Below are 115343 nucleotides of genomic sequence, written 5' to 3' on the forward strand. Positions count from 1 at the left end.
CGTTTCAAGATCTATCTTTCGAAAATAGTGGCCGTCAGCATTTATGTCATTTTGAATTTCATCTTAATCTTTCTTGTTTCCATGCTCTCTGCTTTTTGCTTAAAGATAACTATAACCAGCATCACAAGTGTAGTCGTTGGCTACTTAGCCGACATTATTCCGGCACTCATTTTAGTTATTTTCGCATCATTTATTGCCCAATTTTTCCGGAGCGGAAGTACGGCTCTCATCAGCTCGATCTTCATATTTATTGGCATCAAGGCCTTGTCACTCTTTAACACCTTGTTAAATAACAACATTTTTACCACCTATTTAAATTGGTACTCATTGTGGCTTCCAAACGGAACAAATCTTTTACGAGGGCTAAACTTATTGCTGCTCCTCTTAGCTTATGGAATTATCTTCTTTACCGTCGGATACTACTTATTTGACAAAAAGGAAATATAACCGCTGAACCTGTGTTATCTATTCTTTAATCCAGTTTTTAATCTGTTTTTAATATTCATGTTGTATCATACTGCCTAACGCAAAAATACAGGCATACGCTTCTAACAAAGAAAAGAAGTACAACCAATCCTGTAACATTTTAAGGAGGAACCCGCTCAATGAACTCATTTGACCTTCATGGATACCATCTGTTAAACCAATTTGCCGGCCATCACGCAATACTTGATACGATGTTTTCTTTTTTCGCCCAATACTCGCTTGAGCTGTATATCGTGCTCTTTATTATCGCCTGGTTTTCCATGCCAAAATCCGAAATTAAACAACGGCATGCCCTTCTTATTATGGGCCTCTCCGGTGTCTTAGGACTCATCATGAACGTCCTGATATCACACGTTTACTTCCGTCCGCGCCCTTTTACGGTGCTTCAGAAAGGGACGTTTACTCAGCTTATTCCCCATAGTGCAGACGCGTCCTTTCCAAGTGATCATACCACCGGAAGCTTTGGATTTGCGGCCGCGTCCTGGGGAAAGGCACCCCGATGGATTACAACCAGCTTTACTATTTTAGCCATACTCAACGCGGTTGGCCGCGTGTATGTCGGAGTGCATTGGCCAACCGATGTCATTGCCGGAATGATTATCGGTACGCTCTGCAGCCGATTGCTTTGGAAATTTAGTTCATTCTTTCAACCAATCACCGATTTTGGGCTGCGCTTATTCCATTACGGAGCAGTTGAACGAAATGCTCTCAAGTAGCGGATGAACTATAAGATGAGCTATATGTAGAAAAGCAATATGGAAATTCAAACTATAAAGCCCCTGATGCCGTTCATTATGCATTAGGGGCTTTATAGTTATTTTGGTTATTTTTAATAAATTTGAACAACCAGACTCCCTCAGAGATAATTGCTAAACAATCTTTGTCGTCCACTCTTCTAAATTCCAGACATCCGTCACCCAATCCTCATAAAAATCAGGCTCGTGGGAAACAAGAACCACTGTTCCGCGATAATTCATAATCGCCTTTTTCAGTTCTGCTTTGGCTTCTACATCCAGATGATTCGTCGGTTCGTCAAGAACCAGCCAATTCACATCTTTAAGCATTAGCTTACATAACCGTACTTTAGCGTTCTCTCCCCCGCTCAAAACCATCATTTTGCTGGAAATATGCTCGCTGGTTAAACCGCACTTAGCTAAAGCACCGCGGACTTCGGCATTAGCCATGCTGGGATACTCATCCCAAACCTCTTCTAAGGCCGTCTTCTCATTCTTGCGGCTCGATTCCTGCTCGAAATAACCCGGATACAGGTAATCCCCAAGTTCCACAACTCCGGAGATCGGCTCGATAAATCCCAAAAGGGTCTTGAGCAGCGTCGATTTGCCCAGTCCATTAACCCCGCGAATCGCGACCTTCTGACCGCGCTCCAGCGTCAAATTCAAGGGACGGGTCAAGGGTTCATCATAACCTAACACAATATCTTTGGCCACGAAAATCATTTTTCCCGGTGCCCGGGCTTCACGAAACTTGAAGGTCGGCTTAATCTTTTCCTTTGGTTTCTCAATCAATTCCATCTTATCCAGCTGCTTCTGGCGGCTCTTAGCCCGACCTGTCGTGGAGATCCTTGCTTTATTGCGGGCAATAAAATCCTCCAGGCGATCAACTTCCTTCTGCTGTTTATCATAGGCCTTAAGCTCCTGCTGTTTGCGGGTTTCGGCAAGCTGGACAAATTGCTCATAGTTCCCGGTATAGCGAGTTAAACTGGCATTTTCCACATGATAAATGACATTAATCACATCATTTAAGAAAGGAACATCATGAGATACCAGAATAAAGGCATTTTCATAGTTGATCAAATAACGCTTCAGCCACTCAATATGCTCAGCATCCAGGAAATTTGTCGGCTCATCCAGGATCAGGATAGTAGGGCTCTGAAGCAAAAGCTTCGTCAATAAAACCTTCGTTCTCTGCCCACCGCTTAAATCAGTGACATCTTTGTCTAAACCGATTTCACCCAATCCTAAACCATTGGCGACTTCTTCGATTTTGGCATCCAGCATATAAAAACCATTGTGTTCCAAAATGCTTTGGATTTCCCCCACATCATCCAGAAGTTTAGTCATTTCCTCTTCTGAAGCGCTGCCCATACGGTCATATAGGGTCATAATCTCCGCTTCTAAATCAAACATCCCTTGAAAAGCTTCTTTAAGGGCATCGCGGATCGTCTTTCCTTTGCTTAGGACCGAATGTTGATCCAAATATCCGACGGTAACCCGGTTTGACCATTCGACTTTTCCTTTATCAGGCATCAGCTTCCCGGTAATAATATCCAAAAAGGTAGTTTTTCCTTCTCCGTTAGCCCCCACCAGGCCTACGTGTTCTCCTTTTAATAAGCGGAAACTTACCTCTTCCAGAATCCTGCGCCCGCCAAAACCATGACTCACGTTTTCTACATTTAAGATACTCATTGACCCTTACTTCTCTCCTTACTTATCAAACATGCCTCCGACTTTGCGTCGTTTAATGCCTTTGCGCGTTTCACCAATCTTTTGAGTTGACTTAACGGGGCCTCCCTGCTGCGAACTCTTCAGTTTTTTAGCGGCAAGAATCTTCTTCATCTGTTCAATTGTCTTATCATCCATTAATTTATCTCCTATCGATCTAATTTGCCTCTTTGCTCTATCTGATTTTTCTTTGTCCATTCATCAGTTCTTTACTTTGCTCTGAGCAATTTTCTCAGCCAACTCATTTAAATAGGTCCAGCGCTCAATCAGTTCATTGAGCTTGCCTTCCAACTCCTGCTGAGCCTTCGCTAACTCATTTAGTGTTCCAAAATCACTGCCCGCCTCATTCATCTTTTGCAGATTAATTTGCAATTCCTCTTCAACCTGAGCGATGTGCTCATCGATTTGAGCAAATTCCTGCTGCTCCTTAAAGGTCATTTTCAGAGGACGTTCTTTTCTCCCTTCACCCGTTTGGCTATCCCCTTGACCTCCTGCACCAGTACTTATGCCGGAAGACTTCGCGGAACTATTCCCGGTCTTGTTCGAATTGGCGATCGCCGCTCGTAAGGCCGCTTGCCGGGCCTCCTGAACTCCTTCCTGAACTGCAGCGTAGAGCTGCTCCCGATAATCCGAATAGTTTCCCACATATTGTCGAATCAAGCCTTCTCCCTCAAAGGAGAAAATCTTCTCCGCCATCCGATCGAGAAAATAGCGGTCATGGGAAACAGCAACAACAGCGCCCGGAAAATCATCGAGATAATTCTCCAGGACCGTCAAGGTCTGAATATCCAGATCATTGGTAGGTTCGTCCAAGAGAAGGACATTCGGAGCTCCCATTAAAACTTTTAAGAGATAAAGTCTGCGTTTTTCTCCCCCGGAAAGCTTACGAATGGGAGTCCACTGGGATGATGGCGGAAAGAGAAACCTCTCCAACATTTGCGAGGCCGTCAAAAACCCGCCATCCCCGGTCGGAATCACCTCTGCTACAGCTTTGATTTCCTCAATCACACGCCATTCCGGATTTAAAGTCGCATTTTCCTGAGCGAAGTACCCGATTTTGACCGTTGAACCCACATCAATAACGCCCTGATCCGGGCTTATACGACCCGCCAACATGTTCAGCAGTGTTGATTTTCCGCTCCCATTCGGACCAATAATACCTATCCGGTCATTGCGCAGCAAAACATAATTAAAATCTTTAATGACAGTCCCCCGGGTCGGAAACCCCTTTTCCACCGCCTGACATTCGAGGACTTTTTTACCCAAGCGAGAAGCCCCGGCAGTGATTTCCAAGCGATCGTTGTTTTCTGAAGGTTTTTCAGCCTGAAGCTTTTCAAAACGTTCGATCCTGGCCTTTTGCTTCGTCGAGCGAGCCTGAGCCCCTCGGCGCATCCAGGCCAGTTCATTGCGCAAGAGGTTTTGGCGTTTTTTCTCGCTGGCCTCTGCCTGTTCCTCCCGTTCCACTTTTAACTCCAGAAAACGGCTGTAATTTCCGGGATAAGGATACATCCTGCCTTGATCCAATTCCAAAATGCGCCCTACGACACGATCAAGAAAATAGCGATCATGTGTAATCATGACTAAGGCACCTTTGCGTTTATTCAAATATTGTTCCAGCCAATCCACCGTATCATTGTCAATATGGTTGGTGGGTTCATCCAAAACTAAAATATCCGCCGGATTGATCAGGGCACGGGCCAAGGCGACACGCTTTCGTTGTCCCCCGGACAATGTTCCCACAACCAAATCAAACTTGGTAATCCCTAATTTCGTAAGAATTGTTTTCGCTTCATTTTCCAGCTGCCAGGCATCCAGCTCGTCCATCCGTTGACCGAGGGCTATTACCTCTTGCTGAAGCTTGGAATCCTCCGGCTGGTCATTTAATCGTTCCAGAGCGCTTTCATACTCGCGCAGCAATTTCATAACAGGGGAATTTCCGCGAAAAACCTGTTGTAAAACTGTGGCCTGATCGTCAAACTCAGGATTTTGCGGCAGGAACTCCAGCTTGACGTTATTGCCCATAGTAATACTGCCTTGATCAGGCGGCTCAACCCCCGCCAGAATTTTAAGCAGAGTCGACTTACCCGTTCCATTTACCCCAATGATCCCGATCTTTTCCCCTTCATCAATGCCAAAGGAAAGATCCTGAAAAAGGATCTTATCACTATAACTCTTTGTCAGATTTTCAACAGTCATGATATTCATATTCGTTCCTCCAAATATCTCATTATATCATGCTTTCCGTCAGGATTCCCGCACAAAAGTCCCATAACGATGTCGCCGCCTTAGGACATTCGCTATGGGACTCACTCTTTAGGTTTCTTTACGTTTCTTGAGCTTATTTAAAGTAGTTACTTAACAAGAAAGATTAACTAAAAGATTTGATTAAAAAGTTTATTAAAAATTTAAAAGTCAACCAACTTTCTTATTAACCATGATATCAAGAATAATCCGATCCACTTCTTTGGTGCCTTGAGTCGCGAGGCGGCCAAGGTTAGCTATAGTTTGTTCGGCTGTCTGCTCAATAATGCCGTCGGTGGACTGAATGGCAAGCCCCTCCATCGCCATGATCGCGGACTGCACCGCAGTGCTCGTGCAGGTTGACAATTTCAGAGCACATCCGGCCTTTGCTCCATCACAAAACATCCCGGCCACATTACCCTGCATATTCTGGATAGCCCTTTGAATTTCATTCTTACCGCCGCCAAGCAAATAGGTAATACCGCAGCTGGCACCGGTACCCGACGCTGTTGCTCCGCAAAGGGCCGAAAGACGGCCGATTTTAGTCTTGATATAGATGGCGATGAGATTGCTTAGAGCCACGGCCCGTATTAATTGATCCTCGGCAGAACCTAATTTTTCCCCCACAGCCACAACAGGTAAGGTAGCTGAAATCCCTTGATTTCCGCTGCCTGAGTTACCCATGACAGGCAGGGGGCACCCCGACATTCTGGCATCAGAAGCACCAGCCGTTAAAGCCATAGCCTGGGTGATCAAATCATCCGCAAATAAGCCTTTACGGATATTCTCCTTGATCGTTTTGCCAACTTGTAAGCCATACTCATTGAATAACCCTTCTAAACCAATGGTTTTATTCAACTCTATCGCCTTCTTGATAATCGTCAAATCCTTAGAGTTTACTGCCTGCACAAAGTCCCAGATCGAGTCAAGAGATAAAAAGGAATACTCCGTCTCCTCGTTGTCATCCTTCTCCTCCTCAGGCAAAGTATTAAGAAGCGTTTGGCCATCGACTTGGATAAGAACAACACGGGTATGCTCATCAGCAACAACAACTCTGGCAAACGATTCAGGCGTCGCTAAAATCACTTCAATATATAGCTTCTTTGAGGTCTCTGCAACCTCGACAGTGACTCTTTCTTCCCTAATCATGGCCTTAGCCTTCTCAATATCGAGTGAACTCAGACCTTCCAGAACTTCCAACCCTTTAGTACAGTCTCCCGCGATTACTCCCAAAGCAGCAGCTAAATTAACGCCGCTGTTCTTTGTCCCGGGAATAGTGACAGACATTGCATTCTTAATAACGTTAGCACTTGCAAATACGTTTACGGACGTAACCTCTCCTCTGACATACGTCTTAGCTAAAGCGGCGGTGTAGGCAATGGCCATAGGCTCAGTACATCCTAAAGTAACGACAAGTTCCTTCTCCAGAAGCCCTAAAAATTCAACATCATTCACTAATTATCCCTACTTTCTCAGCTAAACTAAGGGTATTTTAATCTATTCTTCCCGATTAGAGAAAACTCCTTTATTTACTATTTATAGTATAGCTGATTTTTACTTTGTTTAAAACGAGAATACGAACCAACAAAAACAATAATAGATTCATTGAACTTGGGAAGGCTATTTTAGGATCAAAAAAATCTTGAGTAAGTTAAAGGAGGGTTACCGCTTATGTTATGTGCCGAAGTATCTGTATATCCGCAAAAAACGAATAGTTCCAGCGATGTCATCAACAAATCAATTAGCTCTCTGTCCAACGAAAATATCAAGTACGAAGTTGGTTCACTCAGTACTCACATCGACGGAAATGACGAACAAGTATGGAATGGCATCAAGAAAGTTTTTGAAGCTGCCAAAACCTCCGGAGAAGTCAGCATGGTCGTAACTATTTCCAACTCAACTCATTAAAAATCCCCAAAGAGAACCGCAATTGCGCAAATAACCTAAGAATCCTCTGGAAGCCTCTCACCAAGGCATCCAGGGGATTCTCAGGTTTCAGAATCATGCTGAGATTAAAAATAATTAACCAAAAATTGCATTAATGATTAGTAATTCAACGAGTCCAACAGCCCAGAAAATAGTCGTGGTCACTGACCATATTCTAATTTGTTCCTTGGCATCTTGTATACCCAGCATACGGTTTACAACCCAGTAGTAACTGTCATTAAAATAAGAGAAAATCAGAGAACCCATTGCGCAAGCCATAGCAGCAAATACCGGATTGACATCTAAAGTCGCGATAATAGGAGCAGTGATCGAAGCTGCAGTAATCATAGCAACAGTACCGCTGCCCTGAATGAGCCTAACCAGAGAGGCAATGACGAAGGGCAATAAGATAGCCGGAAGTGAAGTGTGGGCGATCAGCTTAGCAATATAATCTCCTGCTCCGCTGTTTCGCAGGACCATTCCCAGTGCTCCGCCACCGCCGGTAACCAGAATAATAATACCGGCCGATTTAACACCTTGTTCCATTTTCAAAATAGTTTCTTGGCGAGACATTTTATTGGTAAGGCCATAGATAGCTGTCAATAATCCTATGCCAACAGCAATAACGGGCGCACCCAGAAAATTGATCACGACAGCAATACTTCCTGTTAACTTAGCTGCCGTGGCCACCGTACTGAACAAGATTAAAATAATGGGAACAATAATCGGAGCAAAGGCCATAAACGCTGACGGCAAATTGTCATCGTTCTCTAAATTAAAGTTATGTACCGGTTCTTGATAAGCAGGTCTCTCCCAACTCTCCCCGTCCTCAGAGGGCACCTGATATATTTTCTTACCAATCCAGCGAGCATAAATAATGGCAGCAATCGTCATAGGAATAGAAAAAACAATTCCCCATAAAATCATACTTCCCACATTAATTTTAAAGAGTCCGGCAACACCCACAGGCCCAGGAGTCGGCGGGATTAAGGAGTGGGTAATAACCAATCCTGAAGCCAAAGCTACACCGAGTGTGATCACTGATTTTTTAGTTTTCCGGGAAATTGCCTTAGCCAGAGGCGAGAGGATGACGAATCCAGAATCACAAAAAATAGGGATGGAGACTAAAAATCCGGTAATTGCCAGGGCAATTTCTTCTCTGCCCTTGCCCAATCGTTTGACAAACGTTTGAGCCATTTTTTCGGCGGCTCCGGAGGCCTCAAACAGTTCACCCATCATGACCCCAAAACCAATAATGATTCCAATGCTGCCAAGGGTGCTGCCGAAACCACTGGTAATAGCATCGATAACTTTGTTCGGCGGCATCCCCCCGATAATACCTGTTGCTGCCGCTGCAATAATAAGAGCAGGGAAAGCATGAATCTTGGTTTTTAAGATCAGAAAAACTAAAACAATAATTCCAATAACCAGTCCGATGATCATCTGACTTCCCGCAACTTGCATACCCTTTTCCTCCTCAATAATTGTTTATCTAATATCAGTGAACTCGTTCAGCGGATACTATTGAAGCTAGGCGCATAATCTGCCGCCAGACGAATGGCTTCAACCATGCTGACCTGACTGACCTTTCCTGTACCGGCGATATCAAAAGCAGTACCATGATCCACGGAAGTTCGAACAAAAGGCATGTTATTTGTCACCGAAATTGTCCGTTCAAAATCGACCATCTTAGTGGCAATATGCCCTTGATCATGATAAAGGGAAAGAACCGCATCAAATCTTCCCAGTAAGCCAAAATGAAACACCGAGTCGGCAGGAACCGGGCCAACCACATTAATACCCTTAGCCTGGGCCTCTTCAATGGCCGGGGCTATCTCTCTCACCTCTTCATCCCCAAAAAGGCCATGTTCGCCGCTATGGGGATTTAAACCGGCAACCGCGATTTTAGGATTTTTAAGACCCAAAACACGAAGAGCTTCAACACATCGTTCAATAAACTCGAAAACACTTTCTTTAGTTATCAGTTCGCAGGCTCTCTTGAGAGAAACATGCCTGGTTAAAAAGAAAACGCGCAGATTATGGACCTGAAACATGGTTAAAGGATTTTTGGTCCTGGTTAAATCCTCCAATATTTCCGTATGGCCAATGTAAGGTATTCCTCCGGCTTTTAAGGATTCCTTATTGATTGGAGTCGTAGCAATAGCCTCAACCTTATTTTCCAAGGCCAAGTCTGTAGCGGCCTTAATATATTGGAAGGCAGCTTTGCCGGCTGGAGCTTGAACTTTCCCTAATTCCAACTGGTCGATATCGATATTTTTGAGATCAATCAAGTCAAGAGTTCCTTTAACAAATTTCCCTTGCTCCGGTTCTTCGACAGTATTGATTTCCAGGAAGATCTCACAGATTCTCATAGCTTGTTCGAGGGTTTTTCGTTCTCCAATAACAATGGGCCGGGCATACTCATAGACATGCTCATCATTCAAGGCCTTGACGATTATTTCCGGTCCCACTCCGGCGGGATCTCCCATCGGTATTCCAATTAACGGCTTCATCATTTGCTCCATCTCCAGTTAGTTATTTTTCCGGGTTCAAGTAGTATTCATTGGATACTTTGGTCAAGAGATAATCAACACATTTGCAAATAGCATTGTTTTCTCCTACCAAACCGCCTTTAGTAATAATCGGGGTATTGTCATAGTTTCCTTTACTAATTCTGCCATAAACCGCTAAAGGAATAACCTCGTCTTTAACTTCTATGCCCTTGGCCTCCAATTCTTTGCAAACTGCAACCGTAACATCACCTCCACTGGTATACAGCCCGCCTATAGCTGAATGACTTTCAGCTAAAACTTTGCTTGTTATCTTAGCTAAACCATTGCAGATTTTTTGAGACACCTCATCTTCAGTTATTTGGAGTTCCTGGGCAATAATTTTCAGGTCCAGGATTTCTTCCTCAAAGCCGCCGGAAACGACTCCAATCACATTGTAATTATGAATTTCTTTAATCAGATTTTCGGCCACCCGGTCAATCTCTGCCGCAGAGGTTTGGTCATTAAGAAGTTTTGGGGCGGCAACATCGACCAACAAAGCCGGATGGTTTAGCTTAAATTCCTCCAGCTGTACTCGGGTCAGCTCGGTTATACTGCCAATGGTCAGCATCACTTTTTGTCCGGGTCCTAATTTAGGCTGTCCCAAAAGTTGAAGAGCTAAAGCGGCGGAAAAAGGTCCGGGATCTACAGCGACAGTCTTAAGCTTAGACTCCCGAACTGCCCTGGCTATATTAGAAATATCCTCATCGGTAGTTGCATCTACCACAATGACTTTTTGACCCATTTGCTTTTCTTTGAGAAGTGCATCTTTAATGGCCTCGACGCCGCGCAGAGTTTTAGCTAAATCTATGAATCCGACGTTTTCTCTCAATTGACATTTAATTAAATCTACAATCTGAGAGGTATGAACGGGTGATTTGGGATCTCTGGCTACGCCTGTTTTTTCCAAGGGGACAGAATTTACCATCAGGTAACCGCCGATGCTTACCCGTCCGGAACCAGGAAAAGCCGGAACCACTACGGCAATGGTTTCGTCAGGCAAATTGTCCAAAACTGCGGCAATTTCCGCACCAATGTTGCCGCGCAGAGTACTATCGATGCGCTTGCAAAACAACCCAACGTCTGTTCCTGTATCCTGAAAAAACCGAACCGCTTCTTTGACTCTCTCGTAGGCAGTATCTTCATCAACGCCTCTGCTGTCGGTATTAATGGAAATGACATTCAAACCTGCATTCTCTTGTTCATCGTATTGATGCAAATCCAAAAAAGTTGCAGTCTTAAAACCTTGTCTGGCCAGCAGGACACCCGTTGCGTTAGCTCCTGTTAAATCATCGGCGATAATAACAACCTTTGGCATTAACTTCAGCTCCGATCTCAAATTCCCTCAAGACTTAAACTTGCCTTATCTCAAGATTGAAGTCTTTAATTTTGGTGACTGTTTCCTCATCCAGGTTACAATCGGTAACAATGATATCCAGATCATCTAAGTCACAAACCTTAGAGAAACTTCTTTTGTTAAATTTACTGCTGTCGACGACTAAAACACGGGTGGCAGCCGACTTGAGCATTTGTCTTTTGACATCAGCTTTTTCTAAAGTCGGGGTACAAACGCCCTTTTCCAAATCAATAGCATTAGCTCCGACAAAACAGATATCTCCGTTGATTCCCTGCAAGAACTCGGTGGATTTTGATCCCATACAGGTACCTGTCCGATTCTGGACATAACCTCCGGTACATAAAATTTGGAAATCCGAATGATTAGCAAGATAAGCAGCAATCATAACATCATTGGTCACAACCGTAAGATCTTTTTTACTCGTTAGCCTTTTGACAATCTCCATAGTGGTGGTTCCTGAATCCAGGAAAACGATCTGTCCGTCCTGTACCAGGAAAACTGCGTACTCGGCAATTCTTTCTTTTTCTTTTTTATGGCTGATACTTTTGTGTTTGTAGGGTACTTCAGCAGCTAAACGAGATTTTAGGACCGCCCCGCCGAACGTGCGAGTAATTATATTAGTGTCTTCTAAATGGTTAAGATCCCGCCTTATCGTCATGGGGGTAACATTTAAATGTTTGGCCAATTCTTCCACAGTTGCACTTTCGTGCTGCTCCAGGTACTGCATTATCAAGTCTCTGCGCTCAATCTGAAACATAATTCGCACCTACTATTTGTTTATTAGTGTTCTGTTGTGTTCGAGTACTAATGTCATTGTTCTACATAGTTCTATTATGTTTATTAATGTTCATTATACCACTTTTCACTCATTTGTAAATGTATATAATAATCAAAAAATTTACTCGCAACTATATTGGTATATTTTATGTATATTATATATATAATTTGTGGTAATATTATATATATAATAGGGGGTAAATATTACAATGATGTCATTCAGAAATGATAAATTACAGGGAATGACTTGGTCTAATGAGACAATGCAGCTTATAAGCAGAATCCAAGAATATAAAGGAAAACAGGGCCTTTTTAAACAACAACAACCAGAGGTACTTAGTGCATTGCAAAAGTCTGCAATTATTCAAAGTACTGAATCAAGCAATCGGCTGGAGGGGATAATCGTATCCGCCAAACGATTAAATTCCATTGTCAATAAGAACGCTATGCCACAGAACCGACTGGAATCAGAAGTGGCAGGCTATCGCGATGTCCTGGCAACAATTCATACATCAGCTGTCTATATGAACATTAAGTCCGGTATTATTCTTCAATTACATCGTGACCTTATGCAGTATGCCACAGAGTCAGGCGGCCGCTATAAAACAAGTGAAAATGAAATCACAGAGACACTCCCTGATGGAACTAAACGAGTGCGCTTTATTCCTGTTCCGGCTTGGAAAACAGCCGAAGCAGTTGATGAACTGATAGCTTCTTTTCTTAGAGAACGAGAACAGGGAACAATTAATGAATTGATTCTCATAGCTGCTTTCATTTTGGACGTTCTTTGTATTCATCCTTTCCCGGATGGGAACGGCCGCCTGGCACGCTTATTGACTCTGCTCCTGCTCTATCAAACCGGTCACGAGGTAGGGCGTTATATAAGTCTGGAAAAGATTGTTGAAGAAACGAAAAACCAATACTACGAGACGCTGGAGCAATCATCCAAAAGCTGGCATGATGGCAACCATGATCTAAAGCCATGGCTTAACTATTTTCTCGTAGTCATCCTCAAATCCTATCAAAAATTTGAAGAACGAGTAGGACAGATAACGTGTTCTGATCAACGCAAAGGATGGAAAGCCCAAAAGGTACAGGACGTTATTGACCACTTTATCGCCGACTTCACTATTCACGATATTCAAGATAACGCTCCCGGCGTCAGCAGGCCAACGATCCAAAGAATACTTAATAGACTTGGCCAGGAAGGAATTATCGAATGCATCGAACGAGGACGTAATGCCCGTTGGCGAAAACTTTAGGATATGGATATGGATATAAATCGTAAGCTGAAAACAAACAAAACAGAGCCTTGCGGACTTCAGAATTAGAAGTTCACAAGGCTCCTTTTAATATTAAGCAAATCTCAAAAAACACAATTGATCCCAGAAGAAAGCAGCCTCACCCACAAAAGTGGACTCATTAAACTCTCCAGACGATCCTGCCGTTCTTGATCACCACATCAACAGGATTATTGCCAAAATGGTAGGGTAAATAGTTGAGATTAGGAACATTCAGAACTAAGATGTCTCCTTGCTTGCCGACTTCCAGGCTGCCTGCCTGAGCGGCTCTGCCCACCGCATGGGCCGCATTGATTGTTGCCGCTGTCAAAGCCTCCTCAGGAGTCAGGCGAAGATAAAGACAGGCAAGAGTCAGAACAAAAGGCATTGATTCCGTCGGCGATGACCCGGGATTGCAATCTGTCGCCACAGCAACAGGCACCCCTGCTTCGATCATTGCCCGTGCCCGAGCATAAGAATTTTTAGCAAGATTAAAGGAGGTTGCCGGAAGGAGAACAGCAATAACTCCCCGTTCGGCGAGAGCCGCAATGCCTTCATCAGAAGCCTGCAGCAGATGATCGGCGCTGATGGCCTCCAGTTTGGCCCCTAATTCAGCGCCTCCGGAAGCTTCTAATTCATCAGCGTGAATTTTAAGCTTTAAGTTCAAATCCTTGGCTTTGCTTAAAATTCTTTTACTTGATTGGACACTGAAAACTCCCGGCTCACAGAAAACATCACAAAACTCTGCCAGCCCTCGGGAAGCGACTTGAGGCAGCATATCCTCCACAACATAGTCCGTATACTCATCTTCAGTATAACCAGAAGGGACAGCATGGGCGCCCATAAAGGTTGGAACGAGGTCCAAATCCTGCTCCATATTTAATTCCTTGATTAAGCGTAACATTCTCAGCTCTTCCTCAACGGTAAGTCCATAGCCGCTCTTAACTTCTGCCGTCGTCGTTCCATGACTTAACATAGTCTTAAGACGACTTCTGGTTTGCGTTTTTACCTCCGCATCAGAAGCCAGCCGCGTATCCCGGACCGTTGCATGAATTCCTCCGCCTTGCTGAAGAATTTCCATGTAGGGTACACCTTTTAATTTCAGGGATAACTCATTTTCCCTCGAGCCTGCATAAATGACGTGGGTATGCGGGTCAACAAACCCGGGTGTTACCACTTTACCCTGAGCATTAATTTGCACGGTATAGGGGCCTACCCATCCCTCTGCTAAAATATCCTCTGTCGAACCCACCGCAACAATCTGACCTTCGCGCAGGGCTACTGCGCCGTTTTCAATCAACCCGATCTCCGCCATTCCCTCTCGACGAGCCGGAGAGTCAGAGTGTCCTCTCATCGTCACCATCATATCTGCAGAATGGATCACAAGATCTGCGCTCGGCATGATATCATCTCCTCTAGAATCTGATCCATAGTTCCTTCTAATCCTAAAATCCTAAAACCCAAAAACCCTCTTCTCTAAGAGTTGCTCGCTGGAAAAATCGTGCAGCTTCAAGTAATATGTTGCCGCATCAAGCATAGCATCCAACGGAACAAGCCCCACGATTTCGCTGCCGATAACCGGAACGCCGTAATGGGCCGCTTCCGTTTGAATGAATTCCATGGCCCGATGGAGCGGAGTTCCCTGGGTATCAACCATGTTCATAGAGATTTGAATCATGCCCTGCTCAGAAAGATCGATCCCTAAGGCCTTAACATTGACAAACCCCCCGGAACTGCCGCGGATTCCTTTGGCAATCGCTTTGCCGATCGCTAAATTTGTTGTCCCCAGATTGACATTAAAGGCTACCAAAGGAGGCCGCGCACCAATGGCGATCGCTCCGGCTTTTCCCAGAACACTCGGTCCAAAATCCGGAGTGCGCTCCGGTGTTTCAATACTCTCTTTCAGTCCCTCGTACTGTCCTCTGCGTACATCGGCCAAATTCCGGCGTTCCGGCCGCGTTGCCGCTTTCTCATAGAGATAGACCGGAATGGACAGCTCCCGTCCAACACGTTCTCCCAATCGTTTGGCCAGATCCACACATTCCTCCATAGCCATGCCCCGAACCGGAACAAAAGGAACAACATCCGTTGCTCCCATACGAGGATGTTCACCTTGATGCTGGTCCAAATCAATCTTTTCGGCGGCTTTAACAATCAACCGCCAGGCAGCCTCCAGCACTTTCTCCGGCTCACCGATCATACTGATAACGGTTCTATTATGGTCGGCATTACTCGAATAATCCAGCAAAGTAACGCCCGGTACTTGTCTCACTTCAGCAATGACTTCTTCGACAACCTCCGGTCGTCGTCCCTCACTGATATTAGGAATACATTCTACGATTTTTACCACCATTAATCCCCCTAAAAAACTCTGCTTCTCTTTCATGACATTGATTAGAGTTATTATCTTATTCTATATAAACTCGATAATGTGCCTTTTATTTTAACTGCTCTAACACTTTCCCCTGACACGCTTCAAATAACCCATTTCCCTCGGATCGCAGGGCCTTACATTTCGTCAGTAAGTCCTCCTTCTTCTCGGGTGACTTTAAACCTATAGCATTGATCTGGACATTATACAAAGCCCCTTCTAAGCCGGACTTAAACATCAAGGCTGCCACTCCCATGTCACTTAAGGCATTAGGATTCCCTTTGTCTAATAAACCGGGAAGTTCACGCAGCCCTGCCAAACACTCCCGAGCAGTATGCAAGGGGATGACTGCGGCCATCAGTGTCGCCTCTTCCAAAGCCTCACGGCGCAGAGCTTTTTCCTCGTCGCCGTTCTTCGGGAGACTTAAAGCCTTCATAACAGCCTTAAACCCCTCAGTATCATCATCCACCAGCGCCAGCATAGACTCTTGTTTCTTCTCGGCAATGGCCAACAAGGATTTCATCTCCTCCTGAACGGAGGAAAACTTCTCCTTCCCGATAGTTAAGCGACAAACCATCGCCACCAACGCAAAGCCTTGGGCCCCGGCATAAGCAGCAACGCTCCCTCCCCCCGGCGCAGGTGACGAAGAAGCCACCTCCGAAGCAAACTCCCGCAAACTCATATTCTTTAACTCCAAACTCTGCTCCCCCAATCAAAAAACTCCCATCCAAGTTTAAAGCCCTAGTTTGACCGGCCCGGCGTATGGTCGAGCAAGTGTCTCGTTACCCTCTCTATGAGTTCCTCACTCGGAATAAACGGTATAGTAATATGCCCGGCACCATGATACCGTTCATTAAATTCAATGCTTGTCTCAACGGAATGACTATTGCGTGCCCAGGAACGGCGGGCAACGCCTCCCATAACATCCCATAAAAGAGCCGATTTAATAACCTTATCCACTCGTTCGCTCCCGTCAAGCACTAAGCCGAAGCCGCCGTTGATGGCTTTGCCGATGCCTACGCCCCCGCCGTTGTGCAGGGACACCAGACTCATTCCCCGGGCAGCATCACCGGCAAAACTCTGCACAGCCATATCGGCCATAACATTACTTCCGTCTTTAATATTAGCTGTCTCCCTGAAGGGGGAATCCGTACCGCTCACATCATGATGGTCCCGTCCCAGCATTACCGGACCAATTTCTCCCCGGCGGACTAATTCATTGAATTTAAGAGCAATTTTAATCCGCCCTTCGGCATCCTGATATAAAATTCTTGCTTGAGTTCCTACAACCAACTTATTCTTTTCAGCGTCCCGGATCCAAATATAGTTATCCCTGTCTTGCCCCCGGCGATCCGGATCAATGCAGGCCATAGCCGCTTCGTCCGTTTTATGCAGGTCTTCCTTTTTGCCGCTCAAACAAACCCAGCGGAAAGGCCCATAACCATAGTCGAAGAGTTCCGGTCCCATGATGTCTTCTACATAGGATGGAAAAATAAAACCGTCTTTCTCATCGACTCCATTTTTGGAAATTTCCCTGACCCCAGCATCATAGACCGCTTTCATAAAAGCGTTGCCATAGTCAAAGAAATAAGTTCCCCGTTTAACTAACTCCGAAATTAAATCAAAGTGGCGTCTCAGGCTTTGATCGACTCGCTTCTTAAATTCCTCGCGATTCGCAGCAAGCATCTCTGTCCGCTGGGCAAACGTTACCCCCTGGGGACAGTAGCCGCCTTCATAGACCACATGGCAAGACGTCTGATCGGAAAGCAAGTCAACCTTTATATTCTTTTGCACAGCATACTCCAGGAGATCGACCACGTTCCCGTGATAGGCGATGGACATGGGTTCCTGCTTCTGCAAATACTCCTCAGCAATTCTAAAGACTTCACCCAAATCAGACGACGCCTTAGTAACCCAGCCTTGTTCGTGCCGGGTTTGAATCCGCGATTCGTCAACTTCAGCGATAATCCCTACACCCCGGGCAATTTCAATAGATTTAGCCTGGGCACCGCTCATCCCGCCAAGACCTGAAGAGATGAATAAACGGCCTCTCAGATCTCCGTCATGCGGAACCCCTAATTTCATCCGCCCGGCATTAAGTAAGGTATTAAATGTTCCATGCACAATGCCTTGGGGCCCGATATACATCCAGCCTCCCGCGGTCATCTGTCCGTAATTGGCGACGCCCATTTGTTCAGCAATTTCCCAGTCTTTCTGATTGTCAAACATCCCTACCATTAGAGCATTGGTGATAATAACTCGAGGCGCTTCAGGGCGCGAAGGGAACAAGCCCACGGGATGACCGGATTCCAATACTAACGTCTGCTCATCGGTCAAGACTTCCAAATACTTTTTTATCAAACAATACTGCAGCCAATTCTGACAAACGCTGCCCGTTTCTCCATAGGTAACCAGCTCATAGGGATATAAGGCTACCTCAAAGTCCAGATTATTGTCAATCATCACCTGAAAAGCTTTTCCTTCAAGGCAGCTGCCTTTATAATCTGAGATAGGCTTTCCAGATAATCGACCTTCCGGGCGATAACGATAGGCATAAATTCTCCCCCGAGTGCGCAATTCTTCGAGAAACTCAGGAGCTAAGGTTTCGTGCAGCTCTTCCGGTACATAGCGCAGAGCATTTTTCAAAGCAATCTTCGTTTGTTCCGGGGTAAGACTATATCCCCGATCGGGCGCCCGGCGAATTCCTGCCACGAATTTCTTAGGCTCAGGCAATACAGCATCTAATTTAATGGTCATAGCTTGTGAGATATCCTGGTTACTGATCATCATTACCCTCCTTTTTTAGGCCGCTCGGAATTCCCGTCTTCACGTCTACTACCGCAGCAGCACAACACATCCGCGAGTTCGTTCCGAGCGAATGGCTTTTCCGGCTCCATAGGGTTCATCAACTAACAACTATCCCCATTTTCTTTCATTATGGTTTGCCAAACTTTCCCCTCTTACTATACCAGTTAATGCATCGATATCAAGATCTTTTGCCGGTCATTTTTAGGGCCAGGCCTCTCATGTAATCAATCGCAAATTTATTTGTTATTTAGACAAGTTTCCCCTTACTTCGCAAATAGATTATGAGATCATGAAAGATGAGCGCGAATGCACAATGAAACACGAAAGAGAGAAGAAACAAATGCTTGTTAAAAACAAACTAGCCATAATTTTATCCCTAGCAATAGTCTTCGCTGCGGTAAGTTTTGCCCTCCCTCAAAAAGCACTGGGGGCACAGAGTACTGTCATCACAGGCATTAAAAAGTTGAAAACGAATGACATCAACGCAGTCATTCTTGGCGATTCAATTGCAGTGAGCCGAGGCGCTTCAGATCCTTTAACCAAAGGCTGGAATTCAGATCTTAACACCTCTTTGAGCAAACTGTATGGACATCGTATAATCTGGGACAACAAAGGTTCCTCAGGAACACTTGTAGATTATTGTTTACAGCGAGCCGTTGAAATAGACAAAGATACTGACGCAGTGTTTATTTGCGTAGGGAGAAATGACCGAAATTTTTATCAGCCCAGCCAGTTCTCTTTAAAATATACTAACTTAATCCGTCTCATTCAAAAGGAAGCTCCCCAAGCAGATATATTCTGCATCGTCGAACCCCCGATGGTATCGACAGATGAATCCTTATTTAAAGCCATCAGATCCCAAATAATTATAGCTACTAACAATACCGGGGCACATTTGTTGGATGTTTGGAACGGTTTTCCAAGTAATCAAACGAATCTATCCGGCATCCTGTCAGATGGGCTTCATCCCCTGGACACGGGATATAGTCTAATGGCCAGTTACATTTCCGATCAATTGGCCAACATCATAAATAAAGACAATTAAAACATCAAAAGGTTTCGGGGAAACGCCCCCGAAACCTTTTTCATTCACTACCTGCTTCTAAATATATCTTCGTTATATATCTACGTCTGAAACTCCAACTCCAAGGATTCTCGCCAAAAGTCTTCTTTCCCCAGGCCCTAATCAGGCAAAACAATCTGCGGTTTTTCTTTTGACGGCCTGTAAAGCAAAAAATTCCGTCCGATGACTTGAACCAGCTCAGACCTTGTTTGTTCAGCCAGATTAGCTGCGACACTTTTGGGCTCTTCCAGGCAATTTTGCAGGACCCGCCCTTTAATCAATTCACGCGCTTCTAAGGCTTCGTTCGTCTGAGTAACAACACTTTCCCCAATTCCGCCCTTGCCGACTTGAAGAATTGGGTCCATTTCATTGCCCATCGCCCTTAAAAAACGTTTTTGCTTACCTTTTAACACAAAGTTTCCTCCTTAATTAAACGAAACGCCTTTGTTCCTTCTTTTTTAATCGGTCCTAATTCAATCTGTTTTACGCAAGCGTCATTCATATCTCAAAGCTGTAATCGGTTCAAGCTTCGCTGCCTGCAGCGCCGGGTAATAGCCAAAGAAAAGTCCGACTGCCAAGGAAAACGTCACGGCAAAGAGAATCGCCCACCCGGATAACAGAGGCGGCCAGTTTAAAAGATCCGCCGCCGTCAGTGCACTTCCCACACCCAGGGCAATCCCCACAATGCCTCCTGTCAGCGCTAAGACAATGGCTTCCAAGAGAAATTGCAGCAAAATATCGCGTTCTTTGGCCCCGACAGCTTTCCGCAAACCTATTTCATGCGTCCGTTCCGTCACCGATACCAGCATAATATTCATGATCCCAATCCCGCCGACCAGCAGTGAAATCCCGGCGACCAAGCCAATGATACTCGTTAAAATTTGCGTAATTTTATCAGCAGACTTTACTAACTGCTGGACATTATAGGCCTCATACTGATCAGTCGTTCCATGGCGCACATTCAAAATGCCTTTCGCTCTGGAAATTACACTGTCCAGATCAGATTCCTGATACGTTGCGCCCTCTAATTGGTCAACCCGAGTCGATTGGAAAATATCAGTCCAAGTCCCCCAGGGAACATAGGCATAGGAATTCTGAGGACCCACTTCAAACTGGGAAAAGGCCGAGGTATCCTTTGCCAGAACTCCGATAACTCTGCAAGGAACGTTTTGGATCATCACCTGCTGTCCCAAAGGGTTACCGGCTCCAAACAACGTATCAGCCAGGCTTTGGTCAATGACCACAACGCGGCGTTCCGCTTCATATTCCTCCCCGGAGAAAAAACGTCCCAAGGCCACATCCCGACTGCGCAAACCAGCGAATTCCGAGGTTGTTCCCACGATCATGGCCGAGGAATTTTTTTGATTGACTTCCAAAGCAGCATAGTTAACGCTTGCCGGAAGCAGCGTCTTTACTTGGGGCAAAGACCTTTTTAAAGTTTCACAGTCCTGCAGGGTCAAGCCGTTATCCTCAGATTGTGCCGTTTGGCTAACAGATTTTGGGTACAAGACAAAGAGATTGACGCCGCTCTTTTCCATTTCCTGCATTATGGCCGCCTTGCCGCCCAAACCGATGGTCACCACGGCAATAACAGCAGCAATTCCTATGACAATACCCAACATAGTCAGACCTGACCTCAGCTTGTTGGTCCGCAAACTAAACAGGGCTCCCCGCAAGGCCTCATACAGACTCATGCTCCTTCACTCCCCCAATCGGGAGTTACAGCCTGGCCTTCGGAAAGTTGATTCGTAGGATTGAGAACAATCAGATCCCCGGATTTAAGCCCGGCGGTAATCTCCTGATCGGTATCATTGCCGATCCCCACCTTGACCTCCGTTTTTTGAAGAAGCCCGTTCTGAATACGATAGACATAATTCTTGCTTCCCTCCTGAAATAAAGATTCCAGAGGAACCGCCAGAACATTCTTTTTCGTGGCCACAATAGCCTGGACTGTTACGGAATAACCCGGCTTCAACACAGCAGGCGCTTGATCCAAACGGACCGTCACCGCCACGGTTGGAGAATTGTTTCCCTGAGCGGATGGCTGAATGACCGCCTCAGGTGCGATTTCAGCAACAACTCCCGTCAGAGAGGTGCTTCCCAAAGTCTTGCTGGTTACAGTCACTTTTCCGCCCACCTTAAGCTTAGCGGCGTCCATTTCATTGAGCTGCAATTGCACATTCAGATGCTTCAGATCCGCTACCACCACTAAGGGCTGCTGGACCGGTGCCGGATTTCCGGCCTGAGCATTGACCTCAAGAGCTGTCCCGTCAAGGGTCGACTTGTAGGTTAATTGGTCTCTCTGGACCTGAGCAGCCTGCAAGGCTTCCCGGGCCTGCTTTAATCCGGCCTGGCTCTGGGCCAGAGTCCCTTCAGCCTGGTGAACAGAACTTCCCAGGCCGCTGCTTGCACTCCCCATATTACCGCTAATATTTCCGCCAACCGTTCCGCTGATATTAACAGTACCGACACCCGCTTGTGCAGCTCCGGCAGTGGCTGCAGAGCTTTGAACAGCATTCTGAGCTTGCTTCAAATCTGTTACATTACCTTGGGCAGCATTGACGGCAGCCTGCGCCGCATCAACATTCGCTTGAGCCTGAGCCACTTGGGCATTGGCCAAAGTCTGATCAAGAGCGACCAGGCCCTGACCGGTTTTGACAGAGTCTCCAGCTTTAACTGCAACTTTGGAAACAAGACCGGGGTTTAAGGCATACACATCCTGGCGCGAATTAGGAGCAACACTTCCCGTGGCATAAATGTCCTCCTGCATCGAAATCGGAGATACTTTGCCGGCACTGACTTTCAGTGGTGTCTGAGTATTTCGCCAAAGCCACCAGCCGCCAGCCGCTAGAAGGACAACTACGATTCCTATTCCCCACCAGAGACGTTTCTTCACAGTATTACCTCCAAAGGTCCAAATTCTTGTTGCTGCCTACTCCCATTCAAAGGTTACCCCTGCGATCTCCACGCTGTCTCCCTCTTTAATTCCCGCTTCACGCAGAGCATCGTCAACCCCCATGGCTTTTAAGATATTTTGAAAACGATAAACACTCTCTTCATGATCAAACAACGTCATGGCCACATGTTTCTCGATTTCTTTTCCTGTAATCAGATAATGATCATTATCTTTAATAATTTCGAAGCGCTTTTCCGGCTCAGCTTTCGTTATCAAATGTTCCTCATCATAGTTTGTAATTTCCGGCATCGGAATATCCGGCAAAAGTTGAGCAATCCGATAAATTAAGGCTTGCAGTCCTTCACCCGTTGCCGCGGAGATAGGGAAAACTTCCTGCCCTTCCTCCAGCTCATCCTTGAGGCGCTGAAGATTTTCTTCCGCACCCGGAATATCCATTTTATTAGCTGCAATCAGAAGAGGACGTTCAGCCAGGTCCGGACTATACAGTCTAAGCTCCTTCTGAATAATGCGAAAATCCTCCAGAGGATCTCGTTCTTCTGACCCGGAAATATCCAGGACATGCAAAATTAAGCGAGTTCTCTCCGTATGCCGCAAAAATTCATGCCCCAATCCCGCTCCGGTATGAGCACCTTCAATCAGGCCCGGAATATCCGCCATAACAAAACTCAGACCGTCTTCGAGATCAACGACCCCGAGATTCGGCACAAGAGTTGTGAAATGGTAATCGGCAATCTTAGGCTTGGCGGCTGAAACTTTAGAAATCAAGGTAGATTTCCCCACATTGGGAAATCCCACCAATCCCACATCTGCCAGGAGTTTCAATTCTAATCTCAGCCAGCGTTCCTCGCCTGGTTCGCCATTCTCTGCCAGGGTAGGAGCCTTGTTCGTATTGCTCATAAAGCGAGCATTTCCCCGGCCCCCTCTGCCGCCGGCGGCAACGATCACCCGTTGGCCATGTTCCGTAATATCAGCAATCACATTCCCGTTGTCATCATCCAAAACTACTGTGCCCACGGGAACACGCAGAACGACATCGTCAGCACTTTTTCCGGTCATATTCTTCGACTGTCCATGCTCGCCCCGATCCCCTTTATAATGGCGTTTATAGCGAAAATCCACCAGAGTACTCATGCCCTCGTCACCGACAAAAACAACATCGCCGCCCCGGCCTCCGTCTCCGCCGCTGGGGCCGCCTTCCGGCACATATTTCTCCCGGCGGAAAGCGACTGCACCTGCTCCGCCGTCGCCTCCCTTGACATAAATCTTTGCTCGATCATAAAATAACGACATGGCTATTCTCCTTGTATCCCAAAATAACTCATCTTCTCAAAGAGCACTTTTTCTTCATCCTCCAGAATAAACTGGCAAGAAAAGCCTTCGTTCTCTTCAAATAAATAGACCTCCGAATTCAAATCCGGCAATCCGTTATACTGCTGTACCTTCTCCAAACATTCTCTAGTGTACCCGAATAAGCTCTCTCCATATTCTTTTTGCCAATGATCCTGCCAAAAATCCTCCAGCCGCATCTCGTCCGGGAAACTCAAAGAGGTCGTAATATTAAGCTGCCTAAGGTGAATGACCCAGCTGAGCAGGATTGCCGAAAGCACCGGGACTGGAATTTGGCCAATCTTCTGCTCCTCCTGAGGCTTGATCACTTCGTGGATATAGGCAAGGGCCTTCTCCGACTGCTGGAGCTGTATATTCCCCATCACAACCTGCCAGTGGTTAAAAAAGTCATGCCGCTGCAGGCGATACCACTGGACCATCTCCGCTAATAACTGATGTTCAAGTTCTGACATTATCATCCTTTCCTCTCATTGGTAACTTAATTCCCCGTGAACTCCTTCAGCTCATGCTGAACAAGGCCTGGGAACCTCTCCCACTTTTAGAAACGGAAGTCTTACGATTGCATAAATTAGCGTGAAGTTTTGCCATGTATTTATGTATGTAATAAAAAACTTGGCAGGCGCCAAACATAGAAAGCCCCTGGGGAAATCCCAGGGGCGTAAGGGAAACAGCTTATTTTGCAGCAACTACCGGTGTTTTGCGTTCCGCATAAACGCTCACTTGTTTGTGCACCCTGTCTTTATGCTCAAATTTAACATAACCATCAATGAGTGCAAATAAGGTATCATCTTTACCGATGCCGCAATTTTTAGCGGGATGGAACTTCGTTCCCCGTTGGCGAACGATAATTGTACCGGCTGTAACGAATTGTCCGTCGCCTCGTTTTAACCCAAGACGTTGGGCATTACTGTCCCGGCCGTTTCTGGAACTACCTACCCCTTTTTTATGGGCAAAGAGCTGCAGATTCATGTTTAACATGGAGTCCACCTCCTTTGATCAATTAATATATATGCCGGCCCGTAGACCGCTTCTATTTGTTCGATACCAAGCTTTAGGGTTTGCAGAATCCACTGCGCCTGATCCAGTTCCTGCTCAGAAATTCCTGTCAGCTGACAAGAAAGAAAACCTTCGTCTTCCTGCACCTGAGGAGCCTGAGAAAGAAAATGTTCCAAACCATTGGCAGCAGCAATGCTCAGAGCGGAAACCCCTGCACAGACAATATCCTGACCTGCTTCGGCGTATCCGGAATGACCGGAGATCTCAAAACTGTGAATCCGCTTCTGCTCATCCAGCCAAACCAGGAAACGAATTCCCTCTTCTCCTTTAGGCTTGGAGTGCTTCGACGAGAACCTTTGTGTAAGGTTGACGATGTCCCTGTTTACGGCGATAGTTTTTCTTCGACTTATATTTGAAAACAATGACTTTCGCCCCTTTGCCGTGCTCTACAACTTTAAGCACTGCGCTAGCACCTGCTACAACAGGAGTACCAACTTTGACAACACCCTCTTTTTCCAAGAGCAGCACTTTGTCAATGGTCACCGTATCTCCAACATTCGCTTCCAATTTCTCAACGAGAATTTCGTCGCCTTCTTGGACTTTAAACTGTTTGCCGCCGGTTTCAATTACTGCGTACATAATTACATTACACCTCCCATACCCTAGACTCGCCATTGCAGGCCGGCTTTTAATCTCAAAAACCTGTTAATACCTGATTTGAGCGGTTGCGGTGAGAAGCCACCACATTTAGTTATTTTAGCATTTGATCACGTCATTTGTCAAGCAAACTCGTTTTGCTAAATGGGGACCTCTCACTTGTAGAAGTAGGAGCCTTACGATTGGCTAAAGTTTAAGCAAATAAAGTTAGAGCAGATGATTAATTGATTGAGAAATATTATACCAAAACCAGATGTAATCTAATAAACTTTAGAAATAATTCCAGGATATGTTATGGATGTAAAAGGAAAATTTAGCTCAGTGTGGAATATATACCTATCCATTTATATTATACGAGGAGTGAAAACGATGCCCTGGAAGCACCTTAATGATTCTCCCTTCCATCTGCCATCCCGCCAAGACTTATTAATTATTGCGGGGACCGTGGTTATTTGCCTTCTGATTATTGCATTTTTTGTCTGGCGTTCCTAATTTAGTTTCCCCTCCCCGAGCTCAGAAAGCCAAACTACGAGAATCCCCACCCCCATCAACGTTTAAACGTTCAATAAACTTAATGAAAGCGCCTAGCCCATAAAAAATGCTATCACGCTGAATGATGGACTCCATTCCCACCGAAGCAAGGTATGGAACCACTCCCACTTGTACAAGCGGGAGTCTTACGATTGGATAAAAGCGAAAAAGGCTCAGTTGAGTGAACATGATACGCTCCCTTGTGAACAGGGGACAGTTCAAAATCTCAGCTGAGCCTTTTAATTTTGTGAAACGATCTCTTCAGTTCTACAGTTTCTTCAAGGGTTTGTATCTTGGATAAGGCGTCTTAGGAGGGATCATTGCCTTTAGTCAATAAATTATAAAGGACCTCCAGCCCGCCAATTATCTTCTCGAGTTCCTCTTCACTGGCACCCTTGAGCGAATCCGAAATGTAATTGTTGAACAGTTCTTTAATGACGTTGTTTTTTTCAAATTCCGGGGATAGAGATAAGCGCACAATCCGGCGATTATTCTCGGGAATCTCGCGAATAACAACTCCCTGACCAACCAAGCGGTTGACAATTCCGGAAACCGTACTCTTAGATAATCCTATACAATCGCTCAGCTCATTTAAGGTAGAATAAGGGTGCTTGCTCAGACCAAAGATCAAACCTAATTGCGGACCAGTAAACCCATATTGCTGCGACTTTTCGAAGATCTGGTCCCGGTAGATTTTCTGAACCGCTTTGAATAAAAATACGATTCGCTCTGAAGGGCTCTCCGGAGGATTACTCCATAATTGCTGCGACTCCTGTTTCTGGTTCATGAGTCACCTTCTCTCCTTCCTGAGTTGGGCCCTTCTTCTGCCCAGTTGCTTTTTTAGGACTCATCATGAGAACCAGCACGATCGCCACGAAAACGATCGGCACAGTGAGAGCAACCGCATGATTCATGGCGTCCAGATAAGCTTGACCATAAATCACCTGTCCAATGGTCGCATAAGCATTTTCCATAGCATCCACTTGTGGTAACCCGTAACTCCAATAGACACCTTTCAACATGGTAATGACCGAGGAGGCCGTCCGATTAAAGGGAGTTATCTGTTCAGCCAGTCTGGCATAGTTAACATTAGTGGATCCGGAAATGATCGTCGTCATAAAGGTTACAGATACAGCTTGCAAAATACTGCGGATCGTCGTGGAAAGGGCGGTTGCTTTCCCGTATAAATGCCTGGGAACAGCGTTCATCGCAGCCGTGTTGACAGGCATCATAGCCAGACCAAGGCCGATTCCCCGGATTGCCGCAACAATCGTAATATAGGTCGAAGGGGTATCCATATTAAAGAGCGACATTTGATAGGTAGCAAAGGCAAGGATCAACAGCCCAGGCAGGGTAACCACTTTGGCACCGAACTTATCAAATATCGCACCACTGACAGGCATCATCAACCCTGAGGCAATGGCCGAGGGAAAAAGAATTAAGCCTGTTTGCATCGCCGTATAGCCTCTTAAATTTTGCAAGAATAAAGGAAGCACATAGACTCCGCCCATCAGAGCTAAGGTCGTGATCCCCGTAATAAATTGGCTGAGGGTAAAATCATAGATCTTAAGGACACGCAATTCCAGCATAGGGTTGGGATGGGTTAATTCGTTATAAACAAAGATCACAAGGCCAAAAACACCGAGGGCTATCAGCAGTGGAAATTTTACATTTCCCCAGTCAATAGTATCTGCTTCACCAAGGACATAGAGAAGGCTCACGATACCTACGATTGAAGACACTAAACCAATAAAATCAAAATCTCCTTTGTAGGGCACTAAGGGCGTGTCTTTAAGTAAAATACTTGCAAAGATAACCCCAAAGATACCGATAGGAACATTGACATAGAAAATAAAGCGCCAATCCATATATTGAATGATATAGCCTCCCAAGGTAGGACCGATAGCCGGAGCAGCCATAGAGGCAATCCCCCAGAAGCCTAAAGCTTTTCCCCGCTCATGAAGAGGGAAAATCTGCATAATATAGGACATCCCGACAGGCATGATAGCTCCCCCGCCCACTGCCTGAACAACTCGGAAGATAACCATCACATTATTGCTCCAGGAAAAACCACATAAGAAAGAACCAATAGTAAACAAACCCAGAGCACCAATAAAGAGCTTTTTGATACCAAAAGTATCACTTAAAAAACCGGTAATAGGAACGACGGCACCCATGGCCAAAGTATAACCCGTCAGTACCCATTTAATAGAGTCCAAATCCGTGCCGAAAACATTCATCATTTTAGGAATCGCAATATTAACAATACTGCTGTCCAACATAACCATAAAGGTACCTATGACAACCACAAATAAGGCTAACCACTTATAAGTGTTATCACCTGCGCCTTCCGGTTCAGGATGGTGATGTTCAGTCATACTTATCTCACCTCATCACTTGATGTGAATATGGACCACAGCATTTGTCCCTGGCAGAATTGAAGCATCGTTTTTATCAAGATTAATCTTTACTGGTATTTTTTGAATAACCTTGGTAAACGTTCCGCTCGTTGAGGTTGGCAGCAAAGAAAAGGCAGAGTTTGCGGCTTGACCCACATATTTGACTGTACCCGTAAATTGTTTGCTGCCAAATTGGTCAATCGTAAGATCGACTTTTTGGCCTGCTTTAACAGAACCAAGTTTTGTTTCTTCGATATTCGCCGAAACATAGAGCTTTGAAGGATCAATGAGGTAAGCAATGGTTTGACCCGGGGAAACAACCTCTCCCACAGTTGCTTGTTTCTTAATCACAATTCCATTGACCGGTGCTCTGAGAACCGTTTCATCGATGTTGGTGTCCGAAGGATTATCAATGCCCTGGCGGCCGATAATTTGGCCCTGAATCACTGTATCTCCTTCTTCGACATCTAACTCTACCAGTTTACCGGAGATCTGGGGACTGACAGCAACCAGGTCACCCGTTACGGTGGCATCCTCAGTGGAAACGTAATACGTATTTTGATACCAGTAATATCCTCCGATCCCGGCAAAGACCGCGATCATAACTACAAGAATTGCTAAAATCATTCTTTTACGCTTTTCGTTCATCTTATCGTATCGCCTCCTTACTTTTTAAGGCCTATTTCCGCCAGCATACCGGGTTTTAAAGCGGGATCCGGATTACTAATCTGGATTTTCACTAATACACTTGTATTTTGGGAGTCAACCACAGAGTTGACCATCGAAACAGTCCCTGTGAAATTTTTATCAGGAATCTCGGAAACTTTAACATCAACGTCTTGACCGACCTTAACACTGCCAGCAAGTCCCGCCGGTAAAGAGGCATTGACAAATAAAGAAGTATTGTTCGTAATCGTAAGTAAGGTTTCTCCGGGAGAAGCCAATTCTCCGATATTGATACTTTTGGCACTAATTGTTCCCGCTATAGGAGCCACAATGGTTCCATTAGCCAACATGGTTTTGGCATAATCCACGGCTGACTGAGCTTGTTGAACTTGAGCCTGCAGGGCAGCGATGGCTTCCTTGGTTTGCCCTTTCTTTAACAAATCCAACTGATCCTGGGCCGAGTTATACTGTGCTTGAGCAGCTGTGAGCTGAGTCTGAGCAGCATCTAACTGCGCTTGCGGAAGAGCTCCTGACTGTAAGAGCTGTTGATCCCGGTTATACGTCGTTTGAGCATTCGTATAAGCGCTTTTTGCCGCGTCTACCGCTGCCTGAGCCTGAGAAATCTGTTCGGGCCGCGCTCCGGCTTGAGCATTAGCCAAGTTAGCCTGAGCCGTTGCTACTGCTGCTTGAGCTTGGTTCACTTGAGCCTGAATATCATTCGTATCTAAGGTAACTAAAGTGTCTCCTTGTTTGACGACAGAACCAACGTCGACCGAAATCCCTGTAACCTTGGCGGCAATCTTTGTCGTGATATTCGCCTTATCATTGGCATTAATAATTCCCGCCATGACATAGACAGGTTTCGTCGTTTGAACATTGGTACTTGCTTTAGCAGCTGATTGACCTGCAGCCGGTTGACTCGTTGTACCACAGCCCGTCAGAACAACAGCCATGGCCAGCACGATTAAAGCAACTCTTTTCATTCCAATCCCCCTTATGTTTGTACTGCAACCGTTCGTGTGCATATTGTTTGCTAGCATGACTAATTTTCTTCCAAACTGGTGCACTTGTCAAGACCTAAAATTCATCATTTCCGGCATAATTTCTTCAAGTCTAAAAGCGAACAAGGCTTTTAATATGCCGCCTACCTATTTAATAACAGCCCTCGAGCACCACCTCAAGGGCATGTCCATATAATATTAGGATTAACCTATGAAGGAGGACCGAAGGTTTGAGTGAAAAAAAGGAAGCAGTCTATCATGGTCAAAAATTAAGACAAGCCCGCCTCAAAGCAGCAATTGGATCTCAGAAGGAATTAGCCGAAAAAACAGGCATTCCCGCTAATATTATCAGTGATTTAGAACGGGGCAAACGCCGCATGAGCCCTTCCTGGGCCCGGCGAATCGCCGAAGTGTTAGGAGGAGACTGGACAGATTACGCGGACTGAGCGAGGTGTGATTTCATTCCCAGTCTTTCCCCTATTGTGACAGGAAGTCATGACCTTCAATATACTGAAATTAGGACAAGCACTCTTCCCAAGAGTGAGGTCTAATAATTAAGAAAGGGGGTGAAATCATGCCAGTCGTCGCCAGTACCAAAGATTCCGTAATGGTCGTAACCTATCAGATCGGTTTGACCGATCAAGGTTCCCCGAAACTCAGCCAGCGCAGTTTCGCCAATATCAAATCCACCAGCTCAGACCAAGATGTCTATGATGTTGCCGCAGCCCTTTATAGCCTTCAGGACTACCCCTTAATCAGCGTCAGAAGAGACAACCGAGTCGACCTGACTCCGTAACGAAGGCCGAACAGGAATTTAATCACAAAAAGATAACCCTCAGAGAAAGGAGGAATCCCCGTGGCCAGTACCACTAAGAAAGTCCTGAGATTGACCTTCAACAACGCTGCCGGAAACGCCGTAACCATAACCATGCCCCAGCCAAAAGAAGGGTTGACTGCCGCCGACATTGAAGCCGTCATGGATCAAATCATTGCCAAAAATATATTCCTCACTTCCGGAGGCGAACTCATCTCCAAACGGGATGTAAAAATTGTTGATACGACAACCAACGACCTTTTCGATTAACTGAATTATGATTAATTGAATAGGTTACTGAAAATGTGATGGCGTCTATTAATTGCTTTAATTTATTGACGATAGGATAAAATAAAAGTGAAGGCACCGAGTTTACCGCCCGATGCCTTCACTTTTCGCAAGGTGTCTGACAACATTGCTTCTTATCACACTCAACTTTATTTGAGCCGCAGTGTTGGCAAATCAGCCCGCGTTCCTCATAGGTGACTGTCATCTCATTTCCACAAGACCTGCATTTGAAATAACAGACATTTTTCGTATAATGGCCGCCTTCAATCCTGATCGCTCTGTTGTCCATCAGTGCCTTGACAACCTTCCTCCGCGCCTCATCAATAATATTTTGAAAGGTTTGCCGGGAGATCTGCATCCGGACAGCACACTCTTCTTGGGATAGTTCCTCAATATCCTTCAGCCGCATGGCCTCTAATTCTTCTATTTTAAGCTGGATCTGTTTAAGTTGACTCTGTTCGCCCCCCTCCAAACAAGCGCATTTGCCCTTGGGGCAGGGAGCGAAAAACTTATTCTCAGGTATATGTTCAACCCGTCTCCATTTCACCGGTCTAGGCATAGGTCTCTCCTTTCGGTTCAATCTGCTCTTCCAGATACTTACTTGAGGATAACACGATTATTGTCAAATGCCAATAATCGTGTTATTATTTTCATGAATTCAGTTACCCCTTAGGGGTGGGGTTTTAATCTATAAGCCGAAGGAGACGTTGTGATGGGCAAGAAAGTAGTCATAGTCGGCGGAGTAGCTGGAGGAGCCAGCGCCGCAGCACGGTTACGTCGTCTGGATGAAGACATGGAAATCATCATCTTTGAACGTGGAGAACATATTTCTTACGCAAACTGCGGTTTACCCTATTATGTCAGCGGAGTCATTAACCAAAGGGACGCTCTGCTTGTTCAAACACCCGAAGGCATGAAAAAACGCTTTAACATCGATGTCCGAACCTTTAGTGAAGTCACCCGTATTTTCCCCGCAGAAAAAGCTGTGGAGGTCCAGGAAGCTTACGGTAAAACTTATCGCGAAACCTATGACCAATTGATCCTTTCTCCCGGAGCGGCACCGCTTCGCCCGCCGATTCCCGGAATTGACGACATCGAAGCATTAGTCGTGCGCAACGTTACAGATATTGACCGTATTAAACAATATATTGATGAGAAGCAACCTCGATCAGCTGCCGTCGTAGGCGGTGGATTTATCGGCCTGGAAATGGCAGAAAATCTGCAGCATAAAGGAGTAGACACCACGCTGATTGAAATGAGCAATCAGGTCATGGCTCCCTTAGACTATGAAATGGCTGCCATTCTGCACGAACATATTTTCAACAAAAACGTTGACCTGATCTTAGAAGACGGAGTAAAATCCTTCACCCAAGATGGAGATAAGACTATCATCACCCTGCAAAGCGGTAATCAGGTTGAGACAGAATTGATCATCCTGGCCATCGGAGTTAAACCCGAAATTAAACTCGCTAAGGAAGCCGGACTGGCTATCGGCGAATTAGGCGGAATCAAAGTCAACGAAAAGCTCCAAACCTCAGATCCTAACATTTTCGCCGTCGGCGATGCCATTGAAGTGAAACATTTTGTCACCGGAAAGCCTGCTCTCATCCCTCTGGCAGGTCCCGCCAATAAACAAGGCCGCATCGTCGCCGACGTCATCGCCGGCCGTGACAGCAAATATGAAGGAACTCAGGGAACCTCCATTGCCAAAGTCTTTGATATGGCAGCAGCCTCTACCGGTGCTAATGAAAAAATGCTTAAAAAATACGGAATTCCTTACGAAGTCATCTTCACTCACTCCGGCTCCAATGCCGCTTATTATCCCGGTGCTACCCGCTTGTCCACAAAACTTCTCTTTGACAAAAGCAACGGCCGAGTCCTGGGAGCACAAATTGTCGGCATGAACGGTGTCGATAAACGAATCGACGATATTGCCGGCGTCATCCGCCGCCAAGGCACCGTCTATGACTTACAGGAACTCGAATTAGCCTATGCTCCTCCCTTCTCCTCCGCCAAAGACCCGGTCAACATGGCCGGCTACGTAGCAGAAAACGTCATCAATGGTGATGTCCGCATGGTCCAATGGTATGAAGTCAAAGATATGAACCCCAACGATGTCTGTATTATCGATGTCCGTACTATCGAAGAACGACGCGGAAAATTCATCCCCGGCTCCATCCATATCCCCATCGACGAACTCCGCGACCACCTCTCCGAACTGCCAAAAGACAAGGACATTGTCGTCTACTGCGAAATCGGTCTACGTGGTTACGTTGCCTACAGAATGTTAACACAGCACGGCTTCACCCGCGTCAGAGATTTGACCGGAGGTTGGGTGACCTATTTCCCCCCAGTATTTGGTTAAGAAACAAACGTGTTTCAGATTTTAATAGAGATATATTAGATATAAGACATGTTAGTCATGTATTAGAGAATCTCTAAATCATATATAATTGTTAAAAAGGAATCCCTGAAGGCAATTAGTTTACGCCTTTCAGGGATTCTCTGTCCGTTTATCTGTTTTAAAGTTTATATGGTTATATGGTTATATGGTTATATGGTTATATGTTTATCTTTTATCTGTTTGCTTGTTTGTCTGTTTCTTTATATAAATTAGAGCTTACTGCTTAGCCCAGGATCTCCTACTTACATATCTCCCTATACTTAGATAACTCAGCAGTATACAGCTCTCGATCTTTTGTCATCTTTTTGGTCATTTCAACAGGATCAATATCAGTGGCCTGATTCGTCAATGTCAATTGTTTATAAATAAGCAATGCCTTGAAGTCCAGATTGTACGCAGATAAATAAGATTGTAACTCATATGGATTGATGGCTCCAGTTGGATCATTAGGTACTTTTAAGGCGTATAGTTTATCATTGATATTTGATACTTTATCTAAGCTCGCATTGACAGAATCAACTTTACTTGGGTCGGTCGTATTGGTGAGGTCATCTATTTCATGTAAAAAAACCTCCGTGTCGTCAAAGAACTTAGCAAATGCTGCTTTATCCAATTTCTCTGTTTTATTAACAGGGTTACTAGTATCTTGAGTTTTACCGACTTGTTGATTAGTGTCATTAGTTTTACTAACTTGACTATTAGTATCTTGAGTTTTATTAATTGGCTGATTAGTATCTTTAGATTGAGCCGACTGAGCAGCATCTGACGTCGTTTGTGGAGAAACCCCAGAACTTTGGGTTTGGGTTTTTGAACTTCCACACCCAGCCAAAACAATTGATACCATAATAATTGCAACGAAAAGCTTCTTCATGTTCACACCCTCCAGATTTTATTATATACTACTTTGACATTGAGGGCATGTGGTTTTTATCACAAACATTTTCTAACTTAACTCTGTAGTTTCCTGTGGGGTAACTCCTCCTCATTTAATAATTCCGGGCCCGAAGTAAACTGTTCAGGAGAAACATTTAATACCTTTAACAGTTTTATCCATTGATTTGGTGTACCTTTATATAATCCCCGCTCGATTCGAGTGAGATATTGCTTCTTCAGTCCCGTTTTCAATTCTAAATCTTGCAGAGTCATTCCCCTATATAACCGCCAATTTTTCAAATTCCGACCGAAATGATTCTCATCCATTTCATTTGTCTCCTTTAACTTTCCAGTATTTTGAATTAACAATATTAAGCATTATAACACAGATGTCCTAATTTGCGAACCTCAAAGGGTTTTATTTCTCTAAAAAAGAACATGACATTATAATCATTATTAGCAATCTCTTATGATTTTTAGAATAAATGGCAAGTATCTAAGAAAGGAGGGTAAACCTTGTGCCAGAACTCGGAAAAAAGCTTAAAGAAATTCGCTTAACAAAAGGTCTCAGCGCTAAAGAACTATCGATACGATCCGGGGTAGCTCGCAGTCTTATCAGTCAATTAGAAACTGGTAAACGTCAATCCACCGGCATAGATACCATTAGCCGTTTAGCACTGGCCCTTGAGGTTTCCCCTACCGTCTTTCTTAGCAGCGACTCTCTTCCAACATCACTAGCAAACTTAGGAACTTCCGAAGATTCTCAAAACAATCAGGAACCAACTCAATTTACGCTTAAAGAAGAAAGTCGGCCTTACCTGCGTGTCGTTCAAAAAGCAGAAGAAGCCGGTCTCTCGCCAGACCTTCTGGAAGATCTGCTGGACATTATCGTTAAACTCCGTTCAGAGTCTCGTTGACCTGAAGAATCGAACTAAATGATTTTATAAATGAAATAATCCCTGATGGCCAGAGACAGTGCCACAGGGATATTTCTGCTTCATATAAATTATTTAATCACCTTGGATCTGAACCAAATATTCATTATGATTCTTTGTCCTCTGGTTGTTCTAAATTCTTGCATGTCTTTAGAAGAATTGACTATTTAGTTCCCATGCCCTCTCAAGCATGTTCATCAAAAATTAAAAGAATCCTGAATGGAGGTTACTTCAGCCATTCAAGATTCTTAGTTTCAACTATGAATTCCTAATTTAAGACACCTTTCGCAAGAAGTATTCGGCAAATTATTAATTATCATTTTGCAGGAACAACACGGTTCGTTTAGATCCCTTGAATCTGTTCGATGCGAATCATTCTCTTTTCGATCTTTTCGTTCCGATAATTCAGATATTCTTTTTTCTTTTGAGTGAGCTCCATAATTAAAAAGTAATAAAATTGTCAAGAGAACGAGATAAATTAATACGAATTTCATGTCGATCCCTCCAATTCAGAAGATAACTCATGTCGATAATTTTAATAAAATAAATCGCTTACCTAAAAGGCAAAGCGATAATCAGCAATTTGTTCGTTTGGCGGCTTGGCAGTCATCAGCTTTACCTGGGAAGACCCATAGCTTTGCGTCCTTAGTTTTCACTAAGTTTGCCCTTATCGCAATATATTACTATTAAGTGTTAAGCAATTGTAACACGAAGAATGTAAATATTATGTCGAAATAAATCTTTTTAATGTAAAATTTTACTCCATTTTTTAATTTTCTACAACAGAGTATGACAAAGTAAGGGTTATTCAGGATGAAGTTTAAATAAAGGTTAGGGTCTCGGTCCCTAATTCTATTTAAACTTATTACAGTTTATAGCGGACTTCTTGCTTTAGGTTCGACTGTCTACAGAAAACAAAACCTCAAATCCTTGCGGCAAGGACTTGAGGTATCATCATGATTTTTCCATATCTATCATTAATCGTTCGTCATATATGAGCCATTCTTAGCATTGGACAATATTTTGTTTACGTCGTCTACCAATTTTTGAATTTCTTCTAACAGTAATTCAGAACCTTTGACTGATTTCGCTGCAACAATCGCCTTATCATAGTTACCTTTATATCTTCCAACAGCACCTTTTATCCCTGCTAAGGCAAAATCAGAAAATTGTTCCGTTCCATCGTTGATTAATTGTAAACTTCGAGGAGGTACAGTTGTTGCATTTACACTATTCACTGTTTTTTGAACTTCATCCAGAGTTAAGTCAGATCCCTTGGTTTTCAAGGCTTTCGCTATTGCGCTATCGTATTTTTCTTTGTCAGTTATAATAGCTTTTGTCACCCCAGCTATTGAAAAGTCATTATATAGCTCTGTTCCTTCATTAATTGCAGCTAAGGCAGTTGCTGCTCTTGCGTTTACATTGTCTACTGCAGCTTGTACTTCATTTAGGGTTAAATTTGAACCCTTTTTATTAATATCAGTTATGATTTCTGTATCATAGAATCTTTTGAGTGCGCCAATGGCTCCTTTTACTCCCGCCATTGCATAATTAGAGAAATCCTTTGTTCCTTCATTAATTAAGTTTAAGGCTACAACAGCAGCGGCCTTATTAACCTTGTCTACTTGAGTTTGAACTTCAGATTTTGTTAAAGGAGGTCCATTTGATTCTCTTGCTGCTTGTATTGCCGCATCATATTGTGCCTTGTTTTTGGAAAAAGCATCTTTTATTCCGGCCGTAGCGAAATCATCAAAACTTTCAAGTCCTCCGTTGATTAACAAAAGTGCGCTCCATGGAGCTGTAATATTTACTTCATCTACAATTTCTTGCACATTAGCAAGTTCTAACATCGAACATCGTTTTCCTCGTTCCGTCGCTATTGCAAGATCATAGCGTTCCTTGTTAGCCTCAGCTGCTTTTGTTATTCCCGCTGTTGCGAAATTAGAAAAAATCTCAGTCCCAGCATTAATTGACGCTAAGGCGCTTGAAGCAGCTGCTGCGTTAACGTTATCCACTGCTTCTTGCACTTCAGCTAATGATAAACTAGTCCCTTTCTTTTTCAAAGCTGACGCAATTGCCGTATCATATTCTGACTTGCTTGTTTTAATCGCTTTCTTTACTCCTGCCGTTGAGAAATCCGTAAAAATTTCCGTTCCTCCATTAATAGCAGTCAAACCGGCAGCGGCAACAGCCTCGTTTACTTTCTCTATTGTTTTCTGCACTTCTTTTAAGTTCAGATCTGATCCTTTCGTTCTCTGATCATCTGCTATGGCAGAGTCGTAACCTGCCTTGTTAGCCTTAAGAGCGTTCTTTATTCCGGCAATTGCAAAATCCGAAAAGTCTTCTGTTCCTTTATTAATAGCAGCTAAGGCTGCTGCAGCTGCTTTTGCATTTATACTATCTACTGCTTTTTGAACTTCAGCAGTAGTTAAGCTAGTCCCCTTGATTCGCAAAGCATCAGAAATAGCAGAATCGTATCCTGCCTTGTTCCCTTTAACGGCATTCTTTACACCGGCCATTGCAAAATCAGGAAAAGTCTCTGATCCCGCATTAATTGCGGATAAGGCAGTCTCGACATTGCTTGTATTTGTGCTTTCAACTATTTTCCGAACTTCAACCAGGGTTAAGTTTAAGCCCTTAATTTCCTTAGCATCTGCGATTGCCGCATCATATTCCGCTTTGTTAGCTTTAACCGCTTTAGTTATTCCGGCCTTTGTGAAATCTTCAAATAACTCTGTTCCACTGTTAATTGCTGACAGTGCATCTGCAACGATAGTTGTATTCACGCTATTCACGGTATTTTGCACTTCATTTAAGGTTAATCTGGATCCTTTAATTTTGAAAGCAGCTGCAATAGCAGAATCGTAGTTCGCTTTGTTAGCTTTAACCGCTTTGGTTACTCCCGCAGAGGCGAAATCATCAAACACCTCTGTTCCAGCATTAATTGATAATAAAGCGTTTGCGGCAGCTGTTTTATTTGCACTATCTACAGTTTTTTGAACCTCAGATAGGGTCAAGCTAGACCCTTTAATTTTCAGAGCAGACGCAATAGCGGAATCATATTCTGCTTTGTTTGCTTTAATAGCTTGAGTTACTCCAGCTGTTTTAAAATCAGAAAAATCCTCTTTCCCACTATTAATAGCTGATAATGCTATCACTTTTGCGGATGCGGATTTATTACTTTTACCGAGATCATTAGCCATATACCTTATGTTTCCTGATCCAATAGTTTGGGCTTGTGCAGACTGAATAGGCACACCATTTAAGAGGAGAAGATTCATTGTGAATAAAGCAATTTTAACCTTAAGTCCACTAGAAAGCACATTAGTTCACACTCCTATATGATATATTACAAAAAATACAATCTATCCCCCTCTTTCAAAGCTAAACCTTATATGTAAATTCTATCCATGATTTAAAAATCCTGTTAATATTTTTACTTTTTCTAAATATTAATGAACTTATGTGACAGAATTACTGCATCGATTAATGATCTGAATGCCCCTCCCACTACTATCTGTAACTGAACGAACAATATCGTTCTTCTTTAAAGAAAGAAGCCCTTCGAAGAAAATCTTCGAAGGGTTACTTTCTTAGCCTACTGAATTCTATAATGAATGTTAAGTCAATAGCTGCCTCACAGCCTCTTTGTATATTCAGAATAATTGAATCCTGCTTTGTATAGTTTTCCAGATTTTTTGGGTTGTTTTCATATTCCTCATAAATACGCTCAACACAACGCTCAATAATCGAGCATTTGTTATAAACCACATCATCCCCCATAGATCGTCCCACTCTCTTTTATCCTTTTTAGAATAAGTGCCCGTTCCTCATTAAGAAGAGCGTACTCTTTGTACGTACGAATGAAATAATATTTCCGTCGCGTCTCATCCTGACAATAAAGAACTTTTCCGTATCCAACCACTTGAACTTGAAACACAGTGCTAACTAACTTCAAGTTAATACAATCACAACTCTTACCTAGTAAATCGGCCAAGTCTTGAGCCATACAAAAAGACTGATATTCATTAACGACCTGATCGGTCAGATAAGCGATATCAATATCACTATCCCCGCGGGCTCTGCCCTTGGCATAGGAGCCAAATAGGATAATGAGCCAAGGAGCTACAGATTTTCTTAACGTATGGATAATAGTCTCTATTTGCTTTGAATGAAGTTCAAGATGGCCCTCCATTAAAATTAGCTCCTTCTCCAAAAAAATACAACCATATTATGCCAATAATATGGTTGTAAATAAAGCCATTATTTCAATAAGTCGGGATAATCCCTCATTCCATGAAGTACTCTGTATACTACGACCTCGTCATCAATTACCTTATAAAATGCGATGTAGCTATCGATAATCAGCATACGGTATTCCTGTTTTGCCAACTCATTATCCGGTACAATTTTACCAATATGCGGAAGCTCCGCAAGAGTATCTATTTTGTCAGTAATCTTGTTGATCACTACAAGCGCCGATTTCGGACTGCCTTCTGCAATATAAAGATATATTTCCCCAATGTCCTCTCGCGCAATCTGTAATATCTTAATCTTATACTTGCTCATTGTGCAGACCTCTGATATATTCTCTCACATCATCTGTTGAATAGGTAGGAGCGCCGCTAAGACGTTGTTGTTCAGCCTCTAAAAGTTTGGCCCTCAGGTTAAGCATTGCTTCCCTGCGTTCAAATGCAGCAATGCTCATTACAACTAACTCACCCTCACCATTTTTGGTCAAATAAACAGGTTCAGACTTTTCTTTACATATTCTTGTTATTTCACCAAGCTCTGTCCTTAATGCAGATGTGGGTTTAATAATCACGATCTATCACTCCTGTGCAAAATTCTGACTTAATTATGATCTTATTATATGCCAGGTTTAGCACAAATATCAATGCGATTTTCAATTGAAGATGACGCCATCTTCCACAAACCTTTGATATTTCAGCCTCTTGGGATCCTTAAAATAGCCCAATATCTTATAGGTATCTGCCAATGAATTCTCTATTTCCTCTTGAACGTAACTCTGGTAACTACTCCAGTTATACTCCTGTGGCCTTTCCACCATCTCTGCCTTCACTGGATTAAGATGAATATAGCGGCTAACTTCAAGGTAATAAGGATTGTTATCCACCAGTTCCCAACGAAAACGTCCTTGAAAAAGATGACCGACAAAGCTGTACTTCTGATTGAAATAAACCGCATAGTCCTTATTAATATGATACATGATCTTAGTGATGTCTACAGTGGTTGTCTCAATTAGTAAATGAACATGGTTATCCATTAGGCAATAAGCATGAAGTAAAAAAGGACAAATAACTTTCAACCGTTTCAAAACAATAAGATAAAATTCACGATCCTCGTCATCCCGAAAGATATTTTGCTGGTGATTGCCCCGGCACATGATATGATATGTATCACCTGGAACCCAAACCCTTCTCTTCCTTGGCATAACCCCACCTCATTTATCCCTTGTTCAAGTAATTCTCCTTATTTTACCACGACCAAAGTATTCCTTCTACAATAAAATCTACTCAACTCCAATTACCTAAGCCTTCTTTAAAATGTCGAATTTTCCAAGATATCGGAGGTTCCAGGAACCTGTCCGGAACGGTGACCAACGGGAGACGTTCCGGCGAATAAGCACGCCGTATGAGCGTAACTGTCAATTCCTTTGGCCAACCCACTAACCACGGTTACCCCTTGTTGAGCCAGGTCTGCCGAACGCGGACCATTGTCTCGTTCAGAAAGATTCAGGAAACCAACTGGTAACAGATTCGGAGTCTTTAGACATAGCAGCAGATGAGGCGACTTTGTACCGGCTAAAAAAATGGTTTCAAATACGGTTGCCATATTTTCTTGGCTGTCTTAGTGCAATCGCTATCCGTCTCGGACAAATCCCTGTGAAAGAGCCGTCCATCTATAAACGCTAAAATAAAAGTGAGCCAAAAATAAGGGAAACGCCAGGAAAAAAGTGAGCCACTTCTATAAAAAAACCTGTATAGTTCAGTAAAGAGAAAAGCTGACGTACAGGGGGAGAAAGGGTGTCAATAGAAGTGGATATTTACGAAAAGATACGCTATTTGCACGTACATGAGGGCAAGTCACAAAGGGCAATTTCTCAGATGCTCGGGATATCACGCAATACGGTCAAAAAATACTGCGAAGGATCACAGGTCCCCTGGGTACGTCAAGGAACAAGTGGTCGTCAGCGATATGTGGTTACTAATGAGGTCATGGATTTTATCAAAAACTGCCTAGCCATTGATGAAACAGAAAATATTAAGAAACAGAAACACACTGCTAAGCGAATATATGACCGCCTTGTGGACGAAAAAGACTTCAAGGGCGGCGAATCAACTATCCGGGAAATCGTAGCTGAACTAAAAGGCAAACAGGCAAAAGTATTTGTCCCATTGTCTTATGATCCGGGAGAAGCGATTCAGATCGATTGGGGCGAAGCAACCGCATACATCAGTGGCAAAAAGACGAAGTTGAACTTGTTTTGTATGAGGGAGTGTTACAGTGCAGATATCTACTGCCGGGCATATTACCGCCAGAACGAGGAAAGTTTTCTCGAAGCCCAAATCATCGGCTTTGACTATTTTGAAGGTGCCCCAAAACGGGTGATATTTGACAATGCTAAAGTAGCCGTTAAGGAAGGGTTCGGTACCCATGCCAAAGCCCAAGACAGATACCTTGCGTTGGCCGCACATTATGCCTTTCAATGCGACTTTTGTAATGTAGCGTCGGGGCATGAAAAAGGGCTGGTCGAGGGACTTGTAGGCTGGGTGAGGCGCAATGTTTTAGTGCCCATACCTCGAGTAGAAACGATTGACGAGCTAAATACAGAAATACTGCGCAGGTGCTTAAAATACCGTGAACATAAGATAACTGGCCGCGAGCAGACCGTCGGTGAGATGTCCATGACCACTAGAGTCATGCTGACATCACTGCCACGATATAGATTTGACCCAAGCAAGAGCATAACACAAAGAGTTAGTGATTTTTCAACGGTGAGGTTTGACTACAACCACTACTCCGTGCCAGTTAAGTACGCTGACAAAGAAATCAGTATTAAGGGCTACGGTAACGAGATAGTGATGATATACAGAAATACTGAGATAGCCAGGTATCCTCGCTGTTACGAACGAGGACAAACCAAATATCGTCTTGAACACTACATAGACCTGATTGAAAAGCGTCCTCGCAGTGTTTTCAATGCCAAGCCTGTAAAAAGTACCCTAACAACACAATTGCTGGAGATCGGCAGACGGCTTTCTGGCCCGCGTGAAATGGTCAAGTTGCTAAGGCTTTGTGTTGACTATGGAGAGGACAAGGTTCTGAGAGCAATAGCCTCTCTGAAAAGTCCCGAACTATCGGTCGATCACATAAGAGCTTTTCTAACGCCGATTAATACACCTGAAAAAATACCTGTAGAAATAGATATTCCGGTGCCCAAGCCTCAGTTTGAAAAGTATAACGTTCTGATGAACAGGGGGGCTGCGGTATGAGTGGGGCCCATGAAATCAACCCTGTTAAAGAGAGCATCAAGCTTTATGCTAAGCAACTCAGAACACCTGCATTCGTAAGCTATGAAAACGTTGTCCGGCAGCTCTCTCCTGGTGACGGATATGACCAATTTCTCTGTGAGACCATGAAACTTGAGGTCTCACAGCGACAGGTTGCCGGGCAAAGACGCAGGGTTAAAAAAGCTTGCTTTCCAGTCATGAAGACCCTTGATGAATTCAAATATGAACGACTCGAACATATAACGGACTCCTACATATGGGAGCTTGCCTCTTGCGATTATATTAAAAACCGACAAAACATTGTAATGATCGGTACCCCCGGCGCAGGGAAAACCCATCTTTCTATAGGACTGGGCATGAAGGCCTGCTATGCAGGATTTAATGTAAAATTCTATTCGGCGATCAACTTGGCGAACGAACTTGCAGAGGCTATTCAGTTTCACCGGTTGTCAAAACTCGAAAAAAGCCTAGCCAAGATTGATTTACTGATCATCGATGAACTCAGTTATCTTACCTTTAACCGTCACCAATCCGAAATGTTGTTTCAGGTGATATCGGAACGTTCCGAAAGGGGGAGTATAATCTTAACCACCAATCTAGAATTCTCACGTTGGACAGAGCTATTTGAGAACGAAATTATGGTTGCAGCATTGATTGATAGAGTAACCTTCCGGTCCCACGTATTAAACATGAATGTGAAAGATTCTTACCGATTAGAGCAGACACTGGCTAAACAAACCATGTGAATATAGGCATGGAGTTTGGCCGCGCGCGCCTGTAAAATCTCCATTCGGGCTACGCCCTCTTTCCGATTTTACAGGCGCATATCTTTACCAGTGAGTGGCTCAATATTCTTCCAGCGTTTTCACAAATATGGATCACCTTTTTACTGGCGTTAGTGGATCAATTTTTTTCTGGCGAATGGCTCACTTTTTTCTTGACATTCGCAGTCCATCCCTTCACTATCCGCACACCAGCGAATCGGACTTTATGTCGGCAACGCACCAGGGTGGCTCGCGAGAATTGTTCGACCCATTGCTAATTCAAATTTATGGCTACATACCCGTTCTGCATTTTTTGTCCGGAACCACTTAAGTTAGACTCGAAGAGAAGTCAACTTAAGGAAGGTGTTGGGGATGAAAGATCGGAAAAAGGCCGAGGAAATTGCTGCCGAGCGTGTACAACTTTTAGCACCGTTATTGGCGGATGGAATTGATGCGGCCAAAATACGGGAAATTAAGTGAATAAATTCAGGGTAAAAGTAGGAAATATTGTTATATAAGTAAGTAGTTTTGATTGATGGAACGCCGTATGAGGTGAAAGTCTCACGTACGGTGTGGAGCAGGGGAAAAAGTGGAGATTGTATCAAAGCCTTACCTATTGCTATGAACGACGACCGCCGGGAGTCGTTTCGGCGAGTACGAGTCCCCGACCGAGCGGGGACCGCGAGGCGAACATTACCAGATTTATCCTGGCGCAATCAGAATTGTTTCCCATTGTTTGAGGGTACGACCCCGTGGGAAGGTTGACCGGATGGGAGACCTTCCCTCGAGCAGTATCACCGTGAGGGTGGTTCGCTTTTTTCGTGCAGATGGATTACATTAAGCGGAATCTACACCGGGTAAGTTACATATGTGGTTAGATTATCCAAGAAACTTTTTTCTTAACAAAGGTAAAAATTTTATTAATCATATCTAAATTTAGCATAAAAAATATCAAATATGACACAAATATTGTTATTAAACATATTAGTTGGTTTTTAAAATAGTAGGCAAGAAGAACAACAACTAGTAAAAAGGAATAAATTACTAGTGTTTTGATTTTCAACTTTATTTTTACGTACTTTTGAATGTCAATTAATCTGTAAATAGCCATGGCTAGATATGCTACCAATGTTGATAATGATGCTGCATACAACCCTATTTTTGAAATCAAAATCAAATTTACTAAAAAGTTTATAATAGCAGCAAAAAAAGATGTCTTAGCTATCTCATCGCTTTTCTTTAAAGCAAGATAAACAGACCCAATTAGTGATACTAAAATATTAAAAATGGTAGAAATTAACAATATTGGTATCTGATAATAAGCATTTTTGTAGCCCTCACCTGTAATTAGATATTGAAACACAAAAGGCATGGTTGCAATTAAACAAATAATAATACCCAAAAAAAGTACAAATGCTTTGTCAATAATATCAGAAAAAAAAGTTCCACAATCATCATCGCGTATGTGAAGTGCAGTAGATTCTGACCATGTAAGATTAAAAATACTATAAATTGTAATTATTATTGCTGATAGTTTATTAGCTGCTGAATATATTCCATTAAAAGAAGAACTCATCATATAGGTTATTAAAATTCTATCTGAAAGATTTACAATCCACCAAGATAACATGTTTGGAATAAGAGGAACAGAATACCTCAATATCGCTTTTAATTCATTTTTATCAAAATCCTCTAGGTGAATGTAAATAAGCATTTTCTTTTTCAAAAAGACAAATAAGAAACATAGTAGATTAGCTATAAAAGAAGCTAAAAGCATTCCTAATGCACCAAGCCCAAACACTGCAATAAATATAACATTTAATGCAACGGTTGAAACACCAGCAATTAGACTACCGATAGAATAAGTGACGTTATCTCCTAGGCCTCTAGTCACCTGTAAACAATAACTTGAAAGCATAGAAATCACTACGTTAGTAGCCAGAAATATTTTATATTGATTAGTCCATAGTTTACCGATTAAAGAGAATACAATTAAATATAATATTGTTTGTATGCAAATCGATAAAAAAGAAGTTGATAATAGCTTCTTAATATGCCTTTCATCTTCTCTAGAATCGATCAAAAAACGAAAGATTGCTTGATCAATTTGTAAGAATACAACCGGCATCAAGAGTGATATGTATGTATTTAGGAGATCAACCGTGCCATACTCTTCAGTCGTAAGTAAAGCAGTATAAAGTGGCAGTAGAAAAAAACTTATAAATTTAGTACTTACTTGGCCAATTCCAATAATTATTGTATTTTTCACTAATTGTGATTTTTTATTGTCTCTCATTACTTTTGCCCAGCACCTTATCTAAGGAATCGAAATGTTTTTCAGCATTTGATTCCAAATCCGAGATATCAAGTTTATAATTCAAATCTAAACTTTCCATTTTTGATAGTTCGATAAAATTGCTTTCTCTTATATCGAATATTCGGTTTTCGTAACCCGCATCTTTTAGGGCATTGATTGTTTTATCACTATAAGCTAATGGGATAATAGTACAACCCAACGAGAGTCCAATGATATTGGCGTGAAAACGAGATCCAAATATAATAGAAGAACTACTCAATTCTTCAATAGCTTCTTCCACATTGCCATCATAATAAAATTTTTTTACATTATCTTTTGATAATAAAGAATTGAATATTATTTCTATTGCTTCTTCATCACCTTCGTTTTTACAAAAGGACATAAGAACTATATTATATTTCAATTCTTGCAAATTCTTAATCAGTTTAATCATGGTGCTTTCATATCTATCGGTTATAACTTTATCAAATCTACAGTAAGTATCAATTATTGATAATACAACTTTTTTTTCGTTTTTTCGAATCTGATTTAGTTTTCCAAAAGAATAAATAATATCTGGAGCAACTCTTACATTTTTCAATTTTTTAAATAACTCGTAAGAATAAGTATCTCTAAAGCAAACATCTTTAGCTAAGGAAAAGTATTCCCTGCTTTTATCAAAAAAATTTTCTGTTAAAAATGGGCCGAAATTGGCACCAAGAATATAATGTGGTTTTGAAAACATTAAATAATTTTTAAATTCTTGTTTTTCTATAAACATACTTCCACCCAGTGTAATAACTAGGTCACATCTATTAATTATTCTAATTCTAGTATCATATTTGCTTTTACTAAAAAACTTCATTAACTTTAAAGCTAAACTTTCGATAAAATAAACTTTTTTTGAATAAAAAGAGATATTATCATGTTTTAGATATTTAGCTATTTCGTCAAGATAGAAAATGTGGTCCTTATATCTTTCACATAGTATATTCAAAAAAATATCATCACCTAAATTCTTATTTATGTATGCGATAACATAGATTTTCATTTTCGTCATCCCTTTAAAGCAAAAAACTATTTTGCTTTTTATTTTTAATACTGTATATAAAATGTACAATAGAAAATAAATTATATTTTGAGAGCAACAACAGCACTTTGTCTTTACTCTTTAACTTTCCATCTATACTATCAAGATTAAACTTTAAATAGTTGTAATATTCTTTTATTGATACAACCGATTTTTTTCTTTCCCATAACGAGACAGCTGTATTTATTAATCTTAAATAAAATTCGAGGCATGTATAATTATACGCTATTCCATTATAACCGACCTCACCAAGATAATCCTTTAGAACTTTTAATATCAGTTTTATATCCGTATATTGAGTTTCATAGAATTTATTTGTAACCGAACTTGGATTTTTACAATAGTTATAGAATGTATACCCCAATAAAGATATTTTATTACATCCTTCTATATATCTTAGATTGAACATCCCATCTTCAAATGACTTTAATGTTACCGGAAAAAAAACTCCCTGCTTTTTTATTATTTCACGTCTAAAAACTTTTCCGCCGATACATCTGCAATTTCCATATTTTGTGTTGCAATGCATTTCTTCAAAATAGAAAGAAATTATAGAATTAATTATTTCGTTTTTAGGACATTTCTCTATATATTCTAAATTAAACAAAGGTCTTCTTTGGCCTTCAAAGCACTCTAGCATATTAGATAAAAATAAATCCACCTCTGGATCATAATCTACATACTCCTTAATCCTCACAAGGCTATTATCATCAATCCAATCGTCTGAATCTAGAAATAGTATCCAATCACCACTAGAAATTTCAAGTGCTCTGTTTCTTGAATCGGATACACCTGTATTTTTTTTATTAATTATCTTTATATTCTTATTGTTATTATATTGATTAATAATATCCAAGGATTGATCTGTTGAACCATCATTTACAATTATTAGTTCAAAATTATCAAAATCCTGATTTATAACGCTTTCGATTGCCCTTAATACATAGTTTTCACAGTTAAAAACAGGCATTATTATTGATATAAACATCCACTGACTCCTTATAATTTATTAAAAATCACCTTCATAATATAATTACATTTGGAATACTTATAATTGGTTTTTATCATATATTTAGTTAGCAACAAAAACTTATGTTTTAAACTCTTTTTATAAAACGAGAGCGAAATCAAATATTCTTTCATCATTTCTTCAACAAAGTTACTTTTTAATAATTCGATTGCACTATTGCTGGCATCATAGTCTGATTCTTTAAACCTATTGAGCATTGTATTATAAATTTTTTTATGTTGATTACTCATCCCTAATGTATTATTAGGATGCTGCCTATACTTAATATAAGAATCATTATCTAAAAACACCTTTGCACCAGAAATAATTGCGAATTTATATAAAAAAGAATCATGCATTGTATAATTGTGTATGCTTGAATCAACTACATTTTTTCTTAAAATTTCATCAAATACCATAGTACATCCAGTAGCTTGATTCCTCACCATTGCAGGATTAACAGAAGGACTATCCAACAGTTTTGTCTTAAATAATGGTTTCAAATTCACATCAACAACATTTAAAGAAGATAAATATAATTTTCCTTTCAGTGAAATCATCTCATCTAAATGATCTATTGCAAAACTAAGTTTATTTTTTCCCCAAAAGTCGTCTTGATCACAAAAAGCATAATAATCATATAACTTAGCATACCTTAATAATGTCATGAAACTTTCTGCAGGACCAACATTCATGTTAGATTCCATGACAATAATTTTAGATGAATCATATGTTTTCACAATGTTCGTAGTGTCATCTGTTGAGCCATCATCTCTTATTAAAATCGAAACATCAACTTGTTCTTGCGATAAAACTGAATCAATTTGTTCTTTAATATATTTCTCGCCATTGTATGTAGACATCAAAACTAATACTTTTCTCACTCTAATCACCTTGAAATACAGTTCGATACGGCACTGTTTCGTCTAATCTGTGATATCCGTAATAAACAAAAGAATAACTCATAAGAAGCGTTATGACGATAATTGAAATAATAACTTTGTTTTCCCTTTTCTTAAAATGATAAATGAAATAAGGAATGACAAAAATTGTAAAGTAATAAAAGTAATAAGAAAATCTATAAGCATATGATGCTTTTAACCCTACAAAATATAATACTAAATCAAGAACCAGAAAATAGAAATAAGTTCTTAGTCTAATATCTTTACTATTATATAATTTGTAAAAAAGAGAGACTATTAAAACAATGATTTTCAGCAATAATTCTATTTTAATAATTCCACCATCAGTATTGATATAAAGAAGGTACCTTGCATTGAGTCCTAAATTCGTAACCAATAGCATAATTATCTGATCATACCAAACTACAAACATAAGTGCAAAAATAAAAATTAAGACCTTGATCCAGTTTTTCATCTTGCCATTGTTTATCATATAGTTAATTGGATATAGCAACATAAAGAAAATAGCGGCCTGATGAAACAATGACGCAACGAGACATAAGACTACATATTTAATTGGCTTCTTTTCAAATAGATATTTTGAGGAAAATAATATAATTGCAATTGCAATTGATTGCCTAGTCATATTTAATGATTTGTTAAAAAATAAAATCATAAAGACTAAGTAAGCAACACTATATTTATGTAATTTAAACCTATTGTCGTAACATGCTCTATACACAAAATATTGAATAAGAAACTGTGATGCAAAATATACGACACCCACACTGGAAGTAAATCTAGAAATTACATAATTCATCAAAACATAGAGAAATTCTACATTCGACACCTCAGCAACTAATACTTGTGCTTGAACAAAATCGTTGCTTTTTAAACATATATCAAAAACATTTTTAATATAGCTATGAGTATCTGTACCTACACCAACCGCTCTAAAAGAAGCTAAAAAACATGGAATACTAATAGCTAATAATGAGAAGAATTTTCCTGCCTTTTTTTTACCTTTTTTAAATTTTAATTCTGCTTCATATGCAAAAATAAAACTAATAAAAAATGTGCAAAAATAAATTAGCATTTCTTTTCCTCCTCCATTTTGCAATTTGAGTTATACTTTCCTAAAACACCTTTTTTCCCATGTACAATCCCTAATTTCACCATTTTTGTCTTTTCTGACGAATTATCCTCTAAGAATTTAATTCCGATATAGGTTTTTGTTCTATAACCAAGAAAATGTTTTAGAAAAAATAAAGGATGCCCCTCCTTACAAGCTCTATAAAAACAATAAGTTTCATTTCTATACATATAGTAATCTCGCAACGGGGAGTGGTTCATCAATGGAATGCTGATAAACAATACTTTTTTTATCACCGGCTCTCCTATGACATGATTCATTAATATACGATTACATAAAACTATCTTCTTATTAATTTTAAAGAATTGATAACAAAGATCAAAGTCTATATGATCTATAAAAAGTTTCTCATTATAGCCCTCAATCATTCCATAACAATCTAAGTTAAGAACATTGCCCGAAGTAATCGTTTCTTTTACAATAGAATATCTTTCCTTACAATTGTGTTTCTTTAAACGAACACCATAAAGGGCAACATCTTTTATTTTACAAGTGCTTATTTCATTAAAGTATGCTGAAAAATCATCAAAAGAAGAATCCTGATCCATCGTCAACAGATGAGAAAATCCTGACTGCTTTGCTCTTGTTGCACAATAGTCCAGAGCAAAACCCAAACCTTTGTTTTCTTTAAAACTAATATACTCATACTTATCAGTGTTAAGTAATGAACTTATCATTACATTATTGTCTATTTCACTGTTATCAAAAATATATAAACATTTTAAATCTTCAATATAAGTATCAATATTTTCAATAATGTTCTCATCTGGATAGTATAAAACAACAACCCCAGCTATATTCAAATCGCTCATTTTTAAACTTCTCTCAATATATTCTTTAAAGTATCAATATTGGCATTAATTGAGTATTCTTCCTCAAGATATTTTCTTGCAAACCTACCCATTTCTTCAAATCTATCATAATTATTAATCATAGATTCAAATCCTTTTTCCCAATCATCACCATCTACTAAAAAACCATTTTTTTCTGAGACAACAACGTCTTTATTTGTACCAACGTTCGATGCTAATACTGGAATTCCTCCAGCATAATACTGAAGAGCTTTAAGAGCACACTTGCCACGTGACCAATCTGTATCGAACAAAGGCATAATTCCGAAATCAGAACTTCTTATTTCATCGTATTCTGTAGCGATATTCCAATCTTTTACTACAATATTAAAATTATAATTAGAGCTTTCTTTTTCTATTTCGTAACTGGCTCCTATCAACAACAGTGTGCAATTAGCAATGTTGTGATTAGTTATAACTTTATTTAAACCATCTAGTACTGTATATATGTAACTAGTATTCCCCGGATTTCCAATCCACACGATTTGTAATTTATCGATATCATTTATGTACTCTTCTTTTGCTTTTATTTTATTTGTATCGATAAGTGTAGGAAATATTGTTGTCTTGTTATTATATAAATTACAGTGCTTTTCAAGAAAAGAATTACCACATAGAATATGGTCTGCTAGCCTTATTGTTGTGTCAAATCGTTTTCCATATTTTAATTTATAGAGTAAACCATTGCCTCTAGAAATTTCAGAAGTTTCATCAACAAAAACCGCATCATCTAAATCGAGTATAATCTTGTTCCCTCTTTTACTTAATTTTTTTTCTAAAAACATAGGTCCAAAGGGTACAACGTCACGATGTATAAATACCAATGCATCTTTATCAATTCTATTAATTTCTGAAATTCTTTTAAGGTACATGAAAGGAAGTTTTAAAGCTAACTTCATTTTTCCTGCGCTTTTAAAATAAACATAATCTTCGTTACTCATAAGAGGAAGGACTTGAAAATCAAATTCATCTCCTAAATATGGTAAAAAATGATATACTCTATATCTCGAACTAGCTTGCATATCTTCGCAAGGGACAAAAAAAACGATTCTTTTCATCATATTTACCTCATACAATTATTTTGTAAAAAGATGATCAAATAACCATATAAAATGAAATCTATATAATATTAGTGATCTCTTTATTTCAATTTCTTCTTACCACAATCTTCAAACCAGTCCTTGAAGCTTTCTTCTAAACTCCAATGGAACTCATACCCACAATTCTTCAGCTTCTCACCATTGATATTTGTACAAATCATCAACTTCTTAACCCTTGCTGGATGAATTCCTACGGCCGTACCACCGATAGGACCGAGCACTCTTGCTGCTCCCATTAGTAGCCATCCCGGCACTAACATTATTCTTCTCTTCAATCCAGTCGCACTCTTCATTGCCTCGCAAATCTGCTCAATAGTGTAAGCAGGAGAGAAGGTACAATTGTACACTCCTTCAAACCCCTCCTCTAAACTGTAGAGGAAAAACCTCACAAGTTCTTTTACATAAATACAAGCCTTGATGGTATCTTTTCTTCCTGTATAAACGAAGTATCTACCCTTTATACCAGCGTATAAACGAGTCATATTTCCATACTCACCTTTACCATAGACAATTCCAGGTCTAACAATTACTAATTGCCTTCCCTCTCCTACCGCCCATTTCTCATGTATCTTCTCAGCAACTAATTTGCTGATACCGTAAGGAGTATTAGGGGTAGGAAGGGTTGTTTCCTTCTTCTCTTCCTCTGATGCACTATATGGTGCGATTGATGAGGTAAATAGGATTTTGGTGATATGGTGGTTTTCACACCACTCTGTTACGTTTTCCGTACCACGGATATTTGTTTCAAAATATTCTTCGTCTTTATGTCCTGGATTTCTATGAACTGCAGCAAGATTAAAGACTATATCTTCCGGAGTTGTTTCAATTTCCCACTCTATCTTTTTTCTCACATCTACTCTTTCGTAGATGACTCCATCATTCTTTTCAACAATTCCAGGAACGACTCCCTCTTCACCCGGCATGACCATGTCTAGGCAGTAAATTTTCGCCTCTTTTTTCTGCTCCTTGAGTAAATGGATGAGGTGTGTCCCTATAAATCCTGATCCGCCAAAAATAATGTAATTCATTTTATCTGACTCCTTTTAGGGACCTCGTCCCTTTCTTTTTTTGTTTTTGACTTTACCTCCCACTCTTCTTATCAACTACTAAACTCAACATCCCATCTTCTTACCTAGCCAATACTAACAATCCTCACAACTTCTCTTGTGAGGATTGTTAGTATTTAGGTTTTGTGGTTGATGAGGTGTTAGGTTAGTGGTTGATTCGTTTTCGTTTTCGTTTTCTCTACTTCACTGCCCCATATCCTTATCACCCTCATCGCTCCGATGAAGTGGATCATAAACCCACGGATAGTTGACCAAGAAGTATCACACTTACTCCTCGGCATTCAGAGCCAGAATCCAGACCACACTAAATGCAGTAGAGTTATGCACTCAGAGCACCATATTGTACAATCCCTACTTTCTTGCTTCCTTACTTATATCATACGTGCGCTTTTATTCCATTATCATATCAAAAATACCGATTTAATATTCTCATTACTTCAATAGCACTCAATAATTACGAATCCCACGCCAATTCTTATCTCTCTCACTTAAGCAAATCTTCATTTCCTCTTCAATCGGCCACTCAATCCCAATCTCCGGATCATTCCAAGCAAGTCCGCCTTCATCCCCAGGATGATAGAAGTCTGTACACTTATAACAAAACTCTGTAGTCTCCGATAGCACCAAAAAACCATGGGCAAACCCTTCAGGTATATAGAACTGTTTCTTATTCTCATCGCTAAGTTCTACCCCATACCACTTACCAAAGCTCTTACTGTCTTTTCTTAAATCCACCGCCACATCAAACACAGAGCCTCGAATAACTCGAACCAACTTCCCCTGTGGATGTTGTTTTTGATAGTGTAGTCCACGTAAAACACCTTTTACAGACATTGACTGGTTATCTTGAACAAATACCATATCCAGTCCCGCCTCATGCATATCCTTCTGATTGTAAGTTTCCATAAAGTAACCTCGGCTGTCTTCATGTATAGTGGGCTCAATTACATAAAGCCCTTTTATTGGACAAGTACTTACTTTAATCTGCCCCATATTAACACTCCTGTTAAAACTCTATTTCTTTAAGATAGCGACCCAAAGCATCCTGCCATGAAGGCATTCTCTTAAAACCGTTATCAGACAACTTTTCTTTACTCATTCGGCTGTTAAAAGGTCTTTTTGCCTTCGCTGGATAAGCACTGCTATCAACCGGATCAATTAAGATGCCCTTATAAATAGAATTGATCTCCGCAGCTTGTCTGAAAATTTCGCAAGCAAATTCATACCAAGAACACAAACCTTCATTTGTGGCATGATAACGCCCGTACGTTTCAGTCTCAACCATGTCAACGAGTAGTCGTGCAAGATCATACGTATAAGTAGGAGAACCTATCTGGTCATTTACAACTCTAAGTTGGCTTTGCTTTTTACCAAGATTCAACATCGTTTTAACGAAGTTATTGCCATTAACTCCAAATACCCAAGCTATACGAACAATGAAGTATTTAGAAAGGCTGTTTTCAACCGCAAGTTCCCCTTCATATTTAGTTTGGCCATATACATTAAGAGGACTCCGCTCATCATCGGGAAGCCACGGCCTTTTGCCTTGCCCATCGAATACATAATCTGTAGAGATATACATCATCTTAATATCCAGCGCTTTACATACCTTAGCTACATTTTCCGTACCAGTCGCGTTGACAAGTCGGCACTTCTCCAAAGCGTCCTCTGCTGAATCCACCGCAGTCCAAGCAGCACAATGAATTACTGCATCCGGATTGGCTCTTGTGATTACTTCGCTAACAGACTTATCATCGGTTATATCCATTTCATGAATATCAACACCGATTGCGGTATGCCCTCGTTTCCCAAGTTCATTAACAACATCGTATCCAAGCTGTCCATTAGATCCAGTAACTAATACCTTCATTAGATATTCTACTCCTCCATATAGACTCTTAATAAACTGTTAAAAAACTGCCATTACTTCTCAGAATTTAATCTCTTACGATACATCTTCTCAAAATATTGAGTGTATTCGCCAGTGAGAATGCCTTCCCACCACTTCCTATTATCCAAATACCACTGAATGGTTGTTTTAATACCATCTTCAAATCTAGTTTCAGGTATCCATCCTAACTCTCTATGGATTTTAGTAGGATCGATTGCATACCTCATATCGTGACCAGGACGGTCAGTTACATAAGAAATAAGGCTATCTGGTTTTCCCAATTCACGAAGAATCGTCATTACAACCTCAAGATTTGTTTTTTCATTATGGCCACCAATATTGTAGACTTCACCCGAACGACCTTTTCTCATTACTAAGTCTATTGCTTTACAATGATCTTTTACATATAGCCAATCCCTTATGTTTTCACCTTTACCATAAACAGGAAGAGACTGATTAGCTAAAGCACGACTAATCATCAAGGGTATTAACTTTTCCGGGAAATGATAAGGACCATAGTTGTTGGAACAACGTGTAATTGATACGGGTAGCTTAAAGGTTCTATAGTAAGCAAGAACCAATAAATCTGCTCCAGCCTTACTTGAACTGTATGGGCTACTTGCATGAATCGGAGTGTTCTCAGTAAAGAATAGATCTTTTCGATCTAAGGGAAGGTCACCATATACTTCATCAGTCGAAACTTGATGATAACGCTCAATGCCGTATTTTCTGCAAGCGTCCATTAAAACTCCTGTACCAATAATATTTGTCTGAAGGAAGATGGAAGGGTCTTTTATACTTCTATCCACGTGACTCTCTGCTGCAAAGTTGACTACAATGTCTGGATGCTCTTCTTCAAAGAGTTCGTATACAGCTTCTCTATTGGCAATGTCGGCTTTCACGAACCTAAAATTCGAAGTTTTCATAGCCTTTTCAAGAGTCGAGAGGTTTCCTGCGTAGGTAAGATTATCTAGGCAGATAATTCTATCCTCTGGATGCTCCTCTAATTCGTAATATATAAAATTAGAACCTATGAATCCGGCTCCACCAGTCACTATTATGTTCATAACTTTTTCTCCTAATAAAAATGACCTGAAACAATCTCCTAATTTAACCTTCGGCTACTAATCGCAGTTGAGGATTTTTCTCAACATATTTTCCAGTCAGTACATCCATCAAGTACTCGCCATATTGGTTTTTACTAAGAGGTTGAATTGCTTTGATTAACTGTTCTTTATCAATCCACCCATTAAGATATCCAATCTCCTCAAGGCAAGCGATTTTACGATGCTGATGTGTCTCTACAGTCTTAACGAAATTTGTTGCCTCTACAAGGCTTTCATGTGTACCAGCATCGAGCCAAGTGAAACCTTGTCCGAGTAACTCTACATTTAACTCCCCGTTTTTAAGATACATACGATTAATGTCAGTAATCTCGAGCTCACCACGAGCTGAAGGAGTTAAACTTTTAGCATAATCAACTACACGATTATCGTAGAAATAGAGACCTGTAACACAATAATTTGATTTTGGAATCTTTGGCTTTTCTTCTATAGAAATTGCTTTCCCATTCTTATCAAACTCGACAATCCCAAAACGTTCCGGGTCATCTACATAGTATCCAAATATTGTAGAAATCTTATTTTCAGCATTTTCCACAGCACTTTTAAGACGTGTCTTAAAACCATGACCAACGAAGATATTATCACCAAGCACCATTGCCACACTATCATCATCAATAAATTTTTCACCGATGATAAAAGCCTGTGCTAAACCATCAGGGCTTGGTTGCTCCGCATATGATAGTCTAACCCCGAACTGATGACCGTCGCCCATAAGTGCTTCAAATCTAGGAGTATCGGCAGGAGTGCTTATAATCAAAATATCCCTTATACCTGCATCCATTAATACACTTATCGGATAGTAAATCATTGGCTTGTCGTAAATTGGCAACAACTGCTTAGAAGTAACCATCGTTAATGGATAAAGTCTGGTACCGGAGCCTCCGGCTAGCACTATACCTTTCATATCTCGATTCTCCTTAACACTCATTTCATAAGTATTAATTCATTAGGTTTAGATATAAAGTCTATGTTTTTCAACTCGCACCCTTCCTCAACAACACCACTGGCACCGTCTTCGCCAAAATCGCCATATCCATCCACAACGACCATCGCTCCACATACTCAGCATCCATTTCCATCCACTCTTCAAAATCCACTTCATTCCGTCCACTGATCTGCCATATACAAGTGATCCCTGGCTTAACCGCTAACCTCTTCCGATGCTTCGGATCGTACATATTAACCTCATTCGGCAATGGTGGCCTTGGCCCCACTAAACTCATGTCACCAATGAATACATTCCATAACTGCGGCAGCTCATCTAAACTCGTTCTCCTCAAAAATCTCCCAATAGGAGTAACCCTCGGATCATTCGTTATCTTAAATACAGGACCGCTCATCTCGTTAAGATGAGCTAACTTGGCCTTTAATTCTTCAGCATTAATAACCATTGATCGGAACTTATACATTTTAAAGGTTCGTCCATTGATACCCACTCGATCCTGAGCAAATATCACTGGCCCCTCGGACGTCAACTTAATAGCAATTACAATAACCAAGAGAATCGGACTAATAACAAAAAGGCCAACACCCGTAAGAATAACATCGAATATCCTCTTGGCTAATTCATGCCAGGGACGTCTAGGTTTTCCGTCGTAGGCAACCATCGCCATTCCATCAAAATCAACGGGTCGGCTCCGCGTCAACTTAGCTACCAAATCATCGAGAAGAATCGTGACTGTCTTACCCATTTCATTGAGCAAATCCACACAAGTTCTAACTCTTTCATCGGATAATGGGGCTGTGATTACCGTAAGATCGACGATTTGCATATTAATCACTGTTTGAAGATTCGTGTAATCTCCTAAGTAAGGAATTTCTAAGCTGTTCCTTTCCGGTGCCAAATAACCAATAACTTTATATCCCAACTGAGGACTGGAAATAACCTTCTGCAGATATGTGTGAGCAGCCGCACCACTACCTAGAATTAAGACATAACGAGTATTACGGCCAACAGCGCGCCATGCTTGTAAGAACAAACGGACCATTATGTGAAAACTCAATGTTAAACACAAAGCCACTATCTCAAAGTAAAATACAAATCGGTTATGTATAAGCGTCGGTTTGTAAAACGTGACAATTGTAATTGTTACAACAAAGGTAGTTATATGTGTCTTAATTAGCTGCTTCATTTCCACGCTCAAAGCCATAAATCGCCGGGATTGATAGACACGATGAACATTAGAACTTATCAACCAACATAAGATATAAACTAAAAATATAAGAAAATACTGCTCCCATACTCTCCCATTAACAGATTGTTTGAATCGATATAGTTCAACACTAAAGTAAAATCCTAAACCGAAAACAATTAAATCTACTATCTGGGAAACATCATCTAAAATCGTCCCAAATTCTCTTATCACATTTTCTCCTCCTCTTGAAGATAAACCAAACTTCTTTCTTCAAAAGGACTACCTGATCTCAAACATTTGGCTTGAGTCGATCAATAATCCCATCTCATCCTAAATCTCCTTTCAAGCAATCTTTCGCCAACGATTAAAATGTATGCTCAAAACTAGTACCGTAGACCCAACCGTATGAGTCTACGGTACTAGGACGAATGTACTTCCTTGTTCTTTTTTCTAATTCGTCATTTGCCTTTAATTTCCTTTACAAAAAATAACATATTATCCTTTATAAAGTTACATGAATCGCCAATATTAATAATCTAGAGTTTAAAATAAAAGAAATTATCTCGTTAATCGAGATAACTTCTTTTATTTTAATAGTGGATAGCCTTTTATTTTATTTTATTCGACTCAATTCTCATTTCATACGATCGCTTTTTCATCTTATCTATGTTATATCCGTTATATTTCAACATCTTATTCCTGATCATGAGGTATCCTCGTCTTGAGCTCTCTATCCAGAATTAACATCTTTCAATGTTTATTTCACTTTAAGATATTCCGAATCACCCTAACCTCTAATCCAATCCCAAAATTTCTTCTTCCTTTTCTCACGTTTAACCGGCATATCCCCTAATGAATAATCCCCACCACTTAGTAGTATCTCTCCCTCAATCATCCTGCGAGGATTTGTAACGGCCATTTTCCGGAACTCTTCTTTTCCGACAAGCTTCCTTATGTACTGAAGAGCCTCCTGGTCAACAAAATCGCTGCTTGACACCCTATGAGCATCAGAACCTAGAAAGTGAATTATCCCGCTGCTCAGCATTCTTTCTGCAAACTGCTTGGGTTTTGAGCCGTATCTCCCTGTAACGCTTCTGTAGTCCAGCTGAAAGAGAACTCCCTTTTTGGCCCATTCGATCGCTCGCTCTGCTTCTTGGAACAAACTCAAGTATCTCTCAGGATGAGCCAGGATTGGTGTAATCCCTTCAACCTGGAGTTCGAAGAAAACTTGATCAACATAGTGGGGTATTTCCAGCATAGGAAGTTCTACGAGCAGATACTTTCCCGCATTTCCCAGAGTCAGGAGTTTCCCCTCCCGCAGCCACTTCGCCATGTCCGGGAAAATATAGTTCTCTGAACCGGGCAAAATCTCTGCGCTAATTCCGGCTTTCCAAGCCGCTTGACGCACTTCCTCGGCAGAAGCTAAAATTTCCTCAGGACTTAAGAAATCCTTCCCTTCCAAGACATGAGGTGTTGCCAGGATGGTCTCAAACCCGGCCTTTTGTAACTGGCGCAGGATATCCAAGGATTCCTCAACAGTTTTAGAACCATCATCTAATCCCGGTAAAATATGCGTGTGAAGATCAATCATCTGAAACGCTCCTAAACGATAACTAAGCAGAAAGCTTTAACAATTTCGGCCCATAATTTTGACATTGTATTGTTTATCAGAATCACTAATTAAAAAAGCAGCCCTTTCAGTTGTCTGAAATTAATAAGCTGCTTTTTAGTACATGTTTTTTATTACATGGATTAGCTTTTGAATAACTTCACACTAGGTTATGCTGAAGCTGAAACCCTATCTTTCCGATGATGCCGCTTTTTGCGCTTGTCTTGAGAGCCATGATAATAATAGTAGTAATAGTAATCACCGGCTTTAACATCAACTTTATTGAGAACTGCACCGAGGATTTTAGCCCCAACTTTGTCAAGCTGCTCTTTGGCAGTTTGGGCATAGTCCTTGCTTACTTCCCCTGAGGCCACAACCATAATAACTCCGTCGACTTCCTGGGCCAGTATGGACGCATCAGTAACTGCTACAACAGGCGGAGTATCAATGAGAAGCACATCAAATTCCTGACTGGCTTCCCGGATTAGCTGTTTCATACGATTTGAGCCAACAAGTTCAGCTGGATTCGGCGGGATTGGCCCCCCTGTTAAAACCGTTACACCGGTCACCTCTGTTTCTTTGAGATAGTCGCGGAAATCTTCGTCCTCAAACAAGGCGACAGAAAGTCCCTGCCCGTTATGTAAGCCAAAAATCTTATGCTGTGTGGGATTTCGCAAATCAGAATCAATAATGAGCACTGTCTTTCCTGTTTGCGCTATACTAACCGCTAAGTTGGCAACGGTGATGGATTTTCCTTCGCGGGGTCCGGCACTGGTCACCATGATCTTTTGGGTCTTTAAATCGATACTTGTAAACTGAACGTTCGTCCTAAGCGTCCGAAAAGCCTCCGAAATCGGTGATTTCGATTGCTCTACAGTAATTAAAGAATAGGTCAATTGAATCTTCTCCTCTTACCCTTTTCTTGCGACTTCATAATTTGGGATCACGCCAAGTACCGGAATTCCCAAAAGGGTTTCCACATCCTGCGAGGTCTTTACGGTATTATCGAAGTATTCCAGCAGGAAGGCCATGCCAACGGCAGCCATTAACCCGACAACAAAGGCGATTGCGATGTTTAAGGATTTTTTGGGTTTAACCGGGATATCCGGAGGTACCGCTTTATCGACAATGCTTACACTGTCGACCTTTTTAATCTCAATCACAGCTTTAGAAAACTCTGAGACCATGGCATTGGCTATCGAGGCTGCCTGTTTAGGGTCAGTATTATCAACCTTGATCTCTAATACTTCCGTGGTATTGACTTGATCGACTGAAATTAATTTATCCAGTTGTTCTACGGTCATGGTTAAATTCAGGTCGTTAATAACATTTTCCTCGACGGTTCGGCTCCGTGCGATAGTGGCGTAGGTTTTGGCGAGCTGTTGATTTGCCAGGAGAACATTATTATCCAGCATTTGGGCTGCTGCTGCACCTTCTTCGGTGGCCTTTTTGCCAACAATCAGGGTCGTGGATGCTTGATAAACCGGTTTAATGATAAAGTAACTGATTATACCGCTGGTCAGGGCCGCAATGAGAGGTATCGTAATGACAATTAGCCAACGTTTTTTTAGCACTTCCCAGTACTGTCTTAAGTCTATTTCTTCTTCCATTGTCATCCTCCCGAATCGGTGCTTTTAAAGTTGTTTGAATTATTATTTTATTATTCGCGGTAAATTTTGGTTTTCCTTCCACCTTTATAGATAGAAAAGAAGTTTTGGAAATCGAAATGTCCTCCCATCGCAAATTGGCCAAATTGAGACCGGATTTGTAATCTTAACTCTGTGGTAAAGTTTTGCTCTTAGTGAACTCGTTCGGCTAAAGCTGAACATCGGGACTTCGGTGACGAAAGTGTCCTGTGGACACTTTCGCCGAAAACGCCTAGCCCATAACAAATGCTATTGCGCTGAAGGATGGACTCTACCCCCACCGAAGCAAGGTATTGGAACCACTCCCACTTGTAGAAGTAGGAGTCTTACGATTGAATAAATCTGATCAAATTGATCCCTTATAAATAGGAAAGGATTCATAACAAAGGTCGACTGTTCCCAGGCAGTCGACCTTTGAACTCCTTATTTAAGGTCTTCTAAATTACTATTTGCTGTTACCAAGGTTAATGGTAAGGGTAACCGTACTCGCAGACGTTCCTGAACTTGAGAGAGTTCCCGTAAAGGTTACGGAGGAACCAAACAAGGCACGTAACGAACCGACGCTGACATCACCGTTAGTGATTAAGTTCCCGAAAATGTCGCTCATGGTGATCGTCCCCGGCAAGGTGAATGTCTGATTGCTGTACATTAATGAATTATCAGGATTGGTGGGAGAGGTTACAATTCCAGAGACAACCCCTGTTTTAGGAGAGGAAATCTGAGTTAAAACGAGAGTAGAGTTTGCAGGCACTGCTGAAATTTCGATATCACGAATCATGGTGCTGTTCGAACTTGAGCTGAGATCATAGGTATAGCTTGTGCCGTTTACTGTGACCGGTGTTCCATTATTGATAGCAACGGTAGAAATCTTAGCGGAAGCTTCTGTACTTCCTCCTCCGCCACCGCCGCCGGAACTTCCGCTGCCGGTGCTTGTACCCGTGTTACTTGTTTTCGTCGGAGGAGTGCTTGGAGTTGACGAGGTCATCTGCCCGTTGACATTACCGCCGCCGCTGGTCAATGTGCCTGTTGTTCCATAATCCAAACTGCCAATACTGGAACCAACAGGAACTTTAATCATTGCTTTTGTTTCTGCCTTCACGGTGTCGATCTTTGTATTTGACCCAAGAGTAAGGTCCACTTCCCCTTGGCCTCCAACGGTTACCGCTTGTTTAAATTCCCCGCTTAAATTAACTGCGGTTGTTTGCCCAGGTTCGCTGACGATACTAATTGAACCAAGGCTATTGCCTGTTCCGCTGGTAATCGTGATCGTACCCGTCTTAACCTTATTTCCTTGGGCATCAGTTTCGTAAACTTCGTAAGTTTGAATCGTTACGCCATCTTTGACCGTTGTTCCGCTGAGGACTACAGAGGTGTCATTATTCGAACTGACGGTTATCCCGCCGCTGACGGTTGAATTGGCTATCGTAACACTGTGTGACGCCCCGGAAAGAACAACAATATTCCCGGCGGTAACCCCATCAAGCTTAGCAGAGCCGTCTTTTCCGGGATCAATAAAGACCGTTCCTTGAACAGTTAAGTTGCTCAAAGTAACATTGTTCCCTTTAACATAAACACTGGCGTTGGCCTCAGCGTTTTTCAGAGTCACGTTATCTCCGGTAATCACAAGGTTATCCGTATATCCTGCCGGTTTTTTGGAATCCGTGGAACCAATAGTGGCATTGTCTGTGTCGTACATAACGCCCGAGGTCAACTCATTAATCTCAGCAGAAGGAACAACTGCCTCTCCTCCTAAGACAGTCATATCGGAGGTAGACAGATTTAATTTCACAAAATCCTTCGTCTCATTGTCCAACGATTGATTAACCAGCAGGAGAGGCGATTGGCTTGCAGCTGCAAGGGGTACCCCGGCTAAAGCATCAACTAAGCTTTCCCCGCTGGCAACATAGACGCTCTTGTTGCGGTAGTTTTGAGAAAAACCTTTTAAAATCTGCTTATTCGTATCATATTTTGTCAGCCCGGAATAGCGTTTTATAGTTCCTGTCAATTTACCCTTAACATTATCTGAGACAACAGCCGTTCCGCCAACAACATAAGAATCCTTGACCTTTGACTTAAGGCTGTCCAGAAAGGCCTGGACCTCAGCAGGAAGTTTATCTTGAGTTGTCGTCAAAATTGGCATACCCTGGGCTGCCGCAATCGGAGCAATAGAAAGGGCATCTGCCGGGCTTAACCAACCTGCGGCAAGCACAATTTGAGAAACGTCGCCGCCCTGATTTACTATTTCCTTAGCAATATTAACGGACGTTTCATATTGGTCATTTCCCCCCAGTTGAACCGGGGTAATACCCATCCCTTGGATTTCGTCAAGGACGGATTGTTTAATGACAGACGCGCCGCTCGTTATGTATGCTTTTTGCGGTTTAAGCCGTAGTAACTCTTCTTTGGTCGAAGAATTCAGACGTTCTCCATTATCCGTTAAAAGAATGGGAGCATTTAATTTTGCAGCCAAGGGGCCTGCAGCAAGGGCGTCGACTAAGGCATAATTCATTCCCGATGAAATGACTACGCTGCTGCAGGTTCCCGACCAGCCCTTTTCAGCCATCAGAGCTGCTGTGGCGTACTGATCAGCTCCGCCGATCCTCATTGCATTAGTTGTTGCACTCGGAACCGCAGCATTTGCCACTACTGGAGCTAACGTCGTTGACAATGCCACGGCAGCTGCTACGCAACCCTTTAGCAGCACTTGCTTTGTCTTTTTTCTCATAGGGGGGGCCTCCTCTTTCATTTTTCTTTTTCTTGTGCTTGTGCTTTCAGGATCTTCTCCTTGTTCTTCTACCTTTCCATATATGTTTAAAGGATCAGAACTATTCAGCGTCAATACTTTACCTTAATTTTGGAAAAGATGGTCTGTCCTAGGAATTGCCATTTGCTTTACTTCGCCGCCCTGCTTAATATTCCTGCAAGGATTATCCTTTTTTACCCATTTTTTGTTAATGTTACAAAATAAATGGTTTTTCGCCTAACTTCGTCATAAATATAACCTCCATTATATAGTAAAAAACATTGAGGCTCTGCTTTCACACAGCCTCAATGTTGCTATTGACCTGGTCTACTTTGTAGTTCTATTTATTCACTTTGGCAATAAATTATATTCCAACTATGTATTTCACTTATGTATGAAAAGGATTTAGAATAACTATAGAAACCAAGAGATGATATATATAGCAGCACAAGGAAAACTTGCCTATTCTTTACAAACAGACATTGCCAAGAATTAAGTTTGTGTCAAATAAAATAAAGGATGTGTTATATAATGAGAAAACAACTTTTAATGTACGTTATGGGTTGCCCTGTATATGTTGACGTTAAGGAATCAAAGGAAACATTAGCAACTATTGCAGCGAAATAAAAATGACCAATAGCAAACCATTTGAATTCTGAGGCACACAATAGCCAACTTTCAAAAACACATGTGGTTTTTAAGTCACACTTAAAGACCACATGTGTTTTTACTTTGGAAGAAAGGCGCAAAACAAAAATGGAGCGGTATCTACATGCCACTCCTAAACAAGACTATTACTAAGTTAAACCCTGCCGTTTCCGTCACAGGTCGGACAGGGCTCCGTATATCGCACCGCCAAAGTCTGGCCGACTTTCTTGCGGGTCATTTCCACCAAACCAAGCTGAGTCAGTCCTAAAACCTGAGACTTTGTTTTATCCGGGGCACAAGCCGCCTCTAAAGCTTCAATCACCTGCTGCTGATTCTCTTTCGCTGCCATATCAATAAAATCGATAATAATAATTCCGCCCAGATTTCTCAGCCGCAGCTGCCGGGCAATCTCCCCAGCCGCTTCCAAATTGGTATGAACGACAGTCTCCTCCAAAGAACGCTGCCCAACATATTTTCCCGTATTCACATCAATAACACTTAAGGCCTCTGTTTGCTGAATGATCAAATATCCGCCGCTTTTTAACCATACTTTTGAACGCAGGGCCTTACGGATTTCATCGTCTACTCCGTAGCGGCCAAACAAGTTCTCACCCGGCTCAACAAAAATTCGCTTAGCGGCCGGATGTTCTATTTCCCGTAAAGCCTGACGCAAGGTCTCAGCCGTTTCCTCCAGATCGACAGTAATTTTCTCTACATCCTGATCAACCCAGTCACGAACTAAGCGCGAAAGCAAATCAACATCCTTATGTACTAATCCCGGGACAGAGACATGGGGAATCTTGCGCTCCAGATCTTGCCAAGTCGTCACCAGATGAGCAATATCCTCGGCAATCTCCTCACCATCAATTCCTACCGCCAAGGTGCGAATAATCACACCCATCCCTTCAGGTTTGACCTTCTCCGCCAAATCCTTCAACCTTGCCCGTTCCTGCGCATCGCTAATCTTCCGCGACACCCCGATATAACTCACCTGAGGAAGAAGGACAACATACCGCCCCGGCAGCGTCAAGTTAACACTAATCCGGGCTCCCTTCGTGCCCACAGGTTCCTTAGTAATCTGAACCAAAAGTTCCTGACGGGACTTTACAATGTTCTCAATCCGCTCTTGAATCACCGAAGAACCCTTATCCTTATCCTCGTCCTCAAAACGGGAAGGGGAAGGAATAGCATCACCAACATAGAGAAAAGCATTCTTCTCCAAGCCAATATCAACAAAAGCCGCCTGCATCCCGGGCAAAACATTCTCCACCCGCCCCCGGTAAATATTCCCCACCAAATGGGAAGAACCACCCTCATCCTCAAAGACATCCATCAGATCACCATCTTCAAACACAGCCGCCCGAATCCTTTGGGATTTAGATTTCGCCAATTGTTCACTTTGAAGAACCAGTTCCTTCTTACAGCTCCCCAAGCTTTCAAGTTTCATAGATTGATTACACCTCCCCGTCGAACTATGCGAGAGAACTTTGCGTTACAACGCTCACCGTCATGATCTCGTGGGCCAAACTAAGGCTCAAGAGGTCTGATGCAAGAGGCGGGATACCCGGCATATCGGACGTCCTGTCCGAATGCCGGCGGAACACGCCCGACGGCCACGGATGGCCTAGTGCCCCTGGAGCCATGGATGGCGGGAAGGGGCCTGTGTTCCGTCCCGCTATGCAAGCACCTCTTTCACCAAGTTTGGCGAGCCACTCTATCAAAGAGATTCCCTTTTGTAAGCGCAAGTTCTAAGCTAATTCTGCCCCAAGCGTTTCTATTAGGAATACGAGCAGGAATGCCAAGGCGCCATCCGAGCTTCAGAGCGAGGGGCGCGATCACCGGCGAGAAACCTTTGCGGGAGCCGCTGCCAAACTTGGCTTTAACCCCTCTTTCATCCAGCAGGGCGGGAAACAGGACGTTTCCCGCCGGCCTTGCGTCAAGGATGACGCATAGGCCGGGAACCCTGCCCACTCCAAATCAAGGGGTTAAAGCCCTAGTTTGGCCGACGACCGCACGGTTGAACAAGGTGACGCGCCACTCCCTCCCCAGCAGGACCCGCAACGGGCCCCTACTCCGCGAGCCCCAATAGGAATACCCAAGCGTTGCCGCCCAAGCTTCAGAGCGAGGGGCGCGATCACCGGCGTGAAACCTTTGCGGAAGCCGCTGCCAAACTCGGCTTTAAATTCGCTTGCATCCAGCAGGGCGGGAAACAGGACGTTTCCCGCCGGCCTTGCGTCAGGGATGACGCATAGGCCGGGCACCCTGCCCTCTTCCATCAAGAATTTAAAGCCCTAGTTTGGCCGGCGACCGCATGGTTGAACAAGGTGACGCGCCCCTCGCTCCCCAGCAGGACCCGCAACCGCGTTTCCCCACTCAGCGAGCCCTGTAGGAATACCCAAGCGTTGCCGCCCGAGCTTCAGAGCGAGGGGCGCGATCACCGGCGAGAAACCTCTGCGGGAGCCGCTGCCAAACTCGGCTTTAAATTCTCATGCATCCAGCAGGGCGGGAAACAGGACGTTTCCCGCCGGCCTTGCGTCAGGGATGACGCATAGGCCGGGCACCCTGCCCTCTTCCATCAAGAATTTAAAGCCCTAGTTTGGCCGGCGACCGCATGGTTGAACAAGGTGACGCGCCCCTCGCTCCCCAGCAAGACCCGCAACCGCGCGGCCCCTACTCAGCGAGCAACTCAAACGGCGAACTCTTCCGCCCCTGATAACTCACATGCACACCCGTCCTCTTAACCCGCAAGTTATCCAAATCAAGCGGCAAATTCTCCAACTCCCGAAGGCTGCCCAGAACTTCCTCCGGCCGAACGCTGCCCGCATTCCCCATCTCAACTTCCAATTCAAAGACAACCTCATCGCCCTGAATATTCCCCGTTAAACTCTTCACCCAGGGACGAATATCCTTATCCGTCGGTCCCTTTTTCGAATAGCGTGAAAACGTCACATGGTCCCGGCCCAGCCAGGCTTGCAGCCCTTCCTGGAGGCGGTCCTCCTGAATCGGCAGAGCCATAGGCACACGCATCCGGTAACTCGCCGCATTCAAGACAGCCATCAACGGCTTAGCTCCCGTCGTCAAAACCTGACCTTCCAAAAGCCGGATTCCCGAAGGCAGCTGTTCCTGAATTCGTCCTAAGGCATCTCCCAGCTCCAGCTCCCGTTCCAGGTCAATATCCACATATTCCCGTTCCCCTTCTGTTCCCACCGCTAAAGCGAAACCGAAGGAGATTTTGGGCCGGGGGTTAAAACCTTCTGTATAGACCATTCTAATCCCTGCCCGCCGGATTGCCCGCTCAAAGACCCGAGTTAAATCGAGATGGGCAATAAACTTAGCATCTTCTTTTTTGGTATAGGCGATCCTTAGCCGCATGGCACTCACCCTTTCAAATCAATCTGAACTCCTCTGCCCGGGCAAATACCACACCCGGTACAGACATCATACCGACAATCAATGGTCCTCGCTTCCTGCAGCGCCCGATGATGCTCTTCAACCAAGAATTGTTTGGTTACACCGCTTTCTAAATGGTCCCAAGGCAGGATATCATCATAATCCATAGCCCTGTTGGCATAAAACTTAGGATCGATGTCCAGTTCCTTAAATCCTTCCATCCAAGTCTCCTGGTCAAAATGTTCAGACCAACCATCAAAACGGCAGCCATGTTTGAACGCCCATTCCAAAAGCGGAGCTAAGCGCCGGTCTCCCTTGGCAAAAACGGCTTCCATATAGCTGGTCTCCATGTCATGGTAATTATATTTTATGCGCCGATCCCTAAGTTTCTCTTTCAGATAGTTCTGCTTCAGTTTTACGGAAAGATGTGACTCCTGAGGTTCCCACTGAAAAGGAGTATGCGCTTTGGGAACAAAAATGCTGGTGGAAACCGTCACATTCACATTGCGTCGCCCGTGCTGGGTCCCCAGATTAGCCACTTTTTTGGCCAAATCCGCAATTCCGTCAATGTCTTCCTGAGTTTCCGTCGGCAGTCCCATCATAAAGTAAAGCTTAATGTTGGACCAGCCCTTTTGGAAAGCAGCCCCTACAGCAGCCAGCAGGTTTTCCTCAGTAACACCTTTGTTAATCACATTGCGCAAACGCTGAGATCCGGCTTCCGGAGCAAAGGTCAAACCGGATTTGCGGCTTTTTTGGATGGACTCGGCGAGATCCACATCAAAAGAGTCGACTCTCAGAGAGGGCAGTGAAACCCCCACGCCTTCACAGCTATGTTTTTCCATAATGGAATGAATCGTCGGCTGAATGCAGGTATAATCTCCGCTGGAAAGTGACGTCAGCGCAATTTCATCATACCCTGTGGAGCGTACCAGTTCTTCCGTCTGTTTAAGGAGAGTTTCTGTTGATCTCTCCCGTACAGGCCGATAAATCATGCCTGCCTGACAAAAACGACAGCCCCGGGAACAACCGCGCATGACTTCCAGCATCATCCGGTCATGGACAATTTCCATATAAGGAACAATAGGCTTCGTCGGGAAAAAAGCTTGATCAAAATCTTCCACAATGGCTTTTTCCACGACGGCCGGAACACCGGGTTCTGCTTTAATCTCCGCAATCCGTCCGTCCGGCTTATAGGATACATGGTAGAAATCCGGAACATATACGCCTTGGACTTGGGCCACTCGCAGCAAAAACTCCCGGCGCGGCAGGGGATGTTTCTTCTGCTCAGCAATCAGACGCAGCACTTCCGGCAATTGTTCTTCGCTTTCGCCCAGTAAAAAGAAATCAACAAATCCGACCAAAGGTTCAGGATTAAAGGCACAGGGTCCCCCGGCAATAATCCAGGGATCCTCCTCTTTACGTTCCTCGCAGCGCAGAGGAATACCTGCTAAATCGAGCATATTGAGAATGTTGGTAAAACTCATTTCATACTGCAGCGTGAAGCCGATAACATCAAAGGCTTGCAGCGGCTGAAAGGATTCGAGGGTATAAAGAGGAAGCTTCTTTTGCCGCAGCATTTCCTCCATATCCACCCAGGGAGCAAAAACCCTTTCACAGAGAAACTCCGGAAACGAATTTACCAAATGGTAAAGAATCTTAGTTCCCAGATGGGACATTCCTACTTCATAGACATCCGGGAAAGCAAAAGCCATACGGACCTCTGTTTTATCCCAGTCCTTTTTTATCGCGTTCCATTCCGAACCCAGGTAACGGCTTGGTTTCAAAACTTTAGGCAAAAACATTTCTACCTGCCGGCGAAGCTCCGCCGCAGTAAGTTCACTCATGATTTTAGTGAAGCCTCCTTGCACTCCTTTGTGAACTTACATTATATCACAGATAGTCCAAAATACCCAATATTTTGTCCAAGTTCCCTTAGGTTTCCAGATCATTAAAATCAGCCGCTCTTTTTCTCCAACTTGCCCACGGGAAAACGAATTCCTTCTCTTAACATGCCCTCTAAGACATCCGTTTCTGTCAGAATTTTTTCCAGATCCATTCCTTCCTTTGTCAAACTGATAAGGGTGTAACGATCTGGGGTAAATTCCTCAACAATGCGTACCAAGGGAGTATTGGGCTGAACCGTGAGCCACTTGCTGCGCATAAGTCCCTTCTTGAGCAGTTCCTCCTTCTTATGGGTTAACTGCCGGAGAAAGGTGATATGCGCAGCCGAAATTTCCTTGCTGCCTGCCAGCCAGAAAAATCCTCCCAGAATTATAAAGGTCAGAGGGCCTTCAGAAAACTGTCCCTTACTCCAGAGAAAGATTCCATAAAGAGCCAGCAGAACCCCCAGCCCTTTCCCTGCCCAAGCCAAAAACTTCGTCGTCCGCACAAAACCGAAAGCATCCGCCCAAAGTGCCCGCATAATCCGCCCGCCGTCCAAGGGCAAGACAGGAAATAAGTTAAACACTGCCAGCCAGAGATTATAGCGAACAAAAGCATCGGCAAAATCACCTGTCCAAATTCCCTGCCACCTTAGGCCTTGGGCTACAAACAAAAGTACGATATTAAAAGCCGGACCGGCCAGAGCCATAATGCTCTCCTCGGCTTTTCGCCCCTCAAAAAGATCATCACAATAGGCTGCACCGCCAAAGGGAAAAAGTTCCAGACCGACGACTCTGAAGCCATAGGCCCGAGCCGTTAAAAGGTGGGTCAACTCATGACCTAAGACCAAGGCGAAGATAAGAAGAGCCTGGGCAACAAGACCCAGGACCCCATAAATTGCCAAGAAAAGAAAGAATGTCGGATGGATTCGCAGGCTTATGCCAAAAACTTTAAAAAGCTCCATAATTAAACCCGGTTTTCGTAAACCGGAGATTTCACCTCTTTCTCTAGATTCAATAACCCGCAGGAGGTTAGCCCCTAATTTTTAGACTGAGGTGGAATCAAGTATGGTATCGGATCAAGGGGTTTGTTGTTCTTGCGCAGTTCAAAGTGCAGCCAGGGCTTCTTCAGAGGAGCCGATAAACCAACCGTCCCCAGAACGCCTCCCCGGTTGATCCGTTGGCCTTTTTCAACATAAACTGTGCCCAGATTTCCCAGCACCGTCGTCCATCCGTCACCTAAATCGGCTTTCACGACATTCCCTAACTGAGGGTCACTGCCCACGAAGGTGACGACTCCGTCGGCCGGCGCAGCCACAGGGTTTCCCAAAGCGCTGAGAACGTCAATGCCTTGATGGACTGTACCGGCAGCATTCGTTCCGCCTTCGCCTTTGACCCCAAATTTAGCCATCACTTGCCCGGAAATGGGCGGCAAAAACTGTCCCAACATCTTAGCATCAACGGGAACACTGTTATTGCTGACACCACCGAGAGACAGGGCATCTTTGGCCATTCCGTTCAGAGTATCATAATAATTTCCCGAGTCCATGGCACTGCGGTAGAGACTGTGGACCGCCTGCGAGATGCCGTCCGTACCATTGGCACTGAAGAAAACCAGGAGAAATAACATAGCTGCAATAAGTGTCTGTTTCTGGATTCCGTTCCAATGCTTAAAGATGTTGCCCCAGGTCTCCCTGGGCGATGGCCGCTGCCCAGCGGGATTGTAATTACGGTTCCCTGCCCTTCCCTGTCCTTTTCCTTTCCCAACCTCTTGGATCGCTCGTTCCCATTCCCAATCATCCCAACGTTCAAAAGGATTCATACTGCAAGGCCTCACTTTACCGTTGATCGCTATGACCAAGCTCGTACTAGTTCTTTACTAGTCTATGAGAGGGCAAAAAAAATAGAACTCCTGAGAGTTCTATTTCTGATCCAATCAGAACATTAGCCTCTGACTCCTGAGATTGATGCTCAGCAGCAGTCCCACTGCCGCCATATTGGACCACATGGCGCTTCCGCCAAAGCTTATCAGCGGTAAGGGAATACCGGTTACAGGCATAATCCCTGAAGTCATCCCCACATTGACTAAGATATGAAAGGTAAACATCGAGATAATTCCTGTTCCGATCAGCATCCCGTAAGTTCCTCGTGCTTTCATAGCAATACTGACACTGCGGAGAATAAAAATCAAGAAAATGAAGAGCAAGGTCACCGTACCGATAAAGCCAAATTCTTCACCAACAACGGAAAAAATAAAATCCGTATGGTGCTCAGGGAGAAAATTCAACTGCCCTTGTGTACCCATGCGATACCCTTTGCCCCAGAAACCTCCCGAGCCGATGGCCCAGATGGATTGAATGATATGGTAACCGTCACCTGAGGTATCTGCCGCCGGATTAACGAAAATCGTCAGCCGCTTTAACTGATAGTCCTGCATGGGAAGCGGAAGTCCTTGGGCCCAATGCAGCCACCAAGGCAGGTCCGTCGCGAAGTGAAGCCAGAGAGCAACGGCCACGATGCAGGCTCCACCCAATAACAAACCCCCGAATTTGTAGGGATTCGCACCGGCAACAAACATCATGCCGATGAAAATCGCTGCAAAAACCAAAGTAGTTCCCAAGTCAGGCTGTTTAAAAATCAAGAGCATGGGGATTAAAACGAAGAGAAAGGGCGGGATAAAATCTTTGAAGTCATTCAGTTTTCCTTGTCGCTCCGCTAAAAAGTCCCCCAGGGTAAGAATAATGAAAATCTTAGCGAATTCCGAGGGTTGGATCGTAATCGTTGAGGTGATGGGAATCCAGCGGGTTGCTCCCTTGGCGCTGGAACCGAATAGGATAACCGCTCCCAGCAGAGCGAGATTCAGACCGTATATCCACCAGCGAAAATGCCGCCATTTCTGATAATCAATACCGGCCAGAACAATCGCAATCACAATCCCGCTGGCTATCCAAATCGCTTGGGCTTTGACATAATGCATAGGGTCTGCCTTGTCCACATTGATAGAAGCGGTGCTGAGAATAAATAAGCTCGCTGCTAAAAGCAGGAATGTAAAGACTACAAACAACAGGTCTATGTTTCTATATACACGTTTATCCACAAAAGTAGTCCCCTTCAGTTATAATCCTTAAACATTATAACACAACTCGACTTTTCTCCCCAATATATTAAAAAGGAAAGAAATAGGAAAAGACTGCAGCAACTTATTTCTGTCGCTGCAGCGTTACCAACATTCTCCCAACATATTGACCTGCTTAATGACTTATTATTGACTTAACATTTTGCCGCATAATCGCGTTTCATCTTAATGACCGGAATATTAGCCACTAAGGCCACATCCCGTTCATCCTGACAAAGATTAAATTCCAGGGCAGATTCGTCAATTTCCATGTAGTTGGAGATTACTTGAACCAAATCTTCCCTCAACCGATTGAGCATGGCTGGTGATATACTGGCACGGTCATGAACCAAAACGAGCCGCAGACGTTCTTTGGCCAGCGACTTGCTCGAGGCAGTTTCCTTGCCAAGGATGCGGCTGATAAATTCTAACAAGGACGATCCCTCCTCTCACTACCGAACGATTAACGTAAGCCGATGAGTTTCTTAAGTTTATCCATAAGTCCTTCCGGTACCTCTAAATTCATCAGAGGAACCTCCTCGCCCTGAATCCGCTTGGTGATTCTGCGATAGGCCTCTCCAGCCTTAGAATTTTTATCCATAACACAAGGTTCTCCCCGGTTCGTAGAAATGACAATACTCTCATCTTCCGGGACAACCCCGATCAAGTCAATAGCCAAAATATCCAGGATATCATCGATATCCATCATATCCCCACGTTTTACCATCTGGGGACGAATGCGATTGATAATTAATTTAGGGTTTTTAAGATCTGCCGCCTCTAAGAGGCCGATAATCCGGTCAGCATCCCGCACCGAACTGACTTCAGGAGTGCAGACAACAACTGCTCGATCTGCTCCGGCAATAGCATTGCGGAAACCTTGCTCAATGCCTGCGGGACAATCGATAATTGCATAGTCAAATTCTTTCTTTAACTCCTCTGCCAAGGCTTTCATCTGCTCCGGGCTGACGGCTGTTTTATCCTTCGTTTGCGCCGCCGGAAGCAGGTGGAGATTGGGAAAACGTTTATCTTTAATGAGCGCTTGCTTTAAACGGCAATTTTCGCTCGTTACATCCACAAGATCATAGACAATCCGGTTCTCCAGTCCCATCACAACATCAAGATTACGTAACCCGATATCTGTATCAACTAAAACGACGCTAAAACCTGCCGACGCAAGTCCTGTCCCGATATTTGCTGATGTTGTGGTCTTGCCTACGCCCCCTTTACCGGAAGTTACGACGATTACCTCTCCCATAGTTTGACCTACCTTTCCGCTTAGTTCTTTATTCTTCTCAACGACCCTTAGCACGAAAACCAGTTAAACCGGCTGCTTCTACAATCAAGCGGTCATCTTTGATTCTGGCAATTTCCGGTCCACGTTCCTCTGCATCCTCATCCGGCGCTCTGGTAACTAAATCTGCGATTCTTAGCTGAGTAGGGGCAAGATGATAGGCGCTTACTGAGGCCTTCCGTTCACCGGTTGCTCCTGCATGAGCAACACCGCGCAAGGATCCTAAAACAACAATGTTCCCCGTTGCAATAATTTCAGCACCAGGATTGACATCACCCAGTACAACTACATGACCCTCATATTGCACACTATTGCCGTTACGCAAGTTGCGCTCTACGAAAAGGCAAGGTCCTTCCACCATTCCTTCATCTCCAAGTCGCGTTTCTTTCTCAATTGCCTGGGATTGAACTTTTCCTGGCACGTACACTTCCTCAGTCGTTAACCATCCCCCAAGTTCCAACTGATGCTCTTGTAAAAGATTTGTTAGCTGATCATGTTCATCCTCTGAGTATTCTTTGTCTCCAGCAAAACACCGAACCGTCGCACCTTGCAGGAATTGAACTGAATCCTTCAGCAGCTTGTTGAGTTCCGTTAGCAACAATCCAAAATCCGCGAGGGGATCAAAGTATAGCACTAATCCTTCGCGGGTACCCTTCAGGGCAACATGTTCTGTCCGTGTCAACCTGCACAATCCTCCATTGCTTCTCATAATCAATGCTTACTATAAATTCTACAAGCCTGTCCCAATTCCCTTTTCTTCTTAAAAAAAAACGAGGAGAAATTTCCTCGTTTTTTAGCCCCCATTCGTGGATTTCCACCCAAAATACTTCATAAATGCCGCTCTAGCGACGTATCCTGCGGTATCCCCGCCGTGACTGCCATATTCAACGACACCGGCAAAGGCAATTTGAGGATGATCATAAGGAGCAAAGGCCACAAACTCTCCATTATAGAGTTCACCCGAAATTGTATCTTTCGACCCGATTTGCGCAGTACCTGTTTTAGCACCCCCTGAGAATTCCGGAAGGTCGGAGAATAGAAAGGACGCTGTTCCTTCTCCTTGTGTCGTAGCCTTCATGGCTTGTTTAACAGTATTTAAAACATCAGGCGAAATGGACACCGTATTTGTAACTTGCGGCTCATTTTGTTTGACAACTTTTCCCGTAATGGGATCTGTGATTTTATTGACGATATAGGGACGATAGTGTTTTCCGCCATTCACTATAGTTGCTACATAATCCGCCAGTTGGAGAGGCGTATAATCATTATACCCCTGCCCGATAGCATTGTTATAGCTGTCATAAGCTTGCCAATCGACATTCTGGCTGATCATTTGCTGATACCAAACCTGAACCTGTTTTTTCTCCTGGTCTTCCTGGGCCTGGAGTTTTTGTTTAGTCTGAGCATCCTTCGCCTGAGCGATCTTGGACGCATATTTGCTGTCAATGTCAGCCAGTTTCTGATCCCTCTGTTTATCATAGGTAGGCTGATTATTGGCTTTTTTCCAGGCCGCTGACGGTACAAGTCCCTTCGCTTCTCCGGGCAAATCAACGCCGCTGTACGTACCTAAGCCGAATTCATGGGCAATCTGGCCAATAAATTCCGGATTTGAATCGAACACCCGCCGGCCTATGACCTCAAAATAAATATCTGACGATAAGGCTATAGCCCGATAGAGGTTTACAAGACCAAAGTTATTGCCGCCCCATTCAACAAACCCCTGTCGCTGGGCTACCATATTTCCCAAGGACGAAATGGTGTCATTGATCTGTTCCTGCGGATTCGTCACTTTCAGCTGTAAGGCAGCCATAGCTGTAATCATTTTAAAAGTGGAACCAGGCGGGTAAAGCCCGGCTAAGGCACGGTCCAGAGAAGCAGCAGGTGCATCTTTATTGGTAAAGTATTTATCCGATACGGCCTGAGAAATATTGCCGATTAAATCATTCGGGTCCATACTCGGGCGGGAAGCCATAGCCAGAATCTTGCCGGTATTAACGTCAATAACCACAGCAGCACCCGACTTGGCGTTAGGATTCGTCGTCTTCTGAACATCGGCGATAACCTGATCAAGGCTGTCTTCGACAGTTTTTTGCAAATCTGCATCAATGGTTAGCTGAACTGTCTTTCCCGGTTCGGGAGGCTGAACCACTTTTTTGGACAGGGGGCGGGCATTATTGTCAACTTCTACTTGTTGAACGCCTTCCTGGCCGCGCAGCCAAAAATCATAGCTTTTCTCCACACCGTCCTTACCCACCAAATCTCCTTGAGAATAAGTAAAGCCGGCCTTTTGGGCATCCGGGTTTTTATTAAACTGATCTATCTCGTTGGGACCAATCTCCCGCACATAGCCAAGAATCTGACCTGCCAGGGTATGCTGAGGGTAAGAGCGAAGCGGTGTTGCATCGACACTGACACCGGGAAGCTCATCCTGATGCTCAGCAATGATGGCTTGAAGTTCCTGAGGAACATTGTCCATAATCGTCACTGGACGGTAGCGTTCCCATTGATGGTTTTGGATGTTGACCAAAATATCCACATCGATGTTATCAACACTCTCATTGGGGTTAGTCCAATAGGGTCTAATAAAGCCCGCTAAACGTTTGACAACGTCCTTCCAGTTTGTGGTTTTCGACTGTTGCAGATCGAGCCAGTCCAAGGTTAAAACAAATTCCGGTACACTGGTGGCCAGAAGTTTATTGTTTTTATCAACAATATCCCCTCGGGTCGTTGGAATTTTCACAACCTGCATCACGTTGCCCTTGGCCATTTCGGAATAATAAGATCCTTCAGCAATCTGCAAGCGCCAAAGGTTAAAGCCTAAAATTAAAAATACAAGCAAAACCACCGTGGAGAGTCCCCAAAAACGATGTATATATGGCTTTCGTTCTTTGTCATCCATCTCAAAAACTCCTCCAATTTACTATACGTGGTTCGAAACGGATTCTATGAATCGAAGAACGGCAGTTACCAGTTAAACGTCACTTAAAATAGAGTCGATCCAACTGCTAAAATCTTTCTAGCCTTTATTTGTGAAGTAACCTTTTATTATTTTATTTGTGTATAGCCTCTATTATATGCATATAAAGGCAGCGAGTTATTATTTATTTATCGATCATACCTGGGGCGATAGCGCAGCCAGCCGTGCAAAAAGGACCTATGGATCAAAGGATAGGTTACAGGAACCAGAACAGCGTTATATAGCGCAACTCCCAAGACTAATTGAGCAATATCCCCCATGGACCATTGCAGCCCCGCTCCCAGTCCTAAAAAGGCAACACAGATTTGGCCAACAACCGTGACAATGAAAACCATGAAGGTGGTTAACAGAAAGTTATCACGATACCAACGTTCCGTCAGCCAATTGCTTAAGAAGGCCACTACCAATAACGTGAGGGTATACATTCCTATATACCTGCCTAAGTAAAAGTCTTCCAATAAACCTGCTCCCAAACCCCAAAGCACACTCGAAAGACGCCTGTGGTGCATGGCCATATAGATGGTTAACAAGATCAGAAGATCCGGTTTAATCCCCGACCAGGCCCAGAAGTGAAAGAGAGTTCCCGGCAGGATCAGACTAAGGATGAACATTAAAGCAATTAGGATGTAGCGCATTATTTCGCCCCCACCACTTTAACTATATACACCTCTTCTAAGGAGTCAAAATCAACTAAAGGTTCGATATAAGCTGTTTTGAGAAGTCCTGATGGATCAAGCTCGATTTGTTTGACTTTCCCGATGGGAACATCTTGGGGATATACTCCGCCTTGGCCTGAAGTCAGGACCAGATTGCCGACATTAACATTGTCGGCTCGACGAAAGAGCATCTCCAGATTTCCCTCAGGAGTCAGACGCGAGCCTCGCTTATACGTCCCCTGGACAATTCCGAAAGTACCGGTGCCGGTACTGCCGCGGACAACGGCGCTTACTTCTCCTTCACCATCGAGAATCATCAGAACTTCTGACGTCGTTGGTGAAACAGACACCACCTTACCTACGAGCCCCAAGTCTCCGATCACAGGATCATTAACCTGAACCCCGTCCTGACTACCCCGATTAACGGTCAGCGTCCGGTACCAAGTCGTCGGATTGCGGTTGATGATCGAAGCCCCCACTTTGACATATTTGTCAAGGGTCGGGCTGCGAAAGATCCCCTGATCGAGCTCGTTGTACCTTAATCCGGCTAAGACTTGTTGTTTAAGTTTAAGGTTATCACCGGTTAACTGATCAACTTTTTTTTGTAAGTCCTGGTTTTCTTGTTCTACATTTCTAAAATTCCACAAGGCTTTGGTATTATCCCGAATCCCGTTTCCTAACTGAAGAATTGGTTTTTCTACAACACTCAGCACTCGCTGCATCGCTCCCCCAACAGGGTTGGGAAACCGACTGCCGATACCTGTCAAGCGAATACTTATCAATACCCCTAGTAACAGAAAGAAAACGAGAACCGCAATTCCCGTTACATTAACTCTCTTCCCCACCAAGATTCCTCCCCGCTATCCTTAGCTTTTTTGCGAGGCAGCTATTTTACGAAGAACATCAGCGTGTTCCAAGACATGCCCTGTCCCGTGGACAACACAGGATAGAGGGTCCTCTGCCAAGTGCACCGCAATTCCTGTTTCATCTGAAATCAACCGGTCAAGATTACGCAGCAATGAGCCTCCTCCCGCCATCATAATCCCACGATCCATAATGTCTGACGATAATTCCGGCGGAGTTTTCTCCAAACATGACTTTACCGCATCGACAATAGCCATGACAGGTTCCTGCAGCGCATCCTGGATTTCCTCCGCAGAAACATCGATGGTTTTGGGAAGTCCGGTCAACAGGTCACGCCCTCGCACGGTGTAATTTCCAGGTTCGGACATGTAGGCATAGCCAATTTCAAATTTCAACGATTCAGCAGTCCGATACCCCACCGTCAAATTATAGCGTCTCTTAATATGAGCAATAATCGCATCATCCATTTCATCGCCTGCAACGCGGATGGATCGGCTGGTTACAATTCCTCCCAAAGAAATGACGGCAACTTCCGTTGTTCCCCCACCGATATCAACAATCATGTTGCCCGTAGGTTCACTCACGGGAAGTCCGGCACCGATAGCCGCTGCCATGGGCTCTTCCAAAATCATCGGATCTTTCGCTCCGGCGGCCATAGCTGCTTCTTTAACTGCCCGTTCCTCAACAGGAGTTACACCGGAAGGCACGCAGATTACCACCCTGGGACGAATAAACGGATGATCCGTGCCAAGGGCTCGGCTGATAAAGTATTTCAACATTTTCTGAGTTATATTAAAATCTGAAATGACCCCATCTTTAAGAGGACGAATGGCAACAATATTGCTGGGAGTACGGCCAATCATTTCCTTAGCCTTGTCTCCAACAGCCATCGGGGTCTTCGTCATAATATCCATCGCAACAACAGAGGGCTCGCGTACAACAATCCCTTTTCCTTTTAAATGAACTAATGAGTTCGCTGTCCCAAGGTCAATCCCTAAATCCCGGCTGAAAATACTAAACATGGTTTATAAAAACTCCTTCCAGTCACTCTCTATATACGAACAGTATACCCGTTTAAACCTTAAACTACCAAATCTTCTATTCGAACCTGACAAATTGATTGTCTAATTAATTATGAGCATATTTTGCTTGTCTCTATTAGAGGATTCCCCGTTCTTTCAAACTAACATAACGGTTATCTCCAATAATCACGTGATCAAGAACTTCAATTCCCAGAATCTTTCCCCCGTCTGCCAGACGGCGGGTAACGTCTATATCTTCCTTACTAGGTGTTGGGTCACCGCTGGGATGATTATGTAATAAAATAATGGCATTGGAGTTTCTCCGAATAGCCTCTTTAAAACATTCCCGCGGATGAACCAACGATGAATTCAGCGAACCAATAGAAATGGGACTGATCCCCAAGACATGATTTTTCGTCGAAAGAGAGACGACTCGAAAATGTTCTCTGTCGAGATAGCGCATCTCTTCCATGACAATATGGGCCACATCCTGCGGTGAATTAACGGTAGGCCTTGACATTGGATCTACAGAAACCGAACGGCGTCCCAATTCAAGGGCAGCTTTCAGCTCAGCGGACTTCGCCTTGCCTAAACCGTGAATTTGAGCTAATTCGTGAACGGTAAGCTTTCCTAACCCCGAAAGACCGCCAACCCCGGCTAAGATACGTTCTGCCAGAGTTAAAACGTTTTCCCCTTTAATACCGGTGCGCAAGAGGATTGCCAGAATTTCACTATTGGACAGCACCTCAGGTCCCAGTAAGCAAAGTCTTTCCCGAGGCAATAATTCCTCAGGTAAATCTTTCAGACGCCGATACTCCATGATACACCCCGCGTGAAGCGATATTTGTCTGCTCAATCCCCCACGCCTTCAACTGTTCCGTTAGATATTCCATAGGAAGACCAATGACGTTTGTCAGCGATCCCTCGATGGCTGTGACAAACTTTTTAGCTCCCCCCTGAATTCCATAAGCACCCGCTTTATCCATCGGTTCCCCGCTGCGAACATAATCTTTAATTTCCTTAGCAGAAATCGGGCGAAAAACCACAGAGGTTTCAATCACCTCAGTCTTTAATTTTCCCAAACTATCGAGCAAAGCCACGCCGGTCAGAACAGCGTGATTGCGTCCGCTTAATTCTTGCAGCATTTCTTCTGCTTCCTGCGGATTCGCCGGTTTCCCCAAAATTCGAGTATCCAATACAACCATAGTATCCGCACCTAAGACAACATCCAAGGAGTCTCCCCCAAGTTTCAGCCACTGCTCAAGGCCCGCTCTTGCTTTGCGTTCTGCTAATTCTCTAACCCCGGGCTTCGGTAACATTCCATTGGGCAGCGTTTCCGAAACAGTCGATTTAACGGTTTCGAATGTGAAGCCAGCCTCATGAAGCAACATTGATCTGCGGGGAGATGTCGATGCAAGTACAAGCATCTTACCACTTCCTTGATAACATATATCCGCCCAGGGCACCGAGTAAGGTAGCACTGGTAATACTCAAACGAAAACCAAAAGAAAGGGAAAGAAAAAAGAAATCGAGGTAAGTATGTGACGGAAAATCGATGACGGCCGGCTTTAAAAACGGCGCAAAAATGCCGTATTTATCCAAACCGAATCCGACTAGAGTTCCCAGGGCAGCACCAATCAAAATGAGCAATATTATTCTTCCTGTCCCCGAAGAATTACGCCCAACCGCCATAGTTTTTTCCCCTTCCATCTACAGAAATTCAGTCTTTTTATCTACAAATCCCCAAACTATGACTTCTCACTAAGTTTAGCATCTTCCCCCTGACTAAGCAAGTTCAACCCCTTGCCTGAAGCCTAAAAAGAACACCTTTGAAAAAATAAAAATCATTCTCCATACAATCGTTTACCTCAAAACCTCTTTATCTTTATGCCTTACTTTGGATAGGGGTTTCCAACTCTTAAACCGTCTTATATCTTTAAAAGAATATCTTCGAATTAACTTCCATAATATAACACCACCTCTTGGAATATACACACTTGATGTGTATAATATAGCCAAGAGGTGAAGCGATGAAAAGAAAGGATTTGATTAAACTTCTGGAGAAAAATGGCTGGTACTTCAAAAGAGAAGGTCATGACCATACAATCTTCACCAACGGCTTAGATAATGAACCGATTTCAAGGCAATCGGAAATTGATGATATATTAGCAAAAAAGATTATCAAGAGACGGGGGTTAAAATAAGCCTCGATACTACTAAAAAAGGAGTGCATAAAATGATTAAGGCCTACCCAATTATTCTGACTCCCGCAAAAATCGGTTACGTTGTGACCGTCCCTGATCTAGATATCAATACTCAGGGAAAGGATATTGCTGAAGCCATCTATATGGCTCGTGATGCAATAGGACTTTGGGGAATTACTGAACAAGACGATGGCAGGAAAATTCCAGAACCCTCCAGCGTTGAGCCGGAACATGAACCTAATGAAATGGTAACCTGGGTGGATATCGACTTTGACAAATACCGCAAGGCAAATGATATGACAACAATGCGAATCAACGTTTCTGTGCCAAAGTACCTCAAAGTCTTGGGAGATGAAGCCGGGGTGAATTTCTCTCAAGAACTACAGGAACGTCTAAAGGAAAAACTCATTAACAGCTAACTGAAGCAGCCGTAATCGGCTGCTTCACCCCAAATAGAAAAGAGCCTTTACAGGCTCTTGAAGCTTACCAATGACGATGTCTCCAACCAAAATGATGTCCCCAACCAAAAAACGGATGATGATGGAATCCCCACCCCAGATGTCCCGCATGGTGATAACCCCAATAACCAGGCATGCCGTACATATATTATTCCCCCTATTTCCTATAATGGAGTTAGATTACTATACAGTCCATAATATGGAAGGAAAATTTTGTCCCGTGCATGTACAGCACATTCGGATTAAGCTGAACGAATTCAATCTATACCTGTAAAAACCAGCTTCAAATCTATTGTTAGATTCGGGATAATATTAAGGGATATTTGATCTTCCTCTGAGTATACTTCTTGTCTTCCATAACGGCCATCCTCTTGAAGTACAAATACACTTACTATTTTCCCTTCAAGTTCAACAATACATGGATAAAAGATTTCGCTCTATAACTTCATCATATCAAGTAAGCCGGTAAAGGGGAACCCCCCAAAACCTGTGCTTTTGATCGCTAAATGAAGAATGAAGAACGGTTCTTTACGGCATGAAAATTAAGTTCATACAGTAAAGAACCGTCCCTTGTTTCTCTCGGAATTTCTCTTATTCTTTGTTAACCCACAGCTTGTCTGATTAGTGAAACAAAAGATATGAAACACCTATAACACACAATGCAATTAGGATACACACCCCGATGATAATTTTATTTTGCTTTCCAGCATTCATTTTATGCCAAGGTAATGGTTTATCCGACAAATCAAGATCCCCCTAAACAAAATTCTTACCTCAACTGTAGAATATAGCATAGAAGGTGTAAATAGTCCATATAGCCTATCTTTTGCTAAGGATCCGCCGGGGAAACAGGCCACTAAACCAAGAGAATCGCGTCACAACGCGTAAAGCCTTTGCGCAAGTCGCAGCCAAACTCGGCTTTAAATTCCCTTTCATCAGCAGGGCACCCTGCCCGCTTGCATCAAGAATTTAACGCCCTAGTTTGGCGCGACGAACGCATGGCTGAACAAGTGTGACGCGATTCTCTCCCTATTTTCTCTTCAACAACTCCGCCCCCGCAATACCGGGTTTCGTCATTTCATAGGGATGTAAAATTATATCAAGCTCTTCAGAAGTCAAAACTCCCTTTTCCAGCACAATATCCCGAACAGGTCTGCCGCTCATAATCGCTTCCTTAGCCACACCGGAAGCTACTTCATAGCCTACGTGCGGGTTAATGGCGGTAACAATCCCCACACTGTTTTCCACCATGTGTCTGCAGCGTTCGACATTTGCCGTGATCCCCTCCACACAACGTTGGCGGAAAACACGGATCACATTGCGTAATATATCTAAGGACTGCAGCAAGTTAAACACAACGACAGGTTCCATAACATTCAGTTCAAGCTGCCCGGCTCCACAAGCTAAGGCAATCGTAAAATCATTCCCCTGAACCTGAAAAGCAACTTGATTAACCACTTCAGCCATCACTGGGTTTACTTTTCCAGGCATGATTGAAGACCCTGGCTGCATCGGGGGCAGATTAATCTCATTCAAACCGGTTCTCGGCCCCGAGGCCATCAGCCGCAAGTCATTTGCCACTTTAGAAAGATTAACAGCCAAAGTTTTCAGAGCTCCCGAAACCTCCATAAAGGCATCCGTGTTCTGAGTGGCATCAACCAAATCATCGGCCATACGCATTGGCAGGTCTGTCCAGTCCACAATACGTTCCGTAACCTTCTCAATATACCTGGGGTCTGCATTCAAACCCGTACCTACCGCAGTAGCACCCATATTAATCACTTCAAGAGATTTGATCGCCTGCTTTATCCGCTGAAGATCACGGCCTATCATATGAGCATAGGCCGAAAACTCCTGACCAAGTCGAATCGGCACTGCATCCTGTAAATGAGTCCTGCCCATTTTAATGACACCGTCAAATTCCTGAGCTTTCTTCTCCAGGGATTGGCGCAATTCGTCTAAAGCCTTCACTAAATCCGTAGCCACATTCAGACTGGCGATCCGAATTGCCGTAGGAAACACATCGTTGGTGCTTTGTGCCATGTTGACATGAACATTGGGATGAACTTTAAAGTACTCTCCCTTTTTACCGTCAAGAAGCTCTATCGCCCGATTGGCAATAACTTCATTGGCGTTCATATTTATAGAAGTCCCGGCCCCCCCTTGAATCACATCAACAACAAACTGATCATCAAACTTCCCGTCAATAAGCTCCTTCGAAGCTTCAACAATCACTTTGCCTATGGCAGGACTTAGAGAACCAACAAACATATTAGCCTCAGCCGCCGCTCCTTTAACCATGCCCAAAGCACGAATTAACTCTCGATGAGGATGATACCCCGTAATGGGGAAATTTTCGGTTGCTCTTAATGTTTGAATCCCATAATAAACATCATCCGGAACATCATGAACACCTATCAAATCTTTTTCTTGACGCATACTTTGTCCTCCCCAATCATAAGCGAAGTAAGTATAATGTATTTTGTATACATTATACAACCATTCTGAAAGGTTGTCGACGGAAAACTAACAAGCATTTAAAGAACGAAAAGATCTTCCCTTTACTTATTAGCCAAGAGGCGCGCAATTATACGGCATTACTTTTGAAGGTGTCCTAAGAAAGCGGAATGTGCATTTTTCATCTTTTACATAAAGAATTGGTATTACATTCCTTTGTGACAGTGCCCCTAGACAAATGTACTCGATATTTCTTCTACTTCATTAAACCCTATCTTATTCTTATAAGTCTAAGTACATAACCTTACTTAGATCTTTAAAACCCTTCCTTGAATAAAATTTATCCGCTGAATTATTGAAAGAATACACTTTTAATTCAACCCTTACTATTTTCTTACTTTTAGCCCATCCAATAACTTTACTCAATAACAAAGAACCAATTTGATAATTCTGGTACTCTTTCTTCACAGCAATACCGTCTAACTGTACCCATTCCCTCTTCTTGATAACTGGGAAATCAGTTGATTTTTGAATACAACACTCCGCAAAAGCTACAACTATCGAATCAACAACTGCAACAAATAGGGTCTTATTACCATCATTGATGATTTCTGATATATATTCTTTTGCCCTTCCATAATCTTCAGGTTTCTTGAAAAGCTCAGGATGATTTAACCTGTGTTGTTCATCAAGTTCAACATAAATTTCACATAAGTCTTCGTAATCATTTATTTCTGCTTCTCTTATCTTAATGTCCAAAAGTAAGTCCTCCAGCGACTGATTAACTATAAATCTAGATTTTTTTGACTGGGTGCCTTAATACTGTTTTTAACTTTTCGGGTGTCGTCTTTCGTGGATCACTTAAATAAATTTCATGATGACGTCGAATTTGACCAGAAGAAAGTGTATCGGAGATCGCACATATATATCCATTATTCAAAAGGAATTGTTCCATTTGCCCAAGAGTAACCGGCTCGCTATCATAGGGGCCCTTATGCATCATTTGTACACAGAGTCCCTCTGTCAAAGATTCGAAGCGAGCTTTTGTTAGATCAAGCTTAGGCTTTTTCTGTTTGAGCACGCTAACAGCCCAGTTAAAAACTTCCTCGTTGACAAATTCAGGTTGACGAATCATAGAGGTCCATTGAAATTTAGATTTATCGATTAACTGTGTACCGTCAAAACTATTGTCCTTAGACCACCACAGTCCCTCCAAAGGCGGTACAACATATTCGAAATATCCTGCAGGTTGCTTTCCGCTCATCTTACTCATCTTAATGGCAAAGCTTAAACCGTAAAGAACTTCCAAGGCGTCCTGATATTCTTCAGAAGTATTCGGGTCCCCTGCACCATCAACCATAATGAAATTCATCGCCGGAACGTCAATAAGGACAGGCTTTTGTTTGGGCATATACAAATCCTTATATTCTTTTTTGTAATCGAATTTATCAGCCATAGTTTAACCCTCCTGTTCAATGGGAATCACAATTTCTGTAACATACTTATTGGGATTACCTTTAAAAACCAGGCCAGGCCCTTTATGATAAATCTCTCTCGAAGGCAGTATAGACTTAAGACTATGTTCTTTCGCATAATCCAACACAGCTTTGTAAGCTAAATTCAAAGTTTCATAAGTCCCGATATGCATGGTGCAAATTGCTCGTATTTTGGGCAACTGTTTTGAAGCAGTTTTCTTTCCTGCTGCCATCCCTTTAGTAGGAACGCAAAGTTCAATATCGGCCTCTTCCCTAAAATCGTCATCGTAATAGCAGCAAAACGGTTCTCCGGAAGTTTTTCCTTTAGCCTCTTGATAGATCATGCCTATGTATTTACCAACATTGCTATACTTTCCTTTAAATCGAATAGCTGTAACTGTCAGTGCGTTGAATTCTTTTAGCTCAATTTTGTAGTTCATACTACTTACCTCCATCTTTTTCGGCTGAAGGTAAAGGTCAATTTTGTTAATCAGTTCTTTTCCTTTACTGATCTGTTCAGCAATCATTTCTTGCTTCTCGGATAAATAATATGATAAATCATCATGACTATCACAATTGGCAATGATATCTCTAATTTCTGAAATAGAAAAATCTAAATTACGTAATAAAATAACAACCTTTGCTCTTTCAAAATCATTGTCATCATAATAACGATAAGCGTTTTCTGCACGGTAAGACGGCTTCAAGATATTCTGTTCATCGTAATACCTCAAGGTCTTGACCGTTAAATTCGTAATTTTAGAAAACTCACTGATTTTATACATGACCTCACCTCCTCGTAAGCAGTATAAACCCTCCATTGCAAGGGATAGTCAATAGGCGTTTCGGGGCAAAAAATTCCCATCCCAGTCTTACTATTATATTCCTTTAGAGATAAAACCAAGGCAGGTCTAGTTCCTCGCTGCTCATGACCGGCCTGGAATCCACAATGCAAATTTCCAGTATCGTATTTTCCAACTTGGAAACTCTAACTAAAAGGAGTGTGATAAGGTTGAAAAAAATAAACGATAGAATTTTCCTTGGAATATTATCCGGTATCGTTGGTTTAACAGCATTAATGGTAACTGATAATATCTCGTCAAAAATGAAAATTTCGCAACGGTCATTTGCAACCACAGCTGCTGGCGTGTGGGTATCTTCTCGTAGACAAGCAGAAAAATGGCAAGGACAACTTCTTGGAACATTAATGACATTAGGGTTAAGTATGGTCGGCGGAGTTTCAGCGGTTAAACTGTTAACTACTTATGGTCGAGACAAATTAGTCGCCAAAGGTATTTTTTTGGGAGTCACGTTTGGGGCGGTGATAACAGCTATACTTAGCGGCTTTGCTCAAAACAAAGTTAAGCCCAAAGATGCTAATAGTAATCTTTCATATCTGTTATCACATGCATTATTTGGTTTAGCAACAGTATTAACAGCTGCTAAAGCAGGTGATGATTCTTTGTTTGACACTCCCCCTATAAATGATTACTTGCAATCAACAAAACAAACAACCGAGCAAATAATAGGGGCGAACAATGATAATATTCAACCTGTCCAACCTATATACCATTAATAAAATATTTTGGCAGTCATACGAAAAATCGTATGAGTGCCTTCTTTAATAACAACGCCAAGAGAGGGTCGCAATTATACGGCGTGAAGCCTTTGCGAGAATCGCAGCCAAACTCGGCTTTAAATTCTCTTTCATCAGTGGGGCGGGAAACAGGGATGTTTCCCGCCGGCCTTGCGACAGGGATGTCGCATAGGCCGGGCACCCCACCCGCTTGCATCAAGAATTTAAAGCCCTGGTTTGGCGCGACGACCGCATGGCTGAACAAGTATAATGCGACCCTCGCCTGGAGAAGCAATCGAGCACCAAACCCCCAAAAGCTACCCCACCAACCGTCTCTCTTCTTAATAAGCCAAGAGGGTCGCAATTATACGGCGTGAAGCCTCTGCGGGAGCCGCAGCCAAACTCGGCTTTAAATTCTCTTTCATCAGTGGGGCGGGAAACAGGGATGTTTCCCGCCGGCCTTGCGACAGGGATGTCGCATAGGCCGGGCACCCTACCCACTTGCATCAAGAATTTAAAGCCCTAGTTTGGCGCGACGACCGCATGGCCGAACAAGTATAATGCGACCCTCGGCAGAATAAGAGACCCTTTAACAAACCTCAGCAGGGCTTAAACCCTCGCCCGCCGCGCCCCCTCATCAAACTTCCAAATCGTCCAATTAATCGCATCAAGCAAAGCCTGCGCACTGGCCTTAAGAATATTATTGGAAACCCCAATCGTCCCCCAAACCTCGTGCCCCAAACGCGTATCAATAATAACCCGAACAATAGCCTCAGTCCCTCGCGAACCATCCAAGACCCTAACCTTATAATCCACCAGTTCACTCTGCGCCAGAATCGGAAAGAAACTTGCCAGAGCCTGACGCAGCGCCGAATCCAGAGCATTCACAGGACCATTTCCTTCTGCGGCAATTTGCACGGTTTGTTCCCCAACTTTAACCTTCACAACAGCCACTGAATCAAGTTCACCGCGCAGCGGATCACTCCAGACATGATAATCTAAAACTTCAAAGGGAGACATAAAACGATTTAAGGTGCGTACCAGCAGCAAATCAAGACTTCCCTCAGCAGCCTCGAACTGGAACCCATTGTTCTCCATGTCCTTAATCTCCAGCATTGCCTTTTCCACCAAGGGATCTTCTTTAACAATATCCGGATCAAAACGACGCAGCCGTTCGTAAATATTCGCTTTCCCCGCTTGGTCAGAAATCAATATTCTCCGTTCATTCCCTACTTCGCCCGGATCCATGTGTTCAAAGGTCCGATGATTCTTAAGAATCGCATCAACATGCATCCCGGCTTTATGAGCAAAGGCGCTGCGGCCCACGTAAGGCTGTTTCTCGTCAAAAGGCGCATTGGAAAGCTCCGCGACAAAGCGGGAAAAGGGAGTAATTTTATGCAAGGCGGAATCCGGAAGAACGTCATAGTTTCCCTTGACTTGCAAAAGAGGAACTAAAGTACTTAAATTGGCATTTCCGCAGCGCTCACCGTATCCGTTCCAAGTTCCCTGGATTTGAGTTACCCCTGCCTCTACGGCCACCAGAGAGTTAGCCACTGCTAATCCGCTGTCGTTATGAACATGAACCCCTAACTCTTGAGGCGCAAATTCACGCCTTACCATTTCTACTCCCAAGGCGATATCTTTCGGCAAAGAACCGCCATTCGTATCACATAAGATGGCAATAGAGGCTCCGGCTTCAAGAGCCATCTCAATACACTTCAGAGCATAGTCCGGGTTTTCTTTAAACCCATCAAAAAAATGCTCGGCGTCAAAAAAGACGTCATGGCCTTGTTTGACTAAAAAGGAAACAGATTCCCTAATCAGGCGCAGATTTTCCTCCAAGTTCGTCCGTAAAACATCTCGTACATGCAGATCCCATGCTTTTCCGAAAATAGTAATAGTTTTAGCTCCAGAAGCCACCAGCTTAAGCAGAATCTCACTGTTTTCCGGCGCTTCATTCACTTTGCAGGTACTTCCAAAGGCAGCAATATGTGTCATAGGAACCTCTTGTTCCTTGAGAAGCTGAAAGAAATTATCATCTCTGGGATTGGCTCCCGGCCATCCTGCTTCGACATAGAGACTGCCCATTTCCCCGATCCGCTTGACATAACTTAGCTTATCTTGTGTCGAAAAATGAATCCCTTCTCCCTGCGCACCATCTCTCAAGGTTGTATCATAGATTGTAATTTTTCTTTTGACCCCATTTTGATCCATTTTTCCCCTCCTGAATTCAAAAGTTAACCAAATGGTATCTGAAAGCCCCGCAGCCGTTCCTAAGAACTTCCACAGGGCTTTTGTCCCACACGGTGTAGTTGGGTATTATCCAACCTGTGTTGCTCGGTCCAGACCCAGTACGGCGGAACCCTTAACACACTTCTTGCAGTCTATTATATGACACAAAACCCTTGATGTACAACAGTACATTTTCTATAACAATAATCAATTACGAAACAATAGCAGAAATTTCATAATCATTGAGTCTAATTATGTATAATTATTTTATTAAAGGACACGCATATTTATTTAAATGGTTTAGATAATTATTTTTTTAATCCACCGGCGCTTAAAAAGCAGAACCTAAAAACTATTAACAAAGAACTAATTTTCTTTGAAGAAACAACAATGAGAACGGTCTATGCCTATTTGAAGGCATTTGACCGAACTCATTAGTTAGCAACTATTTTCATATGAGGCTATTCCATTAGTTAATTCATTATAGTCAATTTCCTATAGTGAATTAACTATAGATAATTTCCCTTGAGTTAATCCCGATAGCTAATTTCTCATAGTTATTTCTTACAGCATAGTTCCTTATGCATGACTCTAGAATCTTTGAGCCCCAACGTTAAAGGTAAGTACCTCAAGGTTAACAGCAAGATCCACATTCCTCAGTTCAATCTCAGGCGGAACATTCAAGACAACAGGTGCAAAATTTAATATTGCCTGCACACCGGCCTTAATAAGTTTATCCGCAATTTCCTGAGCGACAGACGAAGGTACGGCTATAATCCCGATCTGGGTATGATTTTGCCTCGTAACTTCTTCAATCTGGTCAATTGGCAGGATTTCAACGTCACCAATTTCAGTTCCTATCTTGCTAGGATCTGAATCAAAAATACTGGTAATGATGAAACCCCGCTCACGAAAGCCTTTGTATGAACTTAAGGCCAAACCTAAGTGCCCGGCACCGACCAAAGCAACGCTCCAATCAACACTTAACCCAAGAATCCTTAAAATATGCTGACGAAGATCTTTGACGTTATATCCTACACCCCTTGTTCCAAACTCTCCGAAGTAGGCAAGGTCTTTCCGGACTTGTGCGGGGCTGACGCCGACTCCTTCCGCGATATCCCCTGATGAGGTGGTAATTATTCCTTTTCTATCGACGTCTGTCAGATGTCGTGAGTAAACTGAAAGTCGAATAATGGTAGCCTCTGGGATTTTAAGCGTTTTCAATAAGTTCCCTCATTTCTCATCTGATATTTAAATCAAATTAACTTAATCGGTTAATAATTAGATAATTATAAGATAGTTATGTTAATTATATCACTATTAATTAAAAACGCAAATAGTTCCATTTTATAATCTTCTGACAATAAATCATCGCCTTTAATTCTCTCCCTTTAGCATTTTTTCGGCTTATATCTTATAGTTATTATTTCCCAGAAAACGCATTTATAATCCTCGTGGCGGCAAAATATAGAGCCAATCCTAAAAGCTGCTGATCTTGCGGATCATTCTTCGACCGCAGCAAATTATAGAGATTATGAAGCTGAACTAATTGGGTAGGGGAATGCTCTCCGGCCAGACTATTCCATAGTTGGAGTTCCTGAGCTAAGCGTTGAGAACTGATTCCTTCCTGCAAGAGAGCATTGACGTTGGCCAGGAGTTCTATCGTCAGACGAGAGCCATTCCCTAGAACACGAAACGTCCGCTCCGGAAGTTCAACTTGTTTAATCACAGCGGGAATACCCTTGGCAGCAAGAGCTTCTTTAACACCGCTTAATTCCTTTGCCGTATGGCCAAAACCGATAGCGACAATCCAGGGGTTCCTGCTGATAATGCCGCCCGCATTCGCTAACTCCTGAAGCTGCTTAAGGCAGGACTGAGCATTTTCTTCACTCTGAAAGACACCAATTTGGCAGGTCCAGAAGGTTGCTTTGGGCAGCACCAAGGTGTCTGCTTGATTTTTTATTTGCCCGTCAGATGTGGTTTGGGGAACGCTTACCTTTGCCGAATGCTCTACAAGTTCTAAATAGGCCTTTCCGATTCCCCAGGTCAGTAACCCCAGAGCCATCATCGCCAAGAGCACCAACGTGAGAATACGCAGCCGCTGAAAATAATTCATCCTTCTACTCCTCCCGCAGGGTCCGGACAACCCTTCTACCGGAAGATATGTAGCAAAACCGAAAATTAGACTCCAAAATTCAAAAAGGGGCTGCCGCAAACGCTTAACAGTTTACGGTACCCCTCTTTAGCTTCTTTATCCCCATCTAAGACCCTACTTCTCCAAGTGGGAGTTATTACTTCGATTTCACTCCTACATAATTCTTGAAACAATGAGATAGTATAGGGCCGCTATCAGCGAAGTTGTGGGAATTGTCACAATCCAAGCAATCAGCATTTGTTGGGCAACGCCCCAACGCACAGCCGAAACCCTTTTGGCACTGCCGACTCCCATAATAGAACCGGAGACAACATGGGTCGTCGAAACCGGAAGGTGAAGACTTGGAAATACAGTCGCCGTCCAGATGACAATTGAAGAGCTCAGATCGGCAGCAAAGCCATTAATGGGTTCCAGTTTAAAAATTTTCCCGCCCATAGTATGAATAATTTTCCAACCACCGGCAGCCGTCCCCAGAGACATGGCCAGAGCACATGCCAGTTTAACCCATAGAGGCGGCGCCAGAACCGTTTGAGCCTGAATTCCGGTGGCGATAAGCGTCATAGTAATAATCCCCATGGATTTTTGGGCATCATTGGAGCCATGATTAAAGGCCAACAAGCCTGCAGAAAGGACCTGCATTTTCTTGAATCCATGATTGACACGTGACGGTGATAATTTACCAAAGGCCATATTTAAAATTTTCATAATGATAAAGCCTAAAATCATACCAACAATGGGAGAAAAGATTAAGGCTGCCAGGATCTTGCCTAAACCATCCCAATGCAGAACGGCAAAGCCGGCTTTGGCGGCAGCAGCACCGGCAACGCCTCCGACGATAGCGTGGGAAGAGCTGCTGGGAATTCCTAAATACCAAGTGAGTAGATTCCAGGTAATCGCGCTGAGCAAGGCGGCAATTATAACCTCTTGGGTCGTTAACTTGGGCGAAACAATATCCTTGGCAATCGTTTGGGCGACTCCCGTACTAACCAATGCTCCCAGCAGATTAAATGCCGCAGCTAAAACAACGGCATGCTTCGGACTCAAAGCCCGAGTCGATACGCTGGTGGCAATGGCATTCGCTGTATCATGGAATCCATTAATATAGTCAAAGCATAAGGCTAAAAAGACAACTACTACTAATAATACGCCAATATTAGTCATATTTGAGAACCACACTTTTTAGAAGATCGGCAATAGATTCACAATGATCTAACGTCGTTTCGATATGCTCAAGAATCTCTTTCCACTTAATAATCTCTATGGGATCCTTTTCAAATTCAAAAAGTCGAGCCACTTCCTGGCGATAAAGTTTATCTCCCGCGCTTTCCAGATGATAGATTTCCTCTGCTGCAGCTAGGATCGTGGTCTTTTTGAAATGAATATTGCCTAAACAAGAGAAGGCTGATTGGATTTGCTGTGTTGCCAGTTCCACTAAATGAACAAGTTCTTGGGCACCAAGGGAAGGTTTTCCGGTTCGGTAGAGAAGCATGCGTTCCACAGTACCTTCGGCGAAATCAACGATATCATCCAATACTTGAGCGAGTTTATAGATGTCTTCTCGATCCAGGGGCGTGATAAACGTAGAATTAAGACGTTCCATGATTTGATTGGTTACATTGTCCGCTTCATGTTCAAAACGATGCATTTGAGCCGCATCTTCCGAGGATACTGAGTCTTGCTGCATAATATCCTGGAGTCTCTTTAAGGTCTTGGAAACGATTTGGGTACTTTGAGTGAAAAGCAAATAGAATTTATCTTCTTTAGGCGACAAACCGAACATACGAAATAACCCCCAACGTATTTTTTTCAGCTCCCTAGAAAACGCAAACTATTTCATGTCATTCCAGGGAGTATTGTATCAAATCTTTGGGGGTTTGTGTAAAAAAAATGTTAAGTTTTTCGAAAGAGTTTCCAAAAAAGTGACTTTTATCAGGATTTTTGGGCCTTTATTATGTTAAGGAAAAGTTATCGTTTCTTTAACTCCTCAATTAAGGCTTGACGGGCATCGGCAAGCATATAAAGGGAACCTGTAACACAGAGCATATCCTTTTCGCCCAGGCGGCTAAGGGCATAAATAACTGCCTCTTTAGGATCTTCGATACATTGAACGGGACGGCCGTGCTTTTCGGCCAGCCTCCCCAGAGACGTCCAATCTCCGGCCCGAGCAGAATTGGGGCGGGTGACGATAATCTCTTCGGCCATGGGCACCAGCATATCCACGACCTTTTCCCGCTCCTTATCGGCCAGCATGCCGAAACAAAGGATGAGACGATCCCGGGAATAAAGGGGCAGGGCTTCTGCCAAAGCTTGAGCCCCATCAACATTATGAGCCCCATCCAAAAGAATTTTAGGTTTAAGGGAAAGTAATTCTAAGCGCCCGGGCCATTCGACATTGCGCAAGCCCGCATAGACAGCCTCCCTCGGAATTGTTACTCCATAATTGCTCTGCAAAAGTTCGCAGACGGTTACAGCTGTTGCGGCATTGCGCAGCTGATGAAGACCTATGAGGTGGAGGCGCAATTTGTAATACGTCGAGTGCAGGCCCACCAGATCAAATTCCTGCTCCAGTTCACCGCTCCAAATGCTCTCCCAGTTGACATCCTCGCCAACCAGGTATAGGGGCACGCTGTTGGCCTGTGCCGTGTTACGCAGGACTTGAATAACATCAGGGTTTTGCGCAGCCGTTACCACCAAAGACTCCGGTTTAATAATCCCGGCCTTAACGTTGGCAATGGATACCAGGTCGGGGCCCAGATAATCCATATGGTCCATGGCTACATTGGTAATCACAGAAATTAAGGGGGTTACTACATTGGTTGAATCTATGGCCCCGCCTAAACCAACTTCAATGAGAGCATAATCAATTTCTTCTTGAGCGAAGTAAAGGAGCGCCAGAGCAGTGCTCACCTCAAATTCTGTGGGATGCTCAAACCCTTCTGTCACCATCGCCTCCAATTGGGGACGAAGGTCATCAATGATCTGGATCATTGTTTCTTTGGGAATCATTTGCCCGTTGATTGTCATACGCTCACGATAATCGTGGAGATGAGGCGACGTAAAGACACCAACCTTATAGCCTGCTTCCCGTAAGATCCGGGCAATCATCACCGTCGTTGAGCCTTTGCCATTGGTCCCCCCCACATGGACGACGCGCAGTTTCTTTTCCGGGCTGCCTAACCGTTTCAGAAGCTCCCGGATTCTGTCCAAACCAAAGTTCATCCCAAATGTTGTCAGGTTGACAAGGTAATCAAGACTCGCTTGATACTTTTGCTCAAGTTCCATTGATTTCATCTCGTTTTCCCCCTGTAACTTATTAACTCTGCTGCAATTCCTTTAGACGCTCTTCTAAAGCAATTTTGCGGGCAGCTAAACCTTCTGCTCTTTCCCGTTCTTTAGCCACAACAGCTGCCGGCGCTTTGCCGACAAAGCCTGGGTTATTAAGCTTCACTTCCAGTACTTTCTGTTCTGAACCCACGAGAGCGATCTCTTTCTCTAAACGGGCCACTTCCTTATCCAGATCCATGAGCCCTTTTAGCGGCAGATAAATTTCCACACCTTCTAAGACAGCACTGGCCGCTTGTGAAGGTTTTTCGGCCGTAGCTTCGAGCAGTTCCACACTCGCTCCTCCGGCAAGCTTGAGGATATCTGCTTTTCCCTGTTCCAAAACCTGACGCTGACTGGGATCAGCGGCCAGGATCAGAATCTCCACTTTCTGGCCGGGTGAGACTTTCATTTCAGCTCGAATATTTCGTATGGCTTTAATAGCATCCATCAAAAGCGTCATGTTTCTCACGGCATCTTCTTCATGATAAGCCGGTGCCTCAGGCCAGGACTGCATCATAATGCTGACTCCCTCAACGGGAAGGTTCTGCCAAATTTCCTCCGTCAGGAAAGGCATAAAGGGATGCAATAAACGCAATGTCCCTTCGAGGACTTCCAGGAGAATAGATTGGGCAGTATGGCGGGCAAGCGCATCTTCTTTGTTATAAAGGCGGGGCTTGCTGAGTTCAATATACCAATCACAGAATTCATTCCAAATAAATTCATACAGAATTCGGCCGGCTTCACCGAGATCGAAGGATTCTAAGGCTTCTGTCGTTTTCTCAACCATGGAGGCATAACGGGTCAGGATCCAGCGGTCTGCCAGGGTAAGCTCTCCCCTTGGACCGGCCTCGTAGTCTTCTAAGTTCATGAGCACAAAGCGGGAAGCATTCCAGATCTTATTGCAGAAATTCCGGGTTGCCTCCAATCGTTCCGGATGAAAGCGCAGATCATTGCCCGGAGTATTGCCGGTAATTAGCATAAAGCGCAGAGTATCGGCTCCATACTGTTCAATAACTTCAATCGGGTCAACACCGTTGCCCAGGGATTTGCTCATTTTCCGGCCTTTAGAATCGAGAACCAAGCCGTGAATCATTACTTTCGGGAAGGGCACTTCTTTCTTGAACTCCATAGCCATAAAGATCATCCGCGCCACCCAGAAAAAGATAATATCCCTGCCGGTTACCAACACCGACGTCGGATAAAACTGCTTCAGTTCCGGTGTTTTTTCCGGCCAGCCCATGGTGGAAAATGGCCACAGTCCTGAGGAAAACCAGGTATCCAAAACATCAGGATCTTGCTTGAGATGAACTCCTCCGCAAGAAGGACAGCTTGTGGGATCTTCCTTCGCACAGATCTCCTGACCGCAATCGTCGCAATACCAAACCGGAATGCGGTGTCCCCACCACAGTTGACGGGAAATACACCAATCACGAATATTTTCCATCCACCCGAGATAGATCTTATCAAAACGATCCGGCACAAATCCTAAACGTCCGTCCTTAATGACCTCAATGGCCGGCTTAGCCAAAGGCTCCATTTTCACAAACCATTGTTTGCTGACCATTGGCTCGATAACCGTGGCACAGCGATAACATTCACCGACTGCATGAGCATGAGCATCGATTTTAACTAAGACGCCTAAGGCCTTGAGATCCTCGACGATCACTTTGCGGGCTTCAAAACGGTCTAACCCTAGATATTTCCCGGCGTGCTCATTCATTTTGGCTTCTTTGTCCATCACGGCAATTTGAGGCAGCTGATGGCGCAGACCAATTTCAAAATCGTTGGGGTCGTGGGCCGGGGTTATTTTCACGGCACCAGTACCAAACTCCCGATCCACATACTCATCGGCAATAATCGGGATTTCTCGTCCCACCAAGGGTAAGATCAAGGTTTTGCCGATTAAATGCTGATAACGCTCATCCTCTGGGTGAACAGCCACTGCTGTATCTCCCAGCATCGTCTCCGGCCTTGTCGTGGCAACAATTAAGGTTTCATCACTATCTTTTACAGGATAGCGCAAATGATACAAGTTTCCTTCGCTGTCCACATGTTCAACTTCAATATCCGAAATCGTGGTGTGGCATTTCGGGCACCAATTGACGATATAATTTCCCCGGTAAATCAGCCCTTTTTGATACAAGGTTACAAAGGCCTCTCGAACCGCCCGGGAACAGCCTTCGTCCATGGTGAACCGTTCCCGCTCCCAGTCACAGGAAGCACCTAAACGGCGCAGTTGCTGGGTAATCCGCCCGCCGTACTGATTTTTCCATTCCCACACCCGGTCTAAAAATTTCTCACGTCCAAGTTCCTGCCGGCTCGTCCCTTCTTTGACGAGCTGAGCTTCCACTTTGGCCTGCGTAGCAATCCCGGCATGATCCGTCCCGGGCAGCCAAAGGGTATTAAAACCGCGCATGCGCTTATACCTTGTTAAGATGTCCTGGATCGTTCCATCCATAGCATGACCCAGGTGCAGAGCGCCTGTAACGTTCGGCGGCGGCATGACAATACTAAAAGGGTTTTTCTTCTCATCAACCTCCGAGTGAAAGAATCCGTTTTCCTCCCAAAATTGATACCATTTCCCCTCAACTTGACTTGAATCATAGGCCTTAGCCATTTCTATCTTTTCCGGATTTTTATTAAGAATTTCATCCATAATGTGCCAAACTCCTTCCTGCATTGTTGAATTAAAAAAGCTTTTCATCCTGATAAAGGACGAAAAGCGATCGTGGTACCACCTTAATTTAGTGAAACAACCTTAAAGGCATTGTCGGTTTCACACTCATTGTTTTGTCTAACGGGTTTTCCGTCAGAGAGTACTCCATTCCCCTCTGCCCCTCCTGTGCGACCCAAGCGCTTCTCCGTAAAGACCTCTCAGCTCATAGTCTTTTTCTCTGGACGGTATCCTGATGCTATTCCTCACAATCATCGAGTTTAACCAATATTTGATTTGAATACATTATACTCAGCCGAATGACTATTGTCAAAATTTATAAATCTTGAAATGTATAAGCGGGTTTTACGCCGGTGACTTTCGCCGTCCATTCGTCCAAGGCAACCAAATCATTAAGACCAAGCTCAGCCAACGCTGTTTTTCCCAAAGCCCGTACACCCTCCTCCATTTCCTTGGTCATCGACTTGAAAACATTGGCGACGCTTTGGCTGGCCAAATTAATATCCAGGCGGTCTTTATAAGGAGAATTATACCAAACCAATTGAGTTAAGGGTTCCCAAGGGAGAACCTTATGAACCTGGCGATGGACTAAGGCAAATAAAGGCACCGTTCCCAAATAAACAGCGTCGGCTCCCAGGGTTAGGGCCTTCAAACATTCTCCGCTGGTAGCATACCCGCCGGCAACCACTAAACTCACCTCTTTGCGTGCTCCCTGTTCCACTAAAAATCGTTCCGCACGCACCAAGCCTAGCAAGCTGGGGATTCCTAAATCGTCGCAAATCATGGGGGAAGCACCGGAAGCTCCCCCCTGTGCTCCATCGACAACGATTACATCAAAACCAGCCTCTAAAGCCACTGCTAAATCCCTTTCAATTGCCCCTGTCGCCATAATCTTTAAAGCAATGGGTTTTCCCCCCGCCTGAGTCCTCAGATTCTCCACGTACTTAATCCAATCCCAAGGACTTTGGATCCCCGGAATAACTGCAGATGTAACGATCGATTCCACCGGCGAAATTCCCATCAGTTTTTGGGCTTTGCCTTTCACAACACACGGATCAACGGTGAAAGGGCCCATACGTGCCCCTTGGCCCATTTGAACTTCAAGCATATCTGCAGCCGCAATGGCCTCCGGTGAATGTCCCCAGGGACTTCTGCTGATTTGCCAGATAAACTTTTCTGACTCTTGCCGTTCTTCCGGCAAATAGGGACCCTCGCCGGAATTAGTGGCCGTCTGAAGCTGCTTGGAGGCCTTTGCCAAGGCCCTCTTGGCTTGTTCACTAAGACCGATACCATAACCCATGCCGCTGATCATCAGTGGGATTTCGATGGTTAAAGGTTTTTGAGCCTTCGGTCCAAGAGTGACCTTCATATCGACAGGAACGTTGCCCTCTTTAGGCAGCCGGGCCATCTGGCCGGGGACAAACATTAACGTATCAAAATGAGGCAGGCGTTTAGGGGACCCCAGAGGCCGCTCAATAAGACCGCCTTTTTCGGCCCGTAAGCTGATTTCCACTATGGTCTGGACTGAAGTTCGGCGAACGGCACTCCAGAGTTCCATTAGATTCTCGTGATACTTATCTTGAAGCAGCCTATCGATTACCAGGCCAAAAAGCCGCTGCACGATGGTGCGAAAAAACCGTTTTCCTATAAAAAACATCAGCACCAGGAGCAAAACTCCCGCCAGGAACGCTCCCAAGGCTGAAAGGGCAATAATCAGCAGAGCAGTCTGCAGCAACAACGACAATCCCCCATCTTTGCAAATATGTTACTATCTTAGAGTAGTCTGCACCACAAGTTAAAGAATATTCGCTGAGTCCCCTGGCTTTCGTGGGGAAACGCAGTCATAGATTTTGCCGTACAACAAATGCTATCGCGCTGAAGGATGGATTCTACCCCGAAGCAAGGTAGGGGAACCACTCCCACCTGTTGAAGCGGGAGTCTTACGATTGGATAAAAAAGAGGCGGACATTATTTCCACCCCTTGACGTTATAAATTGATTTACTTATTTCAGTATTTACTTTTAAGCATTTACTTATTTTACTTATTTGAATTTATTTCATAAATAGTATTTTCATCGAAATAATTCAATTATCCATTTATCCCACATATTTAGCTTCTTTATTACTTCGAGTTATTTTTGGCCCCACTTGCCATGGAAAACAATCTCCTCCATGGCTTTGCGGGGGCGCGGGCGGCGTTCTTCTGCAGCATATCCCAGGGGAGTCATAGCCAGCACACGAACATTCTCAGGAATCTGCAAAGCTTCCCGAACCTTCTCCTCAGTAAATAAGCCTTGCCAACACGTTCCCAGCTCTTGTTCCGTCGCTGCTAAGACCAGATGCTCCATAGCAAGGCCTGCATCAAGCATCATAAAGTCCTTGCCTTCCCAGATTTCTGATTCCTTAGGCACTGCACAAAGTACTATAACGATGGGAGCCCCCGTTAACGCCTTTCGCCCGGGATTTGACTCTCCCATACAGTCGGCCAGGGCTGCTCTTCCTGCTGCCTCTTCCACAACAATAAAGCGCCAGCACTGCATGTTCTTCCAGGAAGGTGCCAGGCGAGCTGCTTCCAGAACGTACTCCAATTTTTCCTTTTCCACAGGCGTATCTTTATAAGTACGCAAGCTCCTGCGGGTCTGAGCTAATTCAAGAAAATTCATCATTAATAGTCTCCTTTTCTGCTGCTTACACTCTAATGATTGTATTATTCTCAATTTCGAGTTCTTCTTTCAGAATTCTCTTTAATATTTAAGATTCCTTCCCCCCGCAAGGTCCTTTGGTAAATTTAATTTTCTCATTCCCACCACGGCTTTTCGTCCTTCGTAATATGAAAATTATCTTTCGTATTATAATGATCACCTTTTACAGGATCAGCCTTCCCCTTCTTTTCATCCTCTAGCTCCCTATCCCAAGGCCATTCAATCTGCGAATCAGGGCGCGAATCAAATGTTGAATTCAGTGAATCTATTTCGAAATTTGAAGCAGATGTTGAGTCTGATTTAATATCTGATTCAAGATCCAACATTGAATTATCCAACATTAAATCCAAATTCGAATCGGGTTTAGAATTTAACAAAAAATTAGAACCAGACCTGGAACTAGAATCAGAATAAGAATTTAACTTAGAATTAGACGTTGTACTTAAACCAGAATTAAAATCCTCTTGATCCAAGTCTGTAGACCAATCATCAGTGTCAGGACCGCTGCCGGCAGCCGAAGATCCCTCTCGGCTATGCAGATCATCGTTCATATCCCAATCAAGATCGCTGCCCGTCGGTTTTTCACTGCCATATCCGGCATAATACGGCCTATAGTTGGTATTAGCTTTTCCTCCGCCCCAAGAACTTCTAACGCTTCCCTTCGAACCTCCTGCTCCAAAAGCCCCTGCAATGATGCCTAAAATTGCTCCTTCCCCCAAAATCTGAATAAAACCCCAGACCCGAATCGGAAGAAACAAAGCCAACAACAGAGTCCCAACAGTTACATAGCCTAAGCCTGTGATCCCGCCCATTATCCATTCTCCGCTTTCCCGCGACGTACGATACCCGCCTATCAGGCAGCTTGCCAAAAGTCCAATATCTACCAGATTGGAAACGCTCAGTCCTCCTAACCCCATGGTTCCCCACAGCATTCCGGCAACAAGGGTTAATAGGGTAACCAGCAAAGCCGTTGTAATCCCCCTCAAAACGCATGAAAGCATGAATAAACTCCTCCTAACATTATGAATTTTTCAGCCTTGAAACACTCTTATCTATCTATAACTACGCCGAACCCGTCCCATACATTCCATCTATCTCCATAATTATCCATTACCACGCACCCTGTCTGGCGAATATAGTGTATTATGCCGTAGCAAAAGGAGGAGTCCTTATGGATTATGCACGCTATGTTGTGCGAGCAGGGGATACCATTTATAAAATCTCTAAAGCATACTCAGTTGAAATGTCCGAGATTATTCAGCTCAATCATTTAAAACATCCCGATCGTATTTATGCCGGTCAAATACTATTGCTTCCAATTACAAAAACTCTAGAACCAGTACCGGGAGAAATACCTGAGCCAAATTTTACATATGCCATTTGGCTCTACGATGCTTATGCGGGTACAGATTCGGAACTAACCGCTATTACCACATATCTTTACCAGGCCGTATTGCTTGATCGTCCGGAATTTGACGCCTTATTAAGGCCCATCGCTTATGATGAACTCCGCCATTTGGAAAAGCTAGCCCTTGCTTTACGCCATCTTGGTGTCGATCCCAGGTACGGGGCCTTGAGCAGCGGTCACTGGGTTGACTGGCGCTCCCGTTTTATCAACTATACTAGTGAGCTTTGTGCGCTCCTTGACGCAAATATTGAAGACGAAGCCAAAGCCCATCGTCTCTATCTTGAACTGGCCAAAAAGATCCCCATCCCGGAAATTCAGGAAATTTTAACGGAAATAGCATGCGATGAAGAGCGACATTATTATCTGTTCTGCCAAGCAAAGGAACAATTCTGCAGCAATTGTGCCTGCCCGCCACCGCCCCCTTGCTCTCCCGATCCCGCTTATACCCCCTCTGAGGATCCTGATCCGCCAGAACAATCGGGACCCCCTGATGGAGCCCGAGGCTAACTTTTTCTTTTCAGTTCAGGTAAGTTCCGCTATACTATAATTGCGTGATTATCAGGCAAGACAATCTGTAACAGCAGAAAGGCCGTTGCGTCTCAATACGCCGCGGCCTTTTCACTTTAAAGCATGTAAAGGGGCTGAACCGACTTGAAAATAACTCGTACTCAAGGGGCTGATTTTTCGCTACTGCTCGTGGCTTTCGTTTGGGGCTTGACCTTTGTCGTCGTTAAATGGGCTATCGCCGATCTGCCGCCCTTTCCCTTTCTCGCAATACGTTTTTTTCTCGCCTTCATCAGCTTGCTGCCTTTCCTCTGGCTGCAAAGAGCTCATATCTCCAAAAAAAACATCCTCAAAGGAATGGCCGTCGGCGTCTTTCTTGCTTCCGGCTACATCTGGCAAACCATCGGCCTGCAATACACATCTGTCTCCAATGCCGGTTTTATAACCGGACTTTCCGTCGTCATAGTCCCTACCTTAGTCACCATAACAACAAAGAAAATTCCTCGTCCCAGTTTGATCCTGGGAGTCTTAAGTGCTTTAGTCGGCTTAGCATTGCTCTCCCTGGGAGACCGTTTACAGTTTAACAAAGGGGACCTCATGGTTCTGATCTGCGCCGTCAGCTTTGCCCTGCACATATTCTTGGTCGGACGTTTTGCTCCCGATACCAACGCAACCGTACTCGCCGCTTTTCAAATCCTTACAGTCAGCGTTTTAAGCGGCTTTTTCTCCCTGATTTTACCCCAACCCCCACTGCATTTCACAATGGCAGCCTGGTCAGGACTGCTCATAACTGCCATTCCAGCCACTTCCCTTGCCTTTTTCGTCCAATCGAAAATGCAACAATTCACAACCTCCACCCATACGGCTATCATCTTCTCGATGGAACCCGTCTTTGCCGGCCTAGCGGCCTATTTCCTGGCGGGAGAAGTACTCACCCTTAAAGGCTTAATCGGGGCAGGATTGGTTCTGGCAGGCATGATTATCGCCGAATTCAGCGGTTCGGAAAGCGCAGCACCGTCAAAATAAACATCAGATAAAAGACTCCTCCCATGAGAAGACCCGTAGGATGAATCGCTCCTTTACGGCGAAGCGAAAAAACCGGAATCATCGCTGAGCCAACCGCCAGAAAAGCACTCCAAAGAGCTAACGTATCTAATTTCCAGGAGGTCAAAGCAATGCCAATAGCAGGAATAACGGAACTTTGAAAAACCATCGCTCCTGTTAAATTCCCTATAGCCAAGGTATCCTTGCCGCGCATAATCCAAAGGACACTGTTAAACTTCTCCGGCAGCTCCGTCGCCACAGGAGTTATAATCAAGGAAAGTACAAAAACCGGAATCCCCAAATCGGCTGCAATAGGCTGAACAGCATTGACAAAACCATGGGCCCCAAAGACAATAGCAACCAAAGCCATGGTGATCTGCAGCAGAATAGCCGTCATCTTAGGATCATCCGCTTTGCGCGCCATGTAAAGAGAGGCCAATTTTTCCGCCTTATGCCCGCCCCGATTGGAACGCAAGGTTAAAACAACGTAAATCACATAGGCTAAAACCAAAGACCCGGCAGCAATAGTTTTGTAATTCTGGTTTCCTAAAAAGGACGCTAAAATAGCAATTGTAAATACGAAAAGAAAAAATTGCAGATCACGCTGAACAACCTTAGTATCAAGCTTTAAGGGATCATTGCTCCGGCGAAATAAAAGAGCAGCCAGTCCGGTTATAAAAAACGCCAACGTTGAGAGCATAAAAGGCGCCCCAAGAATCGCCCCAATCCCAATATCCGATCCCTCAGTTCCTTCCCGAAAACCAAGGAAAGCAATAATCGGAACAACCGTCTCCGGCAAAGCCGTCCCCACAGCCGCCAAAAGACTCCCCACAGCCCCCGCCCCAAGCTTCAGCTTTTGTCCCAGCCACTCAATACTATTCGTAAAGGCTTCCGCGCCAACAAGAATTATCCCTAAGCTTACTACGAGCATTATGACATCCCTCAAGCCCCTCTCCCCCCTTCATCCCCGCTTAAACCCCTGAGACATTCCTTACTGTAACTATACGAGGTTGCCTATACATTTATAACGAGAACTTTCAAGCATAAACAAGAAAAGCTCAATTGAAGTTGAGCCTTTTTTATTGCCAAAAGCATGTCCCAAAAGTGTCAAAGGGACGGTCCTCTTAACACGCCTTAACGTGTCAAAAGGACCGTCCCCCCCGACTCACACACAAACAGTATTACAGACAAACTTCACATGAATGTGCCGACTCTCCCTGACTTGATAGCAAAATTCAATATGATGACACAAGCCAGACGTCTTTACATGAGAACAGCAGCCTTCACTCAAGCTATGGAAAATACCTCTTTTACAAAAGAAAGATACTCCGGAGCATTTTTGATGTTAGGCAAACCGTTACTTTGAGCTATTCCATGCCGAATAGCCCGTTTGATCACAGTGTCAAAAACCTTTATATCCGAGTTTTCAGCAAAAGATTTCCGTAAATTTTGCAGCATTACATTATGAAGGTTTGTATAATCCTGAACCATTGTTGGTAATACCCCTAAAATATTTATCTTCGCACCTTGTGCCCGGATACGCTTGACAAGGTTAATCGTGTCATAGACGCCATCAATAGCTAAACCCTCCGGAAGTGCAGGGATGATGATATCCGTAGATGCTAACAGGGAATTCATCGTTTGCAGATCATTACTCGGTGAAGTATCAATTAAAATATAATCATAGAGAGCTTTTATCTGACCAATTGCATTTTTCAAAAGATAATTAGGAGCAGGAAATCGCTTGTCATTAGAATGCGCCATCACAATCGGAGTTAGATCATTCAAAAAAGTGTTTGATAAGTACAAATCCACACCAAAGGCATTTTGCTTGATTTCACTCATTTTTGCTTTACCAATTAAAACATCATAAATGGTTTTCTTTATATTAATTTTCTTAATCCCGAAGGAAAATGCGATGTGCCCTTGAGCGTCCATGTCAATAATAGCCGTCTTATATCCGAGACTAACCAACCCTACGGCCATGTTTGTAACAGTAGCCGTCTTGCCAACTCCACCTTTTTGTGATGCAACGGCAATGATACGTGCAGTTTTTATCGCTTTCATAGATTTTCCTGATCTTCTATCCCTATTCATGCCACACATCCCCTTTAACAGTTGTATACTGGTATATTTTACCATATATAAGGTCGAGTGTATATACTTGTTACTTTTAGTTAAAGGGAAAACCTGCATTCAACAGATAATCTTAAAACTGATATGTATAAGACCGAACGACAATGTGTATAAGCCGAGCTTTTCTTATCGGCCTAGCTATAAACAAAACCAGTACATAGACGATAGCACATGAAATGTGCCGTCTTCCAAACGTCTCTACCGGACCCCATAGCAGGACGCAGTGTGACACAAGCCCGACGTCCTTACGTGAGAAAACGAGCAAACTCCGTGAAAGCGACCGCCCCCAGACAAAGCGTGTCAAAAGGACCGTCCCACCATCACATCCACCTCTCACACGCCTCCGTCACACACACAGCCACAAAAAAGAAAAGCCCAACTCCCACACAAGCTTGAAGCTGAACTCTTCTTATCAGACTGCCCACAACAAAAACAGTACTACAGACGATTGCACATGAAATGTGCCGTCTCCATAACGTCCCCCGCGACCCCATAGCAGGATGCACTGTGACACAAGCCCGACGTCCTTACGTGAGAAAACGAGCAAACTCCGTGAATGCGACCGCCCCCAGACAAAGCGTGTCAAAAGGACCGTCCCCTTAACACGCCACCGTCACAAGCACAGCCACAAAAAAGAAAAGCCCAACTCCCCTAAGATTGGAGCTGAACCTTTCTTTTCAGACTGACCAAAACAAAAACAGTACTACAGACGCATTGCACATGAAATGTGCCGTCTCCCAAACGTCCCCCGCGACCCCATAGCAGGACGCAGTGTGACACAAGCCCGACGTCTTTACGTGAGCAGACCAGCAAACTCCGCGAAAGCGACCGACCCCAGACGCGGGGCGGCGCATAGGACGTGCGCCGCCGCCATAGCGCCATGGACGGCGCTTATGGCACGATAATCTCCAGTGGAGATTATCGCCGGAGGCGGGTTCTTCAAAAAATACTAATCGCCGTAGGATGAACCCCGCCCCCCAAAGCCAGTCGCTTGAACGGTAGTTTGCTCTGCGAACGTATGACTGGGGGCTGTGTCACACAAGTCCCATCTCGGAGAGCGACTCATTCAGCTCCTCCACCCCAGCCCCCGTCTGCGCGGAAAAGGGCAGAATCATCGATGCATCATCAACCTCCAGAGCCTTGGCTATAACCGTCAAATGCTTAAGCCACTGTCCCCGGGAAATCTTATCCGCTTTTGTCGCAACAACCATCGTCGGGACCTGCCTCAGCCGCAGCCATTGATGCATTTCAACATCCTCGCGGCTGGGTGCATGCCGGATATCGACAATTTGAATCACAGCGCGCAGAGCCTCCCGCTTTTTGAAATAGGTTCCCATCATAGAGCCCCATTGGGCATTAACCGACTTGGCCACTTTGGCATACCCATAACCGGGCAAATCCACGAGGAACCAAGCATCATTGACACGGTAAAAGTTGAGAGTCTGAGTCTTCCCCGGCGTGTTCCCCGTTCGCGCCAAATTTCGCCGGCCTAAAAAGCGATTGATTAAGGAGGACTTGCCGACATTAGACCGCCCGGCCATGGCGATTTCGGGCAAACCTCCTGTTGGATACTGTTCATATTTAACTGCTGATGCCACATATTCGGCTTTGCGAATAACAATCAAAACCTCATCGTCCCTTTAAAAAAATTAAGACACTACCGGGCGCTCTCCTGGTCCGCTATCGCCCACAGGCACTCCCTTACCTCCATAAACAGTATGTCTCGAGTCATTATTGTTAACCTCATCGGATTGTGCTAAAGGAAGCAGCGCCAGTTTCAGAACTTCTTCGATGCGGCTGACAAAGTGGAATTCCAAAAGTTTGCGAACCTTCTCCGGAACTTCTTCCATGTCCTTACGGTTCTCCTCAGGAAGCAAGACCACTTTTATACCGGCCCGATGGGCGGCCAGAACTTTCTCTTTCACTCCGCCGATGGGCAAAACATTGCCTCTGAGGGTTATTTCCCCGGTCATCGCCAAATCGGCACGAACGGCACGTTTGGAAAGAGCAGAAGCCATTGCAGTAGCCATCGTAATACCGGCTGACGGACCATCTTTGGGGACAGCGCCTTCCGGCACGTGAATATGAAGATCGGTATGCTCATAGAAATCCTGTTCAATCCCTAACTCTAAAGCATAGGCCCTGATAAAGGTCCAGGCCGCTTGAGCAGACTCCTTCATGACATCTCCCAGTTTTCCAGTCAGGGTTAAATTCCCCTTACCGGGCAACGGAGTTACTTCAATAGTCAGCACAACTCCGCCGACTTCAGTAAAGGCCAGTCCCGTTACTGCCCCGATCTCAGGAGCTTTAGCCGCTACTTGGAAATGATAACGGGGTGCCCCTAAGGCATTCTCGATATCCTCAGGAGTCAAAGCATGGGGTTCCCAGTCTTCCTTCACCACACGAACGGCAATCTTCCGGCAGACATTAGCAATTTGTCGCTCTAAATTACGTACTCCGGACTCCCGGGTATAGTTCTGAATAAGTTTTAGCAGTATTTCCTCGTCCATGGTGAACACTTCATCCTTAACTCCGTGAACTTTCATTTGTTTAGGCACGAGGTAACGCTTAGCGATATTAACCTTTTCGTCCTCGGTATATCCGCTTATTGAAATAACTTCCATACGATCCAAAAGGGGGCGCGGGATCGTATCTAAGTTGTTCGCCGTTAAAACGAAAAAGGTCTGTGACAAATCAAAAGGAACTTCCAGATAATGATCTGTAAAATTGGCATTTTGCTCTGGATCCAGCACTTCAAGAAGCGCGGATGCCGGATCACCACGAAAATCTGAAGACATCTTATCAATTTCATCCAAAAGGAAGACGGAATTGCGTGTCCCTGCTGTGCGAATCCCCTGAATAATTCGTCCCGGCAAAGCTCCGATATAAGTACGGCGATGTCCCCTGATCTCGGCTTCATCCCTTAATCCGCCCAGGGACATACGGACAAACTTACGATCTAATGACCTGGCAATAGATTTCGCCAGGGATGTCTTGCCGACTCCGGGAGGCCCCACTAAACAGAGAATCGGGCTTTTCATTTTGGGCGTCAGTTTGCGAATCGCCAAGAACTCTAAAATACGTTCTTTGACTTTCTCCAAGCCATAGTGATCTTCGTTAAGTATACCCTCAGCCTTAGCCAAGTCTATTTTATCCCTGGTGGTTTTGGTCCAGGGAAGTACCAGGAGCCAATCCAAATATGTGCGCACAACCGTACCTTCTGCCGAAGAAGGAGGCATTTTTTCCAAACGTTCAATTTCCTTTAATGCCTTTTGCTCAACTTCTTTAGGGCATTTGGCTTTGGCCACCTTTTCGCGGTATTCATCAGCTTCAACTTGACGCTCATCCTTATCGCCTAACTCTTTCTGGATCGCCTTAATCTGCTCGCGCAAATAATATTCCTTTTGAGCTTTGTCCATCTGTTTACGGACTCGTAAACCAATGCGGCGTTCCAATTCCATAATCTCAATCTCACGCATGATAAGCTCTGTCAAACGTTCAATACGCTCGTCAATTTCTAAAGCTTCTAAGATCGTTTGCTTGTCAGGAACTTTGAGATTAAGATGCGAAGCGATTATATCCGTTAGCTGCCCCGGCTCCTCCACTGCTAAAACAGTTCCCAGGGTTTCAACAGGTACACGTTTACTGAGTTTGGCATATTCCTCAAATTGATGGGTCATTCCCCGAACTAAGGTTTCAGTTTCGGTGGACATAGCTTTCTTCTTCTCAGTTAATTCCTCAACTCGAACTTTAAAATAAGGCTCCTCTTGAAGAAATTCGAGCACATGACCTCGAGCGATCCCCTCAACTAAAACACGCATGGTGCCCCCTGGAAGTTTAAGGAGCTGTTTAATTTCCGCAACCGTCCCCATGGTGTACAAATCAGCCGTCGTAGGAGAATCAATTTCCGTCTCTTTTTGAGAGGTTAAGAGAATAATCCGATCTCCCAGCATAGCTTCTTCAATAGCTGCCATAGAACGCTCTCTACCGACGTCAAGGTGAATAACCATATATGGAAAGACTAGAATTCCACGCAGCGGGAGTAATGGTAATTCACGCTCTTTGCTCATTAATATCCCCCCCTAATAGATCTATAGAAAAAGACACACTAAAGCTAGTGTGCCAAACTTATCATTAACTATTCTAACATGTTTTGCCTCGTTCAGGCAAATTTACTGCGGCATTATTAACCACTTTATTTACCGCAAAATCTAAACAGCTTAATACTTCTTCAAGGGGCGGACGCATTTCTGTTTTCTCCAGCTTAATCTCCGAACGAAGGGCAAGTTTCAAAACTTCAGAAAGCTCCTCAACCGGAATTATCTCAATTTCGCCTTCATATTCGGCAAAACGTTCCTGCCAATTTTCCTTGGGAATTAAAACCCGTTTGCATCCCGCCTGTCTGGCCGCTTCAATCTTGGCCGTAACCCCGCCGATGGGTTTTACTCTTCCCCGAATGGACAGTTCCCCTGTCATCGCCAGGTAGTTATCCACGTTTTGCTGCAGAATTGCGGAAGCCGTTGCCGTGGCAATGGCAATCCCTGCAGAAGGCCCGTCTATAGGGGCGCCGCCGGGAAAGTTGACATGGAGGTCATAGTTGCCGGGCTGAATCCCCAATTGTCGTCTTAAAACCGTAAGAACGTTTTCGACCGAACTGCGTGCCATGCTTTTACGCCTAATCTTTTTCCCGGCATTTCCTTGTTCCTCTTCCTCAACAATACCTGTGACCAGAAGAGTTCCTGTGCCGGGAGCAACAGGCAGTGCCGTTACTTCAAGTTCTAAGAGAGCACCCATATTAGGTCCATAAACGGCAAGGCCGTTAACAACACCAACGCCGGCTTCTGTGGGAACTTTCCTCTCAGGACGGGGAGTATATTGTCCTGTCGTTACCACCCATTCCACGATTTCTACGTCAACTTGCTTCAGACAGTCTGTTAATGCGACCCCTGCAGCTAATTGGACCATATTGACCGCTTCTCGTCCGTTGGACGCATACTGTTTGATAACTTCAATAGCCTCGGGAGTAAACAATATATCCATTTTCGCTGCAGCTACGCGAGCAATCTCGGAGATTTCATCAGGAAGCAAACCGCGAAAATAAACCTCCATACAGCGAGAGCGTATGGCCGGCGGGATTTCCTCCGGGCTGCGGGTAGTAGCCCCAACAAGACGAAAATCTGCCGGAAGGCCATTCTGGAAGATATCATGAATATGCTGAGGAATATTTGGGTCCTCTGAACTATAATAGGCGCTTTCCAGGATTACTTTACGATCTTCCAGAACTTTCAAGAGCTTATTGATCTGAATTGGATGAAGCTCGCCAATCTCATCAATAAATAAAATGCCTCCATGAGCTTTGGTCACAGCACCCTGTTTCGGTTGAGGGATTCCGGCCAAACCCATAGCTCCAGCCCCTTGGTAAATAGGGTCATGAACTGAACCAATCAAAGGATCAGCTATCCCCCGTTCGTCAAAGCGTGCTGTCGCCCCGTCAATCTCAGTGAAGCAAGCATTTTCATTAAACGGAGACAGGGGGTTTTTCTTAGCCTCTTCTAAAATCAGGCGCGCCGCCGCAGTTTTTCCGACGCCCGGAGCTCCATAAATCAAGACATGCTGCGGATTAGGACCGCAAAGAGCCGCTCTCAAGGCCTTGATTCCTTCTTTTTGCCCGATGATCTCGTCAAAATGTGCAGGGCGAGTTTTTTCAGCCAAAGGCGTTGTTAAGGCAATTTTGCGCATCTTCTGCAGTTTTTCAAGTTCTTTACGTGATTCGCGTTCAACGGAGATTTTATTCCCCTGTTGTGACTTGAGCATTCCCCAAAAATACAGCCCGATGACAACAGCGAAAACCAACTGAACGACCATGACTATTCCGCTCAGTCCACTCATATACTCATTCCCTCTCAGTTTTTTCTCACTGATAGTATTGCCAGCAGGCTGAAATTCAAACATTTTCTTTCACAAAGTCCGCAAAATAAATAACCTATTCAACTAAAGCCAAACACTGGTGCATCGGTGACGAAAGAAGGTATGGGAACCACTCCCACTTGTTCTCATAAAAAGGCTGCAATAAAACTGGAATAACCAGTTTTATTGCAGCCTCAACGTTCTTAAAGAATATTAATCTGTTATAGCTCGATTAGCTTGTTCAAGCTTTGAATATTAGGCAGATTCTTCTTTCTTACCTTTTTTTACCTTGTCTGCCATAACGAGCACCGGCTCTTCCTTCTTCTGAACCACTTCCTGGGTAACGACGCACTTCGTAACATCTGTGCGTGAAGGAAGATCATACATGACGTTAAGCATAAGCTCTTCCACAATGGCTCTCAAGCCCCGAGCTCCGGTATTGCGTCGTATCGCCTCACTGGCAATGGATGTAAGAGCTGAGTCTTTAAATTCCAGCGTAACACCATCTAATTCCATCAGTTTTTGATACTGTTTAACCAAAGCATTTTTCGGTTCTGTCAGAATTCGAACCAAGGCGGGTTCATCTAAAGCTTCCAACGTTACGATGACCGGAAGACGTCCCACAAATTCGGGAATAAGACCGTACTTTTGCAGGTCAGCTGGTAAAATTTGTTTAAGGACTTCCCCAATTTTCATATCCTTTTTATTTTTGATATTAGCCCCAAAACCCATGGTTTTTTCGCCGGCACGGTTTTGAATAATCTTTTCGATGCCATCAAAAGCTCCGCCCACAATAAACAAGATATTTGTCGTGTCTAACTGGATAAATTCCTGGTGGGGATGCTTGCGCCCGCCTTGCGGAGGAACACTGGCAACAGTTCCCTCAAGGATCTTGAGCAACGCCTGCTGAACACCTTCGCCGGATACATCTCTGGTAATGGAAGGATTTTCAGACTTACGGGCAATTTTATCGATTTCATCAATATAGACAATACCTTTTTCAGCTTTTTCGACGTCGTAATCAGCTGCTTGAATTAATTTCAAGAGAATATTTTCGACGTCCTCACCTACATAACCGGCTTCTGTAAGCGAGGTGGCATCGGCGATAGCAAAGGGAACATTAAGAACCTTAGCTAGAGTCGAGGCCAGCAAAGTTTTTCCCGAACCCGTTGGGCCAAGCATAATAATATTGGACTTCTGTAGTTCTACATCATCAATTTTCATGCCAAGATTAATACGCTTATAATGATTATATACCGCTACGGAAAGTGCCTTTTTCGCTTCTTCTTGACCAATAACATATTGATCAATAATAGCCCGGATTTCCTTAGGCTTTAAGATCTCACCAATTTCAACGCCGAGGTCGTCTGTGAGTTCTTCCTCAATAATTTCATTGCAAAGTTCAATACATTCATCGCAAATATAAACACCCGGGCCGGCAACCAGTTTCTTGACTTGTTCCTGAGTTTTACCGCAAAATGAACACTTCAGTTGATTTTTGTCGTCGGTGTACTTTGCCATCCTCTCACCTCTATACCTCAGAATTTCCCTCTAAGGCGCTTAGGCATTCTGTTCCACTAAGAAGTTGACAGTTTTTTCCTGAATCAAACTTTGCTTATAGAACTCCATCTGTCCACGCTCTAGAAGGGATTGTTTGAGCGACGCAGGGTCTTGTTTAAAACGCTCCCCAAGACTTTTTAGTCCCTCATTTACTTCGTCTTCCGTAACCGTAATTCCTTCTGTTTTTGCAACAGCTTCTAAAACTAAATCTCTTTTAACGCTTTCTACGGCTTGAGGGCGTAATCGTTCACGCATAATTTCTTCGGAAGAATTCGTAAATTGATAATACTGATCCATGTTCATTCCCTGCTGAATAAGGCTCGTGTTTAATTCCTCGAACATCTCATCAATTCGTTGGTTAAACATTACTTCTGGAATTTCAACGCTGGCATTGTCAACTACTTTGGAAATAATCGCTTTAAGGTGATCATCTTTAACTTTTGATTCAGCGATCTTCATTAATTTATTCCGCAAATCGTTTTTCAATTCATCCAGAGTATCAAATTCACTAACATCTTTTGCAAATTCATCATCTAAAGGCGAAAGCTCTTTACGCTGGATTTTATTGACATGACATTTAAAAACAGCATTTTGCCCTGCTAGCTCTGCACTATGATATTCATCTGGGAAGGTAACGTTGACATCAAGATCCTGACCGATCTCTGCACCAATAAGGCCTTCTTCAAAACCGGGAATAAACGTTCCCGAACCAATCACGAGTTCATAATTCTCAGCTTTGCCGCCGGCAAAAGGCTCGTCACCTTTGAAGCCCTCAAAGTTAAGGGTGACAATATCTCCCTCTTCAATTTTACCATCTTCTATTGGCAAGAGTCTAGCATGCTGCTGCTGTCTGCCCTTTAATTCTTCCATAATTTCTTCTTCAGTAACGCCGGCAACATCTTGTTCAACACTTAACCCTTTATATTCACCCAAAATAACTTCCGGGCGTACAACAACTTTGGCTTTAAAGATCAGTTCCTTGCCTTCTTCGATTTGAACCAATTCCACATCAGGCCGGTCAACAGGGTTAATTCCGCTTTCCTCAACAGCTTGAGCATAAGCTGGTCCAATAACATGATCGAGGGCTTCATCATAGAGAGCTGCTTTGCCCACTTGAAGTTCTATCATCCGGCGAGGAGCTTTTCCTTTACGGAACCCAGGAACATTCACCTTTTTAGCCAAATTTTTGGCGGCTTGGTTGACAGCATTCGTAAATTTTTCTGCCTCAACTGTGACTTGCAAAGCCACTACATTTTTTTCCACGTTTTCTACAGAGACTGACATATGTTCTCCCCCTTAAAACACTAATTACTCTATGTGCAAGGCAAGTTGGGATACTAGGATAGTCTTACCTTTTTTTCAAGACTACAAACCCCGCTTAAGCCAAATACATCCAAAAAAAGTTTTGTTTCAGCTATTATAGCTTAAATCCGCCTAAGGGGGAACATATCGTTCCCCCTTTAACACAAAGTTCCCGTTAAATGTTCAAATATTGATTCTAAAAAATTCACTAGCCAATTATACCAGACTTGGGCCTTGTAATCAAATATTCGATCTCCGGTAAATCCAAGTCAGGAATTTAGGTCATGAACTATTTTTTTAGCGGATTTGAGATCCT

The 115343-nt window shown here is 43.6% G+C and carries 110 protein-coding genes, 1 riboswitch and 1 other annotated feature (2 of these 112 running past the window's edge); of the genes, 19 read left to right on the top strand and 91 right to left on the bottom strand.

What is annotated here, in order from left to right; genetic code table 11:
• Both B5Y67_RS23705 and B5Y67_RS23710 read left to right on the top strand, forming a co-directional pair.
• Positions 1–447, top strand: the 3' portion of a protein-coding gene (locus B5Y67_RS23705) for an ABC transporter permease subunit (RefSeq protein WP_088228839.1). 297 nt of this gene lie to the left of the window's left edge; the window shows 447 of its 744 coding nt (coding positions 298–744); its start codon lies off the left edge, out of view; the stop codon is at positions 445–447.
• A gap of 158 nt (positions 448–605) precedes the next feature.
• Complete coding sequence (locus tag B5Y67_RS23710; protein WP_088228840.1) at positions 606–1202, top strand: phosphatase PAP2 family protein; 597 nt, start codon at positions 606–608, stop codon at positions 1200–1202.
• Between the two features lie 153 nt (positions 1203–1355).
• On the opposite strand, the gene B5Y67_RS23715 is transcribed toward B5Y67_RS23710, so the two are convergent.
• The 4 genes from B5Y67_RS23715 to B5Y67_RS23730 all read right to left on the bottom strand — a co-directional run bounded on the left by B5Y67_RS23715 (position 1356) and on the right by B5Y67_RS23730 (position 6644).
• Entirely contained in the window at positions 1356–2912 is a 1557-nt protein-coding gene (locus B5Y67_RS23715) for an ABC-F family ATP-binding cassette domain-containing protein (protein ID WP_088228841.1), read from the bottom strand.
• Between the two features lie 18 nt (positions 2913–2930).
• A complete protein-coding gene (locus B5Y67_RS25505) occupies positions 2931–3086 on the bottom strand; it encodes a hypothetical protein (RefSeq protein WP_088188452.1) in 156 nt (51 codons plus the stop codon).
• 63 nt (positions 3087–3149) lie between these two features.
• Positions 3150–5153, bottom strand: a complete 2004-nt coding sequence (locus tag B5Y67_RS23725; protein WP_088228842.1) for an ABC-F family ATP-binding cassette domain-containing protein — start codon at positions 5151–5153, stop codon at positions 3150–3152.
• 207 nt (positions 5154–5360) lie between these two features.
• Positions 5361–6644, bottom strand: a complete 1284-nt coding sequence (locus tag B5Y67_RS23730) for an L-serine ammonia-lyase, iron-sulfur-dependent, subunit alpha (RefSeq protein WP_088228843.1) — start codon at positions 6642–6644, stop codon at positions 5361–5363.
• A 216-nt stretch (positions 6645–6860) separates the two neighbouring features.
• On the opposite strand from B5Y67_RS23730, the gene B5Y67_RS23735 reads away from it, so the two are divergent.
• On the top strand, positions 6861–7097 hold the full coding sequence (locus B5Y67_RS23735; protein ID WP_088228844.1) for a YkoF family thiamine/hydroxymethylpyrimidine-binding protein: 237 nt from the start codon (positions 6861–6863) through the stop codon (positions 7095–7097).
• Between the two features lie 114 nt (positions 7098–7211).
• Here B5Y67_RS23735 and B5Y67_RS23740 read toward each other — a convergent pair whose 3' ends face one another.
• The 4 genes from B5Y67_RS23740 to B5Y67_RS23755 are packed head-to-tail and all read right to left on the bottom strand — an operon-like array spanning position 7212 to position 11778.
• On the bottom strand, positions 7212–8579 hold the full coding sequence (locus tag B5Y67_RS23740) for a GntP family permease (RefSeq protein ID WP_088228845.1): 1368 nt from the start codon (positions 8577–8579) through the stop codon (positions 7212–7214).
• 47 nt (positions 8580–8626) lie between these two features.
• On the bottom strand, positions 8627–9631 hold the full coding sequence (gene pdxA, locus B5Y67_RS23745; RefSeq protein WP_088228846.1) for a 4-hydroxythreonine-4-phosphate dehydrogenase PdxA: 1005 nt from the start codon (positions 9629–9631) through the stop codon (positions 8627–8629).
• A gap of 19 nt (positions 9632–9650) precedes the next feature.
• Complete coding sequence (locus tag B5Y67_RS23750; protein ID WP_088228847.1) at positions 9651–10982, bottom strand: four-carbon acid sugar kinase family protein; 1332 nt, start codon at positions 10980–10982, stop codon at positions 9651–9653.
• Positions 10983–11016: 34 nt separating this feature from the next.
• Positions 11017–11778: a DeoR/GlpR family DNA-binding transcription regulator gene (locus B5Y67_RS23755; RefSeq protein ID WP_088228848.1), complete on the bottom strand. Its 762-nt coding sequence runs from the start codon at positions 11776–11778 to the stop codon at positions 11017–11019.
• Between the two features lie 229 nt (positions 11779–12007).
• Here B5Y67_RS23755 and B5Y67_RS23760 point away from each other — a divergent pair, with 229 nt between their 5' ends.
• Positions 12008–13060, top strand: a complete 1053-nt coding sequence (locus B5Y67_RS23760; RefSeq protein WP_088228849.1) for a Fic family protein — start codon at positions 12008–12010, stop codon at positions 13058–13060.
• Between the two features lie 160 nt (positions 13061–13220).
• Here B5Y67_RS23760 and hutI read toward each other — a convergent pair whose 3' ends face one another.
• The 4 genes from hutI to B5Y67_RS23780 form a co-directional block, all read right to left on the bottom strand.
• Positions 13221–14480: an imidazolonepropionase gene (gene hutI / locus B5Y67_RS23765; RefSeq protein ID WP_088228850.1), complete on the bottom strand. Its 1260-nt coding sequence runs from the start codon at positions 14478–14480 to the stop codon at positions 13221–13223.
• A 51-nt stretch (positions 14481–14531) separates the two neighbouring features.
• Complete coding sequence (ftcD, locus tag B5Y67_RS23770; RefSeq protein ID WP_088228851.1) at positions 14532–15428, bottom strand: glutamate formimidoyltransferase; 897 nt, start codon at positions 15426–15428, stop codon at positions 14532–14534.
• A gap of 88 nt (positions 15429–15516) precedes the next feature.
• Positions 15517–16146, bottom strand: a complete 630-nt coding sequence (locus tag B5Y67_RS23775; RefSeq protein WP_088229069.1) for a cyclodeaminase/cyclohydrolase family protein — start codon at positions 16144–16146, stop codon at positions 15517–15519.
• A 44-nt stretch (positions 16147–16190) separates the two neighbouring features.
• Positions 16191–18236 (bottom strand): urocanate hydratase, encoded by a 2046-nt coding sequence (locus B5Y67_RS23780; protein ID WP_088228852.1) that lies wholly within the window; start codon positions 18234–18236, stop codon positions 16191–16193.
• Between the two features lie 334 nt (positions 18237–18570).
• Between B5Y67_RS23780 and B5Y67_RS23785 the strand changes: the two genes are divergently transcribed.
• Positions 18571–19302, top strand: coding sequence for an SGNH/GDSL hydrolase family protein (locus B5Y67_RS23785; RefSeq protein WP_242976101.1), 732 nt, complete (start codon positions 18571–18573; stop codon positions 19300–19302).
• Between the two features lie 137 nt (positions 19303–19439).
• Here B5Y67_RS23785 and yhbY read toward each other — a convergent pair whose 3' ends face one another.
• From yhbY to rplU, 8 genes are all read right to left on the bottom strand, one after another.
• Positions 19440–19733, bottom strand: a complete 294-nt coding sequence (gene yhbY / locus B5Y67_RS23790; RefSeq protein ID WP_088228854.1) for a ribosome assembly RNA-binding protein YhbY — start codon at positions 19731–19733, stop codon at positions 19440–19442.
• An 81-nt stretch (positions 19734–19814) separates the two neighbouring features.
• Positions 19815–21014 (bottom strand): ABC transporter permease, encoded by a 1200-nt coding sequence (locus B5Y67_RS23795; protein WP_088228855.1) that lies wholly within the window; start codon positions 21012–21014, stop codon positions 19815–19817.
• Positions 21011–22216 (bottom strand): efflux RND transporter periplasmic adaptor subunit, encoded by a 1206-nt coding sequence (locus tag B5Y67_RS23800; protein WP_088228856.1) that lies wholly within the window; start codon positions 22214–22216, stop codon positions 21011–21013. Before B5Y67_RS23800 ends, B5Y67_RS23795 begins: the two co-directional genes overlap by 4 nt.
• A 36-nt stretch (positions 22217–22252) precedes the next feature.
• Positions 22253–23527: a GTPase ObgE gene (gene obgE, locus B5Y67_RS23805; protein WP_088228857.1), complete on the bottom strand. Its 1275-nt coding sequence runs from the start codon at positions 23525–23527 to the stop codon at positions 22253–22255.
• A 2-nt stretch (positions 23528–23529) separates the two neighbouring features.
• Positions 23530–24036, bottom strand: a complete 507-nt coding sequence (locus tag B5Y67_RS23810) for a Spo0B domain-containing protein (protein WP_242976102.1) — start codon at positions 24034–24036, stop codon at positions 23530–23532.
• Between the two features lie 220 nt (positions 24037–24256).
• The gene (gene rpmA, locus B5Y67_RS23815) at positions 24257–24562 is read right to left on the bottom strand and encodes a 50S ribosomal protein L27 (RefSeq protein WP_088228859.1); all 306 of its coding nucleotides are present in this window, start codon (positions 24560–24562) and stop codon (positions 24257–24259) included.
• The gene (locus tag B5Y67_RS23820; RefSeq protein ID WP_348982319.1) at positions 24556–25002 is read right to left on the bottom strand and encodes a ribosomal-processing cysteine protease Prp; all 447 of its coding nucleotides are present in this window, start codon (positions 25000–25002) and stop codon (positions 24556–24558) included. The genes rpmA and B5Y67_RS23820 overlap by 7 nt, the downstream gene beginning before the upstream one ends.
• Positions 24908–25219, bottom strand: coding sequence for a 50S ribosomal protein L21 (rplU, locus tag B5Y67_RS23825; RefSeq protein WP_088228860.1), 312 nt, complete (start codon positions 25217–25219; stop codon positions 24908–24910). Before rplU ends, B5Y67_RS23820 begins: the two co-directional genes overlap by 95 nt.
• Positions 25220–25234: 15 nt before the next feature.
• Positions 25235–25317: a sequence feature (ribosomal protein L21 leader region), on the bottom strand.
• Between the two features lie 289 nt (positions 25318–25606).
• On the opposite strand from rplU, the gene B5Y67_RS26285 reads away from it, so the two are divergent.
• Positions 25607–25729, top strand: a complete 123-nt coding sequence (locus B5Y67_RS26285) for a hypothetical protein (protein WP_282432805.1) — start codon at positions 25607–25609, stop codon at positions 25727–25729.
• A gap of 346 nt (positions 25730–26075) precedes the next feature.
• On the opposite strand, the gene B5Y67_RS23835 is transcribed toward B5Y67_RS26285, so the two are convergent.
• From B5Y67_RS23835 to B5Y67_RS23850, 4 genes are read right to left on the bottom strand one after another with little or no spacing between them, the layout of a single operon-like run.
• Positions 26076–26555, bottom strand: a complete 480-nt coding sequence (locus B5Y67_RS23835; RefSeq protein WP_088228862.1) for a MarR family transcriptional regulator — start codon at positions 26553–26555, stop codon at positions 26076–26078.
• Positions 26518–28146 carry a DHA2 family efflux MFS transporter permease subunit gene (locus B5Y67_RS23840; RefSeq protein ID WP_088228863.1) on the bottom strand — a complete coding sequence of 543 codons (1629 nt, stop codon included), beginning with the start codon at positions 28144–28146 and terminating at the stop codon, positions 26518–26520. The genes B5Y67_RS23835 and B5Y67_RS23840 overlap by 38 nt, the downstream gene beginning before the upstream one ends.
• Positions 28147–28161: 15 nt before the next feature.
• Positions 28162–28815 (bottom strand): HlyD family efflux transporter periplasmic adaptor subunit, encoded by a 654-nt coding sequence (locus B5Y67_RS23845; RefSeq protein ID WP_088228864.1) that lies wholly within the window; start codon positions 28813–28815, stop codon positions 28162–28164.
• Positions 28816–28832: 17 nt separating this feature from the next.
• Positions 28833–29816, bottom strand: a complete 984-nt coding sequence (locus B5Y67_RS23850; protein ID WP_088228865.1) for an efflux RND transporter periplasmic adaptor subunit — start codon at positions 29814–29816, stop codon at positions 28833–28835.
• A gap of 248 nt (positions 29817–30064) precedes the next feature.
• Between B5Y67_RS23850 and B5Y67_RS23855 the strand changes: the two genes are divergently transcribed.
• From B5Y67_RS23855 to B5Y67_RS23865, 3 genes are all read left to right on the top strand, one after another.
• Positions 30065–30280: a helix-turn-helix transcriptional regulator gene (locus B5Y67_RS23855; RefSeq protein ID WP_088228866.1), complete on the top strand. Its 216-nt coding sequence runs from the start codon at positions 30065–30067 to the stop codon at positions 30278–30280.
• Positions 30281–30408: 128 nt separating this feature from the next.
• Positions 30409–30630, top strand: coding sequence for a DUF1659 domain-containing protein (locus B5Y67_RS23860; RefSeq protein ID WP_088228867.1), 222 nt, complete (start codon positions 30409–30411; stop codon positions 30628–30630).
• A 60-nt stretch (positions 30631–30690) separates the two neighbouring features.
• Complete coding sequence (locus B5Y67_RS23865) at positions 30691–30918, top strand: DUF2922 domain-containing protein (protein WP_088228868.1); 228 nt, start codon at positions 30691–30693, stop codon at positions 30916–30918.
• 118 nt (positions 30919–31036) lie between these two features.
• Here B5Y67_RS23865 and B5Y67_RS23870 read toward each other — a convergent pair whose 3' ends face one another.
• Positions 31037–31495, bottom strand: coding sequence for a DUF134 domain-containing protein (locus B5Y67_RS23870; protein ID WP_088228869.1), 459 nt, complete (start codon positions 31493–31495; stop codon positions 31037–31039).
• Positions 31496–31648: 153 nt separating this feature from the next.
• On the opposite strand from B5Y67_RS23870, the gene B5Y67_RS23875 reads away from it, so the two are divergent.
• Positions 31649–33301 (top strand): FAD-dependent oxidoreductase, encoded by a 1653-nt coding sequence (locus tag B5Y67_RS23875; protein ID WP_088228870.1) that lies wholly within the window; start codon positions 31649–31651, stop codon positions 33299–33301.
• A 277-nt stretch (positions 33302–33578) separates the two neighbouring features.
• Here the strand turns inward: B5Y67_RS23875 and B5Y67_RS23880 are convergent, their stop codons facing one another.
• Positions 33579–34211 (bottom strand): hypothetical protein, encoded by a 633-nt coding sequence (locus B5Y67_RS23880; RefSeq protein WP_088228871.1) that lies wholly within the window; start codon positions 34209–34211, stop codon positions 33579–33581.
• Between the two features lie 77 nt (positions 34212–34288).
• A complete protein-coding gene (locus B5Y67_RS23885) occupies positions 34289–34540 on the bottom strand; it encodes a helix-turn-helix transcriptional regulator (RefSeq protein WP_088228872.1) in 252 nt (83 codons plus the stop codon).
• Between the two features lie 191 nt (positions 34541–34731).
• Here B5Y67_RS23885 and B5Y67_RS23890 point away from each other — a divergent pair, with 191 nt between their 5' ends.
• Positions 34732–35130, top strand: coding sequence for a helix-turn-helix transcriptional regulator (locus tag B5Y67_RS23890; protein ID WP_088228873.1), 399 nt, complete (start codon positions 34732–34734; stop codon positions 35128–35130).
• Positions 35131–35738: 608 nt separating this feature from the next.
• Positions 35739–35824: riboswitch (cyclic di-GMP riboswitch) on the bottom strand.
• A 301-nt stretch (positions 35825–36125) separates the two neighbouring features.
• On the opposite strand, the gene B5Y67_RS23900 is transcribed toward B5Y67_RS23890, so the two are convergent.
• The 6 genes from B5Y67_RS23900 to B5Y67_RS26075 form a co-directional block, all read right to left on the bottom strand.
• Positions 36126–38471, bottom strand: a complete 2346-nt coding sequence (locus B5Y67_RS23900) for an FIVAR domain-containing protein (protein ID WP_088228875.1) — start codon at positions 38469–38471, stop codon at positions 36126–36128.
• Positions 38472–38920: 449 nt separating this feature from the next.
• The gene (locus B5Y67_RS23910) at positions 38921–39343 is read right to left on the bottom strand and encodes a nucleotidyltransferase domain-containing protein (protein ID WP_088228877.1); all 423 of its coding nucleotides are present in this window, start codon (positions 39341–39343) and stop codon (positions 38921–38923) included.
• A gap of 68 nt (positions 39344–39411) precedes the next feature.
• Positions 39412–39717 carry a type II toxin-antitoxin system RelE/ParE family toxin gene (locus tag B5Y67_RS23915; protein WP_088228878.1) on the bottom strand — a complete coding sequence of 102 codons (306 nt, stop codon included), beginning with the start codon at positions 39715–39717 and terminating at the stop codon, positions 39412–39414.
• Positions 39704–39973 (bottom strand): type II toxin-antitoxin system prevent-host-death family antitoxin, encoded by a 270-nt coding sequence (locus B5Y67_RS23920; RefSeq protein ID WP_088228879.1) that lies wholly within the window; start codon positions 39971–39973, stop codon positions 39704–39706. The genes B5Y67_RS23915 and B5Y67_RS23920 overlap by 14 nt, the downstream gene beginning before the upstream one ends.
• 81 nt (positions 39974–40054) lie before the next feature.
• Positions 40055–40603: a transposase gene (locus B5Y67_RS23925; RefSeq protein ID WP_088228880.1), complete on the bottom strand. Its 549-nt coding sequence runs from the start codon at positions 40601–40603 to the stop codon at positions 40055–40057.
• A gap of 107 nt (positions 40604–40710) precedes the next feature.
• Positions 40711–41004, bottom strand: a complete 294-nt coding sequence (locus B5Y67_RS26075; RefSeq protein ID WP_088228881.1) for a DNA-processing protein DprA — start codon at positions 41002–41004, stop codon at positions 40711–40713.
• Between the two features lie 191 nt (positions 41005–41195).
• Between B5Y67_RS26075 and istA the strand changes: the two genes are divergently transcribed.
• The 3 genes from istA (at position 41196) to B5Y67_RS25510 (ending at position 44187) form a co-directional block, all read left to right on the top strand.
• A complete protein-coding gene (istA, locus tag B5Y67_RS23935) occupies positions 41196–42665 on the top strand; it encodes an IS21 family transposase (RefSeq protein ID WP_088228882.1) in 1470 nt (489 codons plus the stop codon).
• A complete protein-coding gene (gene istB, locus B5Y67_RS23940; protein ID WP_088228883.1) occupies positions 42662–43429 on the top strand; it encodes an IS21-like element helper ATPase IstB in 768 nt (255 codons plus the stop codon). Before istA ends, istB begins: the two co-directional genes overlap by 4 nt.
• A 614-nt stretch (positions 43430–44043) precedes the next feature.
• The gene (locus B5Y67_RS25510) at positions 44044–44187 is read left to right on the top strand and encodes a hypothetical protein (RefSeq protein ID WP_170932794.1); all 144 of its coding nucleotides are present in this window, start codon (positions 44044–44046) and stop codon (positions 44185–44187) included.
• 134 nt (positions 44188–44321) lie between these two features.
• Here the strand turns inward: B5Y67_RS25510 and B5Y67_RS23945 are convergent, their stop codons facing one another.
• The 34 genes from B5Y67_RS23945 to B5Y67_RS24115 all read right to left on the bottom strand — a co-directional run bounded on the left by B5Y67_RS23945 (position 44322) and on the right by B5Y67_RS24115 (position 81601).
• The gene (locus tag B5Y67_RS23945; RefSeq protein ID WP_088228884.1) at positions 44322–45743 is read right to left on the bottom strand and encodes an oligosaccharide flippase family protein; all 1422 of its coding nucleotides are present in this window, start codon (positions 45741–45743) and stop codon (positions 44322–44324) included.
• Positions 45730–46794, bottom strand: coding sequence for a polysaccharide pyruvyl transferase family protein (locus B5Y67_RS23950; RefSeq protein WP_170932795.1), 1065 nt, complete (start codon positions 46792–46794; stop codon positions 45730–45732). Before B5Y67_RS23950 ends, B5Y67_RS23945 begins: the two co-directional genes overlap by 14 nt.
• 13 nt (positions 46795–46807) lie before the next feature.
• Entirely contained in the window at positions 46808–47821 is a 1014-nt protein-coding gene (locus B5Y67_RS23955; protein ID WP_088228886.1) for a glycosyltransferase family A protein, read from the bottom strand.
• Positions 47822–47832: 11 nt separating this feature from the next.
• Positions 47833–48726 carry a glycosyltransferase gene (locus tag B5Y67_RS23960; RefSeq protein WP_088228887.1) on the bottom strand — a complete coding sequence of 298 codons (894 nt, stop codon included), beginning with the start codon at positions 48724–48726 and terminating at the stop codon, positions 47833–47835.
• 1 nt (position 48727) lies between these two features.
• Complete coding sequence (locus tag B5Y67_RS23965; protein ID WP_088228888.1) at positions 48728–49840, bottom strand: EpsG family protein; 1113 nt, start codon at positions 49838–49840, stop codon at positions 48728–48730.
• Positions 49834–50709, bottom strand: coding sequence for a hypothetical protein (locus tag B5Y67_RS23970; RefSeq protein WP_088228889.1), 876 nt, complete (start codon positions 50707–50709; stop codon positions 49834–49836). The genes B5Y67_RS23965 and B5Y67_RS23970 overlap by 7 nt, the downstream gene beginning before the upstream one ends.
• A gap of 2 nt (positions 50710–50711) precedes the next feature.
• Positions 50712–51806 carry a glycosyltransferase gene (locus B5Y67_RS23975; RefSeq protein ID WP_170932796.1) on the bottom strand — a complete coding sequence of 365 codons (1095 nt, stop codon included), beginning with the start codon at positions 51804–51806 and terminating at the stop codon, positions 50712–50714.
• A gap of 83 nt (positions 51807–51889) precedes the next feature.
• A complete protein-coding gene (locus tag B5Y67_RS23980; RefSeq protein ID WP_088228891.1) occupies positions 51890–52876 on the bottom strand; it encodes an NAD(P)-dependent oxidoreductase in 987 nt (328 codons plus the stop codon).
• A gap of 486 nt (positions 52877–53362) precedes the next feature.
• Complete coding sequence (gene rfbC, locus B5Y67_RS23985; RefSeq protein ID WP_088228892.1) at positions 53363–53908, bottom strand: dTDP-4-dehydrorhamnose 3,5-epimerase; 546 nt, start codon at positions 53906–53908, stop codon at positions 53363–53365.
• Positions 53909–53921: 13 nt separating this feature from the next.
• Complete coding sequence (gene rfbD, locus B5Y67_RS23990) at positions 53922–54785, bottom strand: dTDP-4-dehydrorhamnose reductase (protein ID WP_088228893.1); 864 nt, start codon at positions 54783–54785, stop codon at positions 53922–53924.
• Positions 54786–54838: 53 nt separating this feature from the next.
• Positions 54839–55873 (bottom strand): dTDP-glucose 4,6-dehydratase, encoded by a 1035-nt coding sequence (gene rfbB, locus B5Y67_RS23995; protein WP_088228894.1) that lies wholly within the window; start codon positions 55871–55873, stop codon positions 54839–54841.
• A gap of 43 nt (positions 55874–55916) precedes the next feature.
• A complete protein-coding gene (gene rfbA / locus B5Y67_RS24000; RefSeq protein ID WP_088228895.1) occupies positions 55917–56834 on the bottom strand; it encodes a glucose-1-phosphate thymidylyltransferase RfbA in 918 nt (305 codons plus the stop codon).
• 70 nt (positions 56835–56904) lie between these two features.
• Positions 56905–58296 carry a sugar transferase gene (locus B5Y67_RS24005; RefSeq protein ID WP_088228896.1) on the bottom strand — a complete coding sequence of 464 codons (1392 nt, stop codon included), beginning with the start codon at positions 58294–58296 and terminating at the stop codon, positions 56905–56907.
• Positions 58297–58852: 556 nt separating this feature from the next.
• On the bottom strand, positions 58853–59656 hold the full coding sequence (locus tag B5Y67_RS24010; RefSeq protein ID WP_088228897.1) for a CpsB/CapC family capsule biosynthesis tyrosine phosphatase: 804 nt from the start codon (positions 59654–59656) through the stop codon (positions 58853–58855).
• Positions 59657–59844: 188 nt separating this feature from the next.
• Positions 59845–60570 (bottom strand): CpsD/CapB family tyrosine-protein kinase, encoded by a 726-nt coding sequence (locus B5Y67_RS24015; RefSeq protein WP_088228898.1) that lies wholly within the window; start codon positions 60568–60570, stop codon positions 59845–59847.
• Positions 60571–60585: 15 nt separating this feature from the next.
• Positions 60586–61284 carry a Wzz/FepE/Etk N-terminal domain-containing protein gene (locus B5Y67_RS24020; protein WP_088228899.1) on the bottom strand — a complete coding sequence of 233 codons (699 nt, stop codon included), beginning with the start codon at positions 61282–61284 and terminating at the stop codon, positions 60586–60588.
• 481 nt (positions 61285–61765) lie between these two features.
• Complete coding sequence (locus B5Y67_RS24025) at positions 61766–64045, bottom strand: cell wall-binding repeat-containing protein (protein WP_088228900.1); 2280 nt, start codon at positions 64043–64045, stop codon at positions 61766–61768.
• A gap of 820 nt (positions 64046–64865) precedes the next feature.
• Positions 64866–66158, bottom strand: coding sequence for an Rne/Rng family ribonuclease (locus B5Y67_RS24030; RefSeq protein WP_088228901.1), 1293 nt, complete (start codon positions 66156–66158; stop codon positions 64866–64868).
• Positions 66159–66403: 245 nt separating this feature from the next.
• On the bottom strand, positions 66404–66682 hold the full coding sequence (locus B5Y67_RS24035; protein WP_088228902.1) for a hypothetical protein: 279 nt from the start codon (positions 66680–66682) through the stop codon (positions 66404–66406).
• A gap of 699 nt (positions 66683–67381) precedes the next feature.
• Entirely contained in the window at positions 67382–68092 is a 711-nt protein-coding gene (locus B5Y67_RS24045) for a TIGR03936 family radical SAM-associated protein (protein ID WP_088228904.1), read from the bottom strand.
• Positions 68089–69945 (bottom strand): TIGR03960 family B12-binding radical SAM protein, encoded by a 1857-nt coding sequence (locus B5Y67_RS24050; protein ID WP_088228905.1) that lies wholly within the window; start codon positions 69943–69945, stop codon positions 68089–68091. Before B5Y67_RS24050 ends, B5Y67_RS24045 begins: the two co-directional genes overlap by 4 nt.
• A gap of 110 nt (positions 69946–70055) precedes the next feature.
• Positions 70056–70946 (bottom strand): M50 family metallopeptidase, encoded by an 891-nt coding sequence (locus tag B5Y67_RS24055; RefSeq protein WP_088228906.1) that lies wholly within the window; start codon positions 70944–70946, stop codon positions 70056–70058.
• Between the two features lie 74 nt (positions 70947–71020).
• On the bottom strand, positions 71021–71803 hold the full coding sequence (locus B5Y67_RS24060) for a M23 family metallopeptidase (protein ID WP_088228907.1): 783 nt from the start codon (positions 71801–71803) through the stop codon (positions 71021–71023).
• A gap of 114 nt (positions 71804–71917) precedes the next feature.
• Complete coding sequence (gene rodA, locus B5Y67_RS24065; RefSeq protein ID WP_088228908.1) at positions 71918–73078, bottom strand: rod shape-determining protein RodA; 1161 nt, start codon at positions 73076–73078, stop codon at positions 71918–71920.
• 173 nt (positions 73079–73251) lie between these two features.
• Positions 73252–73530: a cell division topological specificity factor MinE gene (minE, locus tag B5Y67_RS24070; RefSeq protein ID WP_088228909.1), complete on the bottom strand. Its 279-nt coding sequence runs from the start codon at positions 73528–73530 to the stop codon at positions 73252–73254.
• Between the two features lie 29 nt (positions 73531–73559).
• On the bottom strand, positions 73560–74354 hold the full coding sequence (minD, locus tag B5Y67_RS24075; protein WP_088228910.1) for a septum site-determining protein MinD: 795 nt from the start codon (positions 74352–74354) through the stop codon (positions 73560–73562).
• 37 nt (positions 74355–74391) lie between these two features.
• Complete coding sequence (minC, locus tag B5Y67_RS24080; RefSeq protein ID WP_088228911.1) at positions 74392–75072, bottom strand: septum site-determining protein MinC; 681 nt, start codon at positions 75070–75072, stop codon at positions 74392–74394.
• Between the two features lie 111 nt (positions 75073–75183).
• Positions 75184–77289, bottom strand: coding sequence for a penicillin-binding protein 2 (gene mrdA / locus B5Y67_RS24085; protein ID WP_088228912.1), 2106 nt, complete (start codon positions 77287–77289; stop codon positions 75184–75186).
• Between the two features lie 206 nt (positions 77290–77495).
• Positions 77496–78002, bottom strand: coding sequence for a rod shape-determining protein MreD (mreD, locus tag B5Y67_RS24090; protein WP_088228913.1), 507 nt, complete (start codon positions 78000–78002; stop codon positions 77496–77498).
• Positions 78002–78868 (bottom strand): rod shape-determining protein MreC, encoded by an 867-nt coding sequence (gene mreC, locus B5Y67_RS24095; protein WP_088228914.1) that lies wholly within the window; start codon positions 78866–78868, stop codon positions 78002–78004. The genes mreD and mreC overlap by 1 nt, the downstream gene beginning before the upstream one ends.
• Before the next feature lie 21 nt (positions 78869–78889).
• Complete coding sequence (locus B5Y67_RS24100) at positions 78890–79909, bottom strand: rod shape-determining protein (RefSeq protein ID WP_047810030.1); 1020 nt, start codon at positions 79907–79909, stop codon at positions 78890–78892.
• Between the two features lie 136 nt (positions 79910–80045).
• Complete coding sequence (radC, locus tag B5Y67_RS24105) at positions 80046–80729, bottom strand: DNA repair protein RadC (protein ID WP_088228915.1); 684 nt, start codon at positions 80727–80729, stop codon at positions 80046–80048.
• Positions 80698–81336, bottom strand: coding sequence for a Maf family protein (locus tag B5Y67_RS24110; protein WP_088228916.1), 639 nt, complete (start codon positions 81334–81336; stop codon positions 80698–80700). The genes radC and B5Y67_RS24110 overlap by 32 nt, the downstream gene beginning before the upstream one ends.
• Position 81337: 1 nt before the next feature.
• On the bottom strand, positions 81338–81601 hold the full coding sequence (locus B5Y67_RS24115) for a DUF4321 domain-containing protein (protein WP_088228917.1): 264 nt from the start codon (positions 81599–81601) through the stop codon (positions 81338–81340).
• Between the two features lie 338 nt (positions 81602–81939).
• Here B5Y67_RS24115 and B5Y67_RS24120 point away from each other — a divergent pair, with 338 nt between their 5' ends.
• Positions 81940–82113, top strand: coding sequence for a type II toxin-antitoxin system HicA family toxin (locus B5Y67_RS24120; protein WP_088228918.1), 174 nt, complete (start codon positions 81940–81942; stop codon positions 82111–82113).
• A 32-nt stretch (positions 82114–82145) separates the two neighbouring features.
• Positions 82146–82532, top strand: a complete 387-nt coding sequence (locus tag B5Y67_RS24125; RefSeq protein WP_088228919.1) for a type II toxin-antitoxin system HicB family antitoxin — start codon at positions 82146–82148, stop codon at positions 82530–82532.
• A 24-nt stretch (positions 82533–82556) separates the two neighbouring features.
• Here the strand turns inward: B5Y67_RS24125 and B5Y67_RS26290 are convergent, their stop codons facing one another.
• From B5Y67_RS26290 to B5Y67_RS24150, 6 genes are all read right to left on the bottom strand, one after another.
• Complete coding sequence (locus B5Y67_RS26290) at positions 82557–82682, bottom strand: hypothetical protein (protein WP_282432806.1); 126 nt, start codon at positions 82680–82682, stop codon at positions 82557–82559.
• Positions 82683–83600: 918 nt separating this feature from the next.
• A complete protein-coding gene (gene aspA, locus B5Y67_RS24130; protein WP_088228920.1) occupies positions 83601–85010 on the bottom strand; it encodes an aspartate ammonia-lyase in 1410 nt (469 codons plus the stop codon).
• A 300-nt stretch (positions 85011–85310) separates the two neighbouring features.
• Positions 85311–85787 carry a GNAT family N-acetyltransferase gene (locus tag B5Y67_RS24135; RefSeq protein WP_088228921.1) on the bottom strand — a complete coding sequence of 159 codons (477 nt, stop codon included), beginning with the start codon at positions 85785–85787 and terminating at the stop codon, positions 85311–85313.
• A gap of 34 nt (positions 85788–85821) precedes the next feature.
• Positions 85822–86484, bottom strand: a complete 663-nt coding sequence (locus B5Y67_RS24140) for a GyrI-like domain-containing protein (RefSeq protein ID WP_088228922.1) — start codon at positions 86482–86484, stop codon at positions 85822–85824.
• A 3-nt stretch (positions 86485–86487) separates the two neighbouring features.
• Positions 86488–87288 carry a MerR family transcriptional regulator gene (locus B5Y67_RS24145; RefSeq protein WP_088228923.1) on the bottom strand — a complete coding sequence of 267 codons (801 nt, stop codon included), beginning with the start codon at positions 87286–87288 and terminating at the stop codon, positions 86488–86490.
• The gene (locus B5Y67_RS24150) at positions 87249–87458 is read right to left on the bottom strand and encodes a type II toxin-antitoxin system PemK/MazF family toxin (RefSeq protein ID WP_088228924.1); all 210 of its coding nucleotides are present in this window, start codon (positions 87456–87458) and stop codon (positions 87249–87251) included. Before B5Y67_RS24150 ends, B5Y67_RS24145 begins: the two co-directional genes overlap by 40 nt.
• 57 nt (positions 87459–87515) lie before the next feature.
• On the opposite strand from B5Y67_RS24150, the gene B5Y67_RS24155 reads away from it, so the two are divergent.
• Positions 87516–88079: a hypothetical protein gene (locus tag B5Y67_RS24155; protein ID WP_088228925.1), complete on the top strand. Its 564-nt coding sequence runs from the start codon at positions 87516–87518 to the stop codon at positions 88077–88079.
• Between the two features lie 609 nt (positions 88080–88688).
• Here B5Y67_RS24155 and cimA read toward each other — a convergent pair.
• From cimA to B5Y67_RS24210, 10 genes are all read right to left on the bottom strand, one after another.
• Positions 88689–90293, bottom strand: coding sequence for a citramalate synthase (gene cimA / locus B5Y67_RS24165; RefSeq protein WP_088228927.1), 1605 nt, complete (start codon positions 90291–90293; stop codon positions 88689–88691).
• Between the two features lie 609 nt (positions 90294–90902).
• Complete coding sequence (locus tag B5Y67_RS24170) at positions 90903–91535, bottom strand: redox-sensing transcriptional repressor Rex (protein WP_088228928.1); 633 nt, start codon at positions 91533–91535, stop codon at positions 90903–90905.
• Between the two features lie 199 nt (positions 91536–91734).
• Complete coding sequence (locus B5Y67_RS24175; RefSeq protein ID WP_088228929.1) at positions 91735–92427, bottom strand: sporulation protein; 693 nt, start codon at positions 92425–92427, stop codon at positions 91735–91737.
• A 192-nt stretch (positions 92428–92619) separates the two neighbouring features.
• Positions 92620–93627, bottom strand: a complete 1008-nt coding sequence (locus B5Y67_RS24180; protein ID WP_088228930.1) for an inorganic phosphate transporter — start codon at positions 93625–93627, stop codon at positions 92620–92622.
• Positions 93620–94246, bottom strand: coding sequence for a DUF47 family protein (locus B5Y67_RS24185; RefSeq protein ID WP_088228931.1), 627 nt, complete (start codon positions 94244–94246; stop codon positions 93620–93622). The genes B5Y67_RS24180 and B5Y67_RS24185 overlap by 8 nt, the downstream gene beginning before the upstream one ends.
• 185 nt (positions 94247–94431) lie before the next feature.
• Positions 94432–95757: a folylpolyglutamate synthase/dihydrofolate synthase family protein gene (locus B5Y67_RS24190; RefSeq protein ID WP_088228932.1), complete on the bottom strand. Its 1326-nt coding sequence runs from the start codon at positions 95755–95757 to the stop codon at positions 94432–94434.
• A gap of 22 nt (positions 95758–95779) precedes the next feature.
• Positions 95780–98446, bottom strand: a complete 2667-nt coding sequence (locus tag B5Y67_RS24195) for a valine--tRNA ligase (RefSeq protein ID WP_088229071.1) — start codon at positions 98444–98446, stop codon at positions 95780–95782.
• 334 nt (positions 98447–98780) lie between these two features.
• A complete protein-coding gene (locus B5Y67_RS24200) occupies positions 98781–100199 on the bottom strand; it encodes an FMN-binding glutamate synthase family protein (protein WP_088229072.1) in 1419 nt (472 codons plus the stop codon).
• Positions 100200–100596: 397 nt separating this feature from the next.
• A complete protein-coding gene (locus B5Y67_RS24205) occupies positions 100597–101127 on the bottom strand; it encodes a nitroreductase family protein (protein ID WP_088228933.1) in 531 nt (176 codons plus the stop codon).
• Positions 101128–101261: 134 nt separating this feature from the next.
• Entirely contained in the window at positions 101262–102167 is a 906-nt protein-coding gene (locus B5Y67_RS24210; protein WP_088228934.1) for a TIGR04086 family membrane protein, read from the bottom strand.
• A gap of 170 nt (positions 102168–102337) precedes the next feature.
• Between B5Y67_RS24210 and B5Y67_RS24215 the strand changes: the two genes are divergently transcribed.
• A complete protein-coding gene (locus tag B5Y67_RS24215; RefSeq protein ID WP_088228935.1) occupies positions 102338–103081 on the top strand; it encodes a LysM peptidoglycan-binding domain-containing protein in 744 nt (247 codons plus the stop codon).
• A gap of 144 nt (positions 103082–103225) precedes the next feature.
• Positions 103226–104104: a DMT family transporter gene (locus B5Y67_RS24220; protein ID WP_088228936.1), complete on the top strand. Its 879-nt coding sequence runs from the start codon at positions 103226–103228 to the stop codon at positions 104102–104104.
• Here the strand turns inward: B5Y67_RS24220 and B5Y67_RS24225 are convergent.
• The 8 genes from B5Y67_RS24225 to B5Y67_RS24260 all read right to left on the bottom strand — a co-directional run.
• Positions 104070–105068 (bottom strand): sodium:calcium antiporter, encoded by a 999-nt coding sequence (locus tag B5Y67_RS24225; protein ID WP_088228937.1) that lies wholly within the window; start codon positions 105066–105068, stop codon positions 104070–104072. The two genes, B5Y67_RS24220 and B5Y67_RS24225, sit on opposite strands and share 35 nt — an antisense overlap.
• 341 nt (positions 105069–105409) lie before the next feature.
• Positions 105410–106219, bottom strand: coding sequence for a ParA family protein (locus B5Y67_RS24230; protein WP_088228938.1), 810 nt, complete (start codon positions 106217–106219; stop codon positions 105410–105412).
• Positions 106220–107292: 1073 nt separating this feature from the next.
• Complete coding sequence (gene yihA / locus B5Y67_RS24235) at positions 107293–107883, bottom strand: ribosome biogenesis GTP-binding protein YihA/YsxC (RefSeq protein WP_088228939.1); 591 nt, start codon at positions 107881–107883, stop codon at positions 107293–107295.
• A gap of 24 nt (positions 107884–107907) precedes the next feature.
• The gene (gene lon, locus B5Y67_RS24240; RefSeq protein WP_088228940.1) at positions 107908–110328 is read right to left on the bottom strand and encodes an endopeptidase La; all 2421 of its coding nucleotides are present in this window, start codon (positions 110326–110328) and stop codon (positions 107908–107910) included.
• A gap of 73 nt (positions 110329–110401) precedes the next feature.
• On the bottom strand, positions 110402–112147 hold the full coding sequence (lonB, locus tag B5Y67_RS24245; protein WP_088228941.1) for an ATP-dependent protease LonB: 1746 nt from the start codon (positions 112145–112147) through the stop codon (positions 110402–110404).
• A gap of 273 nt (positions 112148–112420) precedes the next feature.
• A complete protein-coding gene (clpX, locus tag B5Y67_RS24250; protein ID WP_088228942.1) occupies positions 112421–113686 on the bottom strand; it encodes an ATP-dependent Clp protease ATP-binding subunit ClpX in 1266 nt (421 codons plus the stop codon).
• A gap of 39 nt (positions 113687–113725) precedes the next feature.
• Positions 113726–115009 carry a trigger factor gene (tig, locus tag B5Y67_RS24255; RefSeq protein WP_088228943.1) on the bottom strand — a complete coding sequence of 428 codons (1284 nt, stop codon included), beginning with the start codon at positions 115007–115009 and terminating at the stop codon, positions 113726–113728.
• 287 nt (positions 115010–115296) lie between these two features.
• Positions 115297–115343, bottom strand: the 3' portion of a protein-coding gene (locus B5Y67_RS24260; RefSeq protein ID WP_088228944.1) for a polysaccharide deacetylase family protein. It continues 1243 nt past the right edge of the window; only the last 47 of its 1290 coding nucleotides appear in the window; its start codon lies beyond the right edge, outside the window; it ends in the stop codon at positions 115297–115299.

It is taken from the genome of Desulfosporosinus sp. FKB (genome assembly GCF_002196705.1).
Classification (GTDB): domain Bacteria; phylum Bacillota; class Desulfitobacteriia; order Desulfitobacteriales; family Desulfitobacteriaceae; genus Desulfosporosinus.

Bases quoted from the DNA above. Each gene is read 5' to 3' on its own strand.
- pdxA (WP_088228846.1), bottom strand. From the start codon at position 9,631: ATGATGAAGCCGTTAATTGGAATACCGATGGGAGATCCCGCCGGAGTG.
- B5Y67_RS23785 (WP_242976101.1), top strand. From the start codon at position 18,571: ATGAAACACGAAAGAGAGAAGAAACAAATGCTTGTTAAAAACAAACTA.
- B5Y67_RS24060 (WP_088228907.1), bottom strand. From the start codon at position 71,803: ATGAATCCTTTTGAACGTTGGGATGATTGGGAATGGGAACGAGCGATC.
- B5Y67_RS24210 (WP_088228934.1), bottom strand. From the start codon at position 102,167: ATGCTTTCATGCGTTTTGAGGGGGATTACAACGGCTTTGCTGGTTACC.
- B5Y67_RS24110 (WP_088228916.1), bottom strand. From the start codon at position 81,336: ATGCTTGTACTTGCATCGACATCTCCCCGCAGATCAATGTTGCTTCAT.
- B5Y67_RS23740 (WP_088228845.1), bottom strand. From the start codon at position 8,579: ATGCAAGTTGCGGGAAGTCAGATGATCATCGGACTGGTTATTGGAATT.
- B5Y67_RS23845 (WP_088228864.1), bottom strand. From the start codon at position 28,815: ATGAACGAAAAGCGTAAAAGAATGATTTTAGCAATTCTTGTAGTTATG.
- hutI (WP_088228850.1), bottom strand. From the start codon at position 14,480: ATGCCGAGCGCAGATCTTGTGATCCATTCTGCAGATATGATGGTGACG.
- B5Y67_RS24175 (WP_088228929.1), bottom strand. From the start codon at position 92,427: ATGAATTATTTTCAGCGGCTGCGTATTCTCACGTTGGTGCTCTTGGCG.
- B5Y67_RS24195 (WP_088229071.1), bottom strand. From the start codon at position 98,446: ATGGATGAAATTCTTAATAAAAATCCGGAAAAGATAGAAATGGCTAAG.
- B5Y67_RS24180 (WP_088228930.1), bottom strand. From the start codon at position 93,627: ATGACTAATATTGGCGTATTATTAGTAGTAGTTGTCTTTTTAGCCTTA.
- B5Y67_RS23835 (WP_088228862.1), bottom strand. From the start codon at position 26,555: ATGAACCAGAAACAGGAGTCGCAGCAATTATGGAGTAATCCTCCGGAG.
- B5Y67_RS23975 (WP_170932796.1), bottom strand. From the start codon at position 51,806: ATGAAAAGAATCGTTTTTTTTGTCCCTTGCGAAGATATGCAAGCTAGT.
- lon (WP_088228940.1), bottom strand. From the start codon at position 110,328: ATGAGCAAAGAGCGTGAATTACCATTACTCCCGCTGCGTGGAATTCTA.
- B5Y67_RS23760 (WP_088228849.1), top strand. From the start codon at position 12,008: ATGATGTCATTCAGAAATGATAAATTACAGGGAATGACTTGGTCTAAT.
- B5Y67_RS23925 (WP_088228880.1), bottom strand. From the start codon at position 40,603: ATGCCAAGGAAGAGAAGGGTTTGGGTTCCAGGTGATACATATCATATC.
- B5Y67_RS24125 (WP_088228919.1), top strand. From the start codon at position 82,146: ATGATTAAGGCCTACCCAATTATTCTGACTCCCGCAAAAATCGGTTAC.
- aspA (WP_088228920.1), bottom strand. From the start codon at position 85,010: ATGCGTCAAGAAAAAGATTTGATAGGTGTTCATGATGTTCCGGATGAT.
- B5Y67_RS24140 (WP_088228922.1), bottom strand. From the start codon at position 86,484: ATGGCTGATAAATTCGATTACAAAAAAGAATATAAGGATTTGTATATG.
- B5Y67_RS23755 (WP_088228848.1), bottom strand. From the start codon at position 11,778: ATGTTTCAGATTGAGCGCAGAGACTTGATAATGCAGTACCTGGAGCAG.
- B5Y67_RS26075 (WP_088228881.1), bottom strand. From the start codon at position 41,004: ATGGCAACCGTATTTGAAACCATTTTTTTAGCCGGTACAAAGTCGCCT.
- B5Y67_RS24215 (WP_088228935.1), top strand. From the start codon at position 102,338: ATGGATTATGCACGCTATGTTGTGCGAGCAGGGGATACCATTTATAAA.
- B5Y67_RS23980 (WP_088228891.1), bottom strand. From the start codon at position 52,876: ATGAATTACATTATTTTTGGCGGATCAGGATTTATAGGGACACACCTC.
- B5Y67_RS23915 (WP_088228878.1), bottom strand. From the start codon at position 39,717: ATGAGCAAGTATAAGATTAAGATATTACAGATTGCGCGAGAGGACATT.
- B5Y67_RS23715 (WP_088228841.1), bottom strand. From the start codon at position 2,912: ATGAGTATCTTAAATGTAGAAAACGTGAGTCATGGTTTTGGCGGGCGC.
- B5Y67_RS23725 (WP_088228842.1), bottom strand. From the start codon at position 5,153: ATGAATATCATGACTGTTGAAAATCTGACAAAGAGTTATAGTGATAAG.
- B5Y67_RS23860 (WP_088228867.1), top strand. From the start codon at position 30,409: ATGCCAGTCGTCGCCAGTACCAAAGATTCCGTAATGGTCGTAACCTAT.
- B5Y67_RS24190 (WP_088228932.1), bottom strand. From the start codon at position 95,757: ATGAAATCAATGGAACTTGAGCAAAAGTATCAAGCGAGTCTTGATTAC.
- B5Y67_RS24010 (WP_088228897.1), bottom strand. From the start codon at position 59,656: ATGATTGATCTTCACACGCATATTTTACCGGGATTAGATGATGGTTCT.
- B5Y67_RS23810 (WP_242976102.1), bottom strand. From the start codon at position 24,036: ATGTCAGAACTTGAACATCAGTTATTAGCGGAGATGGTCCAGTGGTAT.
- B5Y67_RS24030 (WP_088228901.1), bottom strand. From the start codon at position 66,158: ATGAAACTTGAAAGCTTGGGGAGCTGTAAGAAGGAACTGGTTCTTCAA.
- B5Y67_RS24115 (WP_088228917.1), bottom strand. From the start codon at position 81,601: ATGGCGGTTGGGCGTAATTCTTCGGGGACAGGAAGAATAATATTGCTC.
- B5Y67_RS23840 (WP_088228863.1), bottom strand. From the start codon at position 28,146: ATGACTGAACATCACCATCCTGAACCGGAAGGCGCAGGTGATAACACT.
- obgE (WP_088228857.1), bottom strand. From the start codon at position 23,527: ATGTCGTTATTTTATGATCGAGCAAAGATTTATGTCAAGGGAGGCGAC.
- tig (WP_088228943.1), bottom strand. From the start codon at position 115,009: ATGTCAGTCTCTGTAGAAAACGTGGAAAAAAATGTAGTGGCTTTGCAA.
- B5Y67_RS24055 (WP_088228906.1), bottom strand. From the start codon at position 70,946: ATGGAGCTTTTTAAAGTTTTTGGCATAAGCCTGCGAATCCATCCGACA.
- B5Y67_RS24050 (WP_088228905.1), bottom strand. From the start codon at position 69,945: ATGAGTGAACTTACTGCGGCGGAGCTTCGCCGGCAGGTAGAAATGTTT.
- B5Y67_RS23945 (WP_088228884.1), bottom strand. From the start codon at position 45,743: ATGAGAGACAATAAAAAATCACAATTAGTGAAAAATACAATAATTATT.
- B5Y67_RS23910 (WP_088228877.1), bottom strand. From the start codon at position 39,343: ATGGAGGGCCATCTTGAACTTCATTCAAAGCAAATAGAGACTATTATC.
- B5Y67_RS24230 (WP_088228938.1), bottom strand. From the start codon at position 106,219: ATGAATAGGGATAGAAGATCAGGAAAATCTATGAAAGCGATAAAAACT.
- rpmA (WP_088228859.1), bottom strand. From the start codon at position 24,562: ATGTTAAACATGAATCTGCAGCTCTTTGCCCATAAAAAAGGGGTAGGT.
- B5Y67_RS23880 (WP_088228871.1), bottom strand. From the start codon at position 34,211: ATGAAGAAGCTTTTCGTTGCAATTATTATGGTATCAATTGTTTTGGCT.
- rfbC (WP_088228892.1), bottom strand. From the start codon at position 53,908: ATGGGGCAGATTAAAGTAAGTACTTGTCCAATAAAAGGGCTTTATGTA.
- B5Y67_RS24025 (WP_088228900.1), bottom strand. From the start codon at position 64,045: ATGAGAAAAAAGACAAAGCAAGTGCTGCTAAAGGGTTGCGTAGCAGCT.
- B5Y67_RS24205 (WP_088228933.1), bottom strand. From the start codon at position 101,127: ATGAATTTTCTTGAATTAGCTCAGACCCGCAGGAGCTTGCGTACTTAT.
- B5Y67_RS23850 (WP_088228865.1), bottom strand. From the start codon at position 29,816: ATGAAAAGAGTTGCTTTAATCGTGCTGGCCATGGCTGTTGTTCTGACG.
- B5Y67_RS23885 (WP_088228872.1), bottom strand. From the start codon at position 34,540: ATGGATGAGAATCATTTCGGTCGGAATTTGAAAAATTGGCGGTTATAT.
- B5Y67_RS24185 (WP_088228931.1), bottom strand. From the start codon at position 94,246: ATGTTCGGTTTGTCGCCTAAAGAAGATAAATTCTATTTGCTTTTCACT.
- B5Y67_RS23950 (WP_170932795.1), bottom strand. From the start codon at position 46,794: ATGAAAATCTATGTTATCGCATACATAAATAAGAATTTAGGTGATGAT.
- B5Y67_RS23710 (WP_088228840.1), top strand. From the start codon at position 606: ATGAACTCATTTGACCTTCATGGATACCATCTGTTAAACCAATTTGCC.
- B5Y67_RS24145 (WP_088228923.1), bottom strand. From the start codon at position 87,288: ATGTATAAAATCAGTGAGTTTTCTAAAATTACGAATTTAACGGTCAAG.
- clpX (WP_088228942.1), bottom strand. From the start codon at position 113,686: ATGGCAAAGTACACCGACGACAAAAATCAACTGAAGTGTTCATTTTGC.
- B5Y67_RS23735 (WP_088228844.1), top strand. From the start codon at position 6,861: ATGTTATGTGCCGAAGTATCTGTATATCCGCAAAAAACGAATAGTTCC.
- B5Y67_RS25505 (WP_088188452.1), bottom strand. From the start codon at position 3,086: ATGGATGATAAGACAATTGAACAGATGAAGAAGATTCTTGCCGCTAAA.
- rfbA (WP_088228895.1), bottom strand. From the start codon at position 56,834: ATGAAAGGTATAGTGCTAGCCGGAGGCTCCGGTACCAGACTTTATCCA.
- B5Y67_RS23875 (WP_088228870.1), top strand. From the start codon at position 31,649: ATGGGCAAGAAAGTAGTCATAGTCGGCGGAGTAGCTGGAGGAGCCAGC.
- istB (WP_088228883.1), top strand. From the start codon at position 42,662: ATGAGTGGGGCCCATGAAATCAACCCTGTTAAAGAGAGCATCAAGCTT.
- radC (WP_088228915.1), bottom strand. From the start codon at position 80,729: ATGGAGTATCGGCGTCTGAAAGATTTACCTGAGGAATTATTGCCTCGG.
- rfbB (WP_088228894.1), bottom strand. From the start codon at position 55,873: ATGAACATAATAGTGACTGGTGGAGCCGGATTCATAGGTTCTAATTTT.
- B5Y67_RS24120 (WP_088228918.1), top strand. From the start codon at position 81,940: ATGAAAAGAAAGGATTTGATTAAACTTCTGGAGAAAAATGGCTGGTAC.
- B5Y67_RS24100 (WP_047810030.1), bottom strand. From the start codon at position 79,909: ATGTTTAGTATTTTCAGCCGGGATTTAGGGATTGACCTTGGGACAGCG.
- mreD (WP_088228913.1), bottom strand. From the start codon at position 78,002: ATGCGCTACATCCTAATTGCTTTAATGTTCATCCTTAGTCTGATCCTG.
- B5Y67_RS23795 (WP_088228855.1), bottom strand. From the start codon at position 21,014: ATGAGTCTGTATGAGGCCTTGCGGGGAGCCCTGTTTAGTTTGCGGACC.
- B5Y67_RS23955 (WP_088228886.1), bottom strand. From the start codon at position 47,821: ATGTTTATATCAATAATAATGCCTGTTTTTAACTGTGAAAACTATGTA.
- rfbD (WP_088228893.1), bottom strand. From the start codon at position 54,785: ATGAAGGTATTAGTTACTGGATCTAATGGACAGCTTGGATACGATGTT.
- B5Y67_RS24020 (WP_088228899.1), bottom strand. From the start codon at position 61,284: ATGGAAGAAGAAATAGACTTAAGACAGTACTGGGAAGTGCTAAAAAAA.
- B5Y67_RS23965 (WP_088228888.1), bottom strand. From the start codon at position 49,840: ATGCTAATTTATTTTTGCACATTTTTTATTAGTTTTATTTTTGCATAT.
- rplU (WP_088228860.1), bottom strand. From the start codon at position 25,219: ATGTACGCAGTAATTGAAACCGGCGGCAAACAGTTTAAAGTCCAAGAA.
- lonB (WP_088228941.1), bottom strand. From the start codon at position 112,147: ATGAGTGGACTGAGCGGAATAGTCATGGTCGTTCAGTTGGTTTTCGCT.
- cimA (WP_088228927.1), bottom strand. From the start codon at position 90,293: ATGGATCAAAATGGGGTCAAAAGAAAAATTACAATCTATGATACAACC.
- B5Y67_RS23750 (WP_088228847.1), bottom strand. From the start codon at position 10,982: ATGCCAAAGGTTGTTATTATCGCCGATGATTTAACAGGAGCTAACGCA.
- B5Y67_RS23870 (WP_088228869.1), bottom strand. From the start codon at position 31,495: ATGCCTAGACCGGTGAAATGGAGACGGGTTGAACATATACCTGAGAAT.
- mrdA (WP_088228912.1), bottom strand. From the start codon at position 77,289: ATGGATGACAAAGAACGAAAGCCATATATACATCGTTTTTGGGGACTC.
- minD (WP_088228910.1), bottom strand. From the start codon at position 74,354: ATGGGAGAGGTAATCGTCGTAACTTCCGGTAAAGGGGGCGTAGGCAAG.
- B5Y67_RS23780 (WP_088228852.1), bottom strand. From the start codon at position 18,236: ATGATCAGTAACCAGGATATCTCACAAGCTATGACCATTAAATTAGAT.
- B5Y67_RS26285 (WP_282432805.1), top strand. From the start codon at position 25,607: ATGCCCTGGAAGCACCTTAATGATTCTCCCTTCCATCTGCCATCCCGC.
- B5Y67_RS26290 (WP_282432806.1), bottom strand. From the start codon at position 82,682: ATGCGGGACATCTGGGGTGGGGATTCCATCATCATCCGTTTTTTGGTT.
- B5Y67_RS23970 (WP_088228889.1), bottom strand. From the start codon at position 50,709: ATGAGCGATTTGAATATAGCTGGGGTTGTTGTTTTATACTATCCAGAT.